The following is a 112,571-nucleotide window of genomic DNA, read 5'->3' as shown; positions in this document are numbered from 1 at the left end:
CCTTCGAGAGGTGAGACCGCCCCTTCACATACCGCCGTGTCTGACTGATCTGGGTGTGCCGAAGGATCTCCATGATCGTGGGCATGTCCACGCCCAGTTCGTTCAGGATTGTGCCGGCCGTGTGACGGCTTCCGTCGTACAGGCGACGGTCGTCGATGCCCGCTTCCCCGAGGAGTTCCTTGAACTCCTCGTAGTCGGCGCGTGGGTCAAGCGGGCGCCCATCCGGCCGTGAGAACACGACGTCGTACTCCTGCCACAGCTCCCCACCGGCGGCCCGCAGCGCCTCCTGCCGGGCCTTGTGCTCGTGGAGGAAGGGAATGAAGACAGGTGGAATCGGGACGGCGTTCCGGCTCTTCTTCGTCTTGGGGCGCGTGAAGACGAGACCGCCCCCCTTGCGCTGCGGACATGCGCTCGCATGGCTCGTGCACGTCTTGGCGCAAGGCTTCGGGCAACCGCGCTTGTAGCCCTTGTGAGTGGTGCAGCCTGGTGGGCAGGGCTCGAAGCGATGAAGGCGCGCGCCGCAGGCGTGAGCATCACCGCAGCCGTGGCGCCAGGTGAGGCGCTGTAGCTGCCACTCAGGACGGAACAGCTCCGCCTCCAGGTCTACGTACGACCACCGCAGACCGAGAGTCTCCCCCTGCCGGAACCCCATGCCGACGCCCACGATCCACCGCATGGAAGTGGGCCGCTTCGCGGCTGCTTCGAGGAACGCCTTGGCCTCTTCCTTGGTGAACGGATTGGCCTCCATCTCGTCCACACTCGGGGGGTCCACGAGGGTGGCGACGTTCTCCGCGATGATGCGCCGGCGGTGGGCAATCTTCAGCGCACGCGACAAGATGCGATGCACCTTCACCACGTGGGAGGGAGCGTGCCCGGCATCGAGCATGGCCCGGTACATCCGCTCCAGGTGTTCGGGTTGCAGCTTGTCGATCCGGTGTTGACCGACCCCCGGAATGATGTCGTTCCGGGTTTTGGACCAGTAGTCGTCCAGGGAGCGCGGCTTGAGCTTCAAGCTCGCGATGTCGGTGAGGTAGGTCTCCATCCACTTCGCCACGGTCGGCTTCCGGCCCGCAGTCGGCGCGCGGCCTTGGTCGCGCAGGCGTTCCAGCTCCCGAACCTTGCGCTTGATCTCGGGCTCGGTCTTGGCACGGCGGTGGCGGCGGTCGGGACTGCCGTCGTTCTTCACGCCCATCGTGACGCGTCCGTGCCACCAGCCGTCCGTACCGAAGTAGATGGACGATTCCATGTTGGGCTTTCGCGGGCTCATGCGTTCCTCCACGGGGGAGGCGCCCCGAGCGGGATGCTCGGGGCGCCTCGGGTGTGCTCAGGTCAGTTGGACAGCGGGGTGAGGTTCTCCACGTACGCTTCGAGATCCGCACGCCGAATCCGGCGAATGCGGCCCAACTTGATGTACTTGAGGGCCCCTTCGGCCATCAGCTCGTAGACGGTCGACCGGCCGATAGCGAGGGCTTCGGCAGCCTCCTCCGGCTTGTACAGAAGTCGGTCGACGGGGGCGGCAATCGCGGTGCTCATTCGGGGTGCCTCCTGGGCAGTCGTCTTCGCCTTCGAGGAGTTGAGCTCGGAACCTCGGCCCGTGTGTGTCCGAGGTGCGGATTTCTGCGTCACAGCGTCACCAGCGTCACTCGGGCTTCTGACCTGGGGCTTTGCGTGACGCGGCGGTGAGGGGGTGCGTCATCGGTGCGTCACGTGCTGCGTCACGGCGTGACGCAGGTGACGCAGGATGACGCAGAGCCTGCCGTCTGCGTCACGCCCGTTGCAGCAGGTCAGGGGGCCTTTTCCTGGTGTGCGTGACGCTGTGACGCAGAGCTTCCCTACTTAGGAAAAAGAAGGGGGTGTCTGTAGTAGTGCGGTGCTCCTTCAGGCGTGAAGAAGGAGCCGCGTCGCGGCACGACCTTGAGGCGGCGCTGCCGCCGAACAGCAAGAGGAGCACCCGGCGAGGCGTGCTCCTCTTGCTTGTCCGGGGTGACCGGGCGGTGCGGGTCAGAACGCTGTCGACTGCTCGGGCGGCGGTGGTGCGCCCTGGCGGGTCATTTCGAGGTAACGGCCCTCGCGGGTACGCCCGCTGTCGATGAGCACCCCCCGGGCCGCGAGGGTGGGCTGAAGGCGCTTGAGACGGTCGGAGAGCACCTTGCCTGTCGTCGGCCATCCTTTAGGCAGGGGGCGCAGTTCCTCGCCGCTGTAGAGGCGGCTGAGGCAGTGCAGCCACTCGGTCGACGGCATCCGCTGCTCGCCGCCAGCGGCCATGGTGTCGGCGTACTGAAGGACGGTCTGCGCCAACAGGTCGCCTTCGATGACGTCGTCGTTCAGGTCGTCCAGGCTCGCCCGGTAGGCGGTGAGCGCCCCGAGGCCGGTGGCGGTGTCGAGCTGCGCGCACAGGTGGGCGAAGTCCGCCATCCGCAGATCGGTCGGGGTCTCCGCTTCGGCGGCCCGGACTTTGACCGTGAGGTCGAGAAGCGAGCCGAGGACCACGGGCAGAACGTCGGCGTACTCCGCCCACAGCTCCGCCTCGGTCCGCCTCACCTGGGGCCGCTCCAGACGCAGGGGCAGCAGTCGTTCCGCGAGGTCGGGCCGGATGACGCCGACGTCGATACCGGTCAGGAGGAGAGGGCGGCGGTAGCGGGCGCGGTGCACGTCCCCGTCGGTGAACAGGGCGCGCTTCACGCTCTCGGCGCCGGTGACGATGCAGCACATGGCGTCGGACAGGTCCGGCGTCATGTGGGACAGGTTGTCCAGGGCGGTGACCCATCCGGCGGCCACAGCCGCGATCAGGTTCTCCTCGTCCTTCGGAGCCCGCCGCAGGTCACCGCTCATGCCCTCCACGATCCGCACCAGCATCCGCCCACCGGTCGACTTTCCCGCGCCCTGCGGGCCGGTGAGGAACGGTGCGGGGACGGGGACGCCGGGGCCGAGGCAGCCGATGAGCCAGGCGATGGCCAGGCACTCGGTCTCGGCGTTGGCGAAGTTACACAGCCGCATCAGCAGATCGATGCCCTTGCCGTCGGTGTCCTTGGCCGGCAGGGGAAGTTCCCCGGTGAGCTGGGTGCGCCGCCAGCACACCTCACGCGGGTCCGGGACCGTGATCTCCCACCCGGTGGGGTGGATACGGACAGACTGCCCGTCAGCGCGGCCGAGGTCCAGCCAGGTCGCCCCGTCGAAGCCGGGGGCGACGCGGATGTGTACGGCCTGGGTGGTCTCGGTCAGCGCGAGCGCCTCGATCAGGTCCAACGCCTCTTTCAGGGCCGTGCCGTTGAACACGCCGACACCGTCCTTGAACATGCCGACCATGAGTTCCTGCCGGTGGCTGCCCGTCGTACCCTGCGAGCGGATCGGGCGGGCCACGGGGTGGCCGTTCTTCTGTGCATAGACGGTGCCATCGGCGGTGCGGAAGTACCGGAAGTGTGACTGCGCGTACTCGGTGATGACCTCACGCGCCGGGTTCTTCTCGTCCTCGGACATGTCACATCCCCAGTGCGATACGGGCGTTGGCCCACGCGTCGTTGCAGTGCCGGACGCTCTCGCCCTTGGACTGCGCGGCGGCGAACAGCCGACCCATGTGGGCCTCAGTCAGGCAGCCGCACCGCCCGTGCGTGGACAGCACGGCGAGGAACGTGCGGTACACGGTCGCGTGCACGCCGCTGGCCGCCTCGGTGATCCGCTGCTCCGCCATGGCGATACCGCGCTCCAGGTAGGCGGGGGCGCGGTGACGGCACTCCCCGCCCTTGGCAGGTACGGGTACGGTGACGGGTCGGACCGGCGACGGTTCCTTGACAATCAAGGCGCGTACGGCGTCGGGCAGAGCGCTCATGGTGCCGGTGCCGGGACCGAGCCACCGGGCGTAGGACATCGTGGACTTGATGTCGACGCCGGGTCGCACCGCGTTCGCGGACTGCGTCGCACCCCAGTAGATCCAGTGCTCACCCCGCGTCGTCGGCACAGTTCGGGTGGCGGGGAGCGACTGGCGGGCCCAGGTGACGGCGTCGGTGTCGTCCAGGTCCACGACGGTGAGTCCGGCGCCGCCGGGGTGGTAGGCCACGGCTTGAGCCTGTTCCCAGACCGCCGACCATCCGGGCCCGGTCAAGGTGCCGGTGTTGGTGGTGGCGGCGGCCCAGCCGTGGCAGGGGCGGGTGCAGTGGCAGGGGCCGGGGGTTTTCATGTTCGGCCGGCCGCCGCAGACGTTGTCCCGGCAGGCCGGGCAGTTCCCGAACGGAACCTTCCCGGCCCGCAGCGGCAGCACCGGCACATCGGCCGCAGCGAGCGCCAGAGCGGTGCGAAGGTGGGCACCACGGTTCCGGCCTCGTCGGATGGTGGTGGGTTGAGTCATGCTGGAGGTCTCCAGTTCTCTGATGTGAGTGGCTGGACGAGGGCGGCCCCGCTTCATTGGCGTGAGAGGGGGCCGCCCTCGGCGTAGCTAGTGGTGCCGGTGCCAGGCGGCGTACTCCTGACGGACATAGCCGCGGGGGTTGCGGACGCTGTCCGGGTGGTCCGGCGGGTAAGGGCCGTCGCTGTACCCGCCGGGACCGAGCCCGGCCGCGCGGTCCATGTCGAGCAGGCGGCGGGCGGCTTCGGTTGCGACGTCGGCCGCGTCGCCGTGGGCGCCGTCGGCTTCGTCCTGGAGCGCGATGCGGTCCAGGACGGCGGCCTTGCGGAGCCAGAACTCCCGCCCGATCTGCTCGCCGAACGGCTTGTCCGCAGCAGCGCGGGCGGTCCAGCCGATCTCGCTGATGATGCTGCGTGCCTTGGCGTACGCAGTCTCGGACGTGGGCCACGGCTGCGGGCGGTGTTCGGCGGTGACGTACAGGCGGGTCTTGCTGCCGTCGAACGTCTTGCTCTGCCGTACGGCGCCGGTGGTGAACGCGTTGGTCAGGGCTGCGGTGACGGCGGGGATGTCGGGCTCGGTGCAGATGACGCGGATCTCGAACATGCCGGTCCTTTCCGGTGCTACTCGCAGATGCAGTCGGGGCGTTCGCTGGAGCCGTCCGCGCCGCACGCGCAGCAGTGCGCGTACGGGTAGGGCTCGCTGCCGTCGCTGGGGGCGCACAGCTCGCAGTCGATGAAGTCGTCCTCGTCCATGGCTCAGTTCTCCTCGGTGCGGTGGCCGGTGGGGAGTTCGGGCAGTCCGGCCCAGGTGAGATGGGCGGGGTCGAAACCGGGCAGGGCGGCACGGGCGGTGAGCGCCTGAGCCAGCGCGGTGGCGTAGGCGGCGCCCTCACGGGCGACCTGGATCTGTGCCCCGGCTCGCAGTGCTTCGACGCGTTCGATGTGGCCGTGTTCCTCGCGCCGCTCGGTGGTGTGCCGGTGGTGGGCGAGGGTGTCGCGGCGGTCGGTGCGCCAGTGGCGGGCGGTGATGCCGTACGCGACGGTGGTGGCCAGTGCCCACAGCAGCAGCGGCAGCGGCAGGCCGTCGGCGTATCCGGCGACCCCGGCGAGGGCGAGCCCGCCGGAGGCGGCGAACGCGGTTCCGGCAATCACGCTGTCCCCGGCACGTCCGGCGGAGGCGAACGCGCCGGCCGCCGCAGCCCCGGCCGCGAGCACGACCATGAGGGCCGCGTTGCCGACGCTGTGTTCGGCGCCGTTGGCGTTCCAGATCCTGCCGAGGATCAGCACGGTGGAAGTGGCGACCGCGGGGGCGGCTTTCGGGGTGGCGTGGGCGAGCCAGTGTCGGTGGACGATCGGTTCGTTCATGACGGGGCTCCCTACAGGTTGGGGATGGCATCGATGACGGCGGTGGCGAGTTCGTTGATGGGGCCGGAGGCGCCGGTGGAGGCGAGGAAGAACCCAAACATCACGGCGATGAACGCGGAGCCGTAGCCGAGGCTCTTGGAGCGCAGGAGGAAGAAGAGGACGAGTCCGAAGAGCAGGACCAGGGAGACGGTGACGGCCACAAGGGGCCTCCTGTCGGGTCGTTAGGTCTGGGTCAGCGGCTGCCGAGGCGGTAGGTGTGGGAGGCGCGGTTGTAGAGCCAGCGGCCGACGCGTATCCGCTTGCCGTGGCCCTTGCAGCGGCGGCAGGTCTTGCCGCGCTTGGGCTTGCCCTTGCGGTCGGTGGCCATGGCGAAGCCGAAGCCGTTGCACTTGCGGCAGGCCTCGAACGGCGAAACCGCACACAGGGACGCATAACCGAGAGTGACGAACAGCAGAAGCGCGATAGCGAGCAGGGCAGGGGTCACGAAGGCCCTCCCAGGGCTGTTTTCGAGGTTCTTGCAGGTGGGCCGCTATCGGCTAGCGGCCTGATCAAGTGACACAGGGGCCGCTAGCGGGACCTCTAGCGCTAGAGGGTCAGCCCCCTAGCGCTAGAGGCCCCTGGCGGTCAGCTCGCGTCCCGCTTACGGTCACGCTCCGCAATCGCGGTGGGGATGCGGGAGCGCTCGAACCCGGTCCGGTTGACGGTCTTGCCGTTGATCCGCCGTGCCACCTGCCCGGTGCTCACGCCGTACGGCTTGAGCGCGGTGGTGAGCTGACGGGCCTTCTCGGCGGGCTCCATCTCCGCCCACGGCCCGTACAGCTCCGGTCGCAGCTCGGCGAGCCGGTCTACGGTGACGTCGTTCCACGGCTTGGCCTCATCCGGCGGGGTGACAGCAAGGACGTCCTCCAACAGCGTGTCCGCTGCCGTCCGCCGCTCCGGCGCAATGCCGGCCGCGAGCCCTGTGAGGGTGCCCGCGTCGATGCGGGCCTTGCGGGCGCGGTCGCAGATGGCGTCCGCTGCGGGGTTGTCCATGTAGTAGCCGCGGACGATCTGCGGATCGTCGGAGGCACCGACCAGGTAGCCGATGCCCTTGTCTGACTTGGTGAACGACGTGGCCCGGATGCCGTTCTTGTACGTGGAGGTACCGAGGATCATGTCGTTCTCGATCTGGCCCATGACCCGCAGGCAGAACCGCGTGCCGACGTTCGCGCTGATCGCAGGCGGGAGCGAGTCCTTGTCCGGGCGCTGCGTGGCGAGCAGCAGGATCACTCCAAGGGCGCGGCCGCGCTTGATGATGGCCGTGCACAGGGCCCCGGCTTCCTTGCCGTACTTCTCGTGGGAGAACAGTTCCTGGCACTCGTCGACCGCCAGAACCAGAGGGTGCAGGCCCAACGACCGGTTGGCTGCGAGCGACGGGATCACCTTGTTCTCCGGGCACTTGTCCTTGGGCAGCGAGGCGATCACCTTCGCCCTGCGCTCCAGGTCCTTGTGCACGTAGCGGATCGAGTCCAGCGCGGCGGCGCAGGTCTCGTCGTCCGGGCCGGAGCCGTAGTCCGCGGCGACCTTCTTCAGCGGGTCCAGGTCACCGGTGCCCTTCAGCTCCCAAATCAGCAGCTCCGCCAGCGGGTCCAGTGCGGCCGCGAGGAGCGGCGTGCGCAGGGAGAACGTCTTGCCCATGCCCGGCATGGCGCCGATCAGGACGTTGTCGTACATCACCGTGATGTCGACGTTCCGGCCGCGCTGGTCGGTGCCGAACGGCAGCGGTTTGAACAGCGACACTTCCCCGCCCTTGGCCAGCGGCCACAGCGCCTTCGGAGTCTTGTTCAGTGCCTTGTCCCCGACCCAGAGCATCATGCGGCCTGCGTGCTCATCGGCCACCGGCTCCGGCCACACGCACCCCAGCGGGCGGCGCAGACCGGATGCAAGCTTCTCGCGCCGATCGAGGATGTCCGGCACGGTCACGCCGTAGGGCAGGTCGACGTCCGCGCGCCATCCCGGTCCGTCGCGGGTGATCGGGGCGGGGAACTTGATGCCCTCGCCGCCCTTGGCCAGAGCCTTGTTGATCTCCGCGATACCGAGCGCGCCAAGGGCACGCTCCACGATCCCGGACGTCAGCCGCTCCACCTCGGTCGCCACCACCGCGCGGGAGATGACGGGCTTGTCGGCCGGCGCCCCCAGGAACCCGAGACCGGCTGTCAGGACCGCCAGCGCGATGACCGTGAGCCAGGTCGGGGCGAGCACGAACAGCAGCAGCGCCACGACCGGGCCGAGGATCAGGGAGAGGACGGCGAGGATGCCGCGGAGCTTGACCCTGTTGTCGCGCTGCCGGGAGAGCTTGAGGTACTGCTCGACGTCCTCGCGTCGGGCGGCGACCTGGCGCAGTGGCTCGCCCTCGGCGTCGGCCACCCAGCGCATCGCGCCACCCACGAACTTCGCGGCGCCCGCCGGGGCCTGGAACGCGAGCCGCAGCCCGTACCAAGGCAGCCGGACCGTGTGGAACGCCGTGGTATGCCAGGCGTACCCGCCCAGCCAGCCCAGCGCGTCCAGGAACTCCGGCTTCGATCGGGCCCAACCGGGGATGACATCGCGGCGCTTGCCGCCCCGGACCTTGTCCATCAGACCCGGCCCGGTCGGGGCCGGGCCGTCGACCATCACGGCCGCCGACTCGTCGTCGCCGGGGTCGGCCGACCGGTCGGCCGGGGTCTGGCCCGACTCGTCGGGCTGGGAGTCGGGCGACGCGGCGGCGTCGGGTCGGGGGGTGGGGTCGGCCGACTCGGTGCGGGCGGAGCGGGCCTTGTCGAGGTCGACCACGTCGGCCCCCGCGTCGGCCGTCCGGTCGGTGGCCATGTCGGCTTCGAGTCGGTTGAAGAAGTCGTTCTCTTCGTCGGGGTGCTTCACTGAAGCTTCCTTCTCTCGGGAGGGAACGGCGGGCCCGGACGCGTGCTGTGGAAGGTGGGCGACCGGGCCCGTACTGAATCGTGAGGCGCCGCAAGGGGCGTAACTACCACCGATTGGTGATAGTTCTGGCCAAGGATTGGCGCTCCGTGCTGACTTAGGCGGTGCGCTGTTCGTCGGGGTAGGCGCAGGGGACGCAGGTGCCGAGGGAGGTCGGGATGACGTATCCGGCGTCGGTGCGGCACTGCGGGCAGGTACGGCGGGCGAGCATCGCGAGGGCGAGCGCGCCCCACTTGCGTGACGTCATCGGCCGGACGGGCTTGGCGAGGTCGATCCGGTAGAGGTGGCCGACCAACGCGCCCGACTTGCGTCCCCGGCTGCGGCGCATGACCTGAGCGGCGACCGGCTGACCTCCGGGCCGGAGCCCCAGGGCGCGGAGCTGGCGGCGGGTGGCGTAGCCGTCGGGGGCGTAGCGCCACGGGTAGGTCGGTATCCCCCACGTCGCGCCGGTCGGGTCGAAGCACTTGCCGAACGTCGGGGACATCAGGCAGCCGCCACGATCGCGGGAGCATCCGTGCGGGCACCGCGCCGTCCGGAGCGGCGGCCGGCCACCGTGGCGAACAGCCGCCCCAGCCCCGCTCGCCCGACCCCGGCGCGGCCCTGCTTGGCCGCGTACATCGCCTCATCCGCCCGACCGAGCAGGGCGGAGAGGTCTTCGCCCGGGTGGTCGGCGGCGCGGACCCAGCCGAGCGAGACCGTGGTGGCCACGTGCGGGTTGGTGTTGTCGGCGGGTCGGGCCAGCACGCCGTGCAGGACGGCGAGCAGGTCCGCGACGCTGCCATGGGCGTCGATGACGACCGCGGCGAACTCATCTCCCCCAAGTCGCCCGGCGACACCGTCGCGGCCGACGTAGTGGGCGAGCCGGTCGGCGGTGGCCTTCAGCAGGGCGTCGCCTGCGGCGTGGCCGTGGCGGTCGTTGATCTGCTTGAAGTGATCGACGTCCGCGAGGATCACGACCGCCCGCTCATCGCGCAGCAGCGCGCTCGCGCGGCGGGTGAAGCCCTCACGGGTCCGCAGCCCGGTGAGCGGGTCACGGCGGGCGGTGTGGAGTCGACGCCGGAGCCACAGCACGTGGCCGGACCAACCGGCTGCCATAGGCCCAGCCGCAGCCAGGGCGGTTAAGAGGGTGCTCATGCCGCGACCTCCTCGGCCGTCTCGGCGGTCTCTTCCGTGTCGGTGGTGTCGACGGAGTGCAGCGGCCGGCCGTCGACCCGCTCGGCGAGCAGCGCGTCCCGCAGGGTGCGGGAATTCGCGGCCGAGCAGTGCAGTGCGGTCCGGAGCGCCTCGGCGTTGATCGCGTCGTCCGCCCAGTCGGCGGTGACCTCGCGGGCCTCGGCCAGCAGCTCAGCCGCGGTCCGGGGCGCCTTCGGCGCCTGCTTCTTCGGGCGCGAGGCACGCTTGCGCGCCACCCGCTCCTTCGGCTCCTGCGGCGGTACGGGTGGCTCCGGAGCCTCTTCCGGCTCCGGCTCGGGCTCGGTGCCCTCGGGAGCGTGTGCGCCGAGGCGGAGGAGAACGCGCTCGCGTCGTGGTGTCTTCGACCGCCACCGCCATCCGTACTGCTCGCGCAGGTCGGCTCGGGCGAGCTGGCGCTCCTTCTCGCGGGCGAGAGCGTCGGCGTAGGAGGTGATCTCCCACAGCGTCATCCGGCGCCACAGGGAGAACGTGGAGGGGAAGGCGAGCAGCCAGCGCGAGGCGCGGATCTTGTCCATCCGGCGGCCGGTCGCAGCTCCGATCCGTACGGCGTAGATGTGCGCGCCGATCTCGGAAAACACCACCCACAGCAGCGGCATGGTCCCGTGGGCGAGCTTCGCCCACATCCCGTGCCCTGCGGCGACGTTCAGACCGCAGGTCACGAGTGTGAGGATCCAGGGGACGAACCTGACCCAGGCGAGGGCCATGTCCATCCGGATGAGCAGCAGGTTGGCCACGGTGAACACCGGGATCGCCACGTCGATACCGACCGGCAGCATCCACGGCTCACCAAAGCCCCACTGGGCAGCCGCAGCCGAGACAGCATCGAACGAGGAGATCAGCCCCAACGCTCCGACACCAGCCGCGGCGAGCGCGCCGATACCGGCGAGGCCCATCTCCGGGCGCGTCAGCGGCGGAACCCCCGGCCGCTCCACGGTCAGTACGCTCATGCCGCCGCTCCCTTCCGGGAACGGTTCCGGCGGGCCGCCGGCCGGACCAGCGGGACGACGTTGAACAGCTCCGGCGCGTGGGCCTCGATCGCCTCAGCGGCGACCTGGCTGACCCGGTCGGGAAGGCCGGGGTTGTCGGCGAGGATGTCGCGGGCCGCAGCCTCACGGGCCGCCCGCTCCATCTCGCTCTCACCCTCAACCCCCAGCCACAGCTCAACCGGGGTACCCAGGGCCAGCTCGATGAACTCGGTGGTGTTGGCCGCGATGCGACCGGCCACAATGTTCTTCATGGGTCGTTTTCTCCTGTCGGTGGAACGGCCCAGAACAGCGGCCCCGGTGGTAGGACACCGGGGCCGCGCGCCGTTCGGATGAGGTGAAGCAGGAGGACGTGCTCCGGCTCCCCGCTGCCCTGCCCGTACGGCTCACGGCCGGACGGGCAGGGGAGGCAACCGGCGCGGCCCGGAGGCTGCGCGGGTGAAGCTGAGCGGGATTCACCGGCTATCCCGGTGCGCATAAGCCGCGGCTCAGCCAGTGACGCGAAGGGCGCAGCCGCCGTGCCGGTCCAGCACGGTCGGCGCCCGGGTTCTTCGTCGATGCATCAGGAGCTCCTCTGTCGGTGTCGCATTACATGCGTGTCGCACTGCAAGGGGGACCTCGTCCCCACCCTCCGGCCGTTGCTCGCGGTCGCCGGGCCACCTCGCCAGTCGGGCCGAAGCCCATTGCGTCCTACCTGGCCTTTAGCGGGATTGCAGCGTCCCCGCCCTGTGCATTCGTGCAGGTCAAACAGGTCGATCAAGTGCTCTGCCCTTCCGGGCTGAGCGGCTTTCTCAGCTCTGCCTCAGAGTGCACTGTGAGGCAGAGTGCGTCAAGCCCCCTCGCGGAACAAGCAGCGTGGACCGCTGGTTTCACCTATGAGGCACGGGCACTATGAGGCAGAGATCGAAACGAGACTTGGGGTGCAGATGGTCGAGTGGACCGGCAAGCAGTTCGCCTACCAGCAGGTAGCCGATGACCTGCGGCGACGCATCGCGGATGGCGAGTTCGCAGAGACCGGACAGCTCCCCTCGTACGGGGACCTTCAGAAGGCCTACGGAGTCACGGTGACCGTGGCCCGCGCTGCCATCAATCAGCTGAAGGGCGACCGGCTCGTCGTCAGCCATCAGGGCAAGGGCGTGTTCCTGACCGCCGACGCCGGCCACTCCGCAGCACAGCTCGCCGATCCGGTCGGGACCATGGCGGAGCTGCGCGAGGAAGTTGACAAACTTCGAACCGAAGTTGGAGAACTGCGCCAACGCGTCGCGACACTGGAAGGGAACTGACCTTCTAGTAAGCCGGGGTGGGACCTGGACAGTCGCGCCGTGGGGCATCTGAACCTCCTCGTTCGGTGTGCCACAAGTTCACCGCCACGGCGCGAAAATCGGTATCACGTCCCGCTACCTGAGAAAGTCGAAGCGGTTTTATACATCCGCTTACACATGCGCTATCACGATTTTCCATAGCGCTAGCCGGGCCGCTACACTCGCGGCTCCGACTAGCTATCTAGGAGGGGCAGATGGCTCGGAAGCACCCGGACTGGAAGCCGGATCTCCTGCGGATGCACCGCGAGGAGATTGGGCTCACCCTGGAAGACACGGGGGAGAAGCTTCGCGAAATCGCGGAGCGACACGGCTTCAACATTGCCGCGAACTTCCAAACGATCTGGGGCCACGAAAAAGGTTCGGTATACCCCGGCCCACATTACCGTCGGGCATACTGCCGCCTCTATCGTCGCAATGAGGCCCAACTCGGCTTCCGTAAAGCCCTACCCGGAGAGGACGCCTCTGTGGAATCCGTACCGGCGCCTGCTTCCGCTGAGCGAAAGCTCCCCGTCCAATCGGACGCAGTACGTAAAGCGTTGAGCAGCATCCGCGAAGGTACCGACGACGTGGACAGCGAGGCTCTGCGCAATCGTGTGGTCAACGCATGGAGCCGCCACACAGCAGGAGCAATCAGTGACGGACCGACCGTGATCCTGGTGGGAGGGTATGCCGGATCGGGGAAGTCGGAGTTCGCAAAGTTCCTCGGCGGGCTCACCGGTTGGCCGATCCTCGACAAGGACTCACTGACGCGCCCGCTGGTCGACCAGCTTCTTATCTCGCTGGGCGGGGAGGCGCACGACCGGAGTTCGGTTCTTTACCGGGAGAAGGTCCGGCCACTGGAATATCGGTGCCTCATGGAAGCTGCATGGGATAACTTGGATTGCGGAATCTCAGCAATCCTCGACGCCCCGTTTATCGCCGAACTCGCTCAACCCGAATGGATGCAGCGCTTCCAGAACCGTTGCCGATCAAAGCGGGTTTCGATCGCGACCATATGGGTTGAGTGCGACCTCGAATCGATGCGCGAATACATCGAATTCCGAGGTGCAGCACGTGATGCCTGGAAGATGGAAGCGTGGGAGGAATACGCGTCAGGGCTCGATCTGAAGTTCCGTCCGCAGGGCCCACACTTCGTTGTCGACAACAGCCTTGGCGCTGCCGTCGCGCTGGTCGACGAAGCGCGCGACGTGCTGAGCGGCGGTGGGCTGTGATGTCGTCCGGCGTGATCCTGTACGGGCCGCCCGGCTCCGGCAAGGACACCATCACCAGTGAACTGACGCGGCTCCGTCCTGAGTTCGTTCTGTTCGAGCGACTCAAGGCCGGTCCCGGGCGTACGACGGGGTACCGGCTCACGACCGTCGACCACATCGAAGAGCTGTCGCGCACAGGAGGCCTCCTCTACCGCAACGCCCGCTACGACGCTGAGTACGCCATCGACCGGCAGGGCGTCGCGAGCTTGGTCGACGCAGACCGCATCCCCGTTCTACACATGGGTCAGGTCGCGGGAGTTGGGGCGGTGGCGGCCTTTCCCCTGCACTGGATTCGCGTGCTCCTGTGGTGCCCCTTGGACGTCACGGAGTCACGTTCCATCAGCCGCGGAGACAAGGACGTAGAGGCTCGGGTGAAGGTCTGGCACGAGACCCGAGAGGATTTGTTGGCCCACGAAACCGAGCCATGGACCCTCACCCTCCGGACCGACCAACTCAGCCCCACCGAGTCCGCCAACACCATCGTCGACGCCCTCGCGGCTTCTGCCTCATCCGAAAGCCGGAACGTCCGGGAGCTGGTCGGGTGACGACGCTCGGAATCCTGCACCCAGGCAGCATGGGAGCCGCCGTCGCCGCTCAGGCGCGGCGCTCCGGTGCTGAGGTTCTGTGGTGTCCGGCCGGACGCAGCGCGAGCAGCAAGGAACGAGCCGAGCGATACGGCCTCACGCCGGTACACGCGTTGAGCGAGATGGTTGATCGGGCCGACATCATCCTGAGCCTGTGCCCGCCGGCCGCCGCCGAAGATGTGGCGCGGAGCGTCACGGCTTGCTCGTACACCGGAATCTACGTCGATGGGAACGCCGTCTCCCCCGTGACGATGGCCAACGTAAGCGCCATTGTGCAGCGCTCCGGGGCGACTGCCGTCGACGGCTCGGTGATCGGCTCTCCGCCGTCGGACTCGAAGAGCGCCCGCCTCTACCTGTCCGGACCAGCCGACGCGCTGCGCCCAGTGGCCCAACTCTTCGACGGAAGCGCTGTTCAAGCACGTCTCCTGCCGGGCGAGATCGGACAGGCGTCCGCGCTCAAGCTCTCGTACAGCAGCTATCAGAAGGCCAGCCGCGCTCTGGCCGCGGTCGCCTACGCCCTCGCCAGTGACCACGGGGTGGAGGCAGAACTACTCGACATCGCCGAAGGCCGTACGACCAGCTACCTGGCAGAGACCGCGTACTTCCCGAAGGTCGCCGCTCGATCGTGGCGCTGGGGCCCGGAGATGAGGGAGGCGGCTCACGCTCTCCAAGAGGCGGGACTCCCCTCTGAGCTGGCCGACGCCGCAGCCGCTGTGATGGGGCGGTGGGCAAATCTCAAGGACACGTCGCCGGATCTCGCGCTCGTACTAGAGGAGCTGCACACAGGCCCGCACGGCGAGCGCACCTAGACCGTTTTGCCTTGCAGTACCTCGATGGCCTCCGCGATGCCCGGCACCATGACGTCGGGCTCTCGGAGGCCATCGGCCCATTCACGACCATTGGCCACCCAGAGTGTCCGCAGCCCCGCTGCCCTCGCCCCACCCATGTCCGTCTCGGGGTTGTCGCCGACCATCCACCCGCCAGCGCTGAGCGACGCACCGCACTCCGCCGCCGCAGCCTCGAAGAGACGGCGCTCCGGCTTCCGCACCCCTAGCTCACCCGAGACGCAGATGCCGTCGAAGAGCGGGGCCAGACCGGCCGCAGCGAGCTTGGCGCGCTGGATGTCACCCGCGCCGTTCGTCGCGATGCCGAGGGCCCACCCCGCGCCACGGAGCGCTTCGAGCCCTTCCCGAGCTCCGGGGAAGCAACGCACCGACCTCGCGATGCCATCGACGTACTCGTGCCAGAGGTTGCCCGGGTCATCGCTGAGACCGAGGGCCGCTCCCAGGCCCACGAAGTCCTGAGGGTGTGCCCGGTCGCGGAGCCGATCGCAGATGACAGTCTCCGCCTCCTGGGGCAGAGAGCGCGAGCGCACGAAGCCACGAGCCCAGTGCTCAAGGCCCGCGCTGCGGTCGATCAGGGTGTTGTCGAGGTCGAAGAGTGCCAGCACAAGGCGACGTTACGCGAGCGACGTAGGCACCTCACGCTCCTCCCCCGAAGCTTCCACCGGGGGGCCAAAGAGGGGGCCAAACGCAACAGTTCGCGCCGGACCATCGTGGACAACCACGGACTGAACGCGGGGTGTTGGGCGAGGGCAGTCACTTGCACCACAAGGTCAACTGTCCCCGAAATCGCGTTCGGGACGAAAGAGTCGTCGCGCTGGGAGTGCGACAACGCTCCGCTCGCGGTAGTGCCGGGCTGGTTGGGGGCCGGTCTCACTTGTGGTCTCGGTTGGAGCCTGATCCGCAGGGGTCTGCGGTTGTCCGCGTGTGTCCAGATCTGCCGTTGACCTGCGGTGGAGGACACATGACGGATGTTCACGGACACCTGCGGACCAAGATCGGACAACTCGTAATGCGTAGGTCTCGGGTTCGAATCCCGAAGGCGGCTCTGTGGAAGCCCCAGGACTCACTCGCCGTGACCTGGGGCTTTTGCTTTTTTCGAGCATCGGAGCGCTAGAGGCGCTCGTGAGCCGGCGACGAGCTTGGCCGTAGAAGCCCCTCCGGATTCCAGGCGACGCCGACCGCGTCGGATCAGGGTGACTCGTTCTCAGGTGGGGCTCGATTCGGGTGCGAGGTGGGGTGGGTTTGCTTTGGAGGGCTGCCCGGGTGGGTGGTTTTCTCGGAGTTGGCGAGGTGTGCGGCATGCGGGTGGGCGTTGACCGGGACCGGTGTTGTGGAGCCGGGCAGTGCGTGATGAGTGCTCCGGCCGTCTTTGATCAGAGCGAGAGCGACGGGCTGGTGCTGCTGCGCCAGGGGTGGGCGGGCAGCGCGGTGCGGGGCGATGTGGAGCTGGCTGTCGCGCTGTGCCCGGCCAATGCCATCTCGGTGGAGGACGACGCGGGCAAGGCCTGACCGATATGTCCTGGTACGTACCCGAAAGGAGCTCAGCAGCATGACTGGCACGCACACCGATGAGAGCACAGTGACCCTGCCGGCTGCCCGTGGGGCCTGCCCCTTCGCGCCGCCGCCCGCCTATGGTGAGGCCCGGCGCAGAAGTCCGGTCAGTCCGATGAGTCTGTGGGACGGGACGGCGGTCTGGCTTGTGACGGGGCATCAGCAGATGCGGACCGTACTGCTGGACAAGAGGTTCAGCGCCGATGCCAGGGTGCCGGGCTTTCCGTTTCTCTCTCCCGGACGCAAACAGCTGCTCACGAAGGCCACGCCCAGTTTCCTGCGGCTGGACGATCCGGAGCACTCCAGGCTGCGCCGGATGCTCACCGGGGACTTCATCGTCAAGCGGGCCGAGGCGCAACGGCCGCAGATTCAGCGGATCGTCGATGAGGTGCTCGACCGGATGACCGGGCACGGTTCCCCGGCCGACCTGGTGCGTGACTTCGCGTTGCAGGTGCCCTCGCGGGTCATCTGTCTCCTGCTCGGAGTGCCGTACGCCGATCACCAGTTCTTCGAGAGCCAAACCAGCGCGCTCGTCGACCTCAGTACGCCGCCCGAGGAGATCAAGGCGGCCATGGCCGAGCTGACCGGTTACCTGACGCGACTTGCCGAGCGCAAGCGGCGCGAACCGGACGACAGCCTGCTGGGCCGGCTCGTGGCACGCGGTGAGCTCGACGAGGCCGAGTGCGCCGCGATGGGGATGGTGCTGCTGGTCGCGGGCCACGAGACGACGGCCAACATGATCGCTCTTGGCACGCTGGCGCTGCTGCGGCATCCGGAGCAGATGGCCCGGCTGCGCGCTGAACCCTCGTTGATGAAGGGGGCGGTGGAGGAGCTGATGCGCTATCTGAGCGTCGTCCACTTCGGGCTGCCGCGGGCCGCTCTGGAGGACGTGGAGATCGACGGGACGCTGATCCGGGCGGGGGAGGGCGTGCTGTGCATGCTGTCCGAGGCCAACCGGGACGAGGCGCTGTTCCAGGACCCGGAGCGGCTCGACATCACCCGCGACGCGCGCCGGCACCTGGCGTTCGGGTTCGGGGTGCATCAGTGCATCGGGCAGCCGCTGGCCCGCGCCGAGATGCAGATCGCTCTCGAGACGCTGCTGCGCCGGCTGCCCGGTCTGCGGCTCGCGGTGCCGTACGAGGAGCTCGAGTACCGCACGGACAAAGCCGTGTACGGGGTGCGCGAACTGCCCGTGACGTGGTGAGGGTGCGGTTCGTCAGGGCCCTCTGGGAGGCGTGCAAGGTCTTCGGGGCGCTGGCCATGGCGGGGTACGGCATCGTCGGTCCGGCGGAGGAGGACCGCGGGACCGTGGGGCTGGGCGGTGGGCCCGCGCCCGGGCATCCGGAGAGGCTGAGCCCCGATGTCCCGCTGAGTGGCGTGGAGCTGGCGCTGGCGCGAGAGCTGGAGGCCCGGTGCGCGTGGCCGCCGGGCAGGGGTGATGCGTGCTAGCGGCGCGTACGGAGCCACAGGTGCGGCGGCGGATCGAGGAGCTGGAGCGGGCCTTCGGGGATCCGTGCGACGGTGCGAACCCGCTGGGGATGGCCGCGTTGGCTGAGGCGGACCGGCGCAACGAACTCCCGGCGGCGGGTGAGAGGGCGCTGGACGCGGCGGATTTCGCCAGCGAGTTCGTGCCCGTCGCGCTGGGCGGGCGGCTGGACCGGGCCGATGTGCTCGCGCGAGTGCTCAGGCCCGTCTTCCGGCGCGACGTGGCCCTGGGCTTCGGATACGGGATCACGTCACTGTTCGCCGCTTCCGCGGTATGGGCAGCCGGTACGGAGCAACAGCGCGGCCGCACCGCGCGGACCCTGCTGGGTGGCGGACGGCTGTCCATCGTCCATCACAGCCTGGCGCACGGGAACGCCATGTGGCGGGGCGAGCTGGTGGCACGGCGGACCGAGAACGGATACGTACTGAACGGGCGCAAGGACGCGGTCCTCAACGCCGAGCGGTCGGCGGGCTACGTCGTCTACGCGAGGACGGAGCCCGGGCGCGGGCCGCGAAGTCACTCGGTGCTGCTCCTCGACGCGCGGGAACGGCCGCCGGCCGGGCTGCGCGTGTTGCCCCGGCAGCTGACGACAGGCATGCGAGGCTGCCGGTTCGCCGGGCTGGAACTCACGGACCGTCACCTCCCCCCGGACTCCGTGGTGGGGCGTCCCGGAGACGGCACACAGCTCGCGCTGCGCACCTTCCAGCTCAACCGCGCGCTGGTCTCGTCGGTGGTGCTGGGAGCCGGGGACACGGCGTTGCGGTCCGCTGTGGCCGCGGTGACGGCCGAGGGTGCCAAGGGGCCGGGGAAGCGCCAACGCCAGGTGCTGGCCGGCGTCTTCGCCGACCTCCTGTGGTGCGACGCCATGGCCACAGTGGTACTGCGCTCCCTGCACGTACTGCCGGACAGCGCGCATCTGGGCGCCGCGGCCGTCAAGTACCTGGTGCCCGATCTCGTACGGGAAGACCTTGAGGAACTCGGCACGGTGCTCGGGGCATCGGACTCCCTCCGGCAGAGCGGACTGTCGTACGTGCACAAGCTGCTGCGCGACCTGCCGGCCGCCGGGCTCGGGCACCTGGGGACCGCGGCCTGTCAGGCGGTACTGCTGCCCCAACTTCCGGGGCTGGCGCGCGATTCCTGGGGTGTGGCCGAGGAGCCGCCCCCGTCGCTGTTCCGCGCCGGACCGTCGATGCCGCCGCTTGAAATGGGCCGGCTGGCGGTGGCCGGCGGGACGGATTTCCTCGCCGCTTCGCTGAACGGGGCTCTCCCACGCCTTGGTGGGGACGCGGGAGAGGCGGGACCGTACCGGGAGGTGCTGGTGAGGCTGACCGAGAGCCTCATCGCTGAACTGCAATTGCTGCGAAGGGAGTTCGGCGCCATGCCGGCTGGTGACCGGGCGGTGCTGGCGCGGCCCGAGGCGTGTGCGCTGGCCGACCGGTATGCGCATGTGGCCGCCGCGGGCGCCGTGCTGGGTTTCTGGACGCGACAGGACGGTACGGACCCGTTTCTGGCCGATCCGGCCTGGCTGGTGCTGGCCCTCAGCCGGCTCGGCGGCCGGCTGGGCCTGAAGCTGCCCGCTCTGCCGCCGGACTGCGTCGACCGGGTGTTCGGCGAGGTGGTGGCCCGGTACCGGTCGGGGCGTGCCTATGACCTGCACGCGGGGCTGCTCGCGGGGAGTGGCGGAGTCGGGACGGGGCGATGAGCGGGTACGAGCGGGGCGGGAGCACGCTTGCGGCGCCGATCCTGATGGAGGGCCCGGCCGGGCCGTGGCTCCGGGTCCGGGAGTCCGTCGCGTTCTTCGGGCATGCGGTGGTGTACGCCGACTGGAACCGGTGGCTGCCCGCCGTGGCCGCCGGGCCCGAGCTGCGCCGGCTGCTGGGCAACCGGGACTGGGAGCGCTTCAACGCGCTGGCCAAGCCGGAGGTCCGGCACCGGTTCGCGGTGTCCCGGCTGCTCGTGCGTCATGCCGCGGGCGCGGCGCTGGAGGTCGTGCCGGACACGTTGGAGGTGGCGTACAAGCCGGGCGGGCGACCGTACCTGCGCGGCTGCGATCAGCTCGACGTCAGCCTCAGCCACACCCTCGACCTGGTGGTGGTGGGGCTCAACCGGCGTGGCCGGATCGGTGTCGATACCGAATTGGCGGGCCGCAGGCTGCGGTACTCGGAGGTGCACCGGCAGATGTGTACCGTCGCCGAGCGCGCGATGCTCGCCGGACTGCCGATGCCCGAGCAGGAGGCGGAGCTGCTGCGGCTGTGGACGCTCAAGGAGGCGTACACCAAGGCGCTCGGGCAGGGTATGCGGATGGGGTTCACCCAGTTCGGCTTCGATGCGGACGGGCGGGGACCGCTCACCCCGGACGGCCGGCCGGCGTCGTACGGCGAATGGGCTTTCGGTACGTATGGCCTGGACCTGGGCGACAGCTACCTGATGAGCGTCGCCTGCCACGACGCGGGGCTCGGGGGAGAGGCGGACACGTCGGTCGCGACGATGCTGGACGAGGGCTTCTTCGGCCAGGTCGTGGATCTGCTGGACCGCCGCGGACCTGGTCGGTGAGGCGCTGCCCCGCCCCGCCCGCACGGCGGCCCGGCCCACCCGTTTTGTCCCTCAAGGGCGGAATCTGTTCCGGTGATGACCATGTGCATAATCGGACGAGAGAGCGTTCGAGCAGCGCTTCGCTGAGGGGGGCACGTGATCCGGGTTCTGATTGCCGAAGACTTGCACATGCTGCGCAGGGCACTGGTCGCGCTGATCGAGCTGGAGCCCGACATCGCGGTGGTGGCGGAGTTGGCCAATGGCACCGAGATCGTGGCCAAGGCGCGGGAGACCCGGCCGGATGTGGCCGTACTGGACATCGACCTGCCGGGAACGGACGGGATCAGCGCCGCGGCGGCGCTGCACACCGCCGTCCCGGAGTGCCGCACCCTGATCCTCACCAGTCTTGGCCGGCCGGGGAATCTGCGCCGCGCGGTGGAGGCGCACGCCTCCGGTTTCCTGCTCAAGGACATCGAGCCCGACCGGCTCATCGCGGGGATACGGTCCATCGCCAAGGGTGAGCAGGTGGTGGACCCCGCACTGGCGATGGCCGCGCTGGAGCCGGCTCACACCACGCTCACCTCCCGTGAGCTGGAGGTGCTGCGACTGGCGGCGGAGGGCGAGGAGGCCCGCCAGATCGCCGCCCGGCTGTACCTCTCGGCCGGGACGGTCCGCAACTACCTGACCACCGTGGTCAGCAAGCTCGATGCCCGCAACCGCGTGGACGCTATACGGATCGCGCGCGAGGCCGGCTGGCTGTGACCCCGGCCGGTTCGGGCGGTCCTCCGCGGCTTTCTCCGGCGAGTTCTCCGGGGAGATCTCCAGGGACTTCTTCGGGGAGTTCGAGTACGGCTTCCAGCACGAACCACCCGTCGTCCGCCACCCTGGCGTCGAGCCGGCCGCCGAGCCCTTCGACCCGGGTGGCGAGGTTGCGAATGCCGCTGCTGTGGTGCCCGCCTCGGGAAGCGGGTGTTTCCAGCCGGGCTTTACGGTGACCGACGCCGTCATTGGTGAGGGTGAAACGTATCGTCCGCTTCTGCCGTACGGCGGTGATCGCACAGCGGTCGGCCTCGCTGTGCCGCAGCATGTTCGTCAGCCCCTCGCGCAGGACGGTGGCCAGTACGGTGTCGACGTTCCGGGGGAGCGTGCCGCATTCGACCCGCGTGATGGTGTGGATGTCGAGCGAGGACAGCATGGACACGGCGTCGGAGACCTCAGTGGCCAGGCACATGTCGCGGTATCCGGAGGCTACCGCCCGTACGTCGGCCAGCGCCTGGCGCGAGGTCTGCAGAATCTCTGCGAGCTCCTGCTGGGCGCGGTCCGCCTGGCCGGGCAACAGCCGGTAGGCCAGCTCGCATTTGAGGGTGATGGTGGACAGGCTGTAGCCCAGCAGGTCGTGGAGGTCGCGCGCGAAGCGCAGCCGTTCCTGGTCGACGGCGAGCCTGGCCAGGTCGGCGCGGGACTGGTGAACCTCCGTCACCAGGTCCGACAGCCGGGAGAGACCGAAGACCACCAGGCCGGTCAGGATGGTGGAGACGGTGGTGTACGCGACGTCGCGCCAGCCCAGGCCCACGTAGAACTGCAGGACGTCCACGCTCAGTGTCAGCAGGGCGAAGGCCGTCCAGGCCAGCGCGTCCGGCAGGACCAGCAGGGCCGAGCCGCACAGCAGCCCCGGCAGTGGCATCCATGCCTGCTTGAAGGTGGCGAACGGGAGGAAGGTGAGCAGCCCCTGGAGGAAAAGAATCAACAACCGGTGCCGGCTCAGCCTCGGGATCAGCCGGGGGAACGAAATCGCCAGCTGAATGCCGAATATCAGCAGCAATAGCCCCATGGCTTCGGAGAACATTTCCGGAGTGGGATTCGCGCTCAACTCATAGGTGACCGCTACGAAACAAAACGCGCAGAGCACAACTGTCGTAATGGTCATGGCCAGTTTGGGGGCCAATCGCTTCGAGACGTTGACGTGCGGTATTCCTGACAGACGATCGGTCGGCATGTCCAACGTCGCTCCCCCAGCGAGTTGTCCGGCGACCACGGAACACGCGGCCGCCGGAGAAGTGCTCGTTCGTGCAGAAGATTATCGATTCCGTCCCCCCGGCGCACTGTGGTGATCGACACCGGTCGTGGCCTTGGCGTCGGCCCGTACGCGAGGGAGCGATCCGATGACCATCACGTCACGTGCGGGGCCGGTCGCGGCAGTGGCCGGCGGTCCGATGAGGAAGTCGCCCACACTCGACTCCGTACGCCAGTCCAGGCCGAAGGCCCGTACCGCCGCGTCCGCGTCGCCGACGGCCAGAGCGCACGAGCCGAGGCCCAGGGTGGTCGCGACCAGCGAGAGGGTCTGCTGGAGCGCGCCGACGTCCTTGAGGATGCTGGTGTAGGCGACGCCGCTGAACTTGTAGGAGGAGCGGCTGAAGCGCGCGGTGATGGTGAGGAGCAGCGGTGGCGGACCGGGCAGGTTGGCCGCCGTACGGGCGTTTGCCGAGAGCTCGGCCAGCGCCTGTGGGGCGGCATCGATCTTCTCCAGGCAGTGGGTGAGCGGGTTGTAGTGGTACGCGCCGGGGGCGGGCCAGGTGTGCTCGCCGGCCAGGAGGTACAGCTCCAGGGCGTAGGTGTCGCCGATGCTCGGGTACGGACGGTCGCTGTGCAGGTAGCCGTCGGGAACGTGGCGGTCCGGCGAGTGCAGCGAACGGACGCGGGCGGCCCGGTACAGCAAGGAGCCGATCTGGCGGGCGGTGAGTTCACCGGAGCCGCAGTGGGGAAGTGGCCGGTCGCTTTCCAGGGCCGCGGTGAACGGCGGGTCGCTGCGGCGCAGTTCGTCCAGGTCGGGGCGGAAGAGGGGAATGTTCACCTCGTTCACCGGGGGCTTGACCACGGGTTCGGGCGGCACCCGGTCGGCGTGGGAGTAGGCCGCGCCGAAGTCGCCGTCGTGGCGGCCGAGCCTGCTGCGGGAGTGGACCAGGAGGTCGTCGGCGGACCAGGGGAGCAGCGCCGGGTCGTGGTCCTCGCTGAACAGCGGCGGCAGGTCCGGTGACCGGGGCGCCTGCGGCGGCTCAGCGAGGAGGACCATGCCGGTAGCGGTCAGATAGGACAGGGCCGCGTCCGTGACCGCCGCGGGCAGCGCGGGTACCGCGTCGGCCTGCCAGGGCGTGCCGCGCGTACTGCCGAGGCGGCTCAGCAGCAGGGTGGCTTCAGGGCGCAGCAGCTCCACCCGGTGGTGGGACAGCGGGGATTCCATGCGCAGTCCGTCTTCCGCGTGCCGCACCACCGCGAAGCGGGAGAGCCTGCACGGCCGGCCCTCGGGCAGCGGACGCGGAGCGAAGCGGGCGTGCTCGGAGAGCGGGACGACGGACAGCAGTGGTGCCGGTCCGACGGCGAGCATGCGGACCACGACGTGCTGCAGCCGCGACAGGGCGTGCAGCAGGGCGGCGGTGCCGGCGCTGAGCGGGGTGTCGTCGGCGGGGACGCCGATGTCGGGGAAGTCGGGCAGTACGTTGCGCAGCGAGACGGGGCCGATGCGCATGCGCCGCAGCGCTTCGCGCAGGTCCTCGCCCGGCTCGGGGATCCGCAGTTCGCCCCACCGGGTGTCGAGCAGTACGGAGCCCCGGGGGCCGGAGTCGAAGTCGACGTGCGTGTCGTCGCGCAGGGACCAGAGCTCGGTGAGCCGGGGCGGAGCGAAGTCGCTGATAGACAAGGTGGGCCCAGGTGGGGTCAAGGGGCCGGCGCCGTGTGCCGGCGCCGGGATCACAGGAAGAGCGGGATGGGGTTGAGGTCGTCGTACCGGGTCGGTGTGCCGAGGTCCCCGAGCTGTACGGGTACGTCGAAGAGGCGGCCAGGGGCGAACCGGGCCCAGTGCGGGCGCAGACCGGGAACGAGAACCCGGGCCACGGGCAGCCCCACGTCGGGGCGGGTCTGGTTCAGTACCAGCAGCTCCAGCCCGGCCCGGCGCACGATGTCCTCGGCGGCCGAGATGTCGTCGCGCAGGTCCGTGCGATCGACGTAGGGATGCGTCCGGGGGCCCGTCGCCGGTCGCCCGGGCGCGGGCAGCAGGTACGGCTGGTTGTGGATGCCCGCGGTGCGCATCCAGTGCAGTGTGCCGGGGGCGGTGACGTCGTAACCGGTTCCGTCGGCGCGGGCGTCGACCACGCAGGGCAGCAGTTGGTTGACCTCGGTGAGGGCTCGGCGCAGCGCGACGCGGGGGTCGAAGTGGGCGCCGAACCCCAGCACGATGTCCTCGGCGGGCTTGTCCGTGCGCCGGGACAGGGCGGCCACGACGGGGATGCCGAGGTCGGAGGTGAGGTCGAGCGCCCACACCTCGCGGTGCAGCGATCGGTGCACCGCGCGCAGTTCGGCGGTCCACGGGTCTTCGAAGGAGTCCAGGTCCAGGCCGGGCCGACGGGTGCGGTTGTACCACCACAGGGCTACGGCGTCACGTTCGACCAGTTCCAGGAAGCCCTGGAGCACGGCGTCCTCCAGGCTGCCGCCGGCGGCGGTTCCGTTGGAGCCGGCGGTGGCGAAACGGCGCCCGGCGAGCCCGGCCGAGTTGTAGTAGAGCAGGGACGTGGGCAGCAGCCGGTGGCGGCCGGCGGTGAGTGACCAGACGGGCGTCCACTCGATCTCGGCGTCCTCGTCGAAGGGCTCCGGAACGTGATGGAACGCGCTGTGCGTGGCGTTCCAGCGATCCCGGCCGTGGAACTGCCGCGGGTCAAAAAGCTGTACGTCGTCCGGGTGTACGGCATTCGGCCCGAGGGCGTCGTAGCTGCTGACGACGGTCGGCTCGTCTCCCTGGAGGTGGCCGCAGTGGCGTTCCACGGCTTCGGCCAGCGCACCGACCCGGGCCTGCAGGGCGGTGGTGCCCTTGCCGGAGCTGGTGGAGCGAAGCCCGGTCCGCAGGCCGGCCAGGCCCTCGGCGCCGGCCGCCGGGTTGTGGCCCGCGTGGAAGGAGTTGAGGAAGGCCGGGCCCCGTGGGTCCCGGCGGATTTCCCTGACCAGTCCGGTGAGCGGGTCGATCAAGTGGCCGTAACGGTCAAGCGTCTGCTGAGCGGTCAGCGCGCGGTGGCCGCCGCCTTCCCGGTCCCGCTTGGGAACGGACGACAGCACTACGGGCGCCAGCACCTGGTGCCTCATCAGGCTCGGGTCGCCGCACCGCGCGCACTGCGGGCGGCGCCCGACCGGGTGCCGGCTGCCGGTCAGCGTGAGTCCGTCCAGCGTCCACAGCGAACGCTGCTCCGGATGACGGTGCCCTGCCAGCCACTTCGCGGCCTCCAGAACCGCCAGATGCAGGCTCGCGAGCCGGCCGGCGGGCAGGGCGCAGGAGGGGCGCGGCAGCGGACCGGAGCGGCCCAGCGCGCGCTGCACGTGCGCCTCTACCGGGCGTGCGGGCCACAGGCGTGCGGCGAGGCAGGACCAGCAGGGGCCGGCGGGCGTCGTGTCCGAGGCCGGGTCGGCGGCCTGCGGGCCGAAGAACGGGCCGATCCAGGTCTGCGTCCCGCTGGCCTTGACCGGCAGCCAGGGCCGTCCCGCCGCCCGGTGCTCGGCGTCGAGGGCCAGCAGTCCGGGATTCAGATAGCTGTCGCAGAGCACCAGGGTGAGATCGGTGGTGGCGGCCCGCTCCGCCGGGACCGTACGCAGCCCGCCGGCCTCGGCGGCGGCCCGGAGCTCGCCGGGATCGGCGGTACCGACAGCCGTGATGTGCACCGAGGCGGCCGCGAGCCGCCGCGCCGCCGGGGCGCCGTCGAGACCCGCCTCCTCCCAGTACGCGTACTGCGCCGCCACCTCCGGGGCGGGCGGCCCGGCGGGGTGCTCGGCGAGAAGCCCGGCGTGGGCGAGCCGGTCGAGGAGCCGGACGGTCTGCTCGGCCGGCATCTCGTGCGCGGTGTCGGTGAGCAGGGAGTCCAGTTGGCGTGTGCCGTCCAGCAGGGGCGCCAGGCGGGCGATCTGCTGTCCGTGCAGGGCGGTCACGTGCTGCTCCGAGATGAGGTAAACGGCCTCGTCCGGGACCGATTCGACGCGCAGATGCGGTCTGAAGCCCAGGTAGGCGCCGGTGGCGGTCGGCGGGGAGGTGGTCATCAGGCGGCGAGCGGTCCGGCGGAGCGGGTGGCGGCGGACGGTGTGCCCGGCACGGATTCGGCCCAGCACACGAACGATTCGGTGGGCCGCGTCCAGTCGGCTACGTCCGTGAGGTCCTCGATCACCAGGTCGTCGAGGCTGTCCAGCGCGCGAAGGACATCAGAGGGCATCGTTCTCTCCTTGATCCGGGGCGAATGGCGGGTTCGCACGGATCCGAGTCTTGTCGGCGCCGACGGAGGCAGCCAGTGCCCGGTTCACGGGTTCACATGAAGAATTCATGGGTCGTATCTGAGCGATGCGTGCCGTGTTCGGGACGTAGGCACTGGGTCCGGAATTCGCGTTGGGCCATGCTCAAGGGGTCATGAAGTCCGGCTCGAACCCGGTCGTCGACGTTCGCGGATGCCCCCGCGGACCCCCTCACGGAGGATTCCCTTGAACATCGCACTCTTGGGCCCGCTGAGCGCTGAGATAGCCGAAGTGTCCATTGTCCCCAACGCGGGCAAGCCGCGGCAGTTGCTGGCCCTGCTGGCCATGAATGCCAACCAGGTGCTGCCGGTGCCGACGTTGATGGAGGAGATCTGGGGCACGGAGATGCCGCGCAGTGCGCTCACCACCCTGCAGACGTACATCCTGCAACTGCGCCGCCTGGTGGGCTCGGCCCTCGGTGACGACCGGTCGCGCGCCCCCAAGGACATCCTGGTCACGCGGCACGGCGGCTATCTGCTGCAGGTGCCGCGCAGCGGCGTCGACGCGTACGAGTACGAGCGGCTGGCCGCGGCCGGCCGGCGGGCCTTCGACCGCGGCGAGTTCGCGGCGGCCTCCGCCGCGTACGACGAGGCACTCGCGCTGTGGCGCGGACCCGCCCTGGTCGACGTGCGGATCGGCCCGGTTCTGGAGGTCGAGCTGGCGCGGCTCGAGGAGAGCAGGCTCGGTGTGCTGGAGCGCCGGATCGAGGCGGATCTGCGGCTCGGCCGGTACGACGAGCTGCTTCCGGAACTGACCGCGCTGATCGGCCGGCATCCCCTGCACGAGAACCTGCACGCGCAATGCATGACCGCTCTTTACCGCTCGGGCCGCCAGTGGCGGGCGCTCGAGGTCTACCAGGGGCTGCGGGGGCGCCTGGTGGAAGAGCTCGGGCTTGAGCCGTCCGCCCGGGTGCGCGCTCTCCACCAGGCGATCCTCACCGCCGACCCGGCTCTGGACGGGGCAGCCGCCCACCGGCGTCCCGTCCCGGACCTGTACGCGGCCTGACCCGGCGGCGCCCCCGGCCGCCGGGTCCGGAGCCGCCCGCCCGAGCGCGCGGCTCCGGTACCGGCCGCGGCCCGGCCTCGATCCGGACTCCAGGCGCGGCACCCAGAGTGCTCCCCAAGCGTTCCGCCGCTGCTCATGGACGGAACAGGAAGCACCTGAAGTGGGGGCACCTTGCGCATCATCGACCTGTCGTCACCGATCGATGCCGCCGGCTGGGAGCCGGACCCGATCACTCACGAGATCATGACGCCCGCCGAGGGCGCCCGCCATATGAGCGAGGAGATGCGGGAGCACTTCGGCCTGGTATTCGACCCGGCGGACCTGCCCGGCGGTGAACTGCTCTCCCTGGACACACTCACGCTGACCAGCCACACCGGGACCCATGTGGACGCCCCGTCGCACTACGGCTCGGTCGGCTCGTACGGAACGCCCCGCCACATCGACCAGATGCCGCTGGACTGGTTCCTGCGCCCGGCGGTGGTGCTGGACGTCACCGATGTCGGCACCGGCGTCATCGGGGTGGACCGCGTCGAGGCGGAGCTGCGACGGATCGGCTTCCAGCCGCAGCCGCTGGACATCGTCCTGCTGCACACCGGCGCGTCCCGGCACGCGGGAACACCCGAGTACTTCACCGACTTCGCCGGACTGGACGGCCCCGCCGTCGACTTCCTGCTGGATCTGGGCGTACGCGTCATCGGCACCGACGCCTGGAGCCTGGACGCCCCCTTCGGCCATATGATCGAGCGGTACCAGGAGACCGGCGACAAGTCGGTGCTGTGGCCGGCGCACTTTGCGGGGCGCCGCCGGGAGTACTGCCAGATCGAACGGCTCACGGCGCTCGACTCGCTGGAGCGCCCGTACGGGTTCAGGGTCGCCTGCTTCCCGGTGAAGATCGCCGGAGCGGGTGCGGGCTGGACCCGGGCCGTGGCCCTGGTGGACGAGTGAGCGGCCGACTCCCGCCACGGCTGTTCTGCTTCCACCACGCGGGCGCGGGAGTGACCTCCTTCGCCCGCTGGCAAAACGTGCTGGGCGAGCGCGCGGAGGTCGTGCCCGTACTGCTGCCCGGCCGGGACGCCCGGGTCCGCGAGCCGCGGATCACCGCCCCGGCCCGGCTGCTCGACGAGATCATGGACCAGGTCGGCCCGCGACTGGACAGGCCTTACGCGCTGTACGGACACAGCCTCGGCGCATTGATCGCGTACACCTTCGCCCGCACGGTGGAGGCAACCGGACTGCGCGGACCGGAACTTGTCGTGGTCGGGGCCGCGCTCCCGCCGCACCTGCCGTCCCCGCTGCTGCCCGCCGCCTTCCCGCCGGACGCGCAGTTGCTGCCCTGGCTGGTCTCGTGCGGCGTACTGCCCGCCGAGGCCGCCGAAGCGGGCGAGGGCGGAATCTGGCAGCGCAGGGTGCTGCCCACGATCCGGGACGACCTGCTGCTGGCCGACGCGCTGCGCCGGACCGGCCGCGGCCCGCTGCGCACACCGGTGCTGGCCGTCGCCGGGCGCGAGGACCACATCGCGCCCGCCCATCTGGTCGAGGAGTGGCGGCGCTACGCGCCGGCCGGGTTCGGGCTGCGGACCGTACCCGGCGGGCACTTCTTCGTCCGCGACCGCCCCCTGCCCGAGTTTCTGCGCGAGACCGTGCATGGGCTCGGAGCGGTGTTCCGGCCCGAGTCGAGCACGGTTTGAGGGGCTTGGCGGAACGTCGGAACCACAGGAAACCGTACGAGAGGAAGCAGCCGTGAAGACAGAGCGCGCCCGGGACATCCGGGTGGCCGGGCCCCGGACGGGGAGAGCGCGATGAGCCGGCGCGTGGTCATCACCGGGATCGGCGTGGTCGCTCCGGGCGGGAGCGGGGGGAAGGGCCAGTTCTGGTCGTTGCTGACCGAGGGGCGCACCGCGACCCGGCCGATCTCCCTGTTCGACGCCTCCTCGTTCCGTTCCCGGATCGCGGCCGAGGCCGAGTTCGATCCGGCCGGGTCGGGTCTGACGCCCCAGGAGATCCGGCGCATGGACCGGGCCGCGCAGTTCGCGGTAGTCAGCGCCAGGGAGGCACTCGCCGACAGCGGCCTGTCGCCGTCGGAGCTCGATCCGTTCCGTACCGGTGTCACCATCGGCAGCGCGGTGGGCGCCACCATGGGTCTGGACGTGGAGTACTCGGTGGTGAGTGACGGCGGTGCCAAGTGGCATGTCGACCACGAGTACGCGGTGTCCCACCTCTTCAATCACTTCGTTCCCAGCTCCTTCGCCACCGAAGTGGCCTGGGCGGTCGGGGCTCAGGGGCCGACAGCGGTGGTCTCCACCGGATGCACCTCGGGCCTGGACTCGGTCGGCCACGCGGTCGAACTGATCAGGGAGGGCAGCGCCGACGTCATGGTCGCCGGCGCCACCGACGCTCCGATCTCGCCGATCTCGGTGGCCTGCTTCGATGCCATCAAGGCCACCTCCCCCCGCAATGACGACGCGGCCCACGCCTCACGTCCCTTCGACCGCACGCGCAACGGCTTCGTGCTGGGCGAGGGCTCGGCGGTGTTCGTGCTGGAGGAACTGGAGAGCGCCCGCGCCCGGGGCGCTCATGTCTACGCGGAGATCGCGGGCTTCGCGTCGCGCAGCAACGCCTTCCACATGACCGGGCTGCGCACGGACGGCAAGGAGATGGCCGAGGCCATCCGCGTCTCGCTCGACGAGGCGCGGCTGGACGCCGCCGCCGTCGACTACATCAACGCCCACGGATCGGGCACCAAGCAGAACGACCGGCACGAGACCACGGCGTTCAAGCGGTCCCTGGGCGAACACGCCTACAACGTGCCCGTCAGCTCCATCAAGTCCATGATCGGCCACTCGCTGGGGGCGATCGGCTCCCTGGAGATCGCTGCCTCGGCGCTGGCCATCGAGCACGGCGTAGTACCACCGACCGCCAACCTGCACGAGCCGGACCCGGAGTGCGACCTGGACTACACGCCGCTCACGGCCCGCGAGGGCCGCATCGACACGGTGCTCAGCGTCGGCAGCGGCTTCGGCGGATTCCAGAGCGCCATGGTGCTCACCCGGCCGGAGCGGAAGGCGGCGGCATGACCGGTGGTCCGAAGGAACGCAAGCAGGTCTTCACCGGGATCGGTGTGACGGCGCCCAACGGCCTGGGCACCGAGGCCTGGTGGCAGGCGACTCTGGCGGGCGTGAGCGGCATCGGTCCGGTCACCCGCTTCGATGCCTCGAAGTACCCGGCCACACTGGCGGGCGAGGTGCCGGGCTTCGACGTCAAGGAGCACATCCCCAGCCGGCTGATCCCGCAGACCGACCACATGACCCGGCTGGCGCTCACCGCCGCCGCCGAGGCGCTCCAGGACGCGGCGGTGGACCTGGAGCAGTTGCCGCAGTACGCCGCGGGCGTGGTCACCGCCGCCTCGGCGGGCGGCTTCGAGTTCGGGCAGCGGGAGCTGGAGGCCCTGTGGAGCAAGGGCGGGCAGCACGTCAGCGCGTACCAGTCCTTCGCCTGGTTCTACGCCGTCAACTCCGGCCAGATCTCCATCCGGCACGGGCTGCGCGGACCCAGCGGAGTACTGGTGACCGAGCAGGCGGGCGGGCTCGACGCCGTCGCCCAGGCCCGCCGGCAGCTGCGCAAGGGCAGCCTGCTGATGGTCACCGGCGGGGTGGACGGCTCGCTCTGCCCCTGGGGCTGGACCGCGCAGCTGACCAGCGGGCGGCTGAGCACCAGCGACGACCCGGCGCGTGCGTATCTGCCCTTCGGGGCGGACGCCGCCGGGCACGTGCCCGGCGAGGGCGGCGCCATCCTGCTGCTCGAGGACGCCGGGGCCGCCCGTGAGCGCGGCGCGCGGGTGTACGGGGAGCTGGCCGGCTACGCCGCCACCTTCGACCCGGGGCCGGGCCGTCCGGGGGAGCCGGGACTGCGCAGGGCCGCGGAGACGGCGCTGGAGCAGGCCGGGGTGACACCGGACGAGGTGGACGTGGTGTTCGCCGACGGCGCCGGGGTGCCCGCCCTCGACCGGCTGGAGGCGGAGGCGATCACCAAGGTCTTCGGCGCGGGCGGCGTGCCCGTGACCGTACCGAAGACGCTGACCGGGCGGCTCGCCGCGGGCGGGGCGTCGCTGGACCTCGCGGCGGCGCTGCTGTCCGTCAGGGACGCGGTGATCCCGCCGACGGCGGACGTCGGCCGGCTCGCCGAGGACTGTGCGCTCGACCTGGTCACGGCGCCCCGCCCGCGGCCGGTGCGTACCGCCCTGGTGCTCGCCCGCGGTTACAGCGGTTTCAACGCCGCAGCGGTGGTGACTGCCGCGCGGTGAACGTGAAAGACCAACGGCCGACTGAAAATCACGACAAGCAATGCTGAAAGGTGTTTTCCCATGGCAGAGATGACGCTGGCCCAACTCACCGTCCTGCTGCGCGAGTGCGCGGGTGAGGAAGAGGGAGTGAACCTGGACGGTGACGTGCTGGACGTACCGTTCACGGAGCTGGGCTACGACTCGCTCGCGGTGCTGCAGACCACGGGCCGTATCGAGCGGGACTACGGCATCCGTATCTCCGACGACGCGGCCGCGGAGGCGCACACCCCCCGGCTGCTGCTCGACTTCATCAACGAGAGCCTGTCGGCGCCCGCCGCGGGCTGACGGCCCCGGCGGTACACACCGCACCTCTCCACCGCCGTTCGTCCGGGGCCCGTCGGTCCCGGACGGACGGCGGTTGTCGTACACATGTCGTACGCGCGCGAAAAATCCGGCCGCCACGCGGGTGCGCGGCGGCCGGAACGATGGGGGCGGAGCGGCTCAGGAAAGGTCGTCGCGGGTCACCTGGCGGTGCTTGACCAGCCACCGGCCGTCCTGGCGGACCAGCCGGTCGTCGCAGCGGGTGCTGACCCGCAGCGCGGCCTGGCCGCCGCGTGGCGTCTCGATCACGAGGGCGTAGCAGCGCGCGAACACCTCGTCCTCGCCGCGCTGTTCCACCGAGACCATGCCGAGCCAGTGCCGCCGCTGCACACCGTTCGCGGCGTACTCGTCGGTGGCCTTGCGAGCGGCGGCGGAGATCACCGTGCGGCCGGCGGCCGGCTCGGGGTGCGCGTTGGCGGCGAAGACGCCGTCCTCGGTGAAGGTCAGGGCCCAGTCCTCGGCCCTGCCGTCGTCCAGAAGCTGCATCTGGTGCGCGTAGAACTGCTGGATCTGAAAGTACAGCTCGGCGGCTGAGACGGCCGGGGATGCGTCCGTGACGGTCATGGTGGTCCCTTCCTGATGAACATGGTCTGGCTGGCGCCGAGTCTGCGGACGAGGGCTCGTGACCCCCTCGAAGTCCGCTGGAGGCGGCGCCCGTCCAGCGCTCCTCCACCCCGGTTTGAGGCCGCTTCGGCACGCTCCATCTCGGTAGCAACGTCCGAAGGGAGCGTGCAGGAAATGGCGAACGAGGAACAGCGGCGCGTCGCGCTGGTCACCGGCGGTACCAGCGGGATCGGCCTGGCCGTGGCCAGGGACCTGGCGGCCAGGGGCCTGGCGGTGTTCATCTGTGCCCGGAGCCAGGACGCGGTGGAGCTGACGGTCAAGGAGCTGCGCGCGGAAGGCCTGGAGGTGGCCGGCGCGACCGCCGACGTTCGCGACGCGGAGTCGGTCAAGGGCCTGGTACGGGCTGCCGTGGAGCAGTATGGGCGGATCGACGTACTGGTGAACAACGCCGGCCGCAACGGTGGCGGCGTGACGGCGGACATCACCGACGAGCTCTGGTACGACGTGATCGACACCAACCTGAACAGTGTCTTCCTCGCCACGCGGGAGGTGCTCAGGAACGGCGGTCTCCAGGAGCGGGGCTGGGGCCGGATCATCAACATCGCGTCCACCGGCGGCAAGCAGGGTGTGGTGCTGGCGGCACCGTACTCGGCCTCCAAGCACGGCGTGATCGGCTTCAGCAAGGCGCTGGGCAAGGAGCTCGCCCCGACGGGTGTGACCGTCAACGCGGTCTGTCCCGGCTATGTCGAGACGCCGATGGCCCAGCGGGTCCGGCAGGGCTACGCGGACGCCTGGGACACGACGGTGGACGACATCCAGGAGCGCTTCGAGGCGAAGATCCCGCTCGGCCGCTACTCGACCCCCGAGGAGGTGGCCGGCCTGGTCGGCTACCTGGCCACCGACACCGCGGCGTCCATCACGGCGCAGGCGCTCAACGTCTGCGGCGGGCTCGGCAACTACTGACGCCCCGGCGCAGGGACGCCCATCGCCCATCGCCGTCCCCCATCCCCATCAGCATCCCCCATCGCCGTCCCCTATCGCCCGTCCCTGAGATCGCGATCAGGACAGGAAGGAACCCACGTGTCCGTAACCGAATCCGAGAAGCACCGGACCGCTCACCGGACCCTGCACACCACGCAGGTCGCGGCGCCCGCCGATGTGGTCTACGGGATCGTCGCCGACGTCACCCGCTGGCCGCAGTTCTTCGCCCCGAACGTCCACGTCGAGCACCTGGAGCAGGGCGACGGCACCGAGCGCATCCGCATCTGGGCGACGGCCAACGGCGAGGTCAAGACGTGGGTCTCGCGTCGTGACCTGGACCCGCGGGCGCTGACGGTCAGCTTCCGTCAGGAGGTCTCGCAGGCGCCCATCGCCTCGATGGGCGGCAAGTGGGTGGTGACTCCGGTGAGCCCGACCAGCTCGCTGCTGGAGCTGTACCACGACTTCAGCGTGATAGACGACGACCCGGCGGGCGTCGAGTGGGTCAACCTCGCGCTCGACCGGAACAGCGACGCCGAGCTCACCGGCATCAAGGACATCGCCGAAAAGGCCGGCCGCCTCGACGAGCTGATGTTCACCTTCGACGACACGGTGCACATCGCGGGCGACGGACAGGACGTCTTCGACTTCCTCAACCGCGCCGACCTGTGGCCGGACCGGCTGCCGCACGTCGCACGGCTGGATCTCGAGGAGGAGGTGCCCGGCATCCAGGTGATGGCCATGGACACCAGGACCCGCGACGGGTCGGTGCACACCACCGAGTCCGTCCGGGTCGTCTTCGGCACGGACCGCATCGTCTACAAGCAGACGACGGTCCCGGCGCTGATGACCGCGCACACCGGTCGCTGGACCATCGTCCCGGCGGACGGCGGGGTGGACGTCACCTCCCGGCACACCGTCATCATCAAGCCCGACGCGGTGGAGAAGGTGCTGGGCGAGGGCAAGACGGTCGCCGAGGCGCGCGCGTACATCCACAAGACACTGAGCACCAACAGCACCACCACCCTGCGGCACGCCCAGGCCTACGCGGAGTCCCGCCGTGGCTGAGGAGCCGGCCGTGCCCGAACCGGCCGGGTACGAACCCGACGTCCCGGCGCGTCTCGACGGCCTGCTCACCGAGGCGGCCGCCGCCGCGCCGGACCGTACGGCACTGGTGTACGGCGAACAGCGGATCTCGTACGGCGAACTGGACCGCAAGGTCACCGCCGCGGCCGAAGCGCTGGGCACGCTGCTTCCGGGGCCGGGCGGCACGGTCGCGGTGGCCTCGGTACTGCACCCGGACTTCGCTGTCGCCTACTACGCGACGGCGCGCGCCGGACACGTCACCGCAGTGGTCAACCCCCTGCTGCGGGAGGAGGACCTGCTGCATGTCCTCACGCTGAGCGGAGCGCGGCTCGCCTTCGTCGACGCCGGGCTGTACGACCGGCTGGCGGGGATCCGCGACAGCCTGCCGGAGCTCGGCACGGTCGTACTGATCGGCGAGGGTACGCGCCCGGGCCTGCCCACGCTCGGGGAGCTGGCGGCGGGTCCCGCTCGCGCGGACGCGCCCGCGCCGTCGCCGGCGGACCGCTCGGCGGTCCGGGAGGAAGTCGCCTGCGTGCAGTTCACCAGCGGTACGACCGGGCGGCCCAAGGCGGTCCGGCTGACCCACCGCAACCTGACCGTCAACGCCGATCAGATCGCCCGCGCGCACCGGCTCGACGGCACCTCGGTGATGGTCAACCACCTGCCGACCTTTCACCCCATGCACCTCAACTCGGCGGTGCGCGCGGGGGCTCAGCAGGTGCTGTGCGCCGGCCCGGCGCCCGCCGACGCGGTGGCCACGGCCAACGAGCACCGTGCCAGTCACCTCTACAGCCTGCCGGTCAGGCTGGCCCGGCTCGCCGCCGATCCGTCCCTGGACGAGCTCGGGCTGCGTACCGTCGCCAGGATCGCGTCCGGCGGCTCGGGCCTTCCGGTACAGGCCGCTGCCCGGCTCACCCAGCGGTTCGGCATCCCCGTGTTTCAGGGGTACGGGCTGGCGGAGACTTCGCCGCTGACCCACAGCGACGATCCGGACCACCCGCTGCACGGCTCGGTCGGCCGGCCGGTCGCCGGTACACGGTGCCGGGTGGTGGACGTGGAGAGCCGCGCCGTGCTGCCCGGCGGATCGGTCGGCGAGGTCCAGGTGCGCGGCCCGCAGGTGATGAAGGGGTACGCCGGCGGCCCGGACGGCGCCGGTCTGGAGCCGGACGGCTGGCTGTCCACGGGGGACGTCGGCCGGATCGACGAGTCGGGGCGGCTGTTCCTCCTCGACCGTCTTAAGGACGTCTTCAAGTGCGACAACTTCCTCGTCTCGCCCTCGGAGGTGGAGCTGGCACTGGGCCGGCACCCGCGGGTGAGCGAGTCGGTGGTCGTGGACCTGCCGGACGGATTCGGTGGTGCGGTGGCGGGGGCCCTGGTGGTCCTCACCACGGAACCGGGCGCCGGTGCGAGCACCGGGGCCGAGCGAGCGGCCGTACTGGCCGAGGTCCTGGAGACCGTCAACGCCCAGTTGCCCTACTACCAGCGGGTGCGCCGGGCCCGGGCGGTGGACGCCATCCCGCGCTCCGGCAACGGCAAGATCCAGCGGCGGCTGCTGCGCGAAGAACTGCTCGCCCACCTGGCCGACGTCTGAACCGGCCGGGACCACCACAAGATTCCTTCCCACGAGAGAGGCGGCACCCATGCCTGCCCCGCTGTTCACCGTGATCAACACCTTCACCCTCAAAGACCCCGCCGGCGCCGAGGAGTTCGAGCGCCGCTTCCTCGACCACGTCCAGTGGATGCGGCAGCAGGAGGGCTTCCGGGCCCACCAGGCCGTCCGGGCGACCGAACGGCCCGAGGTCTATGTGAACCTCGGCTGGTGGGACCGGCCCGAGGACTTCAAGCAGGTCCTGGCAAGCGACACCTTCCAGGCACACGCCAAGGAGTTCCACCAGGTCGTCGACGTCGAGGCCGACCCGTCCCTCGGCGTCCTGCGCATCGACGGCACCCCCGGCGACGGTGAGCCGGTCGTGCTCGTCGAGCAGTTCACCGTCACTGGCGACGCCGGGGCGTTCGAGGCGGCGTACCGCGCCTATGCGCAGGCGGCCGCCCGTATCGACGGCTTCGGTCACCTCGACCTGGCCAAGTCCCTCAAGCGCCCCGGCGGGTACACCGCCGCCACCCGCTGGAGCGGTGAGAGCGCGCGGAAGACCGCGCGGGACACCCCCGAGTACGCCGCCGTGCTGGCCATCGCCGAGCCGCGCACCCTGACCACCGCACCGGTCGCCGGCAACCGTGCCCCCGCAGGGGTGGCCGACCGTGGCTGACCGCGGCCTGGAGGGAAAGGTCGCCCTGGTCACCGGCGCGACCCGGGGGGTGGGGCTGGCCATCGCGCGCAAGCTGTGCGCCGAGGGCTGCCACACCGTACTGAACTACGCGCACAGCGAGGAAGCGGCGCGGCACGCCGTCGGGGAGCTGTCCGGTCTGCCGGGCAGCGCCATGGCCGTACGGGCCGATGTGACGCGCCGCGAGGAGCTGGACGAACTGCTCGCGACCGTAGGTGAACGCTTCGGACGGCTCGACGTCTTCGTGCACAACGCGGCCTCCTGGAATCCGGCGCCCGCCGTCGGAGCGGACCCGGACGGCGTCCGCACGGACCTGGCGGCGGCACTGGACCCGCTGCTGTACGCGGCGCCCGCCGTCGCCCGGCTGATGGCGGGCGGACCGGGACGGGTGGTGGCCGTGTCCAGCAGCGGGGCGCGGTCCGTGATCCCGCGGTACGTCGGACTCGGTGTGGCCAAGGCGGCGCTGGAAAGCCTGGTGCGCTACCTGGCGGTGGAACTCGCCGGCCGGGGCATCGCGGTCAACGCGGTCTCCACGTCGAAGATCGACAAGGGGCCCGGCACACCGCAGCCGCAGGTGGCCGCCGCACTCGCGGCCCGTACCCCCGCCGGACGGCTCACCACACCCGAGGACATCGCCGACACGGTGGCACTGCTGTGCTCGGCGGAGGCCGGCTGGATCCACGGCCAGGTGATCACCGCCGACGGCGGCCTGAGCCTGCGCGGCTAGCGGAGGGAGGAGCGCGAAGGTGGACACCGAAGAGATCAGGACCGACATCTGCGTCGTCGGCGCCGGGCCCGCCGGACTCGTCCTGGCCCTGCTGCTGCTCAAGTCGGGGGTACGGGTCGCGGTCGTCGAGCGGGCCCGCGCCCACCAGCGGGAGTTCCGCGGCGAGATCCTGCAGCCCGGCGCGCTGGCGCTGCTGGACCGGCTGGGCGTGCTGGCCGGAGCCCGCGCCCGGGGCGCCCACGAACACACCGCGTTCCGGCTGGTGGAGGGCGACCGGGTGCTGCTCGACATCGACTACCGGGCGCTGCCCGCCCCGCACAACCACCTGCTGAGCATCCCGCAGGCCCACGTCCTGGACGAACTGCTGCTCCATTGCGAGAAGTACGACGGCTTCAGGTACCTCGACGGCCGCAGGGCCGGCTCGCTGCTGCGCGAGGACGGGAGGATCACCGGTGTCGGCGCGGACGGACCCTCCGGAGCCGTCGAGGTACGGGCGCACTGCGTGGTGGCGGCGGACGGCCGCTTCTCCAAGGTCCGCCGGCTGTCCGGCATCGAAGCCGGCCGAAGCGACATGTTCGACCTGGACGTGCTCTGGTTCAAGCTGACCACGGGCGACCGGGGCCGGGCAGGGCGGCAGGCGAGGGACGTACGGGTCTACCGGGCCGGGGGCAGCCCCGTCCTTGTCTACGACTCCTGGCCGGACCGGGTCCAGATCGGCTGGACCCTGCCGCACAAGGGCTACCAGCAGGTGGCCGCGCGGGGTCTGGAGCACGTGAAGGAGCAGCTGGCCCTGGCCGTACCACCGTATGCCGGGCTGATCCACGAGCAGATCCGCTCGCCGCGCGACCTGAGTCTGCTGGACGTCTTCTCCGGCCGCGCCGAACGCTGGGCGGACGACGGGCTCGTACTCATCGGCGACGCCGCGCACACCCACAGCCCCATCGGCGCCCAGGGCATCAACCTCGCCGTCCAGGACGCGGTGCTGCTGCACCCGCTGCTGGTCGAATCGCTGCGGGCGGGGGACGCCGGAGCCGCGTTCCTGTCGGCCTTCGAGCGGAAGCGGGCCCCCGACATCGAGCGGGTGACGCGGCTCCAGGGCCTGCAGAGCAAGGCGATGCTCTCGCACGGCGCCTTCGCCACGCGGGTGCGGCCCAAGCTGGCGCGGCTGCTCAAGCACACGCCGGTCTACCGCAAGGTGCTCGACCACATCGCCTATGGAAACCCCTCGGTGCGTATCGCCGAGGAGTGCTTCGTCCACCACGGTCAGGAGAGGAGGAGTCGGTGAAGGCCCTGGTGTTGTCCGGCGGGTCGGGAACCCGTCTGCGTCCCTTCAGTTACTCCATGCCCAAGCAGCTCATGCCCATCGCCAACCGGCCGGTACTGGAACACGTGCTGGAGAACATCCGCGCGCTGGGCGTCAGCGACGTCGCCGTCGTCGTGGGTGACGGCGGTCCGCAGATCAGGGCGGCGCTGGGCGACGGCGCCCGGCTCGGACTGCGCATCACCTACATCCGGCAGGAACAGCCGCTCGGGCTCGCACACTGCGTCAAGCTCGCCCGGAACTACCTGGGCGACGACGACTTCGTGATGTACCTCGGTGACAACATGCTCCCGCAGGGTGTCACGGACATCGCCGAGGAGTTCCGTACGCTGCGCCCCTGCGCGCAGGTGGTGGTCCACAAGGTCGCCGACCCGCGCGCCTTCGGCGTCGCCGAGGTCGCCGCGGACGGGCGGGTGACCCGGCTGGTGGAGAAGCCCGAGCAGCCCCGCAGCGACCTCGCGCTGACCGGCGTCTACTTCTTCACCCCGGCCATTCACGAGGCCATCGACAGCATCACGCCGAGCGCCCGCGGCGAACTGGAGATCACCGACGCCATTCAGTGGCTGGTCTCCTCCGGCGCCACCGTCGGAGCCAGGGAGTACACCGGCTACTGGAAGGACACCGGCCGGGTCGAGGACGTACTGGACTGCAACCGTGAACTCCTCGACGCGGTAAGCCGGTCGGTGGGCGGGCACGTCGACGCGGAGAGCCTGCTGATCGGCCCGGTCGTGGTGGAGCCGGGCGCCGGAATCGTACGGTCCCGGATCGTGGGCCCGGCGATCGTGGGCGCCGGCAGCCTGGTGACCGACAGTCAGGTCGGTCCGTACACCTCCATAGGCCGGGACTGCCGGATCAAGGACAGCGGCCTGGACCGGTCCATCGTGCTGGACGGCGCGTCCGTCTCGCGGGTTCCCGCGCTGCGCGGCTCGCTCATCGGCCGGTCCGCGGCCGTGACATCGGCCGACGCCGGTGGCGTGCACCACCGGCTGGTGGTCGGCGACCACACGCGGGTCGAGGTGGCGGCGTGAAGATCCTGGTCACCGGGGGAGCCGGTTTCATCGGCTCGCATTACGTACGGACGCTGCTGGACGGCGGGTACGCGGGCTGGGAGGACGCCCGGGTCACCGTGCTCGACAAGCTCACCTACGCCGGAAACCGCGACAACCTCCCGGCAGCCCACCCGCGCATGGAGTTCGTCCACGGCGACGTCTGCGACCTGAACCTGCTGCTCGGCCTGCTGCCCGGCCACGACGCGGTGCTGCACTTCGCGGCCGAGTCGCACGTCGACCGCTCGCTCCAGTCCGCCGCCGCGTTCATGCGGACGAACGTGGGCGGCACGCAGAACCTGCTGGAGGCCGCGCTGCGCTCCGGAGTGGAACGCGTGGTGCACGTCTCCACGGACGAGGTCTACGGATCCATCGACGAGGGCTCCTGGACAGAGCTCAGCCCGCTGCTGCCCAACTCCCCGTACGCCGCTTCGAAGGCGGGCTCCGACCTGGTCGCCCGTTCCTACTGGAGCACCCACGGCCTCGACCTGTCGATCACCCGCTGCTCCAACAACTACGGCCCGTACCAGCACCCCGAAAAGCTGATCCCGCACTTCGTCACCAACCTGATGGAGGGCCGGCCGGTGCCGCTCTACGGCGACGGCGCCAACGTACGCGAGTGGCTGCACGTCGACGACCACTGCCGCGCCCTCCAACTGGTCCTCACCCGTGGCCGGGCCGGCGAGACGTACAACGTGGCCGGTGGCACCAGCCTGAACAACCGGCAGATCACCGAGCGGCTGCTGCGCCTGTGCGGAGCCGACCCCGGCATGGTGCGCCTGGTCGCCGACCGCAAGGGACACGACCGGCGTTACTGCGTCGACGACACCAAGATCCGCGAGGAGCTGAGCTATGCCCCGCGGACCGACTTCGAGACCGGGCTGGCGGACACCGCCGCCTGGTACCGCGACAATCCGGGCTGGTGGAAGCCCGTGAAGGAGGAGAGCCGATGACCGCCGAAGGACGCCCGGCGGCGGACGCCCCGCTGGTACTGGTGGTGGGCGCGGGCCCGGTCGGGCTGACCGCCGCGCACGAACTCGCCCGCCACGGCGTACGGGTACGGCTGGTGGACGCCGCCGAAGGGCCGGCCACCACCAGCAGGGCGCTCGCCACCCACGCCCGCACGCTGGAGACGTACGACCAGATGGGCGTGGTGGAGGACCTGCTGCCGCAGGGGCAGCGGGTGGAGCACTTCACGCTGCACCAGAACGGCCGCCGCCTCATCCGCTTCGACACCGACTACAGCCGCCTGCCCACCCGCTTCCCCTTCACGCTGATGGTGGACCAGGTGCTCACCGAGGCGGCGCTGCGCAAGGCCGCGGGCCGCCGGGGTGTCGAGGTGGAGTGGGGCGTACGGCTGACCGGTCTTGAGGACCACGGCGACGGCGTACGGGCCGCTCTGACGCACACGGACGGCCGTACGGAAAGCGTCGAGGCGGCCTGGCTGGTCGGCTGCGACGGCGGGCACAGCACCGTACGCAAGCAGCTCGGCCTCAAGCTGGTGGGTGAGAGCAGCGAGACGTGGATGATCGCCGACGCGGTCGTGGACTGTGATCTGCCGCGGGACAGCATCCACTGGATGCGCACCCCGGCCGGCACGGTGATGATGGTTCCCTTCCCCGACCCGGGAAAGTGGCGCCTGCTGGACACCGCCGAGGTCTCCTACGGCGGAGACGACGAGGCGGTGGCCAGGCGCTTCGAGAAGAAGATCCGGATCGGTACGGGCGGCCGGGCGACGGTGGAGAAACCGAGCTGGGTCTCGGTGTTCACGATCCAGCAGCGCCTGATCCCGTCCATGCGAAAGGGCCGCTGTCTGCTGGCCGGGGACGCGGCCCATGTGCACAGCCCGGCCTCCGGACAGGGCATGAACACCGGCGTGCAGGATGCCGTCAATCTCTCCTGGAAGCTGGCGTCCGTCATCCACGGCACGGCGGACGAGACACTGATGGACAGCTACAGCGCAGAGCGGGTGCCGGTGGGCGAGAGCCTGCTGAAGTCCACCAGGTTCGCGACGCTGCTGGTCCAGCTCCGCAGCCGTACGGCGGCCACGGTGCTGCGCGCGATGTTCACCGTCGTGAAGGCCGTGCCGCCGCTGAAGTCCCGTATCGAGCGCAAGATCATGGGCGGCATGTCGGCCCTGGACCTGTCCTATCCCGACAGCCCGCTGACCCTCGGCGGAGGCGCGGAGGGCCCCGTGCGGCCGGGTGTGCGGGCCGGCCGGGTCACCGCCCGGCGCCGCGACCGGTCCGTCGGCTGGCAGCAGATGATCTACGAACTGCGCCGCCCCCACTGGACGTTGCTCAGCGTGCCCCAATCCGCGCAGTACGCGGAGCTGAGGGCGCTGGCCGACGCGTACGAGAGGGTCGTCGGCGTCCGTACGATCGTGCCCGGCCTCCAGGCCGAGGGGCCGGAACCCGGCCCGCTCCCCGACCCCGACGGACGGCTGCGCGCCGACCTGGGCATCGAGCCGGGCGGCTGGCTGCTGGTGCGGCCCGACGGTTACGTCGCGGCGGCCGGCGCGCAGGACGACAGCCCGCGGCAGGCGCTGGCGGAGCTGGGCGTTCGCCCGGCCCCCACGGACGGCGCCGGCGACGACCTCGGCGACGGCCTCGGGGAGGTGCGGGAAGGTGGAGTACCGGCGACTCGGTGAGGCCGGCCCGGTGGTGAGCCGGGTCGCCTTCGGCAACTCGCTGACCGCGGGCAACCAGCTCGACGACGCGCGCGCCGTCGACTGTGTCCGCACCGCCTTCGACGCCGGGATCACCACCTTCGACACGGCGGACGTCTACGCCGGCGGCCGTGCCGAGGAGGTTCTCGGCACGGCCCTGGCGGGAATCCCGCGGGATCAGGTCGTCATCTGTACCAAGGTCGGCCGGGGTGCGGGCGGCGGCTCCAACGGCCTTGGCGGGCTGAGCCGTGAGCGGATCACGGCCGGCCTCGAGGCGTCGCTGCGGCGGCTGGGCACCGACCACGTCGACCTGTACCAGGCCCATCTGTACGACGACGCCACCCCGCTGGAAGAGACGATGGGCGCCTTCGCGGACGCGGTCGCGGCGGGCAAGGTCCGCTGTATCGGTGTGTCGGAGTGGGCCGCCGACGAGCTGAGGGAAGCGGCCCGGCTGGCGCGCGAGCTCGGCGTACCACTGGTGGCCAACCAGCCGCAGTACAACATGCTGTGGCGGGTCGTCGAGACGGAGGTGATCCCCGCCTGTGAGCCGCTCGGCATCGGACAGGTGGTGTGGTCCCCGCTGGCGGGCGGTGTGCTCAGCGGCAAGTACCTGCCGGGCCGCGAGCTGCCGCCGGGGTCCAGGGCAGTGGCGGCGAGGGGCGGTGATGTCTCGCTGCGGCGCTGGAAGTTCCTCGACGACGAGGTGCTGGAGCGGGTGCAACGGCTGCGGCCGCTCGCCGGTGCGGCAGGGCTGACCCTGCCGCAGCTCGCGCTCGCCTGGGTGCTGCACAACCCGCAGGTCACCTCTGCCGTCATCGGCGCCTCCGCGCCCGACCAGATCGAACGCAACCTGCGGGCCGTCGACGCGGTGCTGGAGCCCGACCTGATGGCACGGATCGACGACGTGCTGGGCGGCTCGGTCGTACGGGACCCGGATCTGACCCTGAGCAGGATGCTGCGGTCACGCCGCTGACGTCCGGGGCCCGGTGTCGGGCCCCGGACGGTCCGGGTTACGCGGCGGGAGCGGAGGCGGCGGGTCGCGGCTTGGGCATGAACAGGGCCAGCGCGCCGGCGGCCAGGGCCAGCCCGGCCGCCCCGACGAGCGCGGCGGCGTAACCGCGCGTGGTGACGGCGGTGGTGACGGCGGCGGCGCCCATGACGGCGCCTGCGAGGGCGTTGAGCGCGGCCAGGCCGAGTCCGCCGCCCATCTGCCGGGCGGTGTTCATCATGGCGGAGGCGAGCCCGGCGTCCTCGGCGGGGACGCCCGAGGTGGCCGCGATCGTCATCGGCAGTACGGTCGTGCCGAGCCCGAGGCCGAGCAGGATGCCGGGGCCCAGTACATCGGTGACGAAGGTGCCGTCGGCGGTGAACCGGGACTGCCACAGGAGCCCCCCGGCCGTCAGCAGCCACCCGAGCGCCAGCGGCAGGCGCGGGCCCATCGCCTGGACGAGGCGGCGGGCCAGCAGCGAGGCCACGGCGATGGCGACGGTCAGCGGCAGCATGGCCAGGCCCGCCTCCATGGGGGTGTAACCCAGCACGTGCTGGAGGTAGAGGGTGATGAAGAACATCACCGAGGTGGTGACGGCGCCGATGGCCAGGGCGGCCAGATTGCCGAGCACCAGGGACCGGTTGCGGAAGATCCGCAGCGGCATCAACGGCTGTGCGCCGCGTGCCTCCACCATGACGAAGGCGATCAGAAGCACGCAGGCCAGCGCCAGCACGCCGCCGGTGCGCAGCGACGCCCAGGAGTGCGCCTCCATCCCGGACAGCGCGTACGAGGCGCAGGCCAGTGCGGCGGTCACGAGGACGGCGCCCGGCACGTCCAGAGGCCGGCCCCGCCCCTCACCGGGCGACACCGGCAGGGAGCGCAGGGCGACCGCGACGAGCGCCACCCCGATCGGCACATTGACGAACATGACCCAGCGCCAGCCCGGTCCGTCCGTCAGCACCCCGCCCAGCAGGATTCCGCAGCTTCCGGCCGCTGTCGCGGTGGCCCCCCAGGCGGCGATGGCCCTGGTACGTATCCGTACGTCCTGGTAGTACGAGTTGATCAGCGCCAGCGGCGCGGGGGCGAGGAACGCGGCACCGAGGCCCTGGAGCGTACGGGCTCCGATCAGCAGGGGGCCGCTGGTGGCCAGGCCGCCGAGCAGGCCGGCGAGGGTGAACAGGACGAGCCCGGCGGTGAACACGCGGCGCCGTCCGAAGAGGTCGGCCGCCCGTCCGCCCAGCATGAGGAATCCGGCGAAGGTCAGCAGGTAGGCGTTGATCACCCATTGCTGTCCGGCGGAGGTGAGGCCGAGGTCGGCCCGCATCGAGGGGAGCGCGACGTTCACGATCGTGGTGTCCAGCACGACCATGAACTGGGCCGCGCAGGCCACCACCGCCACGGTCCAGCCTGGCGTCGGCTTCATCTGATCCGCGGTTGACACGGCATTCATGGAGAGTGAGTCCTTCATCCTTCATTCGCTTACGGGCGGCACGAGAACAGCCGGGGCCGCCCTGGATCGGGCGGCTCCCGGCCGGCTGAGGTGGGGGTTCAGATGATGAGGTGGCCGCCGCTGACCGGCAGGAACGCACCGGTCACGTAAGACAGTTCGTCTCCGGCCAGCACGGCGACGGCGCGCGCCACGTCCTCCGGCTCGCCGATGCGGCGCAGGGGGGTCTGGTCGACGACGGAGGCCAGGGTGCGGCCCCACTCGTCCTTGGCATTCCACTTCTTCATCAGGTTCTCGCTGCGGGTGGCACCCGGAATCACGGTGTTCAGGCGGATGTTGCTGGGGCCGAGTTCGATCGCGAGGTGCTTCATCGCGGCCTCCATCGGCGCCTTGGCCACCGCGTGGCCGATCGCGCCGGCCGCCGCCTGGCGGGAGAAGCTGTCCGAGATGAGGATGACGTTGCCACGGCCGCGCTCGATCATGCCGGGCAGCACCGCGTAGGCCGGGCCGAGGGTGGCGCGGGCCTGGGTGGCCATCTTGTCGACCAGCGCGTCGACCGAGTGGTTCAGCGCGGGGCCGCGCAGTACGTCGCGGTAGCCGCTGGAGTTGAGGACCAGAATGTCGACCGGGCCGAGTTCCCGCTCGACGTCGGCCACCATGGCGAGGGTGCTGTCGGAGTCGGAGATGTCGGCGCGGGCGGCGACGGCGCGGCCGCCGAACTCCTCGATGCCGCCGATCACCTTCTGTGCTTCCGCCTCGGAGCTGAGGTAGTTGACAGCGACCGCGGCGCCGCGCCGGCCGAGTTCCGTGGCGATGGCCGCGCCGATGCCCCGGCTGGCGCCGGTGACCAGCGCGGTCCTGCCCTTGAGAGTCAGTTCAGTCATGCGCCAGAGGCTAGGCAGCCGTACCTGAACGCCACTTGAGACGTACAGGAGCGGCCGCTAGGACGCTTCGGTGTCCCACTGCCGGCCGTTCGCGGTTTCCTCGACGCGCGGCCAGACGAGGGATCCGGTGCGGATGTCCTCCAGCGTCTCCTCGATCCAGCCCAGCTCGGCCCGGCACATCCGCAGCGCGTACTCGTTCTCGATGACGAAGAGCCGGGGGATCCGCGCGCCGCCGGCCGACGCCGCCTCGATGTGCGCGGCGCGCTCGCGCAGGCGGGTGGCGCGCACGCGCAGAGCGGACACCGCGCTGTCCCGGTCGATGGCGCCGAGGTAGCCGACCGCCGTGAGGAACGCGGGATGTTCGTCGTCCGCAGTGGCGAGCAGGGCCGCGACGCGCCGCGCGAACGCGACCCGGCCGCGCTCGGTCAGCGCGTGTACGTCGCTTTCGGGGCGCGGGTGCCCGCAGGTCAGGTGCGCGTGGCGCAGCGCCGTCGTCATCTCGGCGAATTCGGCCGCTGTGGGGGTGGGGGCGCCCAGCGGGCTTGCCCCGGCCCGCTCACCGGCCGTGGCGGCCAGGTCCGTGGCGGACATGGGCCGCTCCAGGAGCAGGGCCAGGGTCAGGAGGGTGAGGGGGGTTGTCTCCACGAGACTCCGCCTTTCTTCGTCCTCTGTGGTTGGTGTTTCTTCGCGAGCTTGGCGCGGCGCTCTCAAGTCCCGGCGGAGTCAGGTCGCGTTCGAGCGGCGCACGACGCGCTGCCTGGAGGGTGGCGGCCCCGGACCGTGCGCACGGCGCGGCCAAGGCCGTACTGGGAGAGGAAGTTGATGAGCGAGGAGAACGTCCCCGCCCTGATCGTGGGCGGCGGCATCGTCGGCCTGTCGGCGGCGGTGTTCCTGCGCGGCCACGGTGTCCCCGTGCTGCTGGCGGAGCGGCACCCCGGCCCGTCGATGCTGGCGAAGGCCCGCGTGCTCAGCCCGCGCACGATGGAGCTGTACCGCGCCCACGGCCTGGAGGGGCCGTTGCGGGCGGCGCCGCCTTCGGTGTTCCTGGAGGCCACCGACGTCGTACGGGCGTCAACCCTGGCCGCGCCCGAGGACTACCGCGGCAGCCGGCCGCCCGGCGGAGCCGTGTCGGGCGTCAGCCCCTGTCCGCCCGTACTGGTCGAGCAGAGCACTGCCGAACCGCTGGTACGCGCACGGGCCGAGAAGCTGGGGGCCGACGTGCGGTTCCACACCGAGGCGGGCGAGGTCGTCCAGGACGCCGACGGGGCCGACGTCATGCTCACCGACCGTGGCAGTGGCCGGCGGTACTCCGTACGGGCGCGTTACGTGATCGCCGCGGACGGCCACCGCTCACCCGTCCGCCGCGCGCTGGGCATCCGTACCCACGGCAAGCGCCTCGCGCACGTCGTCAACATCGCCTTCGAGGCCGACCTGAGCACCGCCCTGCGCGGGCGGCCCATCGGCCTGGGTTACCTCACCCGGCCCGTGCCCGGCACCCTGCTGGCCCGGCTGGACGCGGTGGACCGCTGGGTGCTGATGGTCCCGTACGACCCCGAACGCGGCCAGGGCCCCCTGGACTTCACCGAGGAGCGCTGCGCGCGGGCGGTACGGGAGGCCGTGGGGGACGACACGCTGCCGTTGCGCGTGCTGCCCGCCGTCCCCGGCGGCGGCCGCGCCGTACACACCTGGGAGCTGGCCTCCTGGGTCGCGCGGGAGTACCGCCGCGACCGCGTCCTGCTGGTCGGCGACGCCGCTCATGTGATGCCGCCGTCGGGCGGTCTCGGCGCGAACACCGGGGTGCAGGACGCGCACAATCTGGCCTGGAAGCTCGCCGCCGTGCTGGACGGCAGCGCTGGGGAGGAGCTGTTGGCCAGTTACGAGGCCGAGCGCCGTCCGGTCGCCGAACTGACCTGTGCCCTGTCGACCCGGCTCCAGGAGGAGCGGACGGGCGGCGGCGGGGACGAGGTGGCCGCGCGGGTCGCCCGTATCGCGCTGGGCCTCGGCTATCAGTACGCCTCCGGCGCGGTCTGGGGCCAGGACATCGAAGGCCCGGACGGCCGTGCGCCCGTGGCGGGACGCCCGGGCACCAGGGCCCCGCATGTGCGGGTGGAGCGCGCGGGCCGCGGCTGCTCCAGCATCGATCTCTACGGCCCCGGTTTCTCGCTGGTCCTCGGCCCGGACGCGGGGAACACCGAGCCGGCGCAGGGGCCGGCGCCGTTGAAGGTGCTGCGGCTGGGTGACGGTGTGGAGGATCCGGCGGGGGAGTGGCCTCGGGCACACGGCGTCGGTTCGGGCGGGGCGGTGCTGGTGCGGCCGGACGGTTTCGTCGCCTGGCGGGCCGCTTCATGGGGTCCGGACGCCGCCGGTGAGCTGCGGACGGTGCTGGCGAGCCTGCTGGCGCGGCCGCTGTCGCCCGCCGGTCTGCGGCGCGACTGACGCGGCGAAGAGCGCTGTGGCGCGCGGAGCACCGATGAGTGCCCCGCGCGCCACAGCGCTCTTCGCGGTCCGAGCGGTTCAGTTACGGGCGTCCCAGGCGGCCAGAACGCGCACCTCCCGTTCCGCGTCCAGGGTCTGGTCCGGGTAGCGGTACGTACCGAATGCCTCCTCCATGCCGCCCGGCGCTCGCAGCCAGTCCCAGGTGTCGCGTACGGACTCCAGGACGGGACGGCAGCGCAACCCGTCCGCCAGTGCCTTTTCCGAGGAGAAGTCCCAGACCGCGGCGAGCTGTTCGGCGGGCGGCGCCCAGAGCGGGATCGTGACGAAGGGCGCGATGCCCTGCTCCGCGAGAAAGGCGTCGTCCGCCCACACCGGTTCGGCGCCCGCGCCGGTCAGCGCGGCGCATTCGCCGAGGAAGTCGCCCCAGGTGACGTTGGCCGGAGTGCCGGTGGTGAGGTAGGCGCCGGAGCCGCCGAGTTCGATCCGGTCCAGGCCGAAGGCCGCGATGTCCCGTGCGTCGATCAGCTGCATCGTGCGGGCCGGGCCGCCGCCCGCCAGCATCCGTCCGCCACGGGAGGACCGGCGCAGCCAGTAGGTGACGCGCCGCATCTTGTCGCCGGGGCCGATGACGACGCCGGGACGGAGGATCAGCGTACGGCCGGTGAAATCCCTTTCGACCACGCGCTCGCAGCCCGCCTTGAGCTCCGCGTAGCCGGCGTCGTCGGGCCCGGCGTCCGGGTCGCAGGGCAGCAGCGGCGAGGATTCGTCGACCGGGGCGGCGGGCCAGGGCGCGAGGGCGTTGATGCTGGATACGTACAGGTAGGCGCCCGCGTGCCGGGTCAGCGCCCGGACCGAGGCGCCGACGACGGCGGGCGCGTAGCCGCAGACGTCGACGACCGCGTCCCAGGGGCCGTGCGTGGCCAGCCGGGCGAGATCCGCCGCGTTCTCCCGGTCTCCGTTGACGACCTGCACGCCGGGCAGGTCGGAGCCGGAGCGTCCGCGGTGGAAGGTGGTGACGTGCCACCCCCTTGAGCGGGCCTCGGCCACGAAGGCCCTGCCCAGGAAGACCGTTCCGCCGATGACCAGAAGTCTCATTGCCGAATTCACCATTTCGTCGAAGGCAGTGCGCCGCAAGCCCTGGGGCGGCAGCGGGTTGTCAGGCGGCGGGGAGCGTGGCCAGCAGCTCGGAGTAGGCCGGTTCCCACTCCTGCTCGTAGCGGGTCCGCAGCTCGGCGGGCATCCCGCCGAGCATGAACTCCCGGTCCTGCTGGGACGCCTGCTCCAGCAGGAGCGGCATGGTCGGTACGAAGTCCGCCGGGTCGTGCCCGGAGGCGAGGGAGGCGAGCATCGCCGCGTACGCCTCGCCGGTCACCCGGTCGCGCAGGACGGGGACCATGGTGCGCTCCTCCAGTTGGAGGTGGTCGTACATCAACGCGTCGAACTCGGCGATGCGGGCCAGCAGGTGGCTGAGTCCGGGTTCGTGCGATCCGGGGTTGTCACGCAGCAGGCGCAGGCCTTCGTGGATGCCGGCCAGGTGTCCGTCGAGGGAGGCGTGCTGCTGTTCCAGGGTGCGGGAGACCGTTTCCAGGGCGGGGTCGGCGGCCAGGACGACCGGCCAGACGTGGGAGTCCTCACTGGTGTGATGGCCGTCGAGGATCGTGGTGAACATCCCCCACCAGGTGGTGAGCCGTGTCACCGCCGCCGGGTCGAGGGCCCCGTCCGACGCGGCGTTGGCCAGCCGCCGGCCGAGCTCCGGGACGGCCCGGCGGATCAGGTCGTGCGTGAGGGTGAACCCGGTCAGGTTGTTCCCCTTGTGCCCTGCGGTGGGTGTCCGGGGCGCCGGCGGGGTGCCGGGCAGTGTCGAGGCGGACAACGCCCTCTCCTTTCGTGCCTGCCGTCCGGGCCCGGCGCGGATGGCGCGACGGCCCGGAGAGCGTTCCTGGCACCGCAGGGTGGCAACGGCCGCTGGAATCCCGCTGGACCCGGTCGCCGCGCGCGGCTCCTCTACTCCTGTGCGGGCCGGACGCAGTACTCGCCCAGTGCGGGCTCCAGTACGCCGAAGGCCGTACGGGCGAGCTCCTCGATCTCCTCGCGCAGCGCGTCCTCGGGCGTGTCACGGCGGATCAGGGCGCGCACGCGGCGCTGCAGCACCCGCTGTACGGCCGCGAGCTGAGCCGCGCTCAAGTCGGGCAGGGGATCTTCGGGCCCGGCTCCGGTCGCTTCGGCCAGGGCGCGGGCCAGGGCCGCCTCACGCTGCTCGTCGATCTCGCGTTCGCGTGCGCGCAGGCGTGGGCTGTCGTGGACGAGCCGGGCGAAACCGGGTGTGCAACGGCCGTTCAGCGGGTGGGGCCGGTCCAGGGACGCGAGGAAGCTGCGACGCAGGGCGTGCAGCGCCGACTCCTGGGGCCGTCGCTCGCGCACCACGCGGGCAAGGCTGTCCAGGACCCCTTCATGGGCGTCGAAGACGAGGTCTTCCTTGAGGGGGAAGTAGTTGCTGACCGTCATCTTCGACACGTGGGCGGCTTCGGCGACCTCCGCGATGGTGACGTTCTCGAACCCCCGCTCGATGAACAGCAGCGTCGCGACATGGGCCAGCCGGTCGCGGGTCTCGCGCTTCTTGCGCCCGCGCAGGCCGCCCTCGGCGGATGCGTCCCGGTGCGGGGTGGCTGTGGCTCCTGGCATGCGCCCATCCTACCCAGGACATTTGGCCGGACATATATTTTGGTTTGACATAAATTCTGGTCCGACCTAAATTTTTTCCCGTATCCCCCCACTGAGCTCTGCGCAGGAGGTTCGTTGAACACGTCGGACGAGCGTCTGGACCCGGCCCTGATCAAGCTCGGCGGAGTCCTGATCCTCGGCGCGGTGCTCGCCCAGCTCGACACCACGATCGTGAACGTCGGCATGGGTGCCATGGCCGACGGCCTCGACGAGTCCATGACGACGGTGCAGTGGGTCAGTACCGGCTACCTGCTCACCGTCGCGTTCGTCGCACCGCTCTCCGGCTGGCTGCACCGGCGTTTCGGCGGCAAGCGGGTATGGCTCGCCGCCGTCGCGTTGTTCGTCGTGGCCTCGGCGCTGAGCGGACTGGCCTGGTCGGGCAGCTCGCTGATCGCCTTCCGGCTGCTTCAGGGCGTCGGCGGCGGGCTCATGCAGCCCGTCGGCCAGGCCCTGGTCGCCCGGCACGCCGGACCCCAGCGGATCGGCAGGCTGGTCGGCATCATCACCGTGCCGGTCTCCGTCGCGCCGATCCTCGGCCCGGTCATCGGCGGACTGCTCGTCCAAGGGGCGGGGTGGCGCTGGCTGTTCCTGGTCAATGTCCCCGTCGGACTGATCGCGCTGGTGCTGGCCGCCCGTATCGTTCCGGCCGACCAGGCCGAACGCGACACCGCCGTACGTCCCGACGGCCTCGGGCTGATGCTCCTCCCGCCCGGACTCGCCGCTCTCGTGTACGGACTCGCCCAGTTCGGCCGGGGCGGAGTGGACCTCACCCAGGCCGTGGCCCTCGTGGGCGGCTTCGCGTTCCTGGCGGGCTATGTCTTCCACGCTCTTCACACCGCCCGCACCCCGCTGCTGGACCTGAGGCTCTTCGCGGGCCGGGGGTTCGCCCTCGCGGGCGTCAACACCTTCCTGCTCGGCGCGGCCCTCTACTCCTCGATGCTGCTGCTGCCGCTGTACTTCATGCAGGTGCGGGGAACGAGCGCGCTGCACGCCGGACTGCTGCTGGCGCCCCAGGCGCTGGGCAGCGCGCTGATCACACCGACGGCCGGCCGGCTCACCGACCGCCACGGACCGCGCAACGTCGTACTCGTGGGCATCGGGCTCACCGTCGCCGGCACCGTTCCCTTCGTCATGACCGGCGACCGCCCGCCCGAACTTCTGCTGATCGCCGCTCTGTTCGTACGGGGCATCGGTCTCGGGGCCGTCGTCCCGCCGAACGTCGCCGCCACGTACACCTCCGTCGACCGCACCCAGGCGCCCGCGGCCACCAGCGCCCGTACGGTCCTCAACCGCATCGGTGGCTCGATCGGCACCGCCGTGCTGGCCGTCATCCTGCAGAACGCGCTGAACGACGCGGCCGCGCACGACGGCAGCGTCCAGTCCGCCTACGCCCACACCTTCTGGTGGGCGCTGGCCTTCAGCGCACTGACCCTGATCCCCGCCGCGCTGTACCCACGGCACGCTCCGGGCAAGGGCTGAACGACCTTTTTCCGTACGCCGACCGACCCACCACACGCCGACCCACACGACAGGAGAGCCCCATGACCAAGTCCACCGCTGAACTCCGCGGCGGCCTGCGGCTGATGGCCGTGCACGCGCACCCGGACGACGAATCGAGCAAGGGAGCGGCGACACTGGCGCGTTACGCCTCCGAGGGCGCCGAGGTCCTCGTGTGCACCATGACCGGCGGCGAGCGCGGTGATGTGCTCAACCCGGCGATGGACCGTCCCGAGGTGTGGGCCGACCTGCCGCGGCTGCGGCGCGCGGAGATGGAGCGGGCCCGCGAGATCCTCGGCGTACAGCAGCGCTTCATGGGATTCACCGACTCCGGGCTGCCCGGGAACGGCGAGGCGCTGCCCGACGGCTGCTTCGCCCTCGAGCCGCTGGAGGACGCGGCCCGGCCGCTGGTCGAGGCGATGCGCACCTTCCGGCCGCACGTCGTGGTGACGTACGACGAGAACGGCGGGTACCCCCATCCGGACCACATCAAGACCTACCAGGTCTCGGCCGAGGCGTTCGCCGCCGCCGGCGACCCCAAGCGCTATCCGGGCACCGGCGAGCCGTGGCAGCCGCTCAAGCTCTACTACACCCTCGCCTTCAGCAAGGCGTACTTCCAGGCGATCTACGACGCCATGACGGCCGCCGGTCTCGACTCGCCGCACGGTGAGGTGCTCAAGGAGCTGGCCGACGTCGAGGAGAAGTGGGAGATCACCACGCAGGTCGAGTGCGCCGAGTGGTTCCCGACCCGGCTGCGCGCCCTGCTCGCCCATGAGACGCAGGTCAACCCGGACGGGCCCGAGCGCTCCTGCCCGCTCGATGTGGAGCAGCGGGCCTGGCCGACGGAGGACTACCACCTGGCCCGCTCGTACGTCGAGACGACGCTGCCCGAGGACGACCTGTTCGCCGGCATCGAACCCGGCACCGAGCCCGGCACCGAATCCCACGCCCGCTGACCGGTCCAGCACCGCTCGGCGCACGCTCCAGTGGCCCCCGCGAGGCTGGCGGCACCGACACCGGGAGCTAGAGAAAGAGAGACCCATGCGCATCGTCCGCTACCACCAGCACGGAACGCCGGAGGTACTGCAGGTCGACGAGGTCGAGAAGCCCGAGCCGGGTCCCGGACAGGTGCGTATCCGCGCCGAGGCGATCGGAGTCAACTTCGCCGGGATCCAGGAGCGCGCGGGCAACTTCTACTACGGCGAGCGTCTGGAGCTGCCCGCCTGCCCCGGAGGTGACGCGGTCGGTTTCATCGACGCGCTCGGTCCGGGCGTGGAGGGCTTCGCGGTCGGCGAGCGGGTCGCCAGCGTCATCTTCAAGGACGCGTTCGCCGAGTACTCCCTGGCCCGGGTCAAGGACCTGGTGCGCGTTCCGGAGCAGATGGACGCCGCGCAGGCGACCATGCTCAGCTCGCCCGCCCAGGTCGGACTCGAAGTGATCCAGGCCGCGTTCCTCAAGAAGGGCGAGAGCGTACTGGTGCACGCCGCCGCGGGCGCGATCGGCCACCTCGTGGTGCAGATGGCCAAGGCACTCGGCGCCGGTACGGTCATCGCCACCGCCAAGGACCCCGCCAAGCTGGCCTTCGCCAGGGAACTGGGCGCGGACGTGGCGGTGGACTACAGCCGTGACGGCTGGGAGGAGGAGGTCCGCGCGGCCACCGGCGGCGCCGGGGTGGACATCGTCCTGGACAGCGTCGGCGCGGACATCACCCACAAGAGCATCGCGCTGCTCAAGCCCTTCGGGCGGCTGGTGTTCTACGGTTCGGCCGGCGGCGGCCTGGAACTGCCGACCGTCTCCCTGGAGGACATCGCGGGCAAGTACCTCACGCACTTCTCCATGGGCGTCATGGACGGCCAGGTCGACAACTTCGACAAGATCGTCGAAGAGGTCTGCGACATGGTGCTCAGCGGGAAGGTGCGGCCGGTCGTGCACGCCGAACTCCCGCTCGCCGAGGCCGCCAAGGCCCACCACGTGATGGAGGAGCGCTCCCAGCTCGGCCGGGTCGTGCTCATTCCCTGACGCCGCCGCGCGCCGCACCCGGCGCGCCGGCTTCCAGACCGCCGCGGCCCGGCACGCTCCCCCGGCTGCCGGGCCGCGGCTCCCTTTCCCCTGTCCCGCTCCCGCCTCCCGAACCGAGGGAAGACACCCATGTCCACGACCGTGCGCGCGAACGCGGCGCCGTCCGGCGACCGTCTCGAACCCGCGGTGCTGAAACTCGGCGCCGTACTGGTGCTGGGCACGATCCTCGCCGTACTCGACTCCACGATCGTCAACGTCGGCATCGAATCCATCCGCCGTGACTTCGACAGCACCCTTGCCACGGTGCAGTGGATCAGCACCGGTTACCTGCTGGCGTTCGCGCTCGTCGCCCCGGTCAGCGGCTGGGCCACCAACCGCTTCGGCGCCAAGCGGACCTGGATGGTCTCGGTGGCGTGCTTCGTCATCGGCTCCGCGCTGTGCGGCCTGGCCTGGTCGGCCGCCTCGCTGATCGCCTTCCGGGTGCTCCAGGGCATCGGCGGAGGCCTCATCCAGCCCATCGGCCAGTCGATGATCGCCCAGGCCGCGGGACCCCGGCGGATCGGGCGGGTCATGAGCCTGCTGATCATCCCGCTCACCTTCGCGCCCGCCCTCGGGCCGGTGATCGGCGGCATCCTGATCGGCACCCTGAGCTGGCAGTGGATCTTCTACATCAACATCCCCCTCGGCGCGATCACCCTCCTGCTGGCGGCCCGCGTGCTCCCCGCCACCCCACCGGAAGGCGGCCAGAAGCTCGATCTGCTCGGGCTGCTGCTGATCTCACCGGGCCTGGCGGCGCTCATCTACGGCTTCGCCGAGACGGGCAACGGGCACGGCTTCGAGGACACCGTGGTCCACGCCCCGGTCGCGGTGGGCGCGCTGCTGCTCATCGCGTACGTCGTTCACGCGCTGCGGTCGAAGGGCAGCCCCGTGCTGGATCTGCGGCTGTTCGCCCGCCGGGCGTTCAGTAATGCCGTCCTCACGTCGTTCCTGGTCGGCGCGGCCCTGTTCAGCTCGATGTTCATGCTGCCGCTGTACTACCAGCAGGCACGGGGCCAGGACGCCCTGCACGCGGGTCTGCTGCTGATCCCGCAGGACATCGGCATCGCCGTGGCCATGTTCTTCGCCGGAAAGCTGACCGAGCGGTTCGGCCTGCGCCCGGTGCTCCTCGTCGGCATCGCACTGTCCATGGCCGGCACGCTCGCCTACACCCAGGTCGGCTCGCAGCCGAGCGAGATCCTGCTCACCCTGGGCCTGTTCGTCCGCGGGGCGGGACTCGGCGCGGCCATGAATCCCATGGTGACCGCGGTGTTCCAGAGCGTGGAGCCGCAGCAGATGCCACAGGCGGCCGGCATCAACAACGTCGTGCACCGCATCGGTGGCTCGCTCGGCACCGCGACGCTGGTGATCGTGCTCCAGCACCAGATCACCGGCGCCGCCCCCGCCGACGCCTTCGCCACCGCCTTCTGGTGGGCGCTCGGCATCAGCGCGCTCACCCTGCTGCCGGCCCTCGCCCTGCCCGGCCGGCCCCGTACCTGATCCGTCCGACTCGAAGCTCAAGCAGGTGAAGCAGCGATGCGTGTCCTCTTTGCCGCCCACGGGGCCAGCCACGTCCCCTGGGCCGTCCCCCTGGCCTGGGCCACTCAACTGGCCGGCCACGAAGTGCGGGTGGCCGCCCGGCCGCAGGCCGTCGACCGCGTCAAGGCGGCGGGCCTGACGGCGGTGCAGATCGGTGACCGGGACGCCGGTGAGGCCTTCGCCCGCTGGCGCATCCCCGATACGGCCGGGCGGCCGCGCCGTATGCCCGCCGACTGGCCGATGGGCCCGCTGAACTGGTCCGAGGAGCGCCGGATCAGCTGGGCCGACCAGCTGATCGGGCTGGCGGACTCGCTCGCCGACGACCTTGTCGCCTTTGCCCGCGCCTGGCGCCCCGACCTGGTGGTCTACGACATCGGGGCGGTCGTCGGCCTGGTCGCGGCGGCCGCCGTGGGCGTGCCGGCGGTCGGCTACAGCTGGTGCCAGCCCGTGGGCGCCTACTTCCTGGACGAGGAGGAGGTACCGCCCTCCTACCTGAGGATCTTCGAGCGGTTCGGGGCCGAGCCCCGGATCGGCGGCGACACCTGGATCGACCCCTGCCCGCCCGCGCTCCGCCGCCCGTCCCGCGTCCCCCGCGTTCCCATGCGTTACATCCCGTACAACGGACCGGGCGAGATCCCCGGCTGGCTGCCGCGCGCACCGGAGCGGCCCCGAGTGTGTGTCACGGGCGGCATCACCACCAGCAACTTCACCGTCCGGCAGCGGGAAATCCTGGAGGAGGTTGCGGAGCTCGACGCCGAGGTGCTGCTGGCCGTGTCCGGCGCGGAGCATACCGGGACGCTGCCCGACAACGTCCGGCTGACCGGCTGGGTCCCGCTGGGCGCGCTCGCCCAGAGCTGTGACGTACTGGTCCACCACGGTGGCGCCGGCAGCGGCATGACGGGGTTCGCCTACGGGCTGCCGCAGGTCGTGGTCCCCGAGAGCGACGACAACACGCAGTGGCTCTGGGGCGACCTGGTCCGGGAGGCCGGCGCGGGCATCAACGTCATCCCGGACCGGCGGGGTGCGCCCGCCGGGCTCGGGGCGGCGATCACCGACGTACTCGAACGTCCCGGATTCGCCGACCGGGCGCGGGCGATCCGCCGCGAGATCGAGGCGATGCCGCTCCCCGGCGAACTGGTCGGTTACCTGGAGAGCCGGGCAGGGGCCTGAAGCCCCCTACGGCACCACCCTCAGCGAGGAGAGCAGTGACTTCCCCAATCCACCGAACCCGAGCCGCCATCACCGTCGAAGCCCCCGCCGTGGAGGTCTACCGCACACTCACCGACGTCCTGAACTGGCCGCTGCTCTACCCGTGGATCGTCCATACCGAGATAGTCGAGCGCCGGGGCATCGAGGACGTGTCGAAGTTCTGGGCGGTACGCCCGGGCCCCGAAGGCGGGCTGCGGGTCTGGCAGTCCCGCCGCCGCCTGTACGACGCCGAACGGCGCATGGAGTTCGAGCAGCTCGGCACGGTGGGAGCGATCCGCAGGCTGGGTGGCGAGTGGCTGTTCCTTCCCGAGGGGGACGGCCGGTGCCGCGTGGAGTCACACCACTGGTTCACCACGGACGAGGACCCGGCCGTGACTGCCCAGGAGCTGGACCGGCACGGCGCGTTGCAGATGCGGACGCTGAAGGACGCGGTCGAGCAGCGCACCGAGGCACAGCGGCTGGTGCTGCGTGCGGAGCGCAGCGCCGAGGTCCCCGGAAAGCCGCAGGAGGTGTACGACCGGCTGTCCGCGGCGCTGGGGCAGCTTCAACCGGTCGAGCAGGAGGCCGAGTTCATCGATGCCCCCTGCGACCTGCCGGACGGTACCGCGGCCACGGGGCGGTCCGTACGCATCACCCGCCCCCCGCACACCCTCGTTCTCAAGCACCTCGACCCGCCGGGCGAGTTGGCGCTCTACCGGCGCGTCTGGCGGCTCGACGAGGGGCCTGACGGAGTGCGGGTGACCTCCGAGCAGCTGGCGGTGGCGCGCCCCGAGGCACTCATGGACGGCCCGGCGCGAACGGCGGGAACCCGTCGGCAGGCGTTGCTGAAGTGGCTCGGCGCGCGGGCGGCGGCCGACCTCTCGCAGGGCGTGGCCCACCTCGCGGGGTGAGCCGCGCGCTGCGCCGATCCTTCCCCCAAGGAGAACCGTGCGCATTCTCTTCACCACCTGGTCGGCGCCGTCGCACCTCTTCCCCATGGTGCCGCTCGCCTGGGCCTGCCGCGCAGCCGGTCACGAGGTGCTGCTCGCCGTGCCGCCGGACAGTGTCGCCGCGGTCGGCAGGGCCGGGCTCACCCCGGTGCCCGTAGGCGTCGCGGCGCCCGGAGCGGCCGCCACGGGCGGGCCGGCAGGCCCCGGATCGTGGGACATCCGCCGCCGGTGGCCGGCGGACTGGCCGCTGCGTCCCGAGGCCCTGGACGCGGGACAGCGCCACATCCTCGACTCCCTGGTGGACCGGCAGGTCCGTATCGCCGAGGCGATGCTGCCCGGCCTGCTGTCCTTCGCCGAGGACTGGCGTCCGGACCTGCTCGTGAGCGACGCGTCCAGTTACGCCGGTGCCGTCGCGGCGGACCTCCTGGACGTGCCGATGGCCTCCCACCAGTGGGGCGGGCCCGCCGTGCTCAACCTGGAGGGCGGCGGCCCCGCCGGCGCCCCGCACACGGGGTACCGGCAGTTGTTCGAGCGGTTCGGGGCGGACGTCGGCCGGGCACCCGACATCTGGGTCGATCCCTGCCCGCCCAGCCTCCAGCTCTCGTCTCCCGCCAAGCGGCTGACCGTACGGTACGTGCCGTACAGCGGGTCGGGAGGAGTCCCCGCAGGGCTGCTGCGGCCGTCGGCGCGGACGCGGGTGTGCATCACCTGGGAAGCCGGCGCGCCGCTCACCCTCCCCGGCAGCTCGGTGCCGGTCCCGCTGCTGGCGGCGGCTTTCGAACTCGCCGCCAACGGCGTCGAGACGGTGCTGGCCCTGACCCCCGAGCAGCGAGCCGCGCTGCCACGCCTGCCGGAGGGCGTACGGGCCGTCGACGGATCCTCGCTTCATCTGTGGCTGCCCACCTGCGGTGTCGTCGCCCACCAGGGCAGTGGCGGGACGAGCATGGCAGCGGCGGCGGCGGGCGTGCCCCAGCTCGTCGTGTCGCCCCGCCCCGAGCAGATGCTCACCGGCGACCGGCTGGAGGCCGTGGGAGCCGGCATCCACCTGCCCGCAGGGGAGCTCGCTGGTGACGCGGGCGCTGCGGCCCTCCTGCGGGACGCGGCCCTGAGGCTGCTGGCCGAACCCCACCGCGAGGCGGCCGGGCGCCTGCGGGACGAGATCCGGGCGCTGCCCGCCCCGGCACGGGCCGTGCGTGTACTGGAGGCGCTGGCCGGAGGCTAGGGCCTGTCCGGCGGACCCGGCCGTGACCCGCCGGACAGGCCCCGGGGCGCTTACCGCCGGTCGCGGCGCTGCCGGGCGTACAGCGCCCGGCATTCGTCGTACGTGGCGAGCAGTCCCAGCTCGGCGGCGCGGGCCAGCGAGGGCGCCGCGGCGTCCTTCTCCGACAGCAGCGGCTCCCCGGTGAGGCCCCGGTGCCACGGCAGCGCGAGCTCCGGGTCCAGGGGCCAGATGTCGACCTGGGTGCCGGGGACGTGGAGCGTGGAGCAGAGGTAGCTCACGCAGGCGTCGTCGGTGAGCGCCACGAATCCGTGGGCCAGCCCTTCGGCCACGTACATGCCCGTGCCACTGCGCGCGTCGAGCACGGTCGAGGTGGACACGCCGAACGCCGGGGACCCGCGCCGTACGTCGGTGACGACATCGAGTACGGCGCCGCGTACGCAGGAGACGAACTTGGCCTGGCCCGGCGGCAGCAGCACCGAGTGCATCCCGCGCAGTGTGCCGCGCCGGGAGGTGGAGTAGTTGCACTGCAGCGGTGTGAAGACGTGTCCGCAGACGCGCTCCAGCTCGTCGTGACGGAAGGCCTCGTGGAAGGTTCCCCGGGCGTCGGACAGCAGGCGCGGGGTGATCCGGTAGGCGTCGGGTACGGCCGTCTCTTCGATATTCATCGGCGCGCACGCTAGGCGGGCCGCCTCGAGCGCGGGTGGTGGCCGGGCTGTGGCCCGCGCGTCCCCGGCTCCCCGTCCTCGTTCCATCCCGTGTCGAGCCGGGTTCGAGGGCCGGCGCGCAGGGTCGGGGTGTACGGATCTGGTGCGGGGATGCGCCGAGTCGATCGTGGAGGTGGCATGGATGCGCGGCGAAAAGGCGTTCATTCTCGATGAGGTTCGCAGGTATCACAAGGAACAAGAGGCCGGGAAGGACTTCGTGCCCGGCGTCACCGAGATCTGGCCGTCCGGTGCGACGCTGGACGCGGAGGACCGGGTGGCGCTGGTGGAGGCCGCGCTGGAGATGCGAATCGCGGCCGGGCCCAGCTCTCGCAGGTTCGAGTCGCTGTTCGCCAAGCGCCTGGGCCGGCGCAAGGCCCATCTGACCAACTCGGGCTCCTCCGCCAACCTGCTGGCGCTCACCGCCCTCACCTCCCACACCCTCGGCGAGCGCCGCCTCAAGCCGGGCGACGAGGTGATCACCGTCGCCGCCGGCTTCCCCACCACCGTCAACCCCATCGTGCAGAACGGCATGGTCCCGGTCTTCATCGACGTGGAGTTGGGCACCTACAACACCACTGCCGAACGCGTCGCGCGGGCCATCGGGCCCAAGACCCGGGCCGTCATGATCGCGCACGCGCTCGGCAACCCCTTCGAGGCCGAGGAGGTCGCCCAACTCGCCAAGGAGCACGACCTGTTCTTCGTGGAGGACAACTGCGACGCGGTCGGCACCACGTACAACGGGAAGGTCACCGGCACCTTCGGCGATCTGACCACCGTCAGCTTCTACCCCGCGCACCACCTCACGATGGGCGAGGGCGGCTGCGTACTCACCTCGGACCTCAAGCTGGCGAGGGTCGTGGAGTCACTGCGCGACTGGGGCCGCGACTGCTGGTGCGAACCGGGCAGGAACAACACCTGCCTCAAGCGGTTCGACTACCGGCTGGGCAACCTGCCCCACGGCTACGACCACAAGTACATCTTCTCCCACGTCGGTTACAACCTGAAGGCCACCGACCTGCAGGCCTCCCTGGGGCTGAGCCAGCTCGCCAGGCTTGACGAATTCACCGCCGCCCGCAAACGCAACTGGCGGCGGCTGCGTGAGGGCCTGGACGGTGTGCCGCACCTGCTGCTGCCCGAGGCGACCAGGAACAGCGACCCGAGCTGGTTCGGCTTCGTACTCACCGTCGACCCCGACGCGCCCTTCCGCCGTGCCGAACTCGTCGACTTCCTGGAAAACCGCAAGATCGGCACCCGCCGCCTGTTCGCCGGCAACCTCACCAGGCAGCCCGCGTACGTGGACCAGCCGCACCGCGTCGTCGGGGACCTGACCAACAGTGACCTCATCACCGAGCACACCTTCTGGGTCGGCGTCTATCCCGGACTGACCGACGAAATGCTCGATTACGTCATCGCCTCCATCAAGGAATTCACCGGAGCCAACGGATGAACGCGAAGGCGGCGACCGCAGCGAAGGAGCCGGCATGGATCTCGGACTGAGCGGACGCACCGTCCTGGTCACCGGAGCCACCAGCGGAATCGGCCGGGCCGTGGCCCGCGCGTTCTCCGCGGAGGGCGCCAGGGTCGCCCTCTCGTACCGCAACGACAGGCAGGCCGCCGAGGAGCTGGCCGGCGAGCTGGGCGCGGACGACGACCGTGCCTTCCCCGTCCCGTACGCCCTGGACGACCCGGCCTCGCCCGCCCGCGTCGTGTCGGCGGTCGAGGAGCGCTGGGGAGCACTGGACGTCCTGGTGGCGAACGCGGTGCGGTGGGGCGTGCGCAGGAAGCCGGGCACACCGTTCGAGAGCGTCCCCGAGGAGGAGTGGCTGCCGGTCGTGGACGGCAACCTGGCGCCCGTGATCCGTACGGTGCAGAACGCCGTTGCGGGTATGCGCCGTTCGGGCTGGGGCCGGATCGCACTGATCTCCTCGCACAACGCGCTTGGCGGAAACCGCGGCCAGGAGTTCTACGGCGCGGCCAAGGCCGGACTGCACGGCCTGGCCCGCAGCCTGATGTGGGACCTGGGCGGCGACGGGCTGCTGGTGAACGTGGTCTGTCCGGGGCTGACCGTCACCGAACGCATGCTCAAGGGCCTTCCGGAGCCGGTACGGGAGCGCGAGGTCGCGGCCACCCCCACGGGCCGGCTCAGCGAACCCGAGGACGTGGCCCGTGCCGTGCTGTTCCTGTGCTCGGAGGCCAACCGGAACATCACCGGTGAATCGCTGACCGTGGCCGGCGGCCGCTGAACGCCCGTAACCCGGCACCCGATCGAATCCCAGAACCCCAAGGAGTCACCCGCATGTCATCCAAGCTCGCGGCGGCGACCGTACTGCGGCCACGACAGGACGCGGGCCCCGCCGACAGGATCGCCCGCTCAGCGGCCACGGCCGAAGGCGCGCACCTGGCTCCGGGCGAGTTCCACACGTGGTTCGCCCAGCGGCGCGCGGCACACTCCTTCCGCGTCGACCGCATCCCCTTCGCGGAGCTGGAGGGCTGGTCCACCCAGCGGGACACCGGCAATCTGGTGCACCGCAGCGGACGGTTCTTCAGCGTCGAGGGCCTGGCGGTGAGCGTGGACGGCGGCCCGGACGGCTGGCACCAGCCCGTCATCCGCCAGCCGGAGACCGGCATTCTGGGCATCCTCGTCAAGGAGTTCGACGGGGTCCTGCACTGCCTGATGCAGGCCAAGATGGAGCCGGGCAACCCGAATCTGCTCCAGCTCTCACCGACCGTACAGGCGACCCGGAGCAACTACACCAAGGTGCACCGGGGCGCCGACGTCAAGTACATCGAGTACTTCACGAGGCCGCAGCGCGGGGCGGTGCTGGCCGACGTGCTGCAGTCCGAGCACGGCTCGTGGTTCCTGCACAAGCACAACCGCAACATGATCGTCGAAACGACCGGGGACGTGCCGCCGGACGACGACTTCCGCTGGCTCACCCTGGGGCAGATCGCCGAACTGCTGCGGCTGGACAACGTCGTCAACATGGACGCGCGTACGGTCCTGTCCTGCGTCCCCCGCACGGCTGCCCACGGGGAACCGGCCGCCCTGCACTCCGACGCCGAGCTGCGCGCCTGGCTCACCGAGGCCAGGGCGCGCCACGACGTGCACGCCGAACGGGTCCCGCTCGCCGGGCTTCCCGGCTGGGCGCGCGACGACTCCTCGATCCACCACTTGGAGGGCCGCTACTTCGAGGTGGTCGCCGCGTCCGTGCAGGCGGGCAGCCGGGAAGTCACCCGCTGGACCCAGCCGTTGATCCGCCCGCGCGGGCGCGGTGTGGTGGCCTTCCTCACCCGGCGGATCAACGGGGTGCCGCACCTGCTGGCGCACGCCCGGACGGAGGGCGGGCTGCGCGGGGCCGTGGAGATCGCACCCACCGTGATGTACACACCGGACAACTACGCCGACGTGGCCGCCCCGGACCGGCCGCCCTTCCTGGACCTGGCGCTGAGCGCCGATCCGGCCAGTATCCGCTACGAGGCGACGCACTCGGAGGAGGGCGGACGCTTCCTGGACGCACAGAGCCGCTACCTGGTGATCGAGGCCGAGGAAGGGCAGGCACCGCTCGACGCACCTGAGGGGTATCGCTGGCTGACTCCCGGCCAGCTCTCCCTGTTCGTCCAGCAGGGCCACTGCGTCAACGTGCAGGCCCGCACGCTCATGGCGTGCCTCGACGCGATCGGTTACGGGACCGATGGCTGAGCCCGTGGCCGCCAACCCGCCACTGCGGATCGGGGTGCTGGGCTGTGCGGACATCGCCCGGCGCCGGCTGCTGCCCGCCTTCGCCGGCGCACCGGACACCGAGGTCGCCGCGGTGGCCAGCCGGGACGGCCGCCGGGCCGCCGCGGTGGCCCGACGATACGGCTGCGTACCGGTGGAGGGCTACGCGGAGCTGCTCGCGATGGACTCGGTCGACGCGGTGTACGTACCCCTGCCGGTCGCCCTGCACGCGCCGTGGACCGAGGCGGCGCTGCGGGCCGGCAAACACGTGCTGGCGGAGAAGCCGCTCACCACCGACCCGGCCGCGACCCGGCGGCTGCTCTCGCTGGCCCGGACCCGTGGGCTGGTGCTGATGGAGAACGTGATGTTTCTCCACCATCCCCAGCACATCCGGGTCCGGGAGCTGCTCGACGACGGCGCGATCGGCGAACTGCGCTCCTTCAGCGCGCGGTTCGGCGTGCCACGCCTGCCGGCGGGCGACATCCGCCACGCGCCCGAACTGGGCGGCGGGGCGCTCCTGGACATCGGGATCTACCCGGCCCGAGCCGCCGCGTACTTTCTCGGGAGCCCGCTGAGCGTGGCCGGGGCGGTCCTGGAACGCGGCTCGTACGCCGCCGTCGAGACGTCCGGAACCGCCCTGCTGCGCTCCAAGCGCGGTGTCACCGCTCAGCTCGCCTTCGGTATGGACCACGGCTACCGGTCGTCGTACGAGCTCTGGGGCAGCGCGGGGCGGATCACGCTGGAACGGGCCTTCACCCCGCCGCCGGACCACCGGCCGGTGATCCGGCTGAAGCGCGGTGGCCGGGCCGAGGAGATCGTGCTGGAGCCGGCCGACCAGGTCTCCCGTACGGTGCGGGCCTTCGCGGCGGCCTGCCGCGCGGGCCTGGCCGGCGCACCGGACGCACAGGCCTGTATGGAGCAGGCCGAACTGCTCGACGGGATACGCCGGCTGTCCCACACCCCCTATGCAGCGGAAGGACACAGATGACCATCATCGAGGACACCCCCGTGGGACGGCTGCGGGAGAAGGGGGCACCGCACGCGCCCGTGCCCGGCCCCGCCGCACCACCGCAGGCGCCCCCGTACCCGAGCGGCGACCAGCCCGTACGGCCCACCGCGAGCCGGGTGGCGGACCTGGTCGAGCTGCAGGAGCGGGTGCTGCGCGGCCCCTCCCCGAAGGCCACCGAGGCACAGCACGCGAAGGGGAAACTCACCGCGCGTGAACGCATAGACCTGCTCTTCGACCAGGACACCTTCACCGAGGTCGAGGGACTGCGGCGGCACCGCGCCACCGGCTTCGGCATGGAGGACAAGCGCCCGCACTCCGACGGCGTGATCACCGGCTGGGGACTGGTCGACGGCCGTGAGGTCTTCGTGTACGCCCACGACTTCCGCATCTTCGGCGGGGCGCTCGGTGAGGCCCACGCCACCAAGATCCACAAGATCATGGACATGGCCGCGGCGGCCGGGGCGCCGATCGTCGGCCTGTGCGACGGCGCGGGTGCCCGCATCCAGGAGGGGGTCACGGCGCTCGCCGGGTACGGCGGGATCTTCCAGCGCAATGTCCGCAACTCCGGGGTGATCCCCCAGATCAGCGTGATCATGGGCCCGTGCGCGGGCGGTGCGGCGTACTCGCCCGCGCTGACCGACTTCGTCTTCATGGTCCGCGACACCTCGCAGATGTTCATCACCGGACCGGACGTGGTCCAGGCGGTCACCGGCGAGTCCGTCACCCAGAACGAACTCGGCGGCGCCGACGTCCACACCGGCATCTCCGGCGTGGCCCAGTTCGTCTACGACGACGAGGAGGAGTGCCTCCAGGAGCTGCGGTACCTGCTGTCGCTGCTGCCCGCCAACAACCGGGAACTGCCACCCGCTGTCCCGGTGGAGGACCCCGTGGACCGGCTCACCGAGTCGCTGGTGGACCTGGTGCCCGCCGAGCGCGGACGGGCGTACGACATGCGTGCGGTGATCGAGGAGCTGGCGGACGACGGCGAGTTCTTCGAAGTGCACCAACGCTGGGCGGGCAACGTGATCTGCGCGCTGGCCCGGATGGGCGGCCAGGTCGTCGGGATCGTCGCCAACCAGCCATGCGACCTGGCGGGCGTGCTGGACATCTCCTCGTCCGAGAAGGCCGCGCGTTTCGTCCAGTTCTGCGACGCCTTCAACATCCCGCTCGTCACGCTGGTGGACGTACCCGGCTTTCTGCCGGGCGTGGACCAGGAGCACGGCGGGGTCATCCGGCACGGCGCCAAGCTGCTGTACGCGTACTGCAACGCCACCGTGCCCCGGATCTCGGTGGTGCTGCGCAAGGCGTACGGCGGTGCGTACATCGTCATGGACTCGCAGGCCATCGGCGCGGATCTGACGCTGGCGTGGCCGACGAACGAGATCGCCGTGATGGGCGCGGAGGGCGCCGCCAATGTGATCTTCCGCCGGGAGATCGCCGCGTCGGACGACCCCGAAGGCACTCGGGAGCGGCTGATCAGGGAGTACCAGGACAAGCTGATGCACCCCTATTACGCGGCCGAGCACGGGCTCGTCGACGATGTCATCCACCCGGCCCAGACACGCGTGAAGCTCATCGGCGCCCTGCGGATGCTGCGGTCGAAGTACACGGCGCTGCCCAGCCGCAAGCACGGGAACCAGCCCCAGTGACCGCCCGCGACACCGCGCTGCTGCGCGTCGTACGCGGGAATCCGGCGCCGGAGGAACTGGCCGCCCTCACGGTCGCCGTACTCGCACTGTCGCGGGACGGCGCCGGGGAGCAGTCCGCCGCTACGGCCCCGTACCCGCGCTGGTCGCGCGGGGCGCAGGCCGCCCCGGCGGACGGCACCTGGGCCGGCCGGGCCCGGCCGGGCTGGCAGTACCGGTGACCCGGCCGACGGCTCGGGCCACCACCGCGAAACGACCGGCACACCCTTTGAACGTCCTGGAAAGGAGCGGCTCGTGATGTCTTCGGTTCAGCGCCGGCTGGTGCGCGACATGGTGCGTATCCGCTGTGTGGAGGAGACGCTGGCGGACCTGTACCGCGAAGAGCAGCAGATGCGTACCCCCACCCATTTCTCCATCGGTCAGGAGGCCACCTCGGCCGGGATCTGCGCGGCGGCCCGGCGCACGGACGTCGTCTACAGCGGCCACCGCTCGCACGCGCCCTACCTCGCCAAGGGCGGCGACCTGGACGCCATGGTCGCCGAGCTGTACGGAAAGGTGAGCGGGTGCGCCCGCGGGCGCGGCGGTTCGGTGCACCTCATGGACAGGGCGGCCGGCTTCGGCGGCTCGGCGGCGATCCTGGGCGAGATGATCCCGGTCGCCGTCGGCGCGGCCTGGGCGTTCGCCATGGAAGGGGCCCCGCGGGTGGCGCTGACCTTCTTCGGTGACGGCGCGTCCGAGGAGGGCACGTTCCACGAGGCGCTGAACTTCGCCATGGTCCACCGGCTCCCGGTCGTCTTCGTCTGCGAGAACAACCAGTACTCGATCGCCTCGCCGCTCAGCGCCCGCCAGCCCCCCGGGACGAGCATCCGGGAGCGCGCACAGGGCTACGGCATGCCGTCCCGCCTCGTGGACGGCAACGACGTCTTCGCCGTCCACGAGGCGGGCACCGAGGCCGTCGAATGGTGCCGCTCGGGGAACGGCCCGTACTTCCTGGAGCTGGTGACCTACCGCTGGCGCGAGCATGTCGGCCCCGGCTGGGACCACGACCAGGCCGGGGGCTACCGGCCGAAGTCCGAGGTGGACTCCTGGATCGCCCGCTGTCCGATCCGCGGCGCGGCTGACGCCCTGCGCGCGGCCGACCCGGACATCGACGCGCGGATCGACGCGTGGGACGCCGAGTTCCGTGCCGAGGCCGGCCGGGCTGTCGAGCGTGCCAAGGCCGCCGCCTTCCCCGACGTACGGGACCTGCTCGACGGCGCTTACGAGCCGCAGACACACGGCACGGGCCGTGGGAGGAACTAGTCAGATGCGCAAGCTCACTTACTGGCAGGCGATCAGCGAGGCCACGGTCCAGTGCATGGCCGCCGACCCCGGCGTCTTCGTCGCCGGGGAGGGGGTGGACGACGACAAGGGCATCTACGGGACGACCCGCGCGGCGTACGAGCGCTTCGGCTCGTCCCGTGTGATCGATGTGCCCAACTCCGAGAACGCGTGCGCCGGTATCGCCGTGGGCGCGGCCGCCATGGGACGCCGCCCGCTGATGGTCCACTCCCGCGCGGACTTCATGTTCCTGGAGATGGACGCGCTGGTGAACCTGGCCGCGAAGTGGCGCTACATGTACGGCGACCAGGGCGGCGTCCCCGTGGTCACGCGGGGCGTCGTCGGCCGTGGCTGGGGCCAGGGCGCCACACACTCCCAGAGCCCGCAGTCGGTCTTCGGCCACTTTCCCGGCCTGTACGTCGCGACACCGGCCTCGCCCGCCGACGCCAAGGGGCTGCTCGTCCAGGCGCTGCGCTCCGAGACACCGGTGCTGCTGCTGGAGAACCGCGGCCTGTACCAGGTCGAGGGCGACGTTCCGCCGGAGCCGGTGCCGGTCCCCTTCGGCCGCGGCCGCGTCGCCCGGTCCGGCACGGACGTGACGGTCGTCGCGGCCTCGCTGATGGTGTACGAGGCCGAGCGCGCCGCCGATCTGCTGGCCCGCCAGGGCGTCAGTGTCGAGGTCATCGACGTACGCAGCATCCGCCCGCTGGACGACGACCTCATCTGCGAGTCGGTGGCGAAGACCGGGCGGCTGGTGGTGGCGGACACCAGCTGGGCCCGTTACGGCTTCGCCGCGGAGGTGGCCGCCGTGGTCGCCGAGAACGTACCGGACGCGCTGCGCCGGCCGGTTCGCCGGGTCACGCCGCCGGACTGTCCGGCGCCGGTGTCCGCCCCCCTGGAGGACGCGTTCCACCCCGACGCCGGCAGTATCGCGGCCGCGTGCCTCGAGCTGGTCGGCGGCGACGGGAGCGCCGTCCCCAGGCTGACCGGGGTCACGGCGGGTTTCGTCGGACCGTACTGAGCCGGGGTGGGCGCCGGACGGTGGCCGGGCGACGTCCGGCCACCGTCCGGAGTGAATACGGCCGGTTCGGGGGCCGGGTGCTGGGTACTCGCACGGCGCCGTCACAGGTGCAGGTGCGTGCGGTCGCGGGTGGCCCGAGGCGCAGTTTCCTCTTCTGCGGTGCGGGTCATAGCTGTGACGTTGCCCCCACACGGTTGGAGAACAGATGAGCGAGAAGAACCCGGTGAAAGCCGTCGCGGCGAAGGCCGCCGAGGTGCTCAGCGGTGACGAAGGGCCGGAGAACGGGATTCCGGGGAAGCCCGGCGCCGAGTCGCCGCCGGTCGACGAGCCGACCGGCGTCCGGGCGCCGCTGCCGCCCAAGCCCGACCAGAGCGGCCCCGAGACGGTCAGCCCCACCGGCAGGCCCACCGGCGCCGCGCAGGCCGACATGGCCCAGGGCGACGCGTACCTGACCACGGCTCAGGGCGCCCGGCTGTACGACACCGATCACTCCCTCAAGGCCGGTGCGCGCGGGCCGGTGCTTCTTCAGGACCACCATCTGCGCGAGAAGATCACTCATTTCGACCACGAGCGCATCCCGGAGCGGGTCGTGCACGCGCGCGGCGCCGCGGCGCACGGCGTCTTCCAGGGCTACGGGACCGCCGAGCGGATCACCAAGGCGGCCTTCCTCGGGAAGGGCGTCGAGACGCCGGTGTTCACGCGGTTCTCGACCGTCCTCGGGTCGCGCGGTTCGTCGGACACCGTGCGGGACACACGTGGGTTCGCGACGAAGTTCTATACGGACGAGGGCACCTTCGACCTCGTCGCCAACAACATCCCGGTCTTCTTCATCCAGGACGCGATCAAGTTCCCCGACATCATCCATGCCGGCAAGCCGCACCCGGACCGGGAGATCCCCCAGGCGCAGAGCGCGCACGACACCTTCTGGGACTTCGTCACCCTGCACACCGAGGCGACCCACCACACCCTGTGGAACATGTCGGACCGCGGCATTCCGCGTTCCTTCCGGATGATGGAGGGCTTCGGCGTCCACACCTTCCGCCTGGTCAACGCTGAGGGCGCGACGACGCTGGTGAAGTTCCACTGGAAGCCCAAGCTCGGCGTGCACTCGCTGGTGTGGGAGGAAGCGCAGCTGATCAACGGGATGGATCCCGACTTCCACCGCCGGGACCTCGCCGACGCGATCGAGGCCGGCGCGTACCCGCAGTGGGAGCTCGGCATCCAGACCTTCCCTGACACCCCGGAGCAGGTGTTCGAGGGCATCGACCTGCTCGACCCGACGAACATCGTCCCGGAGGAGCTGGCGCCCGTACAGCCGATCGGGCTGCTGACGCTCAACGCCAACCCGTCGAACTTCTTCGCCGAGACCGAGCAGGTCGCCTTCCACCCCGGCCATCTGGTGCCCGGCATCGACATCACGGACGACCCGCTGCTCAGTGGCCGGCTCTTCTCGTACCTGGACACCCAGATCAGCCGGCTCGGCGGCCCCAACTTCGCCCAGATCCCGGTCAACCGCACCCACGCGCCGGTCAACGACATGAACCGCGACGGCATGCACCAGACGGCCGTGCACACCGGCGCGGCCCCCTACCGGCCCAATTCTCTCGACGGCGGCTGCCCGTTCCTGGCGGGCGCGGACACCGGGGCGTACATCGAGGTGCCCAGGGAGGTGGCGGCGGCGCGGAAGGTGCGCGAGGCTCCCGCATCCTTCGCGGATCACTTCAGCCAGCCCCGGCTGTTCTGGCTCAGCATGACGCCCGTCGAGCGCGAGCACATCATCGCGGCGTACACCTTCGAGCTCGGGAAGTGTTACGAGACGGCCATCAAGGAGCGCGGGCTGAAGGTGCTCGCCAACATCGACCCGGAACTGTGCGAACAGGTCGCCATGGGCCTCGGCCTGCCGGCGCCGGCGGCCACCGTGTCGCTGACGACCCCCGACCCGAGCCCGGCCCTGTCGCAGCTCGGACAGACGTGGCCGCTGGACGGACGCATCGTCGGGATCGTCACCGACGCCGACGGCGACCTGGACGGTGTGCGGTCGGTACGGGAGGCCGTCCTGGAGGCCGGGATGGTCCCGCTGGTGATCGCGCCGGCGGGCGGCAAGCTCGAAGGCGGCGGCGGCGAGCCGCTCGCCGTCCAGCGCACGTACGTCACCGCGCGTTCTGTCGAGTACGACGCCATTCTCGTGGCGGGCGTGCCCGGCATCGGCAGCGACGCGTACGGCGCGCGGGACGCCAAGGCCGCCGAGGCGGTGGCGCCGGCCGGCGCGGCGACCGATCCACGGGTGCAGCTGATGCTGTCGGAGGCGTTCCGGCACGGCAAGGCCATCGGCGGCTGGGCGGGCGCCGAGCGTGTCCTGGAGTCCGCGGGCATTCCCGTCGGCACGCCGGGCGTCGTGACCGGCGACAGCGGTACGGGCACGCTGGAGCAGATCAAGCAGCTCCTGGGGCAGCACCGGGTGTGGGATCGCTTTCCGATCGCCGTCTGATCCTGTCTGATCCTCCCCAGCTCTCCGGGGCCTGGTCCTGATGCCGCGTCATGGGCCGACCGCGCCCATGACGCGGCATCAGCAGAGTGACATCTCGTACGAAAGGAAGCTGTTGTGGCGCACGGGGCAGTGGACACAGGGCCGGCACCTGCGGGGCCCACATCGGGCACCGCGCTCAGGCGTGCCCTCACGACACCGCTGCTCTACTTCTTCATCCTGGGCGATGTCCTCGGCGCGGGCGTGTACGTCCTGGTGGGCCAGGTCGCCGCCGAGTCGGGCGGCGCCGTGTGGGTGCCCCTGGGCGTAGCGCTCTGCCTGGCCCTGCTGACCGCTTCCTCGTACGCCGAACTCGCCACCAAATACCCACGGGCGGGCGGCGCGTCCCACTACGCCACCCTCGCCTACGGGCCGTTCGCCGGGCTCCTCGCCGGCTTCTGCATGCTCGCCGCGGGCATCGTCTCCGTCGCGGCTCTCGCCAGGGGTTTCGGCGGGGACTACCTGGCGGTTTTCGTTTCCCTGCCCGTGGTGCTGGTGGCGGTGGTGTTCCTCACCGCGCTCGCCCTGCTCAACGCCCGCGGCATCAGCGAATCGACGCGCGCCAACGTCGTGGCCACCGTCATCGAGGTGGGCGGCCTCCTGCTGGTCGCCGGACTCGGCGCCTGGGTGGTGCTGCGGGGCGACGGCGACCTGAGCGCACTGACGCAGCTCGGTACGCCCGAACACGGGCCCGCGGCGGCGGTCCTGAGCGGGTCCGTCCTCGCCTTCTACTCCTTCGTCGGATTCGAGACGTCGGTCAACGTCGCCGAGGAGACCCGCGACCCACGGCGCTCCTACCCCCGCGCCCTCTTCGGCGCGCTCGCCACGGCCGGCCTGGTCTACGCGGTGGTGGGCGTCGCCGCCGGTGCGGCCGTCGACACGAAAACGCTCGCCGAGTCCAGCGGACCGCTGCTCGAAGTGGTCGAGGCCGCCGGGGGAGTACCGCCCTGGCTCTTCGGCGCCGTCGCGCTCGTCGCGGTCGCCAACGGCGCGCTGCTCACCGGCATCATGTCCTCCCGGCTCGCCTACGGCATGGCACGCGACGGGCTCCTGCCCGGCGTCCTGACCAAGGTGCTGCCCGGCCGCCGCACCCCCTGGGCGGCGATCGCCGCCACCACGGCACTGTCACTCCTGCTCGCGGTCACCGGGGACGTGGCCGCCCTCGCCTCAACCCTTGTGCTGCTGCTCCTCGTCGTGTTCTTCGTCGTCAATACGGCCGTGCTCGTCCTGCGCCGTGACGAAGTACCGCACGGCCACTTCAGGACACCCACCACGGTCGCCGTACTCGGTGCGCTGTCGTGCGTCGTTCTCGCGACACAGATCGAACGCGAGGTGTGGACGCGCGGGCTGCTCGTGCTGGTGGTGGGTGTGCTGCTCGGCGTACTGGCAGCCGTACGGAGGCGGAGGAGGCAGGGGACGCGGAGGGGCTGAGAGCGGCTTGCCGGGCCGGGCTGTGATTTCCTTGGCCCCTCACCGGGCGAGAGGGGGGCGGGGCAGTGGGGTGGCCGGATGTGGCCGGGGACACGGCTCTGACCATCAAGGTGCCCGAGGCCGATCCGCTCGTCAGGGCCGGGTTTCCCGCCCATGTCACCGTGCTCTACCCGTTCCTGCACGAGAGCCGGACCACCGGTCCTGTCCACCGCGAACTGCTGGAACTGTTCCGCTCGTACGACCCATTCGACCTGACGTTCTCCGAGTTCGGGCGGTATCCGGGCGTCCTCTTCCTCGCTCCCCGGCCGGCCGATCCGATACGGGCGCTCACCAAGGAGCTCACCGGGCGCTGGCCCGAGGCGGTGCCGTACCGGGGTCTGTTCGGTGAAGGTCTCGACCCGCACCTGACGATCGCCAATCACGAGGGACCGGACACTTGGGAGCGCGCGTACGACGCCCTGGAGGCGCAGTGCGCGCCCGCCCTGCCCGTGACGTCGCGGGTCGAGACGGTGCACCTGATCGTCCGGGACGGGGAACAGTGGCGGGACCATACGGCGTACCGGCTGGGGGACGGGGTGTGAGCGTTACGCCGTGCTGCTGTCCAGAACCACCGACCGGGTGAGGTTGCGGGGCTTGTCCGGGTCGTAGCCGCGGGACTCGGCGAGGGCGACCGCCAGGCGCTGGGCGCGGATCAGGTCGGCCAGCGGGTCCAGGGCGCCGGCGTCGGTGGTTTGCGACGCGGCGGTCATCGTGCCGCCGACGCGCCGGATGTCCTGCGCGAGGCCGTCCGGCAGCGCGCCGAAGATCCAGGCCACGCGGCCGGGTCCGGTGATGCTGATCGGGCCGTGCCGGTACTCCATGGCCGGGTACGCCTCGGTCCAGGCGCCCGCCGCCTCGCGCATCTTGAGCCCCGCCTCCAGAGCGAGACCGTACGTCCAGCCGGTGCCGAGGAAGGTGAACTGCTCGGCGCCGAGCACCTCGGCGGGCAGCGGCACGGTGATGGCCCGCTCGGCGTCCCGGATCGCCTCGGAGAGGGGACGTACACCGGCCGGAAGGGCATCCTCCGTCTCCAGGTGGGCGCGCAGCAGCGCGAGGACGGTGGTGGCGAAGCGGGTCTGCACCACCGACTCCTCGTCGGCGAAGTCCAGTACGGCCACGGCGTCCGCCGCCCCCATGACGGGTGTGGTGGGGTCGGCGGTGATCGCGCCGGTGGGCACGGTGCCCTGCACGCGCCGGAGCACGTCCAGGACCTCGGTCGTAGTGCCGGAACGAGTAATCGCCAGGACGCGGTCGTAACCGTCGCGGTACGGGAACTCCGAGGCGGCGAAGGCGTCCGTCTCACCGTGGCCGCCGCTCTCGCGCAGTACGGCGTACGACTGGGCGATGAACCAGGAGGTGCCGCAGCCGACAACGGCGACGCGCTCGCCGCGGCGCGGCAGGGCGTCCGTGTGGGAGGAAAGCGACGTGGCCGCGCGGGCCCATGTGGCAGGTTGAGAGGCGATCTCGACCGCGGTGCGGGAGGAATCTGTGGTGGACATGGAACGAACCCCCATATGATTGAACATGCTCGAAGAGTCGTTGTTCCAAGCATCTTCGAGCGCTGGCGCGTCGTGTGGCGAAGTATCCACCAAGCCGAACTCGCAGTCCATGTTGGTGAAGGAGTCGGACCGCATGTCGAAACACGAGCGGTGGAGCGCGCTGCTGGAGCTGCTGGGCGCCGAGGGGAGGCTGGAGGTGGAGGAGGCCGCCACCACGCTGGAGGTCTCCGCCGCGACGATCCGCAGGGACCTGGACGAACTCGCGGAGCAGCAGATGCTCGTACGGACGCGGGGTGGTGCGATCGCGCACGGAGTGTCGTACGAGCTGCCCCTGCGCTACAAGTCCTCGCGCCACGCGTCCGAGAAGCAGCGGATCGCGGCGGCCGCGGCGGATCTCGTCGCGGACGGGGATGTGGTCGGCCTCAACGGGGGCACGACCACCACGGAGGTGGCGCGGGCTCTGGCGCTGCGGGCGTCTGCTGGTGGCGGTGGTAGCGGCGGCGGTGCCGGTGGCGGTGCTGGTGCCGGTCCTGTGCTGACCGTGGTCACCAACGCGCTGAACATCGCGGGTGAGTTGGCGGTGCGGCCGCAGATCAAGCTCGTGGTCACCGGTGGGGTGGCACGGCCGCAGACGTACGAGCTGGTCGGGCCGCTGACCATGGGCGTACTCAACGAGGTCGTGCTGGACGTCGTCATACTCGGCGTCGACGGGGTGGACCCGCAGCTTGGCGTCATGGCGCATCAGGAGGACGAGGCGAGCGTCAGCCGGCTGTTGGCGGAGCGGTCGCACCGGGTGGTCGTGGTGACGGACTCGTCGAAGATGGGGAAGCGTGCGTTTGCCCGGATCTGCGGCCTGGACCGTATCGACGTGGTGGTGACCGACTCCGCGATCCCGGCGGAGGCGGCGGGCCGGCTCACCGATGCCGGGATCAAGGTGATCGCCGTCTGAGGGCGGGCGGAGCGCTTTCCCCCTACCCGCCCCTTCCCGCTGTGACATTGTGCGGCTCCGCCGCGTGAGGCGCCGCCTCACGCGGCGGAGCCGCACACGCCCGCCCGCACCCCCTACCCCGTCACGGGGCGATCGCCATGGCGAAGATGTGAACGTTGGCATTCGAGGGCAGGACCACGAACTCGATTGTCTTGGCCGGGTCCAGCGCCACCGAGTGGGCGAACACGCTGTACTTCACCGTCGCGTTGCCGTATCCGTCCTGCCGATTGCGGCCGTCAGTCGACTTGATCAGCGTCGCGCCGTGCGCCGTTACCGGGTCGAACGACCAGTTGGGGAAGCCGAACGTCCCCGTACTGGAGGACCCGTCGGTGTAATAGACGGTGGCGTTGCCCGTCGCGGCGCTGGTGACGCCCGAACCGAGGAACACCAGCCTGCTGCCCTTGCCGCCCAGCGTGATCGCCTGACCGCTGCTCGCCACGTTGTCCTTCGTCCCGGCCGGTACGTCCGGCCAGGTCAGCTTCGCCCCGAGAGCGTCGACCGCCGCCCCGGGCGTCAGGCCGACCGCGGCGAGCTTCTGCGCCGAGAAGCTGTTGCCCTCACCGTCGTAGTCGCCCGCCTTCGTCGCGGACTCGTCGGTGATCGCCACATTGTTGTACGCCGCCGCAAGGCTCGCCTGCGGGGTACCGGACCGCTCGGTGCGGGTGCCGGTGGCCGCGCCCGCGCCGTCCCCGCCCTGATACGTCGCGGTCGCCGTGAACGTACGGATCACGAAACCGGACCGCTTCTCCGGGACTTGGATCTGGAACGTCGTATCGGCCGAAGCGCCCGTCGCCAGGGATCCGCTCACACTGCGCACCGACGGCTGGACTGCCCAGCCGGCCGGTCCGGCGAACGACACCTTCAGCGAACGCAGGCGCTGCGGCCCCGCGTTCTTGACGGACACCTTCACCGTCGAGACGGCCGGTCCGTCCAGGTCCACGGGCGAGATGGTCACCTCGGTCCTGGCCGTCGCCGCGGCCCCCGGCCCGGCCGCGACCGCCGTTCCCGCCGGGACGAGCATCACCGCGCCCGCCACCGCCGCTCCCACCGCCACAGCCGCCGCTCTGAGCGGAGTGACCAGTCGTGCTGAGGCTGATCTCATCGCGTGCTCCTTGGAGTCCGGCAGCTCAGGAAACGGGGGGCATCTCGGTCATGCGCGAGTCGAGACCGGAGCGCAGATTGACCCAGCCGCCCCGTGTGAAGTCCGGTATCGCGACCGGCCGCCTTGTTCGCCAGCGACATGACGCTCAGCGGCACCGGCGCGCACCAGACCGCCGAGTCGTACACGTCGATGTCCGGGACCAGCCCCGCCCGCATCGTCTGCACCGTGCGCCACTGCAGGACGTAGTCCATGCCGCCGTGGCCGCCGTTGTTCGCGGCGTCGTCGCCGATCTTCTTCCACAGCCAGTGGTCGAACTCCTTGCGGTACGTGTCGAAGTCGCGCCAGGAGTGGCCGCCGTGGTCCGGCTCGACGTAGATGCGGCCGCCCGTCGTCGACGTACCCGCGTAGTCCTCGAAGATCCCGCGGGTGCCCGCGATGGAGTTGATGCGGCTGTACGGACGGGGCGAACTGACGTCGTGCTCGGCCCGGATGGTCCGGCCCTTCGCGGTCTCGATCGCGCAGGTGACCAGGTCGCCGTTGATGTACGTCTCGTTCCACGACGGGTGCGACCTGGGGACGAAGCGCTCCCGGTAGTCGGCGAGGCCCTTCGGCGCGGTCGCGGTGGCTTTGAGGGTCGTCATCCGGTCGCCGCGGTTGATGTCCATGGCCGCCGCGATCGGGGCCAGTCCGTGCATGGCGTAGAAGGACGCGGTGCTGCGGGTGTGCCAGAGCCGGCGCCAGGAGTCGGTGTAGTACGTGTTCGAGAAGAGCAGCGCGCGCAGGTCGTGCAGGTAACCGCCGTGGCCGTTGGTGATGTCGCCGAACAGGCCCTCGTGGGCCGCCTTGAGCATGGCCAGTTCGTTGCGGCCGTAGTTGCAGTTCTCGGCCAGCATCAGGTTCTTGCGGGTGCGCTCCGAGGTGTCCACGAGGTCCCACAGCTCGCGCAGCTCGGTGGCGATGGGCAGCTCGACGACGACGTGCTTGTCCGCCAGCAGCGCGGCCCTGCCCTGCTCGTAGTGGAACCCCCACGGCGTCGCGATGTACACGAGGTCGATGTCGTCGCGCTTGAGCATTTCCGCGTACGAGTCGGCCGAGCCGCCGAACTCCGCGGGGCGCGGCTTACCCTTGGCGACGAGCTGGTCGGCGGTGCGCCTGGCGCGGTCGGCGCGGATGTCGCAGACGGCGGTCACGACGCAGCCGGGGACCACGGACCAGCCCGTGGTCATTCCGGAGCCGCGGTTGCCGAGCCCGATCACACCGACGCGGACGGTTTTGTACGCCTTGAACGGCACGTTGATCATCGACTTCTGGCCCGGTCTGCGGGCGGGCGTCGCGGCGGAGGCCTCGGTCGCGGCCGACGCGGACGACGCGGCCGACGCGGCAGCCAAGGGCGCCGCCGTCGCGCTCCCGGCCGAACCGATCCCGGCCGCGAGCGACGCTCCGGTGGCCAGCGTCCCTCCCAGGAGCAAGCGACGTGAGACTGCGGGGATTTCGGGCATACGAGACGCTCCTCGTTCCGTGACCGGCATCACTTCACTGGCGGAGACGACTCTGGCGGGATTGCCAGTTACATGTCAATAGGTGTTCGCAGGAACGGTGTTACGAACAGAATCGAGCATTCGGCGCCGGGCCCCCGCGCCGAAGCCGCGCTGGAGTCCGGGCCGGCCCTTCGCCGACCAGGACTCCTTGGTGGGTGTCGTGCGGCAGCACCTCAGCCCTGTGCCGGCGGGGCGGGGGTGAGCACCACGAAGTCCGCGCCGGACGGGTCGACGCAGACGGCCAGCCGTCCGACGCCCTCGGCGTCCTCCGGGCCCATCTGCACACTGCCGCCGTTGCCGGTGACCTTGGCGACCGTGGCGTCACAGTCCTCGACCGCGAACACCGGGTGCCAGTAGGGCCTGCCGTTGTTCAGCGAGAGTGCATCCGACGGGAGCTGCATGAGGCCGCCGTGCATGCGTTCCGGGGGAAGACCGGCAGGGGTGATCATCGAATACGTCCCGCCGCCGCCCGGCAGCTCCATGTCCTCGGTGCTCCAGCCGAAGAGGTTGACGTAGAACTCCTTCGCCCCGGCCGAGTCGGTGGTGTAGAGCTCGGTCCAGCACAGGGTGCCCGGCCGGTCCGCGGCCTCCATCCCCTTGGTCTTGCCCGGCTGCCAGACGGCGAACTGACCGCCCTGCGGGTCGGTGTACTGAGCCATCCGCCCCTCGCCGTCGGCGTCCATCGGGGGAACCCGCACCTTGCCGCCCGACCGCTCCACGGCCTCGGTGGTGGCGTCGGCGTCCGGGGTGCAGAAGTAGATCATCCAGGCCGAGCGGGCGCCTTCCTCGGTGAGCTTCCCGATTCCGGCGATGGTCCTCCCGTCCCGCTTCAGCACGCCGTAGTCGTTCGCGTCCGGTGCGTTTGGGGGGCCGTAAGCCTGGAACTGCCAGTCGAACACCGCGTTGTAGAACCCGGCCGCGGCGGGGACATCGGGGGCGCCGAGGTCGATCCAGCAAGGGGAGCCCGGCGCGAAGTCAGTGGTGATCATGACGGTGCCTTTCGTCGCAGGTCCTCGTAGATCCAGCCTGTCACCCACCACTGACAACCGCCCGTCGGCCGGCTCGGGCGCTCTCTCAGGACCGGTTGGCCGTGACCCGCACCGTCTTCAGGCCCGGATCCGCCGGGTCCGGGATGTTCATGCCCGCGTCCAGGCCCGTACGCAGATAGCGCAGCACCGGCTCCGTCAGCCGCTCGCCCGGCAGCGCGGCCGGAATGCCGGGCGGGTACGGCGTGATCATCTCGGCGGCCACCCGCCCCACCGCGTCCTCCAGCGGTACGTCCTCGGTGTCACCGAAGTACGCGTCCCGTGGCAGGCACGTCTGCTCCATCCGCATCTCGTCCCCCGCCGGTACGTCGACGACCGGCGCGCCCGCCAACTCCTCGGAGTGGTTGGCGAGATCCTTCAGCGCGTCCAGCAGCGGCGCGGTCGTGGCCCGCGAGTCGGCGTGCGTGAGCTGCGCGCCGATCCGGCGGTGGTCGATGAGATGCATGTCGGTAGCGTGCCGCTCGCGCAGCCAGTCCGCCGCCCGGTAGCCCGTCGTACCCAGCGCCTGGATGTCGATGATCACCGGCAGCGGGTCGAAGTCCGCGGCCTTGCCCGGACCGGTGAAGTCGGTGCGGTCGTTGACGTGGAGGCCGGGAATCCGCTCGATCTCCGCCCGTACCTGGGAGGCGAGCCGCAGCGCGTCGTCCATCAGCCGGTTGCCCTGCGTCATCATCTGGCGCCGCCAGCCGTCGAGTCCGGCCCAGATGATGACGGAAGGGCTGGTGGTGCCGAGCAGGTCGGCGCGGGACTTCAGCACCTGCGGGTCGATCAGATCCCCTTGCAGATGAAACACCGAACCCTGTTCGAGACCGCTGCCCATCTTGTGGATGCTGGTCACGCAGACGTCGGCGCCCGCGTCCATCGCCCACGACGGCAGCTGCTCGTGGAACGGCAGATGCGCGCCCCACGCCTCGTCGACGATCAGCGGGACCGAACGGGCGTGGCAGATCCGCGCGATGGCGGACACCTCGGCGCAAGCCCCGTACGGTGTCGGACTGGTGACCAGCGCCCCGCGCGCCTCCGGTTCGCGTGCGAACGCCTCCTCGAAGGCCTCGGCGGACGGCGGATGTGCCAGGTTCAGCTTGGTGTCCCACTGGGGATCGACCCAGACCGGTTCGATGCCGGAAAGGATCAGGCCGGAGACGACCGACTTGTGCGCGTCCCTGCCCACCAGCAGCTTCTGGTGCGGGTGCGCGACCGAGAGCATGGCCGCCTTGACGGACAGCGAACTGCCGCAGGTGGAGAAGAAGGTGTGCTCGGCGTGGACGGCGTCGGCCATCAGCCGCTCCGCGCGCAGCAGCACGTTGCCGCTGGTGCGGTGGTCGTCGAGGCCGCCGGAGGCGAGGACGTCCGAGAGGTACACCGCGTCGCCCAGGACCTTCCGGGCCAGCGGGTCCGCCCCACGGGCCTGTTTGTGTCCCGGTGGCGTGAACGCGAGTTCGCCTCGCTCGTGGTAGCGGTCGAGGGCTTCCAGTATGGGGGCGTGGGTGTGATCCATGTGGTCCATGCGGTACGGGTAACCTCGAACGGCCCGGTCGATGCCTCCGGTCCCGCGGATCTAGGGACGGGCGGCGGCGGAGAAGCGCAGAGCGAAGTGGTTGAGGGTGTACGGCAGCGGCCCGTCGGCCCGCAGCCCGTCCGGGCCGTGCAGCCGGAAGTCGTGGCGCTCCATGAGCGCGGCGACGAGCGTGGACGTGACGAGGAGGACGAGGTCCTCGCCGGGGCACACACCGGGTCCCGCACTGAACGGCACCAGCTCGGGGCCGGTGTGCGCCGTGCCCTCCAGCCAGATCTCCGGTACGAAGCGGTCACCGTACGGCGCGGAACCGTCCCGGTGGAAGTAGGGGGCGTACACGAGGAACGCCGTGCCCTCGGGCAGAGTTCCCTCGCCCCACCGCGTCTCGCGGGTGCTCTCGCGGAGCAGGAACGGCGTCGTCGGCCACAGCCGCACGGACTCCATGACGCACGCGCGCGTGTACGGCAGCAACTGCGGCCGGGTGAGGTCCGGTATGACCAGCTCGTTGCGTACTTGCTGCTCCTGCGCCGGGTGGGTGGCCAGCAGGGCCAGCGCCCGCGCGGCCGCGATGCCCGCCGCGTCGAACGCGAACAGCCAGTGCGGCACCTGGCCCGCCGGGTCGACGCCCGGCTTGGCGGGCGTCCGGGCCAGCGCCTCGGCGAGGCTGCCCGGCTCCGCCCGGTCCAGGTGGGCGCGCAGGCTTTGCTGGAAGCGCTCGCGCGGGCCGGCGGTGGCGCGCGTCGGGACCAGGGCCGACCAGTTGCCGAAGCCGCGCAGCCGGCCGAGGCGGGCGGTGAGCGTGGTGTCGTCGCGCGCGGCGTCACCGAGGACGACACGGCGTACGATCCGCCACCAGGCCGCGTCGAACGTGCCCCAGTCCAGCCGGCCGGAGCCTTGGGCCCCGGCTGCGGCTTCGGCGAGCAGTCCGCCGGCCTCCTCCCGGACGGTGCGTACGAACTGCGGGGCGAGGTGGTGCAGATGCCGTCCGGTCTCCAGGACGTCCTCGGTGAAGGCCCGGCGTTCGTCGCGCTCCTGGCCGGTGGAGATCAGTACGCCGTGCGGCTGGAAGTGGCCGAGCGCGTCCCGCTTCAGGCGGGCCGCAGGGGTGAACGGCTCCGGCGTCTCGTCCAGTACCCGCTGCGCGTCCTCGGCGGACAGGGGCAGGACGATGTCCCGGCCCGCCAGGCGCAGGTGCAGCGGGCCGGGACCGTACCGCCGGCGCAACTCGTTCAAGAGCTCCACCGCGTGGCGGTCCGCGTCGAGGCGGGCGGCGAGCGCCACGCCCTGCTTGCGGCGGACGACGACACCGCCCGCGAGCGTCGGCAGGCCCACCCGCAGGGCGACGCGGGCGATGTCCCGGACGGACGCGCGGCCGGGAGTCGAGGCGCGGCGCGCGGCCCGGTCGCCCGGTACGCCCTCACCGCCCGGCACGCCCTGTTCCGACTCGCCGGCCCATCCGGCGGCGGCTGGATCTGTCCCGGCCATCGTGCGGCTCCCTCGGTGCTGCTGCGGGCCCCGGTGCTGCTGGCGGTCCCCGGTGCTGCTGGCGTCCCCGGTCCCGGCGGGCCTCAGTGCTGGTTCTCGGCCTGGAACATCCAGCGCTGCTTCTCCAGCTCCGCGGTGAGGCCGATGAAGATGTCCTGAGTCACCGGGTCGGGCTTGTCGGTCGCGTCGATCCGCTCCCGCATCCTGCGACCGACGGCCCCGAGCGCCTCGACGATCAGGGCCACGACGTCGCTGTCCTGGGTCCAGCCGTCCGCGGGCGTGGGGAGTTCAGCGGTCTTGGCGACCGTCTCCACCCGGCCGTCCGGTGCGACGCCGATGGCCGACGAGCGTTCCGCGACGACGTCGGCGTACGAACGGGCGAAGGACACCAGTTCGTCGAGCTGGAGGTGGATGGAGCGGAAACGCGGTCCCACGATCGTCCAGTGCGCCTGCTTTGCCAGAAGTGACAGACCGAGCAGGTCCACCAGGGCGCCCTGAAGGGCTTCCGCGGTGGTCTGACGGTCGGCTTCGGGCAGGGTGCTCTTGAGGGCGGTCATGCAGTTGCTCCTTTTCGACACTCTCGTCTGTTTCAGTCTGTGGTCGGATGCCGCTGCTTCGCCTGTCGGCGACTCAGCCGCCGGGGCCTCCGCTACCGAACGCACCACCGGACTTCTCGTCCCACCGCGGCCGCTCCTCCGGCTTTCCCGGACTGGGCCTGCCGGAGGTGTTACCGGTGTTTCTGAGCTCGTGCGGGAGGAGGCGCCCGCCTTCCGGAGGCACTACTTCGTCGGGTTCCCGGCGCTCCGTGACCTCGGGCGGCCCCGAGCCCTCCGGCCGGTGCGGCTGCTCCTGGGGCGTGGGAGGAGACGGCTCGCGGTTCCTGATGCGGATGCCCCACCACACGGCGGCGATCAGAGCAGCCGCGATGGCCAGTCCCGCGACGAACGGCGCGATACCGATGACCAGGTCACTCGCGGCCGTGGGGTCCGCGAGGCCGGCGATTTCGCTGGTTCTCGTGCTCTGGAGTGCGCTCATGCGCGGCGGGTACCCACCGGCGTGCGAGTCATGAGCGGCCGTACAGGTGAAACATTTCCGCACGGCCGCCGTGTCGGGTGGACTTCCCGGCCCCGGCCCGCGTCACTTCGCGTCGGCGTAGCACTCCACGACCGCGGTCGTGAAGGGGAAGCGCACCGGCGTGTGGCCGAAGGCGACCCGGCCGGCCAGATCACCCGCCGCGCGGATCGCCTCGACGACCTGCTGCGCCTCCCCGGCGGGGCAGTGCACGATCACTTCGTCGTGCTGGAAGAACACCAGCTCCGCCCGGAGGCCCGCGGCCTTCAGGCTCTGCCGCAGCGCCGCCATCATCAGCAGTGCCCAGTCGGCGGCGCTGCCCTGCACGACGAAGTTCCGGGTGAAGCGGCCCCGCGCGCGGGCGTTCGTCGACGCGTACCCCGGCGTGAACTCCCCGTCGGGCGCCGCCACCTCTCCGGCGTCGTCCTGCGGAATGCCTGCTTCCCCGTCCTCTCCCGAGCCCGCGGCGGGCGGGCATGTCCGCCCCAGCCAGGTCCGTACGAGCCGCTTCTCCTCTCCCGCGCGCGCCGCGTCGTCCACATACGCCACAGCGCGCGGGAAACGTCTTCGCAGCGCCGCGAGATTCTTCAGACCGTCCCCGGAGGTCTGTCCGTACACCGCGCTGAGCACGGCAATCTTCGCCAGGTCGCGGTCACCGGCGAACGCCCGGTCCGACACCGCCTTGTAGAGGTCACCGGGCTGCCCCGCCACCTCCATCAGCCCCGGATCGCGCGAGATCGCGGCCAGGACGCGCGGCTCCATCTGGTCGGCGTCGGCGACCACGAGCCGCCAGCCGTCGTCCGCGATCACCGCGCGCCGGATGACCTTCGGGATCTGGAGCGCGCCGCCGCCGTTGGTCACCCACCTCCCGGTGATCGTCCCGCCCGGCAGGTACTGGGGTCGGAAACGGCCCGCGCGCACCCAGTCCTGGAGCCAGCCCCAGCCGTGCGCCGTATAGATCCGGTACAGCTTCTTGTACGCGATGAGCGGCTTCACGGCCGGATGGCCGACCCCCTCCAGCTCCCACCGCCGCGTGGACTTCACCTTGATGCCGGCTTGCGCGAAAGCCTTGATCACATCGGCGGGCAGCTCGGGCCGTACGCGCCTGCCGAACGCCGCCGAGATCTCGTCCGTCAGCTCCGCCATGCGGCGCGGGTCGCCACCGCCCGCGTACCGCTCGCCGAGCAGCTCCTCCAGCACCGCCCGGTGCACGTCCGCCCGCCACGGCAGCCCCGCCCTGTTCATCTCGGCGGCCACCAGCATCCCCGCCGACTCGGCGGCCGTCAGCAGCCGCATCCGGTCGGGGTGCTCAGCAGCGCCGTGCCTGCGCTGCTGATCGGCGTACACCTCCAGCAGGTCCCCGAACGCCACCGGGACCGGCTGCGGCTCGAAGAGCGACGACTGTGATCCGGGCTCGGCGGCGCGCTGCGGGGGATCGGGCGGTACGGGCCGGTTGTGCAGCCGCGCCCAGGCCGCCGCGGCCGAATGCGGCTCGCCGTGCCGGCCCTCGTGGCCGAGCAGCAGTGACTCCGCGTCCTCGATGTCGTAACACCGCTCGACGCGCACGCCCGCGGCGAGCAACCGCGGGTAGATCTCGGCGGTGGACCGCCACACCCACCGGCCGACCTCGGGCCTGGAGCCGACCGCCGCCACGAGGTCGGGCTCCTCGCGCACGTCACTGGCCGGCTGCCCGTCCCGCCCCAGCGGCACGAGCAGCGCCCCCCCTGCGTCCGTCTCGGCGACGGCCCAGCGATCGCTCATGAGTGCGAGTCTGACACCCGCCACTGACAACGTGGCTCAACGAGCCGCGGTCAGCCAAAACGCAGCCCGCCCGGCGCACGCCCGCAGGGCGTCCCAGGGGGTCTGGGGGCTTGCCCCCAGTTCGGGAAGGGGAGGGGCGGCGGGGCGGGGAAAAGCGCCGCAGGCTGGCTCGGCCGGGCAGGGACAGGGGGCGCGCCGCCAACGGGCGCTCAGCCAAATCAGCCCGCGCGGGCAACCGCCGGCGCTCGCGGGCGCCGACGCCGACGGCGCGTTCGCGGCGGTGACGTACGCACCGTTGTCACCCGTGCCGACGCCCAGCACCGCCACGACCGCCGACGGTGACCGTCCCGGACGTGGGCCGGTCGAGCCCGGCCGCGCACTGGAGGGGGTCGACTTGCTTGACCCGGAGGGCCCATGCCCAGGAGCGCGGCTGGCAGCCCGCCGGACGCCCGCCGGACACGACCGCTGAGCCGAGTATCCGGGGTATGCCTGGCCCCACCCCCTCAGCGCCCGTGACACCATCGAGGGCATGGAGCAGGTGGAGAAGGCGGTATCCGCGGCGGTGTACGACGAGGGCGACGCGGGCCTCGACCTGGGCGCCTCGCTGCTCGCCGCCGCGCCCTGGCCGGACGCGGGCCGCGAACTCATGCGCCGGGGCGAGGAGTTCGTACGCCGCGCCTGGGAGCGCGGCTGGCAGCCCGCCGACGTCGTACGCATCGTCCGCCGCGACCTCGACGACCGCCACGTGCGCCTGGCCACCGACCTGATCGCCGCCGAGAACCGTCGGTACGCCAGAACCACCCCCCGCTGGGAGGCGCAGCTCCGCGACCTGGAGGCGGCACAGGCCTGGTGGGGCGGCGACGACCGGTACGCCGACGAGCTGGCCACCCGCGAGCGGACGGACCGCTTCTCGCTCGCCACGGCGTTCCTCGAACTCTTCCGCCACCTCATCCGCCTCCCCGCGATCGAGCCGGTGGGGCCGCCTCCGGGCGAGCCCGTGCACGTACGCCCGCATGCACCGGCCCCCGACGAACCGCGCATGCTCACGCGCGTCCGGGCGCTGCTGGCCAAGGCGGAGGCGACCGACTACCCGGACGAGGCGGAGGCCCTCACCGCCAAGGCGCAGGAGCTGATGGCGCGCCACAGCATCGACGCCGCGCTGCTCGCCGCCCGCGGCCACACCGGCGACGTGCCGACGGCGTGCCGGATAGGCGTCGACGCCCCGTACGAGACGGCCAAGGCGATCCTGCTCGACGCCGCCGCCTGCGCCAACCGCTGCCGCGCGGTGTGGAACAGCGGCCTCGGCTTCTCCACGGTCGTCGGCTTCGAGGCCGACCTGGAATCCGTCGAGCTGCTCTACACCTCACTGCTCGTGCAGGGCACGGCGGCGATGACCCGCGCGGAAGCCGCCCAGCGCGCGGGCGGCCGCAAGCGCACCAAGTCCTTCCGCCAGGCGTTCCTGACGGCGTACGCGAGCCGGGTGGGCCACCGGCTGTCCGAGGCGACGGAACACGTGACGCAGGAGGCGGGGGGCTCCCTGCTGCCGGTGCTGGCGGCGCGGGACGTGGCGGTGGAGGACCGGGCGGAGCGGATGTTCCCGCAGACGACGTCGACGCGGGTACGGGGCGTCAGCGACCACGCGGGCTGGGAACACGGCACGGCGGCGGCCGACCAGGCCACGATGCCCGCGCGCCCCGGCGTAACCCGCTGACCCAACACCGTGGCGGACCCGTCACGGGCCGAGGACGACGAAGGGCCGCGGCCCCGTGAGGGAACCGCGGCCCGTGCGTAAGCCACGTACGCACTGCCCCACCGTCAGGAACCCGGCAGCTTCCCGTCGGTCGTCGCGAGCCAGGACCCGGAGACGTCCGCCGACGCCCCCTGGTCCCCCCGGTTCCGGCCGGTCGGAACGTGCCGAGCTACCAGGAGGACTTGCGCACTCCGGGGAGGAAACCGGCATGCGCCTGCTCCCGCATCCGGACCCTGGAGAGCCCGAACTTCCTGAGGTGGCCACGGGGCCGCCCGTCGACACTGTCCCGGTTGCGTACGCGCGTGGCGCTCGCGTCGCGCGGCTGGCGCCGCAGTTCCTCCAGCGCGGCGGCACGCTCGGCCTCAGCCGTTCCGGGCTTGCGGAGGATCTCCTTCAGCTCCGCCCGCCGCCCGGCGTACCGCTCGACGACAGCCTTGCGCCGCTCATTGCGCGCGATCTTGCTCTTCTTCGCCATCAGACCTTCACCCCCCGCGCGCGGATGCGGGCCACGGCAGCCTCGACGCCGATCACGTCGACGGTCTTGATCGCCCGGGCGCTGAGTGTGAGCCGCACATGGCGGCCCTCGCTCGCCAGCCAGTAGCGCTTGCGCTGGATGTTCGGGTCGAAGCGGCGCGAGGTGCGCCGGTGCGAGTGGGAGATGTTGTTGCCGAATCCCGGCTGGGCGCCGGTCAGCTGGCAGTGGGCGGACAAGGTCGATCACTCCTCTTTGAAAATGGGAACCATTTCCATATACTAACCACATGGCACGCAACGAAGTCCGCCCGATCATCAAGCTCAGGTCCACGGCGGGGACCGGCTACACGTACGTGACCCGCAAGAACCGCCGCAACAACCCCGACCGCATGACGCTCCGCAAGTTCGACCCGGTCGTCCGCCGGCACGTCGACTTCCGCGAAGAGCGCTGACCAGCAGACCAGAAGGGGGCATCACCACATGAAGCCCGGAATCCACCCGCCGTACGGCCCGGTCGTCTTCCGCGACAAGGCAGGCGGCTTCGCCTTCCTCACTCGTTCCACCATGACCAGCGACAAGACAGTGGAGTGGGAGGACGGCCGTACGTACCCCGTCGTCGACGTCGAGATCTCCTCGCAGAGCCACCCCTTCTACACGGGCACGGCGCGCGTGCTGGACACGGCGGGCCGTGTGGAGCGCTTCGAGCGCCGCTATGGGGCGAAGCAGTGAGTGAGAGGGAGGGGAAGCTGCCCGTCGTCATCGTCGGCGGGCTGCACTCCGACGCCCGCAAGGAGGTCGTGGAGCAACTGCTGCGCCGGGTCCCCGGCAGCGTCGCGCTGCACCACGACCTCTCGACCGCGGCCGAGGGAACGGTACGCCGTACCGTCCGCGACGCCCTCGGTGAGAGCGCGTCCGGCGACGCGCCGCTGGTCAACGACTGCGCGTGCTGCGCGCTGCGCGAGGACCTGGTGCCTGAGCTGGAGCGGCTGGCCGCCAGCGGACTCACCCGTCTCGCGGTCGTCGAGCTGTGGGACTCCGTCGAGCCCAAGGCGATGGCCGAGGTCGTCGTCGCGCACGGCGGGGACGTACTCGACCTGACCGCCGTCATGACGGCCGTCGACCCCGCGCTGCTCCTGCCCTACCTCGGCTGCGGCGACGATCTGGCCGAGGCCGGGCTGGCCGCGGCCGCGACCGACCAGCGGACGGTCGCGGACACCTGGGCGCGCCAGTTGGAGTACGCCCCGGTCCTGGCCGTGGTGGAGAGCGAAGAGGCGGACGAGCAGGACGAGGCGCTGCTCGCCCAGTTGCACCCGACGGCCCGCCGGGTCCCGGCGGCCTCCGGCGAGCTGGCCGAGGCGGCCTTCGCCGGTTTCGACATCGAGGCGGCGGCGGACCGCCAGCACCCGGCCTGTGCGCTGCTTCCGCAGGACGCGGACGACAACGGCGTCGGCACGCTGGTCTGGCACCGGGACCGCCCCTTCCATCCGGGGCGGCTGTACGAGGCCCTGGAGGACCTGACCTGCGCCGCCGCCCGCAGTCGCGGCCGTTTCTGGCTCGCGGACCGCCCGGACACGCTCATGGCGTGGGACGCGGCGGGCGGCGCGCTGTGTGTGGAGAGCGCGGGGCCGTGGCTGGCGTCGCTGCCGGACGCGGCGTGGGAGATGGTCCCGCCCGTACGCAGGGCGGCGGCCGCGCTGGACTGGCACCCCGAGCACGGGGACTGCTGCCAGCACCTGGTCTTCACCTCGCCGGGCCTCGACCGCGGCGGGCTCGAAGAGCTCCTCGAATCCTGCTTGTTGACCGACGCCGAATACGCGGCCGGGCGTGATGCCTGGAAGCGCCTGCCGTCCGCTTTTGATTCCCTTCTGGAGGCCTGATGTCCCGCCCGTCCCGAGGTAAAGACCCTCGTAAGCCCCTCAAGTCCCGCCCCAATCCGCTGGACGAGGCGAAGATTACGTACATTGACTACAAGGACACCGATCTTCTGCGGAAATTCATTTCGGATCGCGGGAAGATCCGGAGCCGTCGTGTGACAAGGGTCTCGGCCCAGCAGCAGCGGCAGCTCACCCGCGCCATCAAGAACGCCAGGGAGATGGCCCTGCTGCCGTACTCGTCGCGCTGATCCGGAGCCTGTAACCGAGGGAGCACCCCGCGTGCACGTGCATCTGCCCATGCATCAGCAAGTGAACGAAGCTATGATCCGGGGCAGTTGACATCTGCACTTTCCGGGAGCGACCTGTGCACCACGCATACAACGGCATGGCCGCCACAGAGCTTCACGGGGTGGTCTGGCAGAAGAGCAGGCACAGCAACTCGCAGGGGTCCTGCGTGGAGTTTGCCAAATTGCCGGGCGGGAATGTGGCAGTCCGCAATTCGCGGCATCCGGACGGGCCCGCTCTGGTCTACACGCCTGCCGAGATCGAGGCGATGCTGCTCGGCGTCAAGGGCGGCGAGTTCGACCACCTGGTGGCCGGCGGCTGACCGGAACCAACCGGTCCGCCGCCCTGCCATGCGCGGGGGCCCCGTCCACTGCGCCTGTTACTGCCGATCGGTTCCGAGCCGGAACAGCGCCCACACGACCTTGCCGCTGAGCGTCCCGGCGAGCGGGTGCCATCCCCAGCTATCGCTGAATGAATCCACCAGAAACAAGCCACGCCCGGACTCCGCGGAGAAGTCGTCCGACTCGCGCGTCACCGGACTCGCGTGACTGGGGTCGCGCACCGCGCACACCAGACGCGAGGTCCAGCGCATCAGATGCAGCCGTACGGGAGGGTCCTGTTCGTCCGCGCGCGGGGTGTCGGCCGGCAGCGCGTGCCGCAGCGCGTTGGTGACGAGCTCCGAGACGACCAGGGCCACGTCGTCGAAGCACTCGCCGAGCTCCCACTGGGCCAGGGTCGACTGGGTGAAGTGCCGCGCGCCGCGCACCGCTTCGTACCGGGGAGGCAGCGCACACGAGGCAGAGCTGGACACCGCGGCGGGGTCGATGGGTGGCAGGCCCTGTCTTAATGGCTCGAACGGTTCGAGCACGGTCGATCCATTCGTCCCCATGCGAGGCACTCCCCCTGGGATTCGCGGTCGTTGCGATACAGCGGTAGAGATGCGGCGGTAGTACGGCGTCAGCACGAAAGAGCATGCAGGTGCGCGCGGACCATGGTTCCGAATGCGTACGGCAGATGCAAGGGCAGATGCACGTGCACGCGCCGGACCTGTCCGACCCCGTGCTGGTTCTTGTGCATTTATCCGCCCGACCTCTTTCGGTGTCTTGTACCGCTCTTGCTATTTCCGTAATCGGATGAGTACGGGGCGAAGCGTTTTAATGGCAGACTGCGGCTCTCGGAGACCTGGGGGAGGACACTCCGCTACTGAACTGTCGGACTGGGGAGGGCTGGAGAAGTGACCGCAGGCGAGTCGAGCGGCTCTGTGGTGCGGCGCATCCTGCTGGGATCCCAGCTGAGGCGGCTGCGTGAGTCCCGTGGGGTCACCCGCGAAGCGGCCGGCTATTCGATCCGAGCATCCGAATCGAAGATCAGCCGCATGGAGTTGGGACGGGTGAGCTTCAAGGCCAGGGATGTCGAGGACCTGCTGACGCTCTACGGCGTCACGGACCAGGCCGAGCGCGAGTCGCTGCTGAGCCTGGCGCGGGAGGCCAACGTGGCGGGCTGGTGGCACAGTTACGGCGACGTGCTGCCCGGCTGGTTCCAGACGTACATCGGCCTGGAGGGTGCCGCCTCGCTCATCCGGATTTACGAAGTCCAGTTCGTGCACGGGCTGTTGCAGACGGAGAGCTACGCGCACGCCGTCGTCTCCCGCGGCATACCGCACGCGAGCGCGGCCGAGATCGACCGCAGGGTCGCGCTGCGCCTGGAACGCCAGAAGGTGCTCGTGTCCGAGCGCGCACCGCACTTCCACGCCGTACTGGACGAGGCCGCGCTGCGCCGCCCGTACGGCGACCGGGCCGTGATGCGGGGGCAGTTGCAGCACCTCATCGAGGTGTCCGAGCAGCCGAACATCACGCTTCAGGTCATGCCGTTCAGCTTCGGCGGGCACGCGGGCGAGAGCGGCGCGTTCACGATGCTGCAGTTCCCCGAGTCGGATCTCTCCGACCTCGTCTACCTGGAGCAGCTCACCAGCGCGCTCTATCTGGACAAGCGCGAGGAAGTCGCCCAGTACCAACGGGTGATGGAGCGGCTCCAGAAGGACAGCCCGAGCGCGGCGGAAACGCGGGACGTGCTGCGTGGTCTACTCCAACTGACGTAACTGGCCAGTAGGATGACGTTTCATCAGGAGCCTGCACCTGTACACCTTGCAGTAGGGGATCGCATGTCCTTCTTCACCGACCTGGCCCACCAGTACATCGACGGCGCGTGGCGGACCGGCAGCGGCTCGTGGGACATCATCGACTTCAACCCGTACAACGGGGAGAAGCTCGCCGCGATCACCGTCGCCTCGCTGGACGAGGTCGACGAGGCCTACCTCGCGGCCGAGCGCGCGCAGCCGGCCTGGGCCGCGTCGAGCGCGTACCGCAGGAGGGACGTCCTGGAACGGGCCCTGCGGATTACGCAGGACCGCGAGGACGAGATCACCGAGGCGATCATCGACGAGCTCGGCGGTACGCGGCTGAAGGCGGCGTACGAGGTACATCTCGCCCAGGAGTTCCTGCGCGAGGCGATGCAGACCGCGCTGCGGCCCGAGGGGAGCATCCTGCCCTCGCCCGTGGACGGCAAGGAGAACCGCGTCTACCGGCTGCCGGTCGGTGTCGTCGGGGTCATCAGCCCCTTCAACTTCCCCTTCCTGGTGACGATCAAGTCGGTCGCCCCCGCGCTGGCGCTCGGCAACGCGGTCGTCATCAAGCCGAACCAGAACACGCCCGTCGTCGGCGGCGGCCTGATAGCCAAGATCTTCGAGGACGCGGGGCTGCCGGCCGGACTGCTCAACGTGCTGGTCACCGACATCGCGGAGGTCGGCGACGCGTTGATAGAGCACCGGGTCCCGAAGGTGATCTCCTTCGCCGGCTCCGACAAGGTGGGGCGGCACGTCGCCGCCGTCGCCGCCGGCCACTTCAAGCGCGCGGTGCTCGAACTGAGCGGCAACAGCGCGCTGGTCGTGCTGGACGACGCAGACATCGACTACGCGGTGGACGCGGCGGTCTTCAGCCGTTTCGTGTACCAGGGGCAGGTCTGCATGGCCGCCAACCGCATCCTGGTGGACCGGTCGGTCGAGGCGGAGTTCACGGAGAAGTTCGTCGCGAAGGTACGGTCCCTGGTGACCGGCGACCCGGCCGACCCCAGGACCCACATCGGGCCGGTCATCAACACCTTCCAGGCGGACGCGCTGGCGGGGCTCGTGGAGCAGGCGCTCGCGGAGGGCGCGACCGCGCTCGTACGGGGATCTACGCGCGGCAACCTTGTCGAGCCGACCGTACTCAGCGGGCTGCCGGCCGACTCTCCGGTCCTTACGCAGGAGATCTTCGGCCCCGTGGTGCTGCTGATCCCCTTCGACGGTGAGGAAGAGGCCGTACGGATCGCCAACGACAGCCAGTACGGGCTGAGCGGGGCGGTCCACACGGGGAACGTGGAGCGGGGCGTGCGGTTCGCCAAGCGCGTCGAGACCGGGATGATCCACATCAACGACTCGACCGTCCAGGACGAACCGCAGGTGGCTTTCGGCGGCGAGAAGTTCTCGGGCATCGGGCGGCTCAACGGGGACTCGGCGGTGGAGGCGTTCACCACCCAGAAGTGGATCTCGGTGCAGCACGGGCGGACGCGATTCCCCTTCTGACACCCTGATGTCGCGATCGCGGACAGACCCTGTCCGCAAGGGCTCGTAGCTTGCTTCTTGTCAGTTCGACGACGAGAAGAGGCGGACGCCATGGTCGTACACGTGAACGCAGAGGCCCCCGGCGACGAGCGCGGCGCGCTCCTGGCCTTCCTGGACGCCGAGCGCGGCGGCGTCCGCAGGGCGCTGCTGGGCCTGACGGACGAACAGGCGGCGACCAGGCCGAGCGCGAGCGAGCTGTCGCGGACGACACCTTCGCGCTGCCCGACGAGCCGTGGTTCCCCGACTCGGAGCGGGTGTCGATGCGCTGGCTGCTGCTCCGGCTGATCACCGAGATGTCCAGGCACGCAGGGCACGCCGACATCATCCGCGAGAGCCTGGACGGCAAGACGGCCTTCGAGCTGGTGGCTCTGGAGCGCGGCGAGACCCGGGGCTGAGCCGCGCGTTGCCGGGCCGGCAACCGTGGCGAACGGGGCTTGCACCTGACGTGACGTGAGGGCTCAGGCTCAGACGCGTACCGAGAAGAAGGAGCGGAAAGCGATGAGCTACTCCGTTGGACAGGTCGCCAAATTCGCCGGAGTGACGGTGCGCACACTGCACCACTACGACGAGATCGGGCTGCTCTCTCCGGGCGGCCGCAGCCAGGCGGGCCACCGGCGCTATGACGACGCCGACCTCGACCGGCTGCAGCAGATCCTGTTCTACCGGGAGCTCGGCTTCCCGCTCGACGAGGTGGCGGCCCTCCTCGACGATCCGGACGTGGACCCGCGGGAGCACCTGCGGCGCCAGCACGAGCTGCTGTCCGGCCGGATCGCGAAACTGCAGGCGATGGCCGCCGCCGTCGAAAACGCCTTGGAGGCACGGAAGATGGGCATCAATCTCACCCCGGAAGAGAAGTTCGAGGTCTTCGGCGACCACGATCCCGATCAGTACGCCGAGGAGGCCGCGCAGCGCTGGGGCACCAGCGACGCGTACAAGGAGTCGCAGCGCAAGGCCGCGTCGTACACCAAGGAGGACTGGCTGCGGATCAAGGCGGAGGGGGAGGAGAACACCGCCCGCCTGGTCGCCGCCATGGAGGCGGGCGCCGCGCCCGGCTCCGTCCGGGCCATGGACCTCGCGGAGGAGCACCGCGCCCAGATCAGCCGCAATTACTACGACTGCGGCTACGACATGCACGTCTGTCTCGCCGAGATGTACGTCACGGACGAGCGCTTCACGGCGTCCATCGACGCGGCGAAGCCGGGCCTGGCTGCCTACTTGCGCGAGGCGATCCTGGCCAACGCCGCACGTCACGCGTAGCGCGCGGCCGGGCGAACGGTTCAAGTGCGGCCCCGGAGGCGCTCCGTGGCCGTACCGTAACCGGTCGCTGGAACCAGGAGATCCCCGGTGGCGTTGATAGCTTTGGGCAGCAAACCCGCAGACGATCCCACCCTGGAGCCCGGTACCCGTGAATACGCTTGCGCTCGGACCGAGCTGGCTGGAGCCGAATTATCTGCTGGAGCAGTTCGGTCTGATCGGCCTGCTGGTCATCGTGTTCGCCGAGTCCGGCCTGCTCATCGGCTTCTTCCTGCCGGGCGACTCGCTGCTGTTCACCACCGGACTGCTGGTGACCACGGGCGCCCTGAAAACCCCGCTGTGGCTGGTCTGCACCCTGGTCGTCCTCGCGGCGATCATCGGTGACCAGGTCGGCTATCTCTTCGGCCGCAAGGTCGGACCTGCCCTCTTCACCCGGCCGGACTCCCGGCTCTTCAAACAGGAGAACGTCGAGAAGGCCCACGACTTCTTCGAGAAGTACGGCCCCAAGTCGCTGGTCCTGGCCCGCTTCGTGCCGATCGTCCGTACCTTCACGCCGATCATCGCCGGCGTGAGCCGGATGAACTACCGCTCGTTCATCACGTTCAACATCATCGGTGGTGTGCTGTGGGGCGCGGGCGTCACGCTGCTCGGCGCCTCGCTCGGCAAGGTCGACTTCGTCCACAAGCACATCGAAGCGATCCTGATCCTGATCGTGCTGGTCTCGGTGCTCCCGATCGTCATCGAGTACCTGCGCGCCCGCGGCAAGGGTAAGAAGGCCGCAGCCGTCGAGAGCGGCGGCCCGGCCGACGGCACGCCCCCGGCCTCGCGCGGCCGCCACGCCAAGCGCTGACCCGGTGCCCAGAGCCTAGAAGCCGCGCGTCCGCTTGGCCGCGCGGCGGCTCGCCCCACGGCCCGCCCCCGGCACCTTCAGGAACAGCCGGGAGATCTCGCCACCCAGATTCACCCCGATGGCGATGGCCAGTGACAGGGCCGCCGCCTTCGACAGGGACGCGAGCCCCTGGTTCAGATCGTTCTGCGCGATGCCCAGCAGACCGAAGTACGTCGACGAGCCCGGCAGCAGCGGACCGATCGCCGCCGTGACGTACGGCAGCGCCGACGCGTACTGGTAGCGCGAGAACAGCTGGCCGAAGAGGCCCACCACACCGGCCGCGACCGCCGTCGAGGCCACCGCGGAGATCTCGCCGACGTCGTGCATCGCGCCGTACACGATCCAGGCCACTCCGCCGTTCAGGGTCACGATCAGCACGGTGTTACGTTCCTGCTGTAGCAGGATCGCGAAGGCGAAACAGAGCAGCATCGACGCCAGGATCTGCGTCACCGGCCGCTCCACGGTCTCCAGCGACGTCGCCGCGTGCAGCTCGGCGTCCAGTTGCACGCCCAGATAGAGCACGACCAGCACGCCGATGACGATCGCGATGAAGAAGTACATGACTTCGAGCAACCGCGCCGACGCGGTGATGTAGTAGCCGGTCAGACCGTCCTGTACGCCCGCGACCAGGGCCCGCCCCGGCAGCAGCGCGAACAGCCCACCGGTGATCACGGCGGACGGCCGGACGTCCCACATCGTCGTCGTCGGTGCCAGCGTGAGCGCCACCCCCATCGCGGCGGGCGGCATCGCCGCCACCACGAACTGGTAGAACTCCGGCAGCCCGCGCCCGGCGCACAGCCACGCCAGCCGGTCACCGAGCATCGCTCCGATCGCGGCCGCCAGGAACACCACAGGCCCACCGCCGACCAGCACGGAAGCCGCACCGGCCAGCAGCCCGCTGGCCGACGTCAGCGCCCAGCCCGGATACGGGTGACGGTTACGGCGTATCTCCGCGAGCGTGCGGTACGCCTCCTCCAGCGTGACGTCGGTGTCCGGAGACGTGATGTCGTCGATCAGGTGGTAGACCGCCGCCAGCCGCGTGTAGTCGGTGCCCCGGCGGCGTACGGTCCTGCTCGCCGTCACCGGGTCCTCCACCAGCGACGGCTGGTAGGAGATCGACAGCAGCGTGAAGGTCACGTTCGGCTCGCAGCGGTCGAGCCCGTACGCCCGGCTCACGCCGAACATCGCCGCCTCGACGTCCTCGGCCCCCTCGCCGCCCGCGAGCAGCAGCTCGCCGATACGCAGCGTCAGGTCCAGCACGCGCGGTACGGCGGGCCCGGCCTCGTCGTGCCGCTGCACCGGCTCCGGCACCGGCCGGTCCATGACCGGCATCCGCAGCAGCGTACGCATCCGGTCCTGCCAGGGCGCCTCCTTGGTCAGCCTGACCATGGGCATCCCCTGGGCCGGGGTGAACGCGGGCGGCGCGTTGCGGGCGCTGTAGGTGCTCGGGGTGTCGAAGGCCGACGCCTCCGGCGGGATGGGGTGCTCGCCCGTGGTCAGCCCCTCCGGAACGGCGAACTCGGAGGTCGGGCTGTTCTCCTCGGGCGGCTCCGGCTGCTCCACCCCGGCCGGCGGAGTGAAGGCGCTGCGCGCCTCGTCCGACTGCGGCTTGCGATCCTCGGGGCCCTCGCTCTCGGCCCCGCTGCCGCCGCGTTTCGGCTCCGCCACTACTTGCCTCGCTTCGATGCTTCGATTCCTTGATCCAGTCAGTCCGTCGGCACATTCAAGCCATGGCCAGACATGCCCAGTATGCGGACGGACACCTTCCCCTCGCGCGCCGCTCAACACGCGGCGGGCGGTGCACCCCCATTGGGGTGCACCGCCCGCCGTGATGTCAGAGCCGAGCCGGGGGGCTCGTCAGTGGCTGCCGCCCTGCGCCTGCAGGCGCTTGTAGGAGGCCTCGACCTCGGCCTCGGCCTCGGTGCGGCCGACCCAGTCGGCGCCCTCTACGGACTTGCCGGGCTCCAGGTCCTTGTAGACCTCGAAGAAGTGCTGGATCTCCAGGCGGTCGAACTCCGACACGTGGTGGATGTCGCGCAGGTGCTCCACGCGCGGGTCCGACGCCGGGACGCACAGCAGCTTGTCGTCGCCGCCTGCCTCGTCGGTCATCCGGAACATGCCGATCGCGCGGCACTTGATGACACAGCCGGGGAACGTGGGCTCGTCCAGCAGTACGAGCGCGTCCAGCGGGTCGCCGTCCTCGCCGAGGGTGTTGTCGACGAAGCCGTAGTCCGCCGGGTAGCTCGTGGAAGTGAAGAGTCGACGGTCCAGGCGGATCCGACCCGTCTCGTGGTCCACCTCGTACTTGTTCCGCGAACCCTTCGGAATCTCGATGGTGACGTCGAACTCCACGGGTGGTTCCTCCATGATCAGCGCAAACTCCGGGTGTGCTGCGTCCTTCTGAGGGGCGACCCCCAGACTCCCGGCCGGTTCGGTAGGCCGGACGAGCCGGGGCGTCATGCCCCCGGCAACACGCAGTGGTTAAGTGTCCCTCACGCAGGTGTGTGATCGCGAAAGGGGCTGGTCCGAGGTGCTGGATCGCAGAACGTGGCAGCTCGCGACGATCGCGGCTGTCGCCGGTCTTGCCCTCTCCGCCGGGGCGGTGGCCGCTGCGGGCCCCTGGGACTCCGGTCAGCGTAAGGCCGAGCGGGTCCGCGCCGCCTCCCAGGACCCGGCGGGCACCTCGCGGGCCCATGGAGCCGGGAAGGGTGGCGCACATCACGAGCCCCCCGCGGGCTCCGTCCCGGCGCCCGCCCCCAGCGCGCCCGGCGTGCTCACCGCGCTCGGCGCGCCCGTACCGCCGCCCGCCAGGAGCGGTCTCGCGGACGCCCTGGATCCGCTGCTGCGCGACCCCGAGCTCGGCACGCTGCGCACCACCGCGTCGGTGATCGACACCGCGACCGGCACGCAGGTGTACGGGAAGGGCGACGCGGACGGCATGATTCCGGCCTCCACCATCAAGATCGCGACGGCGGCCGCCGCGCTCTTGGCCCTCGGCCCCGACCACCGCATCGCCACCACCGTCACCGCGGCCCCGGACGGCAGGAAGACGGTGCTGGTCGGCGGCGGCGACCCGACGCTGGACCGGGACGACCTGGCCTCGCTGGCCGACGACACCGTACGGGCGCTGCGGGACCGCGGCGCCGAAGAGACGGAGCTCTCGTACGACGCCACGCTGTACTCGGGACCCGAGCTTCACCCCATCAGTCCCAACGAGAACATCAGCCCCGTCAGTCCCTTGATGATCGAGGAGGGCCGGCTCGACGGCTCCCGCAGCGGCCCCGCCCCGCGCAGCACCGACCCGGCGGGCGACGCCGCCCGCGCGTTCGCGGACATGCTGCGCGAGCGCGGCGTCGGGACCAGGGGCGCCACCTCACCCGGCAAGGGCCCCGGCAACGCCGAACCGGTCGCCAGGGTCCTCTCCGCGCCCCTGTCCGCCCTCGTCGAGCGCACCCTCACCCACAGCGACAACGACATCGCCGAGGCCCTCGCCCGCCAGACCGCGCTCGCCTCGGACCAGCCGGCCGGCTTCGAAGGCGCCGGCAAGGCCGTCGAGTCCCGGCTGAAGAAGCTCCGGCTGCCGCTGTCCGGCGCCCGTTTCGCCGACGGCAGCGGCCTCGACCGCGCCAACAGGATGTCCGCGGCCCTGCTGTCCGGCCTCCTCGCCCGCGCCGCCGACCCGGCCCGGCCCGAACTGCGCCCCGTCCTGACCGGCCTGCCGGTGGCCGGTTTCAGCGGCACCCTGAAGAACCGGTACACCGAGGACTCACCCGGTACGGGCATGGTCCGCGCCAAGACCGGCACCCTCAGCGGCGTGCACACGCTGGCCGGAACCGTCGTCGACGCGGACGGCCGGCTCCTCTCCTTCGCCTTCCTCACCTCCGGCACCGCAGGAGCCGACGCCGCCCAGTCGGCCCTGGACCGGCTCGCCTCCACGATCGCCAACTGCGGCTGCGGACCGTCCTCGGGGCGGCCGGGGCGTACGTGAACCCTGAGGAAGTTCAGGGGCACAGGTGGCGGACAACACCTCACCGCGGCCCGGCCCGACAACGTACGGTTGACGCATGACGAGCATCGGTGGTGCGGAGATGGTCGACTGGAACCTCGCGGTGGCGACCGCGACCCGACTGGTGAGGCCGGGTCCCGACGTGAGCCGGGACGAGGCGCGCGCCGTCGTCGCCGAGCTCCGACGGCACGCCAAGGCCTCGGAGGAGCACGTCCGCGGCTTCACGCGGATGATCCCCGAGGGACACGAGCCACAGGACACCCCGGTCCTCGTCGTCGACCGGGCCGGCTGGATCCGGGCGAACGTCGCCGGATTCAGGGAGGTCCTGCGGCCCCTCCTCGACAAGATGGAGGAACGGCGGGGCTCCGGACCCGGCGGCGCCGTGCTCGGCGCGGTCGGCGGCAAGGTGACCGGCGTCGAGGTCGGCATGCTGCTGTCCTTCCTCGCCTCGCGCGTCCTCGGGCAGTACGAGACCTTCGCCCCGCCCTCCCGCGATCTCCCCGCCGGGACCGGCGGCGGCCGCCTGCTGCTCGTCGCCCCGAACGTCGTCCACGTCGAGCGGGAGCTCGAAGTGGACCCGCACGACTTCCGGCTCTGGGTCTGCCTGCACGAGGAGACCCACCGCACCCAGTTCACGGCCGTGCCCTGGCTGCGCGACCACCTGGAGGGCGAAATCCAGTCGTTCCTCGCCGAGACCGAGGTCGACCCGATGACCGTTCTGGAGCGACTGCGCGAGGCGGCCCAGTCGCTGGCCGGCGGCCGTCCCGAGGGCGAGGCGGGCGAGGACGGCGGCCGCAGCCTCGTCGAGATCGTCCAGACCCCCGCCCAGCGCGAGATCCTGGGCCGCCTGACCGCCGTCATGTCGCTGCTCGAAGGCCACGCCGACTTCGTGATGGACGGGGTGGGACCCGAGGTGGTGCCGTCCGTCGCCGAGATCCGCGAGAAGTTCCAGCAGCGCAGGGCCCGCGGCGCCGGCCGCCTGGACCTGGCCCTGCGCAAGCTGCTCGGCCTGGACGCCAAGCTCCGGCAGTACCGTGACGGTGAGCGTTTTGTACGGGCTGTGGTGCAGGAGGTCGGAATGGACGGCTTCAACCGGGTATGGACCTCCCCGAACACCCTCCCCACCAAGGCGGAGATCGCCAAACCGGCGGACTGGGTCGCGCGGGTGCACCGTAAGGCGGAGTAGTGATCCGGGTGCGGCCGACGGCAGGAGAACGCCCCTTCAATCACCCATCCGAGGGACCGTGAGCGCTGGGTAGGCGTGCAATGCTCGGGGAATGGCCCGTCTCTGTCACCATCGACGCACTCTGCGTGACTGGCTTCTTCTCCCGAGGCACTCCCAACTTCACCGAAGGGCACCGGACATGGGTCCCCATCCTGCGGTCGCAGCGATACGCCTGGCGGTCCGCCGCGTACTCCACGACGTACTCAACGACATCACCCCGCCCACCACCGCGAGCACCGTGGAAGGTGCGGCCTCCCACGAGCCGCCGCCACCGCTGGTGCTGGTGGCGTGCTCCGGCGGCGCCGACTCCATGGCACTCGCCTCCGCCCTCGCCTTCGAGGCGCCCAAGCTCGGCATCCGGGCCGGCGGCGTCACGGTCGACCACGGCCTCCAGGAGGGCTCCGACACGCGGGCCGCCGAGGTCGTCAACCGCCTCACCGCGCTGCGCCTCGACCCCGTCGAGGCCGTCGCGGTGACCGTCGGCCGTGACGGCGGCCCCGAAGCAGCCGCCCGTGACGCCCGCTACGCCGCGCTGGACGCCGCCGCCGAGCGCCACGGCGCCGCCGCCGTCCTGCTCGGCCATACGCGCGACGACCAGGCGGAGACGGTCCTCCTCGGCCTCGCCCGCGGCTCCGGCATCCGCTCGCTGTCCGGCATGGCCGCCGTGACCGGCGCGGGGCGCTACCGCAGGCCGTTCCTCCAGCTCGACCGGCAGACCGCCCGCAAGGCCTGCATGGTGCAGTCGCTGCCCGTCTGGGACGACCCGCACAACACCGACCCCGCGTACACCCGCTCGCGGCTGCGCCACGACGGCCTGCCGGCCCTGGAGAAGGCGCTCGGCAAGGGAGTCGTCGGGGCCCTGGCCCGGACCGCGCAGCTCTCGCGCGACGACGCCGACGCCCTCGACGACTGGGCCGCCGAGGCGGACGCGTCCGTACGGGACGAAGCCGGCCGGCTGGAGTGCGCCAAGCTCTACGCCCTGCCCCCGGCCGTACGCCGCCGCGTTCTGCGCCGGGCGGCCATCTCGGCGGGCTCACCGCCCGGATCGCTCTTCGCGCGGCACATCGAAGAGCTCGACCGGCTGATCACCGGCTGGCGCGGGCAGGGGGTCATCAACCTCCCCGGCCGGGTGGAGGCGCAGCGGCAGGGTGGCAGACTGGTCATCCGGCAGGGCTGATGCGCTGAAGCACTACGAAAGTGACCCCGGTGAACGAGAAGGACATGGGCACCGACCTCAAGTCGGTGCTCATCACCAAGGAAGAAATCGACGCGAAGCTGGCCGAGCTGGCCGCGAAGATCGATGCGGAGTACGCGGGCAAGGACCTGCTCATCGTGGGTGTCCTCAAGGGCGCCGTCATGGTGATGGCGGACCTGGCGCGCGCGCTCTCCACCCCCGTCACGATGGACTGGATGGCGGTCTCGTCGTACGGCGCGGGCACCCAGTCCTCCGGCGTGGTCCGCATCCTCAAGGATCTCGACACCGACATCAAGGGCAAGCACGTCCTGATCGTCGAGGACATCATCGACTCGGGTCTGACGCTTTCCTGGCTGCTGTCGAACCTCGGATCGCGTGAGCCCGCGTCGCTGAACGTCTGCACGCTGCTGCGCAAGCCGGAGGCGGCGAAGGTTCAGCTCGACGTGAAGTGGGTCGGTTTCGACATTCCGAACGAGTTTGTCGTCGGTTACGGCCTGGACTATGCCGAGAAGTACCGGAACCTGCCTTTCGTCGGCACTCTCGCCCCGCACGTCTACGGCGGCTGAGCCGTAACCTGCCGGGAACCCACCGGGAACCTCCACCCCCGCCCCGCCGTTGGAGCATGGGAAGGCAGGTTCGTCAGCCGTCCCCGGCAGTCGCGGGGGACAATGCTGGGGTACCGTCCGAAGAACAGTCTTTTTAAACAGCAGCATTTACCTACGGGCAGGAGGGACGGGGCGACTACCGCCCCGTATGGATGGACGTGAAGCGATACTTCCGTGGGCCGGTCATGTGGATCGTGCTGGCCGTCCTCGCCGTGGTCGTGTTGATGCAGGTTGTCGGCTCGTCCGGCGGCTACAAGACGGTGGACACTGCCGAGGTCGTCCAGGCGATCGACAAGAACCAGGTCAAGCAGGCCAAGCTGACGACCGGTGACGAGCAAGTCATCAAGGTCGAGCTCAGGGACGGCCAGAAGGTCAAGGACAGCAGCAAGATCCAGGCGAGCTACATCGGCGACCAGGGCGTCGCGCTCGCCAACAAGCTGCAGTCGAAGTTCGACAGCGGGGACATCGACAAGGGCTACACGGTCTCCCCCTCCAAGCAGAATCCGTTCGTCGGGATCCTGCTTTCCCTGCTCCCCTTCGTCCTGATCGTGGTCGTCTTCCTGTTCCTGATGAATCAGATGCAGGGCGGCGGCTCCCGGGTCATGCAGTTCGGGAAATCCAAGGCCAAGCTCATCACCAAGGACACCCCCAAGACGACGTTCGCCGACGTGGCGGGCGCCGACGAGGCGGTCGAGGAGCTCCACGAGATCAAGGAGTTCCTCCAGGAGCCGGCGAAGTTCCAGGCCGTCGGCGCCAAGATCCCCAAGGGTGTCCTGCTGTACGGCCCGCCCGGTACGGGCAAGACGCTGCTCGCGCGTGCCGTCGCAGGTGAGGCCGGTGTCCCGTTCTACTCGATCTCCGGTTCCGACTTCGTCGAGATGTTCGTCGGTGTCGGTGCCTCCCGAGTGCGTGACCTCTTCGAGCAGGCCAAGGCGAACGCTCCGGCGATCGTCTTCGTCGACGAGATCGACGCCGTCGGCCGCCACCGCGGCGCCGGCATGGGCGGCGGTCACGACGAGCGCGAGCAGACGCTGAACCAGTTGCTCGTCGAGATGGATGGCTTCGACGTGAAGGGCGGCGTCATCCTGATCGCCGCCACCAACCGGCCGGACATCCTCGACCCGGCGCTGCTGCGCCCGGGCCGTTTCGACCGGCAGATCGCGGTCGACCGTCCGGACCTCATGGGCCGCCTCGAGATCCTCAAGGTGCACGCGAAGGGCAAGCCGGTCACGCCGGAAGTCGACCTTCGGGCCGTCGCCCGTCGTACCCCCGGCTTCACCGGCGCCGACCTGGCGAACGTGCTGAACGAGGCGGCGCTGCTGACCGCCCGTACGGACAAGAAGCTGGTCGACAACCACGCGCTGGACGAGGCGATCGACCGCGTCGTGGCCGGACCGCAGAAGCGGACCCGGATCATGAGCGAGAAGGAAAAGAAGATCACCGCGTACCACGAGGGCGGACACGCCCTGGTCGCGGCGGCTTCCCCGAACAGCGACCCGGTGCACAAGGTCACCATCCTGTCCCGCGGGCGTGCCCTCGGTTACACGATGGTGCTCCCGGACGAGGACAAGTACTCGACCACGCGCAACGAGATGCTGGACCAGCTCGCCTACATGATGGGCGGCCGTGCGGCCGAGGAACTGGTGTTCCACGACCCGACCACGGGCGCTTCGAACGACATCGAGAAGGCCACCGCCACGGCCCGCGCGATGGTCACGCAGTACGGCATGACCGAGCGCCTCGGCGCGATCAAGTTCGGCCAGGACGGCTCCGAGCCGTTCCTCGGGCGTGACATGGGTCACCAGCGCGACTACTCGGAAGAGGTCGCCGCGCTGGTCGACGAAGAGGTCAAGAAGCTCATCGAGACCGCGCACAACGAGGCGTGGGAGATCCTCGTCGAGAACCGCGACGTTCTCGACAACCTGGTTCTGGCCCTCCTGGAGAAGGAGACGCTGAACAAGGAGGAGATCGCCGAGATCTTCAGCCCGATCGTGAAGCGCCCGGCCCGCCCCGCGTGGACCGGTTCTTCCCGCCGCATGCCGTCCACACGGCCGCCGGTGCTCTCCCCGAAGGAGCTCTCCCTCACCAATGGCGCCACTGCCAACGGTGTGACTCCCGCGGTGACGGCCGGCCCGGTGGACCACCCGGCCACTGAGGCGGTCCCGGAGGAGCGCCCCGAGAGCTGATCATCCGGGTCCCACGGGGCCCGGAATGTACGCCGCGTCCCCCAGGTTTTAGCCTGGGGGACGCGGCGTTTTCGGCGCGGCATTTCTAAGACCGCCCGATTGCGGCATGTGAGAGCACAGGAACGAGGCACAGATGACCGACCCGGTGACGTTGGACGGCGAGGGCACCATCGGCGAGTTCGACGAGAAGCGGGCCGAGAACGCCGTACGCGAGCTTCTCATCTCGATCGGAGAGGACCCCGACCGAGAGGGACTGCGGGCGACGCCGGGGCGCGTGGCGCGGGCGTACAGGGAGATATTCGCAGGGCTGTGGCAGCAGCCCGAGGACGTGCTGACGACGACGTTCGACCTCGGCCACGACGAGATGATCCTGGTCAAGGACATCGAGGTCTTCAGCACCTGTGAACATCACCTGGTTCCGTTCCGCGGTGTCGCCCACGTCGGCTACATCCCGGCGACCAGCGGGAAGATCACCGGCCTGTCGAAGCTGGCGCGGCTGGTCGACGTCTTCGCCCGCCGCCCGCAGGTGCAGGAGCGGCTCACCACGCAGGTCGCCGACTCCCTGATGGAGATCCTGGAGCCGCGCGGTGTGATCGTGGTCATCGAGTGCGAGCACATGTGCATGTCGATGCGTGGCATCCGCAAGCCGGGCGCGAAGACCCTCACCTCGGCGGTGCGCGGGCAGCTCCGCGACGTGGCGACGCGCAACGAGGCGATGAGCCTGATCATGGCTCGCTGATCGCCTCGTCTTCTCGCGAGACGGCTCAGACGGCTGGAGGCTCACACGGCTCAGACGGTGGGAGCCGCGCCGGTTTCCTCGTCGTCCGGGAGCTTGCAGACCCGTTCCAGGAAGAACGCCGCCGCGACGACGCCCGCGCCCGCCAGGACGGCCAGGCCCGCGTAAATGGCCTGATCCCGGCGGGCCGGGACGTCGAGGCTGTTCATCAGCAGGTAGACGCCCACGCCGCCGTACATCCCGCAGACCAGCGACGCCACGAGAGCGCTCGCCTGGCCGAATACCACCGCGCGGGCCGCCATCAGCGGCTCCACGCCCTTGGCGCCCGGCCGCCGCTCGCGCTGGGCGCGCAGCCGGGAGCGGATCGACAGCGCGGTCGCGAGGAGCACGACGGCGATCACGGCCAGTACGACGGGCGCCGCGAGCGGCACGCTCGGCAGCGTGCCGACGGTGTCCCAGAGGCGGGCCCCGCCCCAGGACAGGACGCCCGCCACGGCGAAGAGACCGGCCAGTACGCCGAGCCGAAGTTGCTTCACCGAGAGCGCCCCTCACATCGGTTCATGTCAAGCGGTTCATGTCGCAGCGGTTCATGTCCCAGCCGGTCATGATCGTTCGTCCGGTTGATGCCGTCCGTCAGCCTAACGACTACTCGGGCAGACGGAGTTCCAGATCGGGGCGGGCCAGTACGCCGTGGGCGCCGACGCCGGTCAGCAGGTCCGCGACGGGGCCGCGGCCCGGCAGTTGGGCTTCCGGGTCCACGTCGTGCCACGGGGCGAGCACGAAGGCGCGCTCGTGGGCGCGGGGGTGCGGCAGGGTGAGGAGCGGGTCCTCGGACACCACGTCGGCGTAGGCCACGATGTCCACGTCGATCGTGCGCGGCCCCCAGCGCTCCTCGCGGACCCGGTCGAAGGCTTCCTCGATGGCCTGGCCGCGCTCCAGCAGGGAGGCCGGCGGCAGGGTGGTCTTGACGACGACGACGGCGTTGAAGTACGACGGCTGGGAGCCGGGGTCGACGCCCCAGGGCTCCGTCTCGTACACCGGAGAGACGGCCTTGACCCGCAGGCCCGGCGTGTCCTCCAGGGCGTCGATCGCGCCCTGGATGGTCTCCAGGCGGTTGCCCAGATTCGAGCCGAGGGAGATCACGGCCCATTTCGGGTTGGACAGCGTGATGTCGGCGGCGTCCACCTGTTCCACCACGGAGGCGGGCACCGGCTGCACGGTCGGGTCGCTCTGGGTGCGGTTCATACTCGGCTCCGGGTGATGGTGATGGTCACGTCGTCGAAGGGGACCGTGATCGGGGCGTCCGGCTTGTGGACGCAGACCTCGACCTCCTTCACCCCATCGTGCTTGAGGCACCGCTGGGCGATCCGCTCGGCGAGTGTCTCGATCAGGTCGACCGGTTCGCCCTGGACGACGTCCACGACCTCCTCCGCCACGACGCCGTAGTGCACGGTCTTCGCCAGGTCGTCGTCGGCCGCCGCGGGGCGGGTGTCGAGGCCGAGAACCAGGTCCACGATGAAGGTCTGGCCTTCCTCGCGCTCCCGGGGGAACACGCCGTGGTGCCCGCGGGCCTTGAGGCCGCGCAGCGCGACACGATCCACGCGAATCACTCCTGCTGTCGTAGAGAACGAGGGCGCCTGCCGAGTGCGGTCGGCCTGCCACCCTCACCCGAATCTACCTGCGAGCACTGACACCGGGCGCCCACGGGGGCTATGGACACAAGCTCTTGGGGCTGGTAGCCGCCCCTACCCAAGGGCTTCGGACGCCAACCTTCCACAGGCCCCTACCCACTCAGGCGGGTGTCTCGTCGTCCTCTTCCTCACCGTTTTCGGTCAGAACGGGGGACGCGTGGTGCGACCACAGTTTCCAGCCGTCCTGTGTGCGGCGGAACACATTGGTGGCGACGATCAGCTGGCCGACGAGCGGGCCGAGTTCGCCCGCCTCCTCGGCCGGGCCGCCGCTGAGGGTGTTCTCGGTGCAGACCACCAGGGCGGTGTCGCCCAGGACCGTCACCTTCACATCGGTCAGGAAGAACTGGATGTACTCCGTGTTCGCCATGATCAGCGCGTACGAGCGCAGCACCTCGCCGCGCCCCGACAGCACGGGCCAACCGGGGTGGACGCAGGAGATCTCGTCGTTCATCCAGAGCACCGACAGCTCGTCGAAGTCGCCGCGTTCCACGGCTTCGTAGAACGCCGTGTTGGCCTGTTCGACCTGCTCGACGTCCGTGCGCGCGCGGCTCACAGGGCTCCCTCTACGGCCCTGGCGACCCGTACGGCGTCGGCGGTCGCCCGTACCTCGTGGACGCGCACCGCCCAGGCGCCCTCATGGGCGGCGATGGCGGAGACGGCGGCGGTGGCGGCGTCCCGTTCGCGGGCGGGCGGCGGGGTGGCTCCCTCCCCGGCGTCGGCCGCGAGGACGTGGCCGAGGAACCTCTTGCGGGAGGCGGCCACCAGGAGGGGGTGGCCGAGGGCGCGCAGTTCGGCGAGATGGGCGACCAGGGCCAGGTCGTGTCCGGCCTGCTTGGCGAAGCCGAGGCCCGGGTCGATGACGATGCGCTCGGGGGCGATGCCCCCCGCGATGACGGCCTCCACGCGCGCGTGCAGCTCGGAAACGACCTCGCCGACCACATCGGCGTACACCGCCAGGCTGTTCATCTGCTCGCTGAAGCCGCGCCAGTGCATGACGACGAACGGGGCTCCGGCCGCCGCGACGGCCGGGATCATGGCCGGATCGGCCAGGCCGCCGCTGACGTCGTTGACCAGGGCGGCGCCGGCCGCGACCGCTTTCTCGGCGACGGCGGCCCGCATGGTGTCCACGGAGACGGTGACGCCCTCGGACGCGAGGCCGCGCACCACGGGGATCACCCGTTTCAGCTCTTCGTCGGCGTCGACGCGGGATGCGCCGGGGCGGGTCGACTCGCCGCCGACGTCGATCAGGTCGGCGCCCTCGGCGACGAGCTCGAGGCCCCGCTTGACCGCGGCGCCCGTGTCGAACCAGCGTCCGCCGTCGGAGAAGGAGTCCGGCGTCACGTTGACGACCCCCATCACCGCACAGCGGTCCCACTCCGGCAGACCCTCGACCCGGCCACGCGTGCGCAACGTACTCATGCGTCCAGCGTAGGCGTCAGGCGGTGCCGCGCGGACCGCGCGAACCGCAGAAGACGCGGCCGAGGAGGTCGTAGAGGGCGGCGCGGTCGGCGTCGTCCAGAGCGTCGAGGGCGGCATGGGTGGTGTGCATACGGGCGCGGATGGCGTCGACGGTCTCCTCGCCCGCAGGGGTGAGGACGACGTTCTTGACCCGCCGGTCGGTGGGGCTGACCTCGCGGCGTACGAGATCGCGCTTCTCCAGCCGGTCGACGATGCCCGTGATGTTGGAGGCGTCGCAGGCCAGGGTGGTCGCCAGGGCGCGCATGGAGGCGGGGGCCGCGCGCAGCACGCCGAGGGTCTTGGCCTGGCTCGCGCTGAGGCCCGCGTCGGCGGCGGCGAGCGAGAAGTCGCCGTAGTAGCCGCTGAAGGAGTCGGCGAGCCGCTCCATCAACTGGGCTTTGGTGGGAATCGTCTCTGCCATGCCGCCAGCCTATCGCGATGTACTTGACTATCTCAAACATTGAGGTCTACGGTCTGTTTATTGCTTGAGGTCATCAAGTAATAGCAGCAAGCACGTCCCGACGCTCACAGGAGTACCACCATGAAGGCCATCACGTACCGCACCTACGGCAGCCCGGACGTTCTCAGCTACGAAGACGTGCCGGAGCCGAAGCTCGGCCCCGACTCCGTGCTGGTCCGCGTCAAGGCGGCCTCCGTCAACCCCGTCGACTGGAAGATCCAGGCCGGCTACCTCGATTCCGTCCTCGACGCGGTCTTCCCCGTCATACCCGGCTGGGACGTCGCGGGTGTCGTCGAGCAGGCGGGCGCCGCGGTGACCGAGTTCGCGCCGGGCGACGAGGTCATCGGGTACGTACGTGAGGACTTCGTCTCGCGCGGCACCTTCGCCGAGTACGTCGCCGCGCCCGTGCGCACGCTCGCCCGCAAGCCCGCCAACCTCTCCTTCGAGGAGGCCGCGGGGCTGCCGCTGGCCGGCCTCACCGCGTACCAGGCGCTCGTCCACCAGCTCAAGGCCGCCGAGGGGGAGACCGTACTGGTGCACGCGGCGGCCGGCGGCGTCGGTTCGCTCGCGGTGCAGATCGCGCGCGCCCTCGGCGTCCGGGTCATCGGCACGGCGAGCGAGCGCAACCACGCCTACCTGCGCTCCCTGGGGGCCACCCCCGTGGCGTACGGCGAAGGGCTGGCCGACCGCGTCAAGGCGCTCGCGCCCGAAGGCGTCGACGCCGTGCTCGACCTCGTCGGCGGTGACGCGCTCCAGCTCTCGCCCGCCCTCCTCGCCCCCCGCGGCCGACTGGCTTCGATCGCGGACGGCTCGGTCCTCGGCCTCGGCGGCAGCTACGTCTTCGTACGCCCCGACGCCGCCGACCTGGCGGCACTGACGGAGCTGGCCGAGCGTGGCGCGCTGCGTGTCGACGTCGCCGCCGTCTTCCCGCTGGAGAAGGCCGCCGACGCCCTGCGGCTGAGCATGGAGGGCCACACCCGCGGCAAGATCGCGATCACCGTCGGCTGAGCACCGGTTCCAGGTGCGCGCACGGCCGCCGACGGGCGGCCGTGGCGCGGCGGGCGAACGGGCGGGGCAGCGCCAGCGTGACGAAGCCCTCCGCCTGCATCGCGGCGAAACCGATGCGGGGCAGGTCGCGGGTGGTGCGGAAGACGACGAAGCGCGGTTCCCACCGGGGCCGGAACTTGGCGTTGAACTTGTACAGCGACTCGATCTGGAACCAGCGCGAGAGGAAGACCAGCAGGCCGCGCCACACACGCAGCACCGGTCCCGCACCGATCTTCTCGCCGCGTGCGAGCGCGGAGCGGAACATCGCGAAGTTGAGCGAGACACGGTCGACGCCCAGCCGGGGAGCGGCCTGGAGTGCGGCGACGATCAGCAGTTCGTTCATGCCGGGGTCGGCGGAGCGGTCGCGGCGCATCAGGTCCAGGGACATGCCGTCCGTCCCCCACGGGACGAAGTGGAGTACGGCCTTCAGGTCGCCGTACGCCGAGTCCGCGCCGGGCGCACCGTCCGTCGCGTCCGGCTTGTGAGCGGTAGCGATCACGCAGTCCCCGTCGCCGGGGTCCCCGATGCGGCCGAGCGCCATCGAGAAGCCGCGCTCGGTGTCGGTGCCGCGCCAGTCGGCGGCGGCCCGCCGGATGCGGTCCAGCTCGGCGTCGCCGAGGTCGCGGACGCGGCGTACCCGTGTCTCGTAGCCGCTGCGTTCAATGCGCTTGACCATCTGGCGTACGTTGCGCATCGCGCGCCCGGCGAGGGAGAAATCCGGCACGTGCACCACCGCTTCGTCGCCGAGCTCCAGCGCGTCGAGCCCGGTCTCGCGGGTCCACACCTCGCCTCCGGTCTCGCTGCAGCCCATCACGGCTGGCGTCCAGGAGTGGGCCTTGGCCTCGTCCATGAAGCGTTCGATGGCGCCCGGCCAAGCCTCCACGTCGCCGATCGGGTCGCCGCTGGCGAGCATCACGCCGGAGACGACGCGGTAGGTGACGGCGGCCTTGCCGCTGGGTGAGAAGACGACGGCCTTGTCGTGGCGCAGCGCGAAGTGGCCGAGGGAGTCGCGGCCGCCGTGCCTGGCCAGCAGCTCGCGCAGCCGCTGTTCGTCGTCGGGGGTGAGGCGGGCCGCCGGGTGCTCGGGCCGCAGGGCCAGGTAGATGGTGGTGACGGCGGTGAGCAGGCCGAGGGCGCCGAGCGAGTAACCGACGGTCCAGGAGACCCGGCCCGCGTAGTCGACGGGGCCCTCGAAGCCGAAGAGCCCGTACAGGACGTGCTCCAGGCGCTCCGCCACGCTCGGGTTTCCGACGACCTTCGCCGGGTGCGAGCTGACAATGACGAGGCCGAGCCCGAGCGAACCGGCGCCGAGGAGGAAGAAGTTCGCGAGCGCCTTCCAGCGGCTGCGCGGGTCGGGCAGGGCGGCGAACTCGCCGCGGTGGCGCAGCAGGAGCCAGAGCAGTGCGAGCGAGATCAGTACGCCGATGACCGAGTTGCGGTAGATGAACTGCGCCGCCGCTCCGGCGGGCAGCAGGACCACGGCGGCCCGCCAGGCGCGGCGCTTGTGGCGCTTGAGGCCGTGCGCGAGAAGCAGCAGCAGTACGCCCGCGCTGATCGCCAGAGCGGCCGCGAACGGGCCGAGCGCGCCGGGGAGCACCTCGGCGAAGGCGTGCATCCTGCTGTGCCGGAAGCGCGGGAAGACGCCGGCGGCTATGTCGAGGAGGCCTACGACGGTGCACGCCGTACCGACGAGAGAGGGCACCCGCTCGGGCCGCGGACCCCGGAGGATCCGCCGTACCCGATCCGGAACCGTCGCTGATTTATCCCCATCTAGCCTGATAGACATCGCTTCCCGTGGCTCCGCGAAAGAATTTCTGTCCTTGGGCCGAAGCAGCCGGACAATTTGCGCCCTCTAGGACGGTGCAACCGGGGAGCGGGTTCACTCGCTCCCCGGAAATTCTCAGGCAGAAAGCTCTCTCTCCTCATGGGCCTCACCAGTAACAAGGTTCTGGCGCTTGCCGCTCTTCTGGCAGTGGTGCTGTTCGTCGCCACGGTCTTGCTCTGGCCTCGCCTGGCGGGCCGCGACTGGCGCTCCGTACTGGGCCGCGCCGGCCTGCTCCTCGTGACTCAGCTCATGCTGTTCGCCACGGTCGGGCTCGCGGCCAACAAGTCCTTCCTCTTCTACGGCTCGTGGACCGACCTCTTCGGCCAGGAGACGGAAATGGGCGTGGTCGTCGACCACTCGGCCGCTGCCAGGGACCTCAAGGTCGTCGACACGCAGGGCATGGATGTGCCGGGCGGATCGAAGCCCGCGGTGGGAGGACAGATACAAAAGGTCGTCATCACGGGCGAGCGCTCGAAGATAGCCAGCAAGGCCTACGTCTATCTGCCTCCCGAGTACTTCCGGCCGCGGTACGCCGCGCGGACCTTCCC

At 70.8% G+C, this 112,571-nt stretch carries 111 protein-coding genes and 2 pseudogenes (2 of these 113 only partly in view); 65 read left to right on the top strand and 48 right to left on the bottom strand.

Translation table 11 applies throughout. The features are described 5' to 3' along the window. From G412_RS0100815 to G412_RS0100750, 14 genes are all read right to left on the bottom strand, one after another. Positions 1-1,267 carry the 5' portion of a tyrosine-type recombinase/integrase gene (locus G412_RS0100815; RefSeq protein WP_028810405.1) on the bottom strand. It extends 125 nt beyond the left edge of the window, so the window shows 1,267 of its 1,392 coding nt (coding positions 1-1,267); its start codon is at positions 1,265-1,267; the stop codon falls past the left edge of the window. A gap of 62 nt (positions 1,268-1,329) precedes the next feature. Then, complete coding sequence (locus tag G412_RS0100810; RefSeq protein ID WP_028810404.1) at positions 1,330-1,533, bottom strand: helix-turn-helix domain-containing protein; 204 nt, start codon at positions 1,531-1,533, stop codon at positions 1,330-1,332. A 468-nt stretch (positions 1,534-2,001) separates the two neighbouring features. Then, positions 2,002-3,477 (bottom strand): hypothetical protein, encoded by a 1,476-nt coding sequence (locus tag G412_RS0100805; RefSeq protein WP_028810403.1) that lies wholly within the window; start codon positions 3,475-3,477, stop codon positions 2,002-2,004. A gap of 1 nt (position 3,478) precedes the next feature. Continuing rightward, positions 3,479-4,342 carry a bifunctional DNA primase/polymerase gene (locus tag G412_RS0100800; RefSeq protein ID WP_051338029.1) on the bottom strand — a complete coding sequence of 288 codons (864 nt, stop codon included), beginning with the start codon at positions 4,340-4,342 and terminating at the stop codon, positions 3,479-3,481. An 87-nt stretch (positions 4,343-4,429) separates the two neighbouring features. Then, positions 4,430-4,942: a hypothetical protein gene (locus G412_RS32755; RefSeq protein ID WP_037647246.1), complete on the bottom strand. Its 513-nt coding sequence runs from the start codon at positions 4,940-4,942 to the stop codon at positions 4,430-4,432. Positions 4,943-4,959: 17 nt separating this feature from the next. After that, complete coding sequence (locus G412_RS41330; RefSeq protein WP_279626748.1) at positions 4,960-5,091, bottom strand: hypothetical protein; 132 nt, start codon at positions 5,089-5,091, stop codon at positions 4,960-4,962. Positions 5,092-5,094: 3 nt separating this feature from the next. Further along, complete coding sequence (locus tag G412_RS0100785; RefSeq protein WP_028810401.1) at positions 5,095-5,703, bottom strand: hypothetical protein; 609 nt, start codon at positions 5,701-5,703, stop codon at positions 5,095-5,097. An 11-nt stretch (positions 5,704-5,714) separates the two neighbouring features. Beyond that, positions 5,715-5,903, bottom strand: a complete 189-nt coding sequence (locus G412_RS0100780; protein WP_028810400.1) for a hypothetical protein — start codon at positions 5,901-5,903, stop codon at positions 5,715-5,717. A 32-nt stretch (positions 5,904-5,935) separates the two neighbouring features. Beyond that, on the bottom strand, positions 5,936-6,187 hold the full coding sequence (locus tag G412_RS0100775) for a hypothetical protein (RefSeq protein WP_028810399.1): 252 nt from the start codon (positions 6,185-6,187) through the stop codon (positions 5,936-5,938). A gap of 140 nt (positions 6,188-6,327) precedes the next feature. Continuing rightward, positions 6,328-8,601 carry a cell division protein FtsK gene (locus G412_RS0100770; RefSeq protein ID WP_028810398.1) on the bottom strand — a complete coding sequence of 758 codons (2,274 nt, stop codon included), beginning with the start codon at positions 8,599-8,601 and terminating at the stop codon, positions 6,328-6,330. Positions 8,602-8,755: 154 nt separating this feature from the next. Beyond that, complete coding sequence (locus G412_RS0100765) at positions 8,756-9,142, bottom strand: RRQRL motif-containing zinc-binding protein (protein WP_028810397.1); 387 nt, start codon at positions 9,140-9,142, stop codon at positions 8,756-8,758. Next, positions 9,142-9,792 carry a GGDEF domain-containing protein gene (locus G412_RS32750; RefSeq protein ID WP_037647244.1) on the bottom strand — a complete coding sequence of 217 codons (651 nt, stop codon included), beginning with the start codon at positions 9,790-9,792 and terminating at the stop codon, positions 9,142-9,144. Before G412_RS32750 ends, G412_RS0100765 begins: the two co-directional genes overlap by 1 nt. Beyond that, positions 9,789-10,799, bottom strand: a complete 1,011-nt coding sequence (locus G412_RS0100755) for a DUF2637 domain-containing protein (RefSeq protein ID WP_028810396.1) — start codon at positions 10,797-10,799, stop codon at positions 9,789-9,791. Before G412_RS0100755 ends, G412_RS32750 begins: the two co-directional genes overlap by 4 nt. Then, positions 10,796-11,089, bottom strand: coding sequence for a hypothetical protein (locus G412_RS0100750; RefSeq protein WP_028810395.1), 294 nt, complete (start codon positions 11,087-11,089; stop codon positions 10,796-10,798). The genes G412_RS0100755 and G412_RS0100750 overlap by 4 nt, the downstream gene beginning before the upstream one ends. 672 nt (positions 11,090-11,761) lie before the next feature. Here G412_RS0100750 and G412_RS32745 point away from each other — a divergent pair. The 4 genes from G412_RS32745 to G412_RS0100730 all read left to right on the top strand — a co-directional run bounded on the left by G412_RS32745 (position 11,762) and on the right by G412_RS0100730 (position 14,800). After that, entirely contained in the window at positions 11,762-12,118 is a 357-nt protein-coding gene (locus tag G412_RS32745; protein WP_167546431.1) for a GntR family transcriptional regulator, read from the top strand. Between the two features lie 233 nt (positions 12,119-12,351). Next, entirely contained in the window at positions 12,352-13,368 is a 1,017-nt protein-coding gene (locus G412_RS40035) for a P-loop nucleotide/nucleoside kinase family protein (RefSeq protein WP_028810394.1), read from the top strand. Between the two features lie 11 nt (positions 13,369-13,379). Next, complete coding sequence (locus tag G412_RS40660) at positions 13,380-13,952, top strand: ATP-binding protein (protein WP_244282813.1); 573 nt, start codon at positions 13,380-13,382, stop codon at positions 13,950-13,952. After that, complete coding sequence (locus G412_RS0100730) at positions 13,949-14,800, top strand: NAD(P)-dependent oxidoreductase (RefSeq protein ID WP_028810392.1); 852 nt, start codon at positions 13,949-13,951, stop codon at positions 14,798-14,800. Before G412_RS40660 ends, G412_RS0100730 begins: the two co-directional genes overlap by 4 nt. On the opposite strand, the gene G412_RS0100725 is transcribed toward G412_RS0100730, so the two are convergent. Beyond that, positions 14,797-15,441, bottom strand: coding sequence for an HAD family hydrolase (locus tag G412_RS0100725; protein ID WP_028810391.1), 645 nt, complete (start codon positions 15,439-15,441; stop codon positions 14,797-14,799). The two genes, G412_RS0100730 and G412_RS0100725, sit on opposite strands and share 4 nt — an antisense overlap. Before the next feature lie 694 nt (positions 15,442-16,135). Here G412_RS0100725 and G412_RS0100720 point away from each other — a divergent pair. The 6 genes from G412_RS0100720 to G412_RS0100695 all read left to right on the top strand — a co-directional run bounded on the left by G412_RS0100720 (position 16,136) and on the right by G412_RS0100695 (position 21,167). Next, positions 16,136-16,345: a ferredoxin gene (locus tag G412_RS0100720; protein ID WP_028810390.1), complete on the top strand. Its 210-nt coding sequence runs from the start codon at positions 16,136-16,138 to the stop codon at positions 16,343-16,345. A 40-nt stretch (positions 16,346-16,385) separates the two neighbouring features. After that, positions 16,386-17,591, top strand: a complete 1,206-nt coding sequence (locus G412_RS0100715; RefSeq protein WP_028810389.1) for a cytochrome P450 — start codon at positions 16,386-16,388, stop codon at positions 17,589-17,591. Positions 17,592-17,593: 2 nt separating this feature from the next. Beyond that, on the top strand, positions 17,594-17,836 hold the full coding sequence (locus G412_RS32740; RefSeq protein WP_037647243.1) for a DUF6059 family protein: 243 nt from the start codon (positions 17,594-17,596) through the stop codon (positions 17,834-17,836). Beyond that, positions 17,830-19,575 (top strand): acyl-CoA dehydrogenase family protein, encoded by a 1,746-nt coding sequence (locus tag G412_RS32735; protein ID WP_078606702.1) that lies wholly within the window; start codon positions 17,830-17,832, stop codon positions 19,573-19,575. Before G412_RS32740 ends, G412_RS32735 begins: the two co-directional genes overlap by 7 nt. After that, positions 19,572-20,426 carry a 4'-phosphopantetheinyl transferase family protein gene (locus G412_RS0100700; protein WP_028810388.1) on the top strand — a complete coding sequence of 285 codons (855 nt, stop codon included), beginning with the start codon at positions 19,572-19,574 and terminating at the stop codon, positions 20,424-20,426. Before G412_RS32735 ends, G412_RS0100700 begins: the two co-directional genes overlap by 4 nt. A 135-nt stretch (positions 20,427-20,561) precedes the next feature. Beyond that, entirely contained in the window at positions 20,562-21,167 is a 606-nt protein-coding gene (locus tag G412_RS0100695; protein ID WP_028810387.1) for a response regulator transcription factor, read from the top strand. Here G412_RS0100695 and G412_RS32730 read toward each other — a convergent pair. The 4 genes from G412_RS32730 to G412_RS39525 all read right to left on the bottom strand — a co-directional run bounded on the left by G412_RS32730 (position 21,133) and on the right by G412_RS39525 (position 26,644). Then, positions 21,133-22,251: a sensor histidine kinase gene (locus tag G412_RS32730; protein ID WP_244282812.1), complete on the bottom strand. Its 1,119-nt coding sequence runs from the start codon at positions 22,249-22,251 to the stop codon at positions 21,133-21,135. The two genes, G412_RS0100695 and G412_RS32730, sit on opposite strands and share 35 nt — an antisense overlap. Before the next feature lie 231 nt (positions 22,252-22,482). Next, positions 22,483-24,099, bottom strand: a complete 1,617-nt coding sequence (locus G412_RS32725) for a SagB family peptide dehydrogenase (protein WP_051338025.1) — start codon at positions 24,097-24,099, stop codon at positions 22,483-22,485. Positions 24,100-24,149: 50 nt separating this feature from the next. Next, the gene (locus G412_RS0100680) at positions 24,150-26,474 is read right to left on the bottom strand and encodes a TOMM precursor leader peptide-binding protein (protein ID WP_028810386.1); all 2,325 of its coding nucleotides are present in this window, start codon (positions 26,472-26,474) and stop codon (positions 24,150-24,152) included. Beyond that, complete coding sequence (locus G412_RS39525; RefSeq protein WP_157839040.1) at positions 26,474-26,644, bottom strand: hypothetical protein; 171 nt, start codon at positions 26,642-26,644, stop codon at positions 26,474-26,476. The genes G412_RS0100680 and G412_RS39525 overlap by 1 nt, the downstream gene beginning before the upstream one ends. Before the next feature lie 262 nt (positions 26,645-26,906). Between G412_RS39525 and G412_RS0100670 the strand changes: the two genes are divergently transcribed. The 6 genes from G412_RS0100670 (at position 26,907) to G412_RS0100645 (ending at position 32,349) form a co-directional block, all read left to right on the top strand. Beyond that, positions 26,907-27,725 carry an AfsR/SARP family transcriptional regulator gene (locus G412_RS0100670; RefSeq protein WP_028810385.1) on the top strand — a complete coding sequence of 273 codons (819 nt, stop codon included), beginning with the start codon at positions 26,907-26,909 and terminating at the stop codon, positions 27,723-27,725. Positions 27,726-27,896: 171 nt separating this feature from the next. After that, positions 27,897-28,670, top strand: a complete 774-nt coding sequence (locus tag G412_RS0100665) for a cyclase family protein (protein ID WP_028810384.1) — start codon at positions 27,897-27,899, stop codon at positions 28,668-28,670. Then, positions 28,667-29,413 (top strand): thioesterase II family protein, encoded by a 747-nt coding sequence (locus tag G412_RS0100660; protein ID WP_051338024.1) that lies wholly within the window; start codon positions 28,667-28,669, stop codon positions 29,411-29,413. The genes G412_RS0100665 and G412_RS0100660 overlap by 4 nt, the downstream gene beginning before the upstream one ends. A 111-nt stretch (positions 29,414-29,524) precedes the next feature. Further along, the gene (locus G412_RS0100655; protein ID WP_028810382.1) at positions 29,525-30,799 is read left to right on the top strand and encodes a beta-ketoacyl-[acyl-carrier-protein] synthase family protein; all 1,275 of its coding nucleotides are present in this window, start codon (positions 29,525-29,527) and stop codon (positions 30,797-30,799) included. Continuing rightward, positions 30,796-32,025 (top strand): ketosynthase chain-length factor, encoded by a 1,230-nt coding sequence (locus G412_RS0100650; protein WP_028810381.1) that lies wholly within the window; start codon positions 30,796-30,798, stop codon positions 32,023-32,025. The genes G412_RS0100655 and G412_RS0100650 overlap by 4 nt, the downstream gene beginning before the upstream one ends. A 60-nt stretch (positions 32,026-32,085) precedes the next feature. Next, positions 32,086-32,349, top strand: coding sequence for an acyl carrier protein (locus tag G412_RS0100645; protein WP_028810380.1), 264 nt, complete (start codon positions 32,086-32,088; stop codon positions 32,347-32,349). 156 nt (positions 32,350-32,505) lie between these two features. Here the strand turns inward: G412_RS0100645 and G412_RS0100640 are convergent, their stop codons facing one another. Next, positions 32,506-32,949 carry a nuclear transport factor 2 family protein gene (locus tag G412_RS0100640; RefSeq protein ID WP_028810379.1) on the bottom strand — a complete coding sequence of 148 codons (444 nt, stop codon included), beginning with the start codon at positions 32,947-32,949 and terminating at the stop codon, positions 32,506-32,508. A gap of 174 nt (positions 32,950-33,123) precedes the next feature. On the opposite strand from G412_RS0100640, the gene fabG reads away from it, so the two are divergent. The 10 genes from fabG (at position 33,124) to G412_RS0100590 (ending at position 44,033) form a co-directional block, all read left to right on the top strand. Then, entirely contained in the window at positions 33,124-33,912 is a 789-nt protein-coding gene (fabG, locus tag G412_RS0100635; protein ID WP_028810378.1) for a 3-oxoacyl-ACP reductase FabG, read from the top strand. A gap of 117 nt (positions 33,913-34,029) precedes the next feature. Further along, positions 34,030-34,995: an aromatase/cyclase gene (locus G412_RS0100630; RefSeq protein ID WP_051338023.1), complete on the top strand. Its 966-nt coding sequence runs from the start codon at positions 34,030-34,032 to the stop codon at positions 34,993-34,995. Next, positions 34,988-36,604: a class I adenylate-forming enzyme family protein gene (locus G412_RS32720; RefSeq protein WP_051338022.1), complete on the top strand. Its 1,617-nt coding sequence runs from the start codon at positions 34,988-34,990 to the stop codon at positions 36,602-36,604. The genes G412_RS0100630 and G412_RS32720 overlap by 8 nt, the downstream gene beginning before the upstream one ends. Before the next feature lie 49 nt (positions 36,605-36,653). After that, positions 36,654-37,280 carry an antibiotic biosynthesis monooxygenase family protein gene (locus tag G412_RS32715; protein ID WP_037647240.1) on the top strand — a complete coding sequence of 209 codons (627 nt, stop codon included), beginning with the start codon at positions 36,654-36,656 and terminating at the stop codon, positions 37,278-37,280. Further along, the gene (locus G412_RS0100615) at positions 37,273-38,025 is read left to right on the top strand and encodes an SDR family oxidoreductase (RefSeq protein ID WP_051338021.1); all 753 of its coding nucleotides are present in this window, start codon (positions 37,273-37,275) and stop codon (positions 38,023-38,025) included. The genes G412_RS32715 and G412_RS0100615 overlap by 8 nt, the downstream gene beginning before the upstream one ends. Before the next feature lie 19 nt (positions 38,026-38,044). Further along, complete coding sequence (locus G412_RS0100610; protein ID WP_028810375.1) at positions 38,045-39,310, top strand: FAD-dependent monooxygenase; 1,266 nt, start codon at positions 38,045-38,047, stop codon at positions 39,308-39,310. Next, positions 39,307-40,374 (top strand): glucose-1-phosphate thymidylyltransferase, encoded by a 1,068-nt coding sequence (locus tag G412_RS0100605; protein ID WP_028810374.1) that lies wholly within the window; start codon positions 39,307-39,309, stop codon positions 40,372-40,374. The genes G412_RS0100610 and G412_RS0100605 overlap by 4 nt, the downstream gene beginning before the upstream one ends. After that, positions 40,371-41,345 carry a dTDP-glucose 4,6-dehydratase gene (gene rfbB, locus G412_RS0100600; protein WP_028810373.1) on the top strand — a complete coding sequence of 325 codons (975 nt, stop codon included), beginning with the start codon at positions 40,371-40,373 and terminating at the stop codon, positions 41,343-41,345. The genes G412_RS0100605 and rfbB overlap by 4 nt, the downstream gene beginning before the upstream one ends. After that, complete coding sequence (locus G412_RS32710) at positions 41,342-43,042, top strand: FAD-dependent oxidoreductase (RefSeq protein ID WP_078606700.1); 1,701 nt, start codon at positions 41,342-41,344, stop codon at positions 43,040-43,042. The genes rfbB and G412_RS32710 overlap by 4 nt, the downstream gene beginning before the upstream one ends. Further along, the gene (locus G412_RS0100590) at positions 43,020-44,033 is read left to right on the top strand and encodes an aldo/keto reductase (protein WP_028810372.1); all 1,014 of its coding nucleotides are present in this window, start codon (positions 43,020-43,022) and stop codon (positions 44,031-44,033) included. Before G412_RS32710 ends, G412_RS0100590 begins: the two co-directional genes overlap by 23 nt. Positions 44,034-44,070: 37 nt before the next feature. Here G412_RS0100590 and G412_RS32705 read toward each other — a convergent pair whose 3' ends face one another. The 3 genes from G412_RS32705 to G412_RS39520 form a co-directional block, all read right to left on the bottom strand. Next, a complete protein-coding gene (locus tag G412_RS32705) occupies positions 44,071-45,471 on the bottom strand; it encodes a DHA2 family efflux MFS transporter permease subunit (RefSeq protein ID WP_157839039.1) in 1,401 nt (466 codons plus the stop codon). Positions 45,472-45,596: 125 nt separating this feature from the next. After that, on the bottom strand, positions 45,597-46,379 hold the full coding sequence (locus tag G412_RS0100580; protein WP_037647239.1) for an SDR family NAD(P)-dependent oxidoreductase: 783 nt from the start codon (positions 46,377-46,379) through the stop codon (positions 45,597-45,599). Between the two features lie 57 nt (positions 46,380-46,436). Continuing rightward, entirely contained in the window at positions 46,437-47,024 is a 588-nt protein-coding gene (locus G412_RS39520) for a hypothetical protein (RefSeq protein ID WP_028810370.1), read from the bottom strand. Positions 47,025-47,201: 177 nt separating this feature from the next. Between G412_RS39520 and G412_RS0100570 the strand changes: the two genes are divergently transcribed. Beyond that, on the top strand, positions 47,202-48,815 hold the full coding sequence (locus G412_RS0100570) for an FAD-dependent monooxygenase (protein WP_028810369.1): 1,614 nt from the start codon (positions 47,202-47,204) through the stop codon (positions 48,813-48,815). A gap of 78 nt (positions 48,816-48,893) precedes the next feature. Here the strand turns inward: G412_RS0100570 and G412_RS0100565 are convergent, their stop codons facing one another. From G412_RS0100565 to G412_RS0100555, 3 genes are all read right to left on the bottom strand, one after another. Next, positions 48,894-49,910, bottom strand: a complete 1,017-nt coding sequence (locus tag G412_RS0100565; RefSeq protein WP_028810368.1) for an NAD-dependent epimerase/dehydratase family protein — start codon at positions 49,908-49,910, stop codon at positions 48,894-48,896. Positions 49,911-49,971: 61 nt separating this feature from the next. After that, a complete protein-coding gene (locus G412_RS0100560) occupies positions 49,972-50,688 on the bottom strand; it encodes a hemerythrin domain-containing protein (RefSeq protein WP_028810367.1) in 717 nt (238 codons plus the stop codon). Between the two features lie 131 nt (positions 50,689-50,819). Next, the gene (locus G412_RS0100555) at positions 50,820-51,497 is read right to left on the bottom strand and encodes a TetR/AcrR family transcriptional regulator (protein ID WP_051338019.1); all 678 of its coding nucleotides are present in this window, start codon (positions 51,495-51,497) and stop codon (positions 50,820-50,822) included. 114 nt (positions 51,498-51,611) lie between these two features. On the opposite strand from G412_RS0100555, the gene G412_RS0100550 reads away from it, so the two are divergent. The 7 genes from G412_RS0100550 to G412_RS0100520 all read left to right on the top strand — a co-directional run bounded on the left by G412_RS0100550 (position 51,612) and on the right by G412_RS0100520 (position 59,987). Further along, positions 51,612-53,015: an MDR family MFS transporter gene (locus tag G412_RS0100550; RefSeq protein WP_028810365.1), complete on the top strand. Its 1,404-nt coding sequence runs from the start codon at positions 51,612-51,614 to the stop codon at positions 53,013-53,015. A gap of 62 nt (positions 53,016-53,077) precedes the next feature. Beyond that, on the top strand, positions 53,078-53,989 hold the full coding sequence (gene mca / locus G412_RS32700; protein WP_051338018.1) for a mycothiol conjugate amidase Mca: 912 nt from the start codon (positions 53,078-53,080) through the stop codon (positions 53,987-53,989). A gap of 85 nt (positions 53,990-54,074) precedes the next feature. After that, a complete protein-coding gene (locus G412_RS0100540; RefSeq protein ID WP_028810364.1) occupies positions 54,075-55,052 on the top strand; it encodes a quinone oxidoreductase family protein in 978 nt (325 codons plus the stop codon). Positions 55,053-55,181: 129 nt separating this feature from the next. Continuing rightward, complete coding sequence (locus G412_RS32695; RefSeq protein ID WP_051338017.1) at positions 55,182-56,588, top strand: DHA2 family efflux MFS transporter permease subunit; 1,407 nt, start codon at positions 55,182-55,184, stop codon at positions 56,586-56,588. Between the two features lie 36 nt (positions 56,589-56,624). Further along, entirely contained in the window at positions 56,625-57,797 is a 1,173-nt protein-coding gene (locus G412_RS0100530; protein ID WP_028810363.1) for a nucleotide disphospho-sugar-binding domain-containing protein, read from the top strand. Positions 57,798-57,832: 35 nt separating this feature from the next. Beyond that, positions 57,833-58,726: an SRPBCC family protein gene (locus G412_RS38865; protein WP_028810362.1), complete on the top strand. Its 894-nt coding sequence runs from the start codon at positions 57,833-57,835 to the stop codon at positions 58,724-58,726. A 37-nt stretch (positions 58,727-58,763) separates the two neighbouring features. Further along, positions 58,764-59,987 (top strand): nucleotide disphospho-sugar-binding domain-containing protein, encoded by a 1,224-nt coding sequence (locus tag G412_RS0100520; RefSeq protein ID WP_028810361.1) that lies wholly within the window; start codon positions 58,764-58,766, stop codon positions 59,985-59,987. Positions 59,988-60,037: 50 nt separating this feature from the next. On the opposite strand, the gene G412_RS0100515 is transcribed toward G412_RS0100520, so the two are convergent. After that, positions 60,038-60,652 carry a dTDP-4-dehydrorhamnose 3,5-epimerase family protein gene (locus G412_RS0100515; RefSeq protein ID WP_028810360.1) on the bottom strand — a complete coding sequence of 205 codons (615 nt, stop codon included), beginning with the start codon at positions 60,650-60,652 and terminating at the stop codon, positions 60,038-60,040. A gap of 181 nt (positions 60,653-60,833) precedes the next feature. On the opposite strand from G412_RS0100515, the gene rfbH reads away from it, so the two are divergent. The 11 genes from rfbH (at position 60,834) to G412_RS0100460 (ending at position 73,941) form a co-directional block, all read left to right on the top strand. Then, positions 60,834-62,138 carry a lipopolysaccharide biosynthesis protein RfbH gene (gene rfbH, locus G412_RS0100510; RefSeq protein WP_028810359.1) on the top strand — a complete coding sequence of 435 codons (1,305 nt, stop codon included), beginning with the start codon at positions 60,834-60,836 and terminating at the stop codon, positions 62,136-62,138. Between the two features lie 34 nt (positions 62,139-62,172). Then, positions 62,173-62,934 carry an SDR family NAD(P)-dependent oxidoreductase gene (locus G412_RS0100505; protein ID WP_028810358.1) on the top strand — a complete coding sequence of 254 codons (762 nt, stop codon included), beginning with the start codon at positions 62,173-62,175 and terminating at the stop codon, positions 62,932-62,934. Between the two features lie 53 nt (positions 62,935-62,987). After that, the gene (locus G412_RS0100500) at positions 62,988-64,391 is read left to right on the top strand and encodes an NDP-hexose 2,3-dehydratase family protein (protein WP_028810357.1); all 1,404 of its coding nucleotides are present in this window, start codon (positions 62,988-62,990) and stop codon (positions 64,389-64,391) included. Next, the gene (locus G412_RS0100495) at positions 64,384-65,397 is read left to right on the top strand and encodes a Gfo/Idh/MocA family protein (RefSeq protein ID WP_037647238.1); all 1,014 of its coding nucleotides are present in this window, start codon (positions 64,384-64,386) and stop codon (positions 65,395-65,397) included. Before G412_RS0100500 ends, G412_RS0100495 begins: the two co-directional genes overlap by 8 nt. After that, entirely contained in the window at positions 65,394-67,067 is a 1,674-nt protein-coding gene (locus G412_RS0100490) for an acyl-CoA carboxylase subunit beta (RefSeq protein ID WP_028810355.1), read from the top strand. Before G412_RS0100495 ends, G412_RS0100490 begins: the two co-directional genes overlap by 4 nt. Beyond that, complete coding sequence (locus G412_RS32685) at positions 67,064-67,285, top strand: acyl-CoA carboxylase subunit epsilon (RefSeq protein WP_037647237.1); 222 nt, start codon at positions 67,064-67,066, stop codon at positions 67,283-67,285. Before G412_RS0100490 ends, G412_RS32685 begins: the two co-directional genes overlap by 4 nt. Before the next feature lie 76 nt (positions 67,286-67,361). Further along, positions 67,362-68,366 (top strand): thiamine pyrophosphate-dependent dehydrogenase E1 component subunit alpha, encoded by a 1,005-nt coding sequence (locus G412_RS0100480; protein WP_037647236.1) that lies wholly within the window; start codon positions 67,362-67,364, stop codon positions 68,364-68,366. A gap of 4 nt (positions 68,367-68,370) precedes the next feature. After that, entirely contained in the window at positions 68,371-69,405 is a 1,035-nt protein-coding gene (locus tag G412_RS0100475) for an alpha-ketoacid dehydrogenase subunit beta (protein ID WP_028810353.1), read from the top strand. A gap of 205 nt (positions 69,406-69,610) precedes the next feature. Beyond that, entirely contained in the window at positions 69,611-71,893 is a 2,283-nt protein-coding gene (locus G412_RS0100470) for a catalase (RefSeq protein WP_028810352.1), read from the top strand. Positions 71,894-72,091: 198 nt separating this feature from the next. Continuing rightward, entirely contained in the window at positions 72,092-73,360 is a 1,269-nt protein-coding gene (locus G412_RS0100465; RefSeq protein ID WP_208857829.1) for an APC family permease, read from the top strand. A gap of 65 nt (positions 73,361-73,425) precedes the next feature. Continuing rightward, entirely contained in the window at positions 73,426-73,941 is a 516-nt protein-coding gene (locus tag G412_RS0100460; RefSeq protein WP_028810350.1) for a 2'-5' RNA ligase family protein, read from the top strand. A 3-nt stretch (positions 73,942-73,944) separates the two neighbouring features. On the opposite strand, the gene G412_RS0100455 is transcribed toward G412_RS0100460, so the two are convergent. Then, positions 73,945-74,898 carry an SIS domain-containing protein gene (locus G412_RS0100455; RefSeq protein ID WP_028810349.1) on the bottom strand — a complete coding sequence of 318 codons (954 nt, stop codon included), beginning with the start codon at positions 74,896-74,898 and terminating at the stop codon, positions 73,945-73,947. A gap of 133 nt (positions 74,899-75,031) precedes the next feature. Here G412_RS0100455 and G412_RS0100450 point away from each other — a divergent pair, with 133 nt between their 5' ends. After that, positions 75,032-75,847 carry a DeoR/GlpR family DNA-binding transcription regulator gene (locus tag G412_RS0100450; protein ID WP_028810348.1) on the top strand — a complete coding sequence of 272 codons (816 nt, stop codon included), beginning with the start codon at positions 75,032-75,034 and terminating at the stop codon, positions 75,845-75,847. 121 nt (positions 75,848-75,968) lie between these two features. Here G412_RS0100450 and G412_RS0100445 read toward each other — a convergent pair whose 3' ends face one another. From G412_RS0100445 to G412_RS0100410, 8 genes and pseudogenes are all read right to left on the bottom strand, one after another. Further along, positions 75,969-76,988: an NEW3 domain-containing protein gene (locus G412_RS0100445; protein ID WP_425274425.1), complete on the bottom strand. Its 1,020-nt coding sequence runs from the start codon at positions 76,986-76,988 to the stop codon at positions 75,969-75,971. Positions 76,989-77,013: 25 nt separating this feature from the next. Next, positions 77,014-78,487: pseudogene (locus tag G412_RS32680) on the bottom strand (Gfo/Idh/MocA family protein). Between the two features lie 212 nt (positions 78,488-78,699). Further along, entirely contained in the window at positions 78,700-79,515 is an 816-nt protein-coding gene (locus G412_RS0100435; RefSeq protein WP_028810346.1) for a VOC family protein, read from the bottom strand. Positions 79,516-79,600: 85 nt separating this feature from the next. Further along, the gene (locus G412_RS0100430) at positions 79,601-81,079 is read right to left on the bottom strand and encodes an aminotransferase class I/II-fold pyridoxal phosphate-dependent enzyme (protein WP_028810345.1); all 1,479 of its coding nucleotides are present in this window, start codon (positions 81,077-81,079) and stop codon (positions 79,601-79,603) included. 51 nt (positions 81,080-81,130) lie between these two features. Continuing rightward, positions 81,131-82,573: a cytochrome P450 gene (locus G412_RS0100425; RefSeq protein ID WP_078606696.1), complete on the bottom strand. Its 1,443-nt coding sequence runs from the start codon at positions 82,571-82,573 to the stop codon at positions 81,131-81,133. An 83-nt stretch (positions 82,574-82,656) separates the two neighbouring features. Next, positions 82,657-83,130 carry a Dps family protein gene (locus G412_RS0100420; protein ID WP_028810343.1) on the bottom strand — a complete coding sequence of 158 codons (474 nt, stop codon included), beginning with the start codon at positions 83,128-83,130 and terminating at the stop codon, positions 82,657-82,659. A gap of 73 nt (positions 83,131-83,203) precedes the next feature. Further along, on the bottom strand, positions 83,204-83,608 hold the full coding sequence (locus G412_RS0100415; protein WP_037647235.1) for a DUF6479 family protein: 405 nt from the start codon (positions 83,606-83,608) through the stop codon (positions 83,204-83,206). A gap of 102 nt (positions 83,609-83,710) precedes the next feature. Then, entirely contained in the window at positions 83,711-85,405 is a 1,695-nt protein-coding gene (locus G412_RS0100410) for a bifunctional 3'-5' exonuclease/DNA polymerase (RefSeq protein ID WP_028810341.1), read from the bottom strand. Positions 85,406-85,934: 529 nt separating this feature from the next. Between G412_RS0100410 and G412_RS0100405 the strand changes: the two genes are divergently transcribed. Next, positions 85,935-87,116, top strand: coding sequence for a DUF2786 domain-containing protein (locus G412_RS0100405; protein ID WP_028810340.1), 1,182 nt, complete (start codon positions 85,935-85,937; stop codon positions 87,114-87,116). 208 nt (positions 87,117-87,324) lie between these two features. On the opposite strand, the gene rpsN is transcribed toward G412_RS0100405, so the two are convergent. Then, positions 87,325-87,630 carry a 30S ribosomal protein S14 gene (gene rpsN, locus G412_RS0100400; protein WP_028810339.1) on the bottom strand — a complete coding sequence of 102 codons (306 nt, stop codon included), beginning with the start codon at positions 87,628-87,630 and terminating at the stop codon, positions 87,325-87,327. After that, complete coding sequence (rpmB, locus tag G412_RS0100395) at positions 87,630-87,866, bottom strand: 50S ribosomal protein L28 (protein ID WP_028810338.1); 237 nt, start codon at positions 87,864-87,866, stop codon at positions 87,630-87,632. Before rpmB ends, rpsN begins: the two co-directional genes overlap by 1 nt. A 50-nt stretch (positions 87,867-87,916) precedes the next feature. On the opposite strand from rpmB, the gene rpmG reads away from it, so the two are divergent. The 5 genes from rpmG (at position 87,917) to G412_RS0100370 (ending at position 90,110) form a co-directional block, all read left to right on the top strand. Beyond that, entirely contained in the window at positions 87,917-88,081 is a 165-nt protein-coding gene (gene rpmG, locus G412_RS0100390; protein ID WP_028810337.1) for a 50S ribosomal protein L33, read from the top strand. A 28-nt stretch (positions 88,082-88,109) separates the two neighbouring features. Next, on the top strand, positions 88,110-88,358 hold the full coding sequence (locus G412_RS0100385; RefSeq protein WP_028810336.1) for a type B 50S ribosomal protein L31: 249 nt from the start codon (positions 88,110-88,112) through the stop codon (positions 88,356-88,358). Next, positions 88,355-89,506 carry a CobW family GTP-binding protein gene (locus G412_RS0100380; RefSeq protein ID WP_028810335.1) on the top strand — a complete coding sequence of 384 codons (1,152 nt, stop codon included), beginning with the start codon at positions 88,355-88,357 and terminating at the stop codon, positions 89,504-89,506. Before G412_RS0100385 ends, G412_RS0100380 begins: the two co-directional genes overlap by 4 nt. Beyond that, a complete protein-coding gene (rpsR, locus tag G412_RS0100375) occupies positions 89,506-89,751 on the top strand; it encodes a 30S ribosomal protein S18 (RefSeq protein ID WP_028810334.1) in 246 nt (81 codons plus the stop codon). The genes G412_RS0100380 and rpsR overlap by 1 nt, the downstream gene beginning before the upstream one ends. Before the next feature lie 116 nt (positions 89,752-89,867). Then, entirely contained in the window at positions 89,868-90,110 is a 243-nt protein-coding gene (locus tag G412_RS0100370; RefSeq protein ID WP_028810333.1) for a DUF397 domain-containing protein, read from the top strand. A gap of 57 nt (positions 90,111-90,167) precedes the next feature. Here G412_RS0100370 and G412_RS0100365 read toward each other — a convergent pair whose 3' ends face one another. Further along, positions 90,168-90,677, bottom strand: a complete 510-nt coding sequence (locus G412_RS0100365) for an ATP-binding protein (RefSeq protein ID WP_037647233.1) — start codon at positions 90,675-90,677, stop codon at positions 90,168-90,170. A 345-nt stretch (positions 90,678-91,022) separates the two neighbouring features. Here G412_RS0100365 and G412_RS0100360 point away from each other — a divergent pair, with 345 nt between their 5' ends. From G412_RS0100360 to G412_RS0100340, 5 genes and pseudogenes are all read left to right on the top strand, one after another. Beyond that, the gene (locus G412_RS0100360) at positions 91,023-91,886 is read left to right on the top strand and encodes a helix-turn-helix domain-containing protein (RefSeq protein WP_028810331.1); all 864 of its coding nucleotides are present in this window, start codon (positions 91,023-91,025) and stop codon (positions 91,884-91,886) included. Positions 91,887-91,949: 63 nt separating this feature from the next. Beyond that, a complete protein-coding gene (locus G412_RS0100355) occupies positions 91,950-93,407 on the top strand; it encodes an aldehyde dehydrogenase family protein (RefSeq protein WP_028810330.1) in 1,458 nt (485 codons plus the stop codon). Between the two features lie 90 nt (positions 93,408-93,497). Next, positions 93,498-93,841 (top strand): annotated as a pseudogene (locus G412_RS32675) (mycothiol transferase). Positions 93,842-93,944: 103 nt separating this feature from the next. Next, the gene (locus tag G412_RS0100345; protein WP_028810329.1) at positions 93,945-94,703 is read left to right on the top strand and encodes a MerR family transcriptional regulator; all 759 of its coding nucleotides are present in this window, start codon (positions 93,945-93,947) and stop codon (positions 94,701-94,703) included. Between the two features lie 148 nt (positions 94,704-94,851). Then, positions 94,852-95,550, top strand: a complete 699-nt coding sequence (locus G412_RS0100340) for a DedA family protein (protein ID WP_028810328.1) — start codon at positions 94,852-94,854, stop codon at positions 95,548-95,550. Positions 95,551-95,565: 15 nt separating this feature from the next. On the opposite strand, the gene G412_RS0100335 is transcribed toward G412_RS0100340, so the two are convergent. After that, positions 95,566-97,257, bottom strand: coding sequence for a threonine/serine exporter family protein (locus G412_RS0100335; RefSeq protein WP_028810327.1), 1,692 nt, complete (start codon positions 97,255-97,257; stop codon positions 95,566-95,568). 189 nt (positions 97,258-97,446) lie between these two features. After that, positions 97,447-97,941: an inorganic diphosphatase gene (locus G412_RS0100330; RefSeq protein ID WP_028810326.1), complete on the bottom strand. Its 495-nt coding sequence runs from the start codon at positions 97,939-97,941 to the stop codon at positions 97,447-97,449. Positions 97,942-98,119: 178 nt separating this feature from the next. On the opposite strand from G412_RS0100330, the gene dacB reads away from it, so the two are divergent. From dacB to folE, 6 genes are all read left to right on the top strand, one after another. Beyond that, positions 98,120-99,577, top strand: a complete 1,458-nt coding sequence (dacB, locus tag G412_RS0100325; protein ID WP_028810325.1) for a D-alanyl-D-alanine carboxypeptidase/D-alanyl-D-alanine endopeptidase — start codon at positions 98,120-98,122, stop codon at positions 99,575-99,577. Positions 99,578-99,653: 76 nt separating this feature from the next. After that, a complete protein-coding gene (locus G412_RS0100320) occupies positions 99,654-100,781 on the top strand; it encodes a zinc-dependent metalloprotease (RefSeq protein WP_028810324.1) in 1,128 nt (375 codons plus the stop codon). Positions 100,782-100,959: 178 nt separating this feature from the next. Then, on the top strand, positions 100,960-101,997 hold the full coding sequence (tilS, locus tag G412_RS0100315; RefSeq protein WP_028810323.1) for a tRNA lysidine(34) synthetase TilS: 1,038 nt from the start codon (positions 100,960-100,962) through the stop codon (positions 101,995-101,997). A gap of 44 nt (positions 101,998-102,041) precedes the next feature. Then, complete coding sequence (gene hpt / locus G412_RS0100310; RefSeq protein WP_037647340.1) at positions 102,042-102,581, top strand: hypoxanthine phosphoribosyltransferase; 540 nt, start codon at positions 102,042-102,044, stop codon at positions 102,579-102,581. Positions 102,582-102,772: 191 nt separating this feature from the next. Next, on the top strand, positions 102,773-104,806 hold the full coding sequence (gene ftsH, locus G412_RS0100305; protein ID WP_028810321.1) for an ATP-dependent zinc metalloprotease FtsH: 2,034 nt from the start codon (positions 102,773-102,775) through the stop codon (positions 104,804-104,806). 133 nt (positions 104,807-104,939) lie between these two features. Beyond that, entirely contained in the window at positions 104,940-105,545 is a 606-nt protein-coding gene (gene folE, locus G412_RS0100300) for a GTP cyclohydrolase I FolE (protein WP_028810320.1), read from the top strand. Between the two features lie 50 nt (positions 105,546-105,595). Here the strand turns inward: folE and G412_RS0100295 are convergent, their stop codons facing one another. From G412_RS0100295 to G412_RS0100270, 6 genes are all read right to left on the bottom strand, one after another. Further along, a complete protein-coding gene (locus G412_RS0100295) occupies positions 105,596-106,078 on the bottom strand; it encodes a DUF3180 domain-containing protein (protein ID WP_028810319.1) in 483 nt (160 codons plus the stop codon). A 109-nt stretch (positions 106,079-106,187) separates the two neighbouring features. Beyond that, positions 106,188-106,787 carry a 2-amino-4-hydroxy-6-hydroxymethyldihydropteridine diphosphokinase gene (gene folK, locus G412_RS0100290; RefSeq protein WP_028810318.1) on the bottom strand — a complete coding sequence of 200 codons (600 nt, stop codon included), beginning with the start codon at positions 106,785-106,787 and terminating at the stop codon, positions 106,188-106,190. After that, positions 106,784-107,143 (bottom strand): dihydroneopterin aldolase, encoded by a 360-nt coding sequence (gene folB, locus G412_RS0100285; protein ID WP_028810317.1) that lies wholly within the window; start codon positions 107,141-107,143, stop codon positions 106,784-106,786. Before folB ends, folK begins: the two co-directional genes overlap by 4 nt. Positions 107,144-107,333: 190 nt before the next feature. Further along, positions 107,334-107,786 (bottom strand): nuclear transport factor 2 family protein, encoded by a 453-nt coding sequence (locus G412_RS0100280; RefSeq protein WP_028810316.1) that lies wholly within the window; start codon positions 107,784-107,786, stop codon positions 107,334-107,336. Continuing rightward, on the bottom strand, positions 107,783-108,652 hold the full coding sequence (gene folP / locus G412_RS0100275; RefSeq protein WP_078606695.1) for a dihydropteroate synthase: 870 nt from the start codon (positions 108,650-108,652) through the stop codon (positions 107,783-107,785). Before folP ends, G412_RS0100280 begins: the two co-directional genes overlap by 4 nt. A gap of 16 nt (positions 108,653-108,668) precedes the next feature. Then, positions 108,669-109,112: a MarR family winged helix-turn-helix transcriptional regulator gene (locus G412_RS0100270; protein ID WP_028810314.1), complete on the bottom strand. Its 444-nt coding sequence runs from the start codon at positions 109,110-109,112 to the stop codon at positions 108,669-108,671. Between the two features lie 120 nt (positions 109,113-109,232). Between G412_RS0100270 and G412_RS0100265 the strand changes: the two genes are divergently transcribed. Continuing rightward, the gene (locus tag G412_RS0100265; RefSeq protein WP_028810313.1) at positions 109,233-110,159 is read left to right on the top strand and encodes an NADP-dependent oxidoreductase; all 927 of its coding nucleotides are present in this window, start codon (positions 109,233-109,235) and stop codon (positions 110,157-110,159) included. On the opposite strand, the gene G412_RS0100260 is transcribed toward G412_RS0100265, so the two are convergent. Beyond that, positions 110,146-111,984: a phosphatidylglycerol lysyltransferase domain-containing protein gene (locus G412_RS0100260; RefSeq protein WP_051338016.1), complete on the bottom strand. Its 1,839-nt coding sequence runs from the start codon at positions 111,982-111,984 to the stop codon at positions 110,146-110,148. The genes G412_RS0100265 and G412_RS0100260 overlap by 14 nt on opposite strands. Before the next feature lie 138 nt (positions 111,985-112,122). Between G412_RS0100260 and G412_RS0100255 the strand changes: the two genes are divergently transcribed. Further along, positions 112,123-112,571: the 5' end (the start) of an alpha/beta hydrolase gene (locus G412_RS0100255; protein WP_028810311.1), read on the top strand. The gene runs 664 nt beyond the window's last position; 449 of the gene's 1,113 nt are visible here — the first part of the coding sequence; the start codon lies at positions 112,123-112,125; its stop codon lies beyond the right edge, outside the window.

Source organism: Streptomyces flavidovirens DSM 40150, assembly GCF_000429085.1.
Lineage (GTDB): Bacteria > Actinomycetota > Actinomycetes > Streptomycetales > Streptomycetaceae > Streptomyces > Streptomyces flavidovirens.
Note: the sequence above shows the minus strand (reverse complement) of the source record. Positions and strands in the feature narration are given on the sequence as shown.

Excerpts from the sequence above, each read along its gene's own strand:
- G412_RS0100810 (WP_028810404.1), bottom strand. The coding sequence starts at position 1,533 with ATGAGCACCGCGATTGCCGCCCCCGTCGACCGACTTCTGTACAAGCCG.
- G412_RS0100805 (WP_028810403.1), bottom strand. The coding sequence starts at position 3,477 with ATGTCCGAGGACGAGAAGAACCCGGCGCGTGAGGTCATCACCGAGTAC.
- G412_RS0100800 (WP_051338029.1), bottom strand. The coding sequence starts at position 4,342 with ATGACTCAACCCACCACCATCCGACGAGGCCGGAACCGTGGTGCCCAC.
- G412_RS32755 (WP_037647246.1), bottom strand. The coding sequence starts at position 4,942 with ATGTTCGAGATCCGCGTCATCTGCACCGAGCCCGACATCCCCGCCGTC.
- G412_RS41330 (WP_279626748.1), bottom strand. The coding sequence starts at position 5,091 with ATGGACGAGGACGACTTCATCGACTGCGAGCTGTGCGCCCCCAGCGAC.
- G412_RS0100785 (WP_028810401.1), bottom strand. The coding sequence starts at position 5,703 with ATGAACGAACCGATCGTCCACCGACACTGGCTCGCCCACGCCACCCCG.
- G412_RS0100765 (WP_028810397.1), bottom strand. The coding sequence starts at position 9,142 with ATGTCCCCGACGTTCGGCAAGTGCTTCGACCCGACCGGCGCGACGTGG.
- G412_RS32750 (WP_037647244.1), bottom strand. The coding sequence starts at position 9,792 with ATGAGCACCCTCTTAACCGCCCTGGCTGCGGCTGGGCCTATGGCAGCC.
- G412_RS0100755 (WP_028810396.1), bottom strand. The coding sequence starts at position 10,799 with ATGAGCGTACTGACCGTGGAGCGGCCGGGGGTTCCGCCGCTGACGCGC.
- G412_RS0100750 (WP_028810395.1), bottom strand. The coding sequence starts at position 11,089 with ATGAAGAACATTGTGGCCGGTCGCATCGCGGCCAACACCACCGAGTTC.
- G412_RS32745 (WP_167546431.1), top strand. The coding sequence starts at position 11,762 with ATGGTCGAGTGGACCGGCAAGCAGTTCGCCTACCAGCAGGTAGCCGAT.
- G412_RS40035 (WP_028810394.1), top strand. The coding sequence starts at position 12,352 with ATGGCTCGGAAGCACCCGGACTGGAAGCCGGATCTCCTGCGGATGCAC.
- G412_RS0100720 (WP_028810390.1), top strand. The coding sequence starts at position 16,136 with ATGCGGGTGGGCGTTGACCGGGACCGGTGTTGTGGAGCCGGGCAGTGC.
- G412_RS0100715 (WP_028810389.1), top strand. The coding sequence starts at position 16,386 with ATGACTGGCACGCACACCGATGAGAGCACAGTGACCCTGCCGGCTGCC.
- G412_RS0100700 (WP_028810388.1), top strand. The coding sequence starts at position 19,572 with ATGAGCGGGTACGAGCGGGGCGGGAGCACGCTTGCGGCGCCGATCCTG.
- G412_RS32730 (WP_244282812.1), bottom strand. The coding sequence starts at position 22,251 with ATGTTCTCCGAAGCCATGGGGCTATTGCTGCTGATATTCGGCATTCAG.
- G412_RS0100680 (WP_028810386.1), bottom strand. The coding sequence starts at position 26,474 with ATGACCACCTCCCCGCCGACCGCCACCGGCGCCTACCTGGGCTTCAGA.
- G412_RS39525 (WP_157839040.1), bottom strand. The coding sequence starts at position 26,644 with ATGCCCTCTGATGTCCTTCGCGCGCTGGACAGCCTCGACGACCTGGTG.
- G412_RS0100655 (WP_028810382.1), top strand. The coding sequence starts at position 29,525 with ATGAGCCGGCGCGTGGTCATCACCGGGATCGGCGTGGTCGCTCCGGGC.
- G412_RS0100650 (WP_028810381.1), top strand. The coding sequence starts at position 30,796 with ATGACCGGTGGTCCGAAGGAACGCAAGCAGGTCTTCACCGGGATCGGT.
- G412_RS0100645 (WP_028810380.1), top strand. The coding sequence starts at position 32,086 with ATGGCAGAGATGACGCTGGCCCAACTCACCGTCCTGCTGCGCGAGTGC.
- G412_RS0100640 (WP_028810379.1), bottom strand. The coding sequence starts at position 32,949 with ATGACCGTCACGGACGCATCCCCGGCCGTCTCAGCCGCCGAGCTGTAC.
- fabG (WP_028810378.1), top strand. The coding sequence starts at position 33,124 with ATGGCGAACGAGGAACAGCGGCGCGTCGCGCTGGTCACCGGCGGTACC.
- G412_RS32715 (WP_037647240.1), top strand. The coding sequence starts at position 36,654 with ATGCCTGCCCCGCTGTTCACCGTGATCAACACCTTCACCCTCAAAGAC.
- G412_RS32710 (WP_078606700.1), top strand. The coding sequence starts at position 41,342 with ATGACCGCCGAAGGACGCCCGGCGGCGGACGCCCCGCTGGTACTGGTG.
- G412_RS32705 (WP_157839039.1), bottom strand. The coding sequence starts at position 45,471 with ATGAAGCCGACGCCAGGCTGGACCGTGGCGGTGGTGGCCTGCGCGGCC.
- G412_RS0100580 (WP_037647239.1), bottom strand. The coding sequence starts at position 46,379 with ATGACTGAACTGACTCTCAAGGGCAGGACCGCGCTGGTCACCGGCGCC.
- G412_RS0100570 (WP_028810369.1), top strand. The coding sequence starts at position 47,202 with ATGAGCGAGGAGAACGTCCCCGCCCTGATCGTGGGCGGCGGCATCGTC.
- G412_RS0100565 (WP_028810368.1), bottom strand. The coding sequence starts at position 49,910 with ATGAGACTTCTGGTCATCGGCGGAACGGTCTTCCTGGGCAGGGCCTTC.
- G412_RS0100555 (WP_051338019.1), bottom strand. The coding sequence starts at position 51,497 with ATGCCAGGAGCCACAGCCACCCCGCACCGGGACGCATCCGCCGAGGGC.
- mca (WP_051338018.1), top strand. The coding sequence starts at position 53,078 with ATGACCAAGTCCACCGCTGAACTCCGCGGCGGCCTGCGGCTGATGGCC.
- G412_RS0100540 (WP_028810364.1), top strand. The coding sequence starts at position 54,075 with ATGCGCATCGTCCGCTACCACCAGCACGGAACGCCGGAGGTACTGCAG.
- G412_RS32695 (WP_051338017.1), top strand. The coding sequence starts at position 55,182 with ATGTCCACGACCGTGCGCGCGAACGCGGCGCCGTCCGGCGACCGTCTC.
- G412_RS0100530 (WP_028810363.1), top strand. The coding sequence starts at position 56,625 with ATGCGTGTCCTCTTTGCCGCCCACGGGGCCAGCCACGTCCCCTGGGCC.
- G412_RS0100515 (WP_028810360.1), bottom strand. The coding sequence starts at position 60,652 with ATGAATATCGAAGAGACGGCCGTACCCGACGCCTACCGGATCACCCCG.
- rfbH (WP_028810359.1), top strand. The coding sequence starts at position 60,834 with ATGCGCGGCGAAAAGGCGTTCATTCTCGATGAGGTTCGCAGGTATCAC.
- G412_RS0100505 (WP_028810358.1), top strand. The coding sequence starts at position 62,173 with ATGGATCTCGGACTGAGCGGACGCACCGTCCTGGTCACCGGAGCCACC.
- G412_RS0100500 (WP_028810357.1), top strand. The coding sequence starts at position 62,988 with ATGTCATCCAAGCTCGCGGCGGCGACCGTACTGCGGCCACGACAGGAC.
- G412_RS0100495 (WP_037647238.1), top strand. The coding sequence starts at position 64,384 with ATGGCTGAGCCCGTGGCCGCCAACCCGCCACTGCGGATCGGGGTGCTG.
- G412_RS0100490 (WP_028810355.1), top strand. The coding sequence starts at position 65,394 with ATGACCATCATCGAGGACACCCCCGTGGGACGGCTGCGGGAGAAGGGG.
- G412_RS0100480 (WP_037647236.1), top strand. The coding sequence starts at position 67,362 with ATGTCTTCGGTTCAGCGCCGGCTGGTGCGCGACATGGTGCGTATCCGC.
- G412_RS0100475 (WP_028810353.1), top strand. The coding sequence starts at position 68,371 with ATGCGCAAGCTCACTTACTGGCAGGCGATCAGCGAGGCCACGGTCCAG.
- G412_RS0100470 (WP_028810352.1), top strand. The coding sequence starts at position 69,611 with ATGAGCGAGAAGAACCCGGTGAAAGCCGTCGCGGCGAAGGCCGCCGAG.
- G412_RS0100455 (WP_028810349.1), bottom strand. The coding sequence starts at position 74,898 with ATGTCCACCACAGATTCCTCCCGCACCGCGGTCGAGATCGCCTCTCAA.
- G412_RS0100450 (WP_028810348.1), top strand. The coding sequence starts at position 75,032 with ATGTCGAAACACGAGCGGTGGAGCGCGCTGCTGGAGCTGCTGGGCGCC.
- G412_RS0100445 (WP_425274425.1), bottom strand. The coding sequence starts at position 76,988 with ATGAGATCAGCCTCAGCACGACTGGTCACTCCGCTCAGAGCGGCGGCT.
- G412_RS0100435 (WP_028810346.1), bottom strand. The coding sequence starts at position 79,515 with ATGATCACCACTGACTTCGCGCCGGGCTCCCCTTGCTGGATCGACCTC.
- G412_RS0100430 (WP_028810345.1), bottom strand. The coding sequence starts at position 81,079 with ATGGACCACATGGATCACACCCACGCCCCCATACTGGAAGCCCTCGAC.
- G412_RS0100425 (WP_078606696.1), bottom strand. The coding sequence starts at position 82,573 with ATGGCCGGGACAGATCCAGCCGCCGCCGGATGGGCCGGCGAGTCGGAA.
- G412_RS0100420 (WP_028810343.1), bottom strand. The coding sequence starts at position 83,130 with ATGACCGCCCTCAAGAGCACCCTGCCCGAAGCCGACCGTCAGACCACC.
- G412_RS0100415 (WP_037647235.1), bottom strand. The coding sequence starts at position 83,608 with ATGAGCGCACTCCAGAGCACGAGAACCAGCGAAATCGCCGGCCTCGCG.
- G412_RS0100410 (WP_028810341.1), bottom strand. The coding sequence starts at position 85,405 with ATGAGCGATCGCTGGGCCGTCGCCGAGACGGACGCAGGGGGGGCGCTG.
- G412_RS0100405 (WP_028810340.1), top strand. The coding sequence starts at position 85,935 with ATGGAGCAGGTGGAGAAGGCGGTATCCGCGGCGGTGTACGACGAGGGC.
- rpsN (WP_028810339.1), bottom strand. The coding sequence starts at position 87,630 with ATGGCGAAGAAGAGCAAGATCGCGCGCAATGAGCGGCGCAAGGCTGTC.
- rpmG (WP_028810337.1), top strand. The coding sequence starts at position 87,917 with ATGGCACGCAACGAAGTCCGCCCGATCATCAAGCTCAGGTCCACGGCG.
- G412_RS0100385 (WP_028810336.1), top strand. The coding sequence starts at position 88,110 with ATGAAGCCCGGAATCCACCCGCCGTACGGCCCGGTCGTCTTCCGCGAC.
- rpsR (WP_028810334.1), top strand. The coding sequence starts at position 89,506 with ATGTCCCGCCCGTCCCGAGGTAAAGACCCTCGTAAGCCCCTCAAGTCC.
- G412_RS0100365 (WP_037647233.1), bottom strand. The coding sequence starts at position 90,677 with ATGGGGACGAATGGATCGACCGTGCTCGAACCGTTCGAGCCATTAAGA.
- G412_RS0100355 (WP_028810330.1), top strand. The coding sequence starts at position 91,950 with ATGTCCTTCTTCACCGACCTGGCCCACCAGTACATCGACGGCGCGTGG.
- G412_RS0100345 (WP_028810329.1), top strand. The coding sequence starts at position 93,945 with ATGAGCTACTCCGTTGGACAGGTCGCCAAATTCGCCGGAGTGACGGTG.
- G412_RS0100320 (WP_028810324.1), top strand. The coding sequence starts at position 99,654 with ATGACGAGCATCGGTGGTGCGGAGATGGTCGACTGGAACCTCGCGGTG.
- tilS (WP_028810323.1), top strand. The coding sequence starts at position 100,960 with ATGGGTCCCCATCCTGCGGTCGCAGCGATACGCCTGGCGGTCCGCCGC.
- hpt (WP_037647340.1), top strand. The coding sequence starts at position 102,042 with ATGGGCACCGACCTCAAGTCGGTGCTCATCACCAAGGAAGAAATCGAC.
- ftsH (WP_028810321.1), top strand. The coding sequence starts at position 102,773 with ATGGACGTGAAGCGATACTTCCGTGGGCCGGTCATGTGGATCGTGCTG.
- folE (WP_028810320.1), top strand. The coding sequence starts at position 104,940 with ATGACCGACCCGGTGACGTTGGACGGCGAGGGCACCATCGGCGAGTTC.
- folK (WP_028810318.1), bottom strand. The coding sequence starts at position 106,787 with ATGAACCGCACCCAGAGCGACCCGACCGTGCAGCCGGTGCCCGCCTCC.
- folP (WP_078606695.1), bottom strand. The coding sequence starts at position 108,652 with ATGAGTACGTTGCGCACGCGTGGCCGGGTCGAGGGTCTGCCGGAGTGG.
- G412_RS0100270 (WP_028810314.1), bottom strand. The coding sequence starts at position 109,112 with ATGGCAGAGACGATTCCCACCAAAGCCCAGTTGATGGAGCGGCTCGCC.
- G412_RS0100265 (WP_028810313.1), top strand. The coding sequence starts at position 109,233 with ATGAAGGCCATCACGTACCGCACCTACGGCAGCCCGGACGTTCTCAGC.
- G412_RS0100260 (WP_051338016.1), bottom strand. The coding sequence starts at position 111,984 with ATGTCTATCAGGCTAGATGGGGATAAATCAGCGACGGTTCCGGATCGG.